Consider the following 114,485-nt stretch of genomic DNA (forward strand, 5'->3'; position numbering starts at 1 on the left):
ACGTTTGCCGTCCCACTTTGCGTGCGGCCTTCGTCGAAGACGCGGAGCGTCAGCTGCTGCTCTTCATTGACGATGCCGAAGCGGGGAGCGCGAACGACCTCGATGCGGCGGTCGAACTCATCGGCGCGACCGGTGATCAAGCCATGGATAGGCGCCTTGAAGCCGAGCGTCTGCTCGATATCCGGGGTTGCGTTGGGGATGTCGTGGATCTGGCCGTCACTGAGGAAAATCGCGCCGCCGACGCGCGAGGGCGAGACATCCGATACGGCGGCCGAGAGGGCAGAAAAAAGATTTGTGGCGGGCGAATCGCTGTTCTCGTCATTGCGAACCTCGACAATGCGCGGCTCGATGCGGGGAAAGCGGGCAAGACGCTCCTTGAGATTGGCGAGCGCCTGGTCGGTTTGCGCGGTGCGCTGCTGCACATCCTGACTTTGCGAGCGGTCGACGATCACAGGCACGATGGTGGAGAGCGGTTCGCGCTCCTCATTGGTGAGCAGCGGATTGGCGATGGCGAGTAGCAGTGCTGCAAGCGCCAGCCCACGCAGCCACGCGCCGCGCACGCCACGCAACAGGCCGGCGATCGCGAGAACGAGTGCGGCGCCGGCCAGAATGGCGATAACGGTCCAGGGCAGGAAGGGGGCGAAGGTGAGCGTCATGCGTTACTGCCCCAGTCTTTGGAGAATATCGGGGACATGCACCTGATCGGCCTTATAGTTTCCGGTCAGCATATACATCATGATATTGACGCCGGACCGGAAGGCATGTTCGCGCTGCATTTCATCGGGCGGAACGGTGGGCAGGACCGGCGCGCCATTGTCGTCTACCGCCCATGCGCCGGCAAAATCGTTGCCGGTGATGATGATCGGGGAAACTCCATCGCCTGAAGAGGAAATGCCCGATGTGGTCTTTGCCGCATCCTGGCGCGATTCAACCCAGAGCGGACTGCCGGTGTAGCGACCGGGGAAATTTTTCAGCAGATAGAAGGAACGGGTGAGGACGTGATCCTGCGGCACGGGCTCCAGTGGCGGGATATCGACATTGGCAAGGACTTCCTGAAGCCGCTGCCCGTTGGCGCTGGTGCCGCTATTCAAAGATGAAAATTGGTCGCGGGTATCGAAAAGCACGGTGCCACCGGCGCGCATGTAGGCGTCGATGCGCGAGATCGCCACTGTGGACGGCATTGGCGCATTGGCGGAAATCGGCCAGTAGATGATCGGGTAGAAGGACAGCTCGTCCTTGGAGATATCAAGGCCGACCGGCGTGCCCGGTTCGAGCGTGGTGCGCCATGTCAGGAACTCGCTGAGCCCCTGCAGGCCCTGTTGCGAGATGCGGTCCACCTCGTCCTCGCCGGTTTTCACATAGGCAAGATGCGTCGTGTCGAGATGGTTGAGGATTTCTTCGTCGCCTGGCTTCGCATCGTTTGCATGTACGGGGTTCGGATGAAGCATGGCGAACACGCCGACTGCGGCAATCAGAATGGCGGCAGTGGCTGAGCGGGAGCGCGAAACACGGGAGAAAGCGCCGTTCATGAAGAGGATGATGAGGCTATCGGCAAAGAGCATGAGGAGAGCCGCGATGAAGAGGGCAGGGCGAAGCGATGTCGCCGCTTCCCCGACAAGGCCTTCGGTCGCAACAGCCGTTCCGGCAAGCGATGTGTCGATCGGGCGAAGCGTGGCGCCGGGGGGCAAAAGGTTGAGGGCGACGAAGCCGGTCTCCGTGCCGTAAAGGCCGGGCGGGTTGTCGAAGCTGGCGCGTGGCGTCTGGCCGGGGCGCGCTTCCAGCGGGCGAGCGGAGCCGATATCGGGCGAGAGCGAGCCGGTCGCGGTCAAAACGCGATAGGGCGGAAGTGCTGCGGCCGGCGCATTCGCAGACGCCGACGAGCCGCCGACCTGCGACTGCTGAACGATCCGGCGCAGCATTTCGACGAAGTGGCCGGAGATCGGCAGGTCCGACCAGCTCGCTTCGGCACTGACATGGAAGAGCACGATGCGACCGGCATCGACCGTGCGTGTGGTGACCAGCGGCGTGCCATCGGCAAGGCTTGCCCAAGTACGCTCGGCAAGATCAGGCGTCGGTTCGGCCAGAACCTGGCGCTTGATGTGAACGCCGTCTGCGCGCGGCATGCCGGCGAAGGGACCGAAATTGGGGAAATCTGCGAGCGGCTGCGGTTCAGCCCAGGACAGAGCGCCGCCGAGAGCGCGTTCGCCCTGGCGCAAGGTCACCGGCACCAGCGGATCTTCAGCGGGTGCTGCGGCAAGGCGTGGACCGGCAAATCGGATCAGCGTGCCGCCCCGCGAAAGCCAGCGTTCCAGCGGCGCATAGGTTTCCTGCGGCAGACGACCGATATCGGCCATGACGATGACGGATGGATTGCTTTGCAGCAGCTCGGGAATAGCGACGGCGAGATCCGGCTGCTGTTGCGGCACAAGATCGACATAGGGCTGCAGGGCGCGGCTGATGTAATAGAGCGGCTGGAGCAACGGCTGGAAATCATTGCCGGTTTCGCCGGCGAGAAGCGCCACGCGGCGGCGGCGGAAACCGTCATCCAGTAGGTGGACCGAACCTGCGGTGGAGAGCCGGTCGATGGAGAGGCGGGCAAAATCGTTGCGCAGTTCGAAGGGTGCGTTGAGCTTGGCGGTGGTTTCGGCGGGGCCGGGGGCAAAGCTTGCGCCGTCGCTTGCCAGAATGCGGCCTTGGGCATCCTGGGCATTGATCGTGTAGTTGGCCGGGCCGTTAGTATTGAGGCGCGACAGCGAAACACTCATGGTTTCGGCGCCATTTTCCGCACCGGTAATGGCTGCCACCTGCTGGCCATCGCCTTCGATCACACGAAATTCGGAGGCTTGCAGGCTGGCAAGGCTGCTGAGTGCCGCACGGTCTTCCGGCGTTGCGACGCCATCGGTGATGAAGGCGAGCGTTCCGGGCGTCGTGCCGTTCATCGCCTCGATCACGGCTTCAGCCGCGCGGACGCGATCCGGCACCAGCGGCTGCGGCTTGGCGGCGGCAAGTTTTTCCAGTGCGGCTGCCGTCGTGCCAGGCTCGGCATCATGTTCGCGGTCTGCGGTGAACATCAGCGAGACCGGGCGCTCGGCCCGCTCGGCATCGCCGATCAGCGCTTCGGCGGTTCTGACCCGGCGGTCCCAATCCGGCGCTGAGGCCCAGCCATTATCGACGACCAGCACCAGCGGGCCGCTTCCGGCGAGCGTGTTGTTGCGCGGATTGATGACGGGATCGGCAAGCGCAAGAATAACGGCGGCGGCCAGCAGCATGCGCAGCAGCGTCAGCCACCACGGGCTTTTCGACGGTGTTTCCTCGCGCTTCAGCACCGTTGCAAGGATGCGCAGCGGCGGAAAGACTTCCGCCTTGGGGCGGGGGGGCGTCAGCCGCAGGAGCCACCAGATGGCGGGCAGCGCCAGCAGGCCGAAGAGTATGTAGGGGCTGGTAAAGACGAAGGGCAGCGCGCTCATGTGCGGCCACCGTTGCGCCCGCCTGCAGGAGAGCCGGAGAGATACATATGCATGGCGACCAATGCTTCAGAGGCCAGATGGTCGGTGCGGTGGAAGACGAAGTTCCAGCCGAGCCTGCGCAGCGACGAGGACAGCGCTTCGCGGCGGGCAAAATATGCCCGGGTGTAATCCTCACGAATGGTTTCGGCGCGCCCCGAGGTCAGTTTCTCGCCGGTCTCCGGATCGGAAAACTCCGTGCGTCCGCTATAGGGGAAGACCTCTTCCGCTGGATCGGCGATTTCCACCACATGACCGCCAAGCCCGCGGCGTGCGAGCGGCGAGAGCCTCTCCATGATGGTCGTCGCGTCATCGAGAAAATCGCCGATCAGCACGATGTCGCTCGCGCCACGGATCATGCTCGTGTCGGGAAGACCAGTGGTGGCCGGTGCGTGCATGATCGCATTGGCCAGCCGTTCGGCGGCGTTGCGGGCAGAGACCGGTTCCATGATGCCAGGACAACCAATGCGCTCGCCGGAACGGGCCAGAATCTCCGCCAGCGCCAGCAGCAGAACCAGCGCGCGGCTTTCCTTCGAGACGGTGCCGAGCGTCGATTTGTACATCATCGAGGGCGAGAGGTCCGCCCAGAGCCAGATCGTATGGGCGGCTTCCCATTCGCGGTCGCGCACATAGGTATGGTCGTCGCGGGCGGAGCGCCGCCAATCGATGCGCGACAGGCTTTCGCCATCAGCATAGGGGCGGAACTGCCAGAAGTTCTCTCCGATGCCGCGCTTGCGGCGACCGTGCCAGCCCGCCGTCACCGTATTGGCGATGCGTCTGGCCTCCACCATGCAATCCGGCACCAGAGCGGCGCGCTGGCGCGCGCGGGCCAGCACGTCGCTGCCCGATGTCTGCTCTACGATCTGGCCGATGGATGCCACATGCGCTCCTGTCTGTTCCTAAAGACCGTCGTCTTTGGTGACGGTTTAGTTCTTCGCCTGCTCGACAAGTCCCGCAATGACGTCTCGCACCGACATACCTTCGGCACGCGCTGCAAAGGTCAGGGCCATACGGTGTTCCAGCACGGGTTCTGCCAGCGCATAAATATCATCGAGCGAGGGCGCCAGACGACCTTCGTAAAGCGCACGTGCACGCGCCGTCAGCATCAGCGACTGACCGGCACGCGGTCCTGGACCCCATGCGACATTCTTGTCGGTCAGCTTGTTTCCCTGACCGGGGCGTGCGGAGCGGACGAGGCTTAGGATCGCATCCACCACCTTGTCGCTGACCGGCATTTGACGGATCAGCGTCTGGATTTCGATCAGCCGCTCGGACTCGATCATCCGGCGCGCTTCGGCAGATGCCGTTCCGGTGGTGTCAAGCAGGATCTGGCGTTCGGCGGCAAGCTCCGGATAATCGACATCCACCTGCAGCAGGAAGCGGTCGAGCTGCGCTTCGGGCAGGGGATAGGTGCCTTCCTGTTCCAGCGGGTTCTGGGTTGCGAGCACATGGAAAGGTTTGGGCAGGTCGTAACGCTGGCCGGCCACGGTGATGTGATATTCCTGCATGGACTGCAGAAGTGCCGATTGGGTGCGGGGGCTTGCGCGGTTGATTTCATCCGCCATCAGCAGCTGGCCGAAGATCGGACCCTTGATGAAGCGGAAGGAGCGGCGACCGCTCTCATCCTGATCCATGACTTCGGAGCCGAGAATATCGGACGGCATCAAATCCGGGGTAAACTGAATGCGGTTGGCATCGAGCCCAAGGACGGTGCCGAGGGTGGTGACGAGCTTGGTTTTGGCCAGACCCGGCACGCCGACAAGCAGCGCATGGCCGCCGGACAGGATGGCAAGGAGCGTGTTCTGCACCACCTTCTCCTGACCGAAGATGACCTTGGAGACTTCCCCGCGAATGGCAGCGATATCGGCCAATGCCTTTTCGGCAGCGGCGACGATCGTCTTCTCGTCGAGGGTTTCGGTGGTGTTCATCACGCCCATATGGCTCTCCTCAAAACCCCGCCGCAGCGGTTCGTAAACGTCAACCTTCCTATTGGAATACAGGAGGGATTTGGCGCTGCCTATAGCTTATTGCCACGCTTACCGCTGACAAGCATCCTTTAAATGACTATCTCGTTACCCATGTTCCTTTATTGCATAATTGGCAAAGCAGGGCTCGAATATGGCAGATGACAGGATTAATGCGGCACCGGATGCGGCAGGGCTTGCGGCATTGATTTCCCGCGCCAGCGAGCAGGCGGGCGACAAGCCCCGCGGACCGGCTCCGGTGGAGAAATGGAACCCGCCTTTCTGCGGCGATCTCGATATGGAAATCCGCGCTGACGGAACATGGTTCTATATGGGCACGCCGATCGGAAGAGCGCCGCTGGTGCGGCTGTTTTCCACGGTTTTGCGCAAGGATGAGGATGGCAAGACCTATCTCGTCACGCCTGTGGAGAAGGTCGGCATTCGTGTTGCCGATGCGCCCTTCATTGCCGTCGAGATGAGCGTGAGCGGAAGGGACGGTGACCCGCTTTTGACCTTCCGTACAAATGTTGGTGATGTGGTAGAGGCGGGGCGCAATCATCCGCTGCGCTTCACCACGGGCGGCGATAATGACGAACTCAAACCCTACCTTCTCGTGCGCGGGCGGCTGGAGGCCTTGGTGTCTCGCGCAGTGATGTATGATCTGGTGGAGCTCGGCGAGGTGATCGAGGTCGATCGCAGAGAGATGTTCTCCGTGCGCTCGGGCGGAGAGGTGTTTCCGATCATGCCTGCCGATGAGCTGGAAGCGCTTGCCCGATGAATGCCGACCTGATGATCTATTCCGCCGCCGATTTCCGGCGGCGTGTTCTTGAAGATGGCGAAGGCGTTGCCGAGCGCGAGGGCCGTGACCTCGGTGACCATCATTTGAACCCCGGCATCCGACTTTCCGGCGATGGCATCCGGCTGAAGGACGCGGCTGTGCTGGTTCCAGTCATCGATGACCGCGACGAGGCTCGGGTGATCTTTACCCAGCGGACCAAGACGTTGCGCAATCATTCCGGCCAGATTTCCTTCCCCGGTGGCGGGATCGATGCGCAAGATCGCTCGCCGGAAGAGGCGGCGCTGCGGGAGACGGAAGAGGAGATCGGCGTGTCGCGCCAATTCATCGAGACCGTCGGACGCATGCCGGATTATATTTCCGGCACCGGGTTTCGCATCAAGCCTGTGCTGGCGGTCGTCAAACGCGGTTTCACCCTGACGCCCAACCCGGACGAGGTGGATGAGGTGTTCGAGGTGCCGCTGTCTTTCCTGATGAACCCTGCCAACCACAACCGGGGCAGCCGGATGTTTCAGGGGAGAGAGCGCTTTTTCTACGAAATGCCCTATGGCGAGCGCTACATTTGGGGCATTACGGCGGGCATCGTGCGCAGCATTTACGAGAGGTTTTATTCATGAGCGGCATTGCCGGGCAGAGCTGGTTTTCCAAACCCGGCCTTCAGCGGATTTTTTCGCTTCTGAACGCCGATGGCGGCGAAGTGCGCGTGGTGGGGGGTGCCGTTCGCAATGCGCTGATGGGGCTGCCGGTCGGCGACATCGATATGGCAACGACGCTACCTCCGCAGGATGTGGTGGAGCGGGCGAAAGAGGCCGGCATCAAGGCGGTGCCGACGGGTATCGACCATGGCACGGTGACGCTGGTGGTGGATGGCGAGGGCTATGAGGTGACCACGCTTCGCCGCGATGTGACGACCGACGGACGTCATGCGGAAGTGGCTTTCGGAACAGACTGGAAAGAAGACGCCGAACGCCGCGACCTGACGATCAATGCGCTTTATGCGGATGCTTCCGGCAAGGTGATCGACATGATCGGTGGACTTGCCGATATCGAAACCAAGACCATTCGTTTTATTGGCGATGCGGCAACGCGCATCGCCGAAGATCACCTGCGCATCCTGCGCTTCTTCCGCTTCTTTGCCTATTACGGCTCTGGCCGTCCGGATGCGGATGGCTTGAGGGCAAGCGCACGCGCCAAGGACAAGCTCTCGACACTCTCTGCCGAGCGGGTGTGGAGCGAAATGAAGAAGTTGCTTTCCGCTGACGATCCGTCGAGAGCCCTGCTCTGGATGCGGCAAGCCGGTGTGCTTGCGCAAATTCTGCCGGAAACGGAAAAATGGGGCATCGACGCGATCCATGGTCTGATCGCGGCCGAGCAGGCGCTTGGCTGGAAGCCCGACCCTATGCTGCGGCTCGCATCCATCATCCCGCCCGATGCGGAACGTGTTGCCGCTCTTGCCAGCCGCTTGCGCATGTCCAAGAACGAGGCGGCGCGTCTCGATCAATGGGCGAAGGCGCCAGCCGTCGATCCGTCGCTCGCCGAGACTGCGCTTGATCGTCTGCTCTATCGGCAGGGTGTGGAGGGCGTGAAGGCAAGGCTGAAGCTTGCTCTTGCCTCCGCACGGGCGGATGTGTCTGGCGCAGACGCATCGATGCAGAAGATTGCCCGGCTTTCCACGCTGCTGACGCGCGCCGAGAAGTTCAGCAAGCCCGCGTTTCCGTTAAGCGGCGCTGATGTCTTGGCGGCAGGACTTCCCGCCGGTCCGCAAGTGGGCGAGATTTTAGGTGAGCTTGAAGCAACGTGGATTGATGGGAATTTTGCGCTGGATCGCGAGGCCTTGCTGTCTCGGCTGACCCGCAAACTGCAGGATCGTCCGTAATCCGTGTCACCCCGGATCGCGTCCGGGGTGAGCGGTAAAATTGCACTGGAATCAGGCCTCGACGTTGTTCTCGTCGCGGATGCGGGCCTTGATATTTTCGACCATGGTTTCGCGAATGATCGTTTCACCATGGGCCTGGCGCATGTGCTCGACACTGCGGCGGATAACCTCGGCGTCTTCATCGGCACGGGTGTGCCACTCGCAGCCGGGCACCAATGTTCCACATTCGAAAAGTCTCATAACAGCCTCCCTATATGGATTGCTGGCCAGGGCTGCAGTTGCAGCCGGCCACACCACTCAAACGGTTGCGGAGGGGTTATGTTCCTGGATTGAAGACACGCCCCGCCGTTTGCGAGGCGTGAAGAACGCCGTGTTGCTCAGCCCTGTTCGGGAAGCGCCCAGCAGGCGAAGACTGAGGACGTGGCAACGGCAGGGCCAGCCGGTTCGGCTACCTTGTCGTCGTTGGCGGCAGTTTCATTGGCCAGCTTGCGCTTTACCTGCTCGACGTAGAAAGACAGCGGCAGTTCGCGATCTCCCGTCTCGCGCATTTCCGCCGCCAGTCGCTCGATCAGTTGTGATGTAGGAATAATGCGCGGCTGTGTGCCGTTTACCGTAGAAATGGGCATGCTGTTCGAAGTCATCATCACGATATCTCCTCCAGTCCATCTAGGACTCACAGAGTAGCACCGCGCTGAATTTGCGGTAGGGCCAATTTTTCAAAAATCGGCCTTTTACGCGAAAGAGCATCAAAAACTTCGTGATCGTTCGAACGTTTCAAGGCCAGCGAACGACCGGGGGGAGAGACGACAAGATCGACTCTACATTGCCGCCGGTCTTCAGGCCAAAAATCGTGCCACGGTCGTAGAGCAGATTGAACTCCACGTAGCGGCCGCGACGGATGAGTTGCTCGTCGCGATCCTCTTCCGTCCACGGTTGGTTGAAGTTGCCGCGCACGATCTTGGGGTAGGCGAGGTTGAAGGCGCGTCCGACATCCTGGACGAAAGCGAAATTGGCGTTCCAGCCGCCCTTGTCTTCCTCCGGGTGCAGCCAGTCGAAAAAGATGCCGCCGATACCGCGCGGCTCGTTGCGATGCTTGAGGAAGAAGTATTCGTCGCACCATTGCTTGTAGCGCGGATAGTCCGCGACCGCGTGGCGGTTGCAGGTGATCTCGAAGACGCGGTGAAAGAGTTGGGTATCCTGATCGTCCTGGGTGCGGCGGCGGTTCAGCACCGGTGTCAGATCGGCGCCGCCGCCGAACCAGTGGCTGGTCGTGACCACCATGCGCGTGTTCATATGCACCGCAGGCACATTCGGATTGACCGGGTGGGCAATCAGCGAAATGCCGGATGCCCAGAAGCGCGGGTCCTCGTCGGCGCCCGGTATCTGCTTGCGAAATTCCTCGGAAAATTCGCCATGGACGGTTGAGGTGTGGACGCCGACCTTTTCGAAAACCCGACCTTCCATCATCGACATGATGCCGCCGCCGCCTTCACCCTCATCGCGCAGCCATTTTTTCTGAACGAAGCGTCCCGGAGGCTGGTCGGAGAGTGGACCCTGAAGCTCATCCTCGATCGTCTCGAAGGAGGCAACGATCGTGTCTCGCAGGCTCTCGAACCAGGCTTTGGCGATCGCCTTCTTGTCCTCGATGTCGTCCGGCAGGCCCTTTGGCAAAACGGGGCGTTCCATATCCGGTCTCCTTCATGCGATTCGATTTTTGTTCTGACGGTTTAGATCATTTCCATCAGAAGTGTGTAGCGGTTTTGCGCGCACAAATGCCTTCCAACAAAAGGTGATCGCCATGTGTTGCCGATGCGATTTCGACTCGCCAAGCGGGCAGACGCACATTATCTTTCGAGCATAAGAGGTATTGGCATGACGAAATTTACCGGACCGCCACCGCTCGAAGGCCTGAAACGCAGGATCGCCGCTCACCGCCGCGACCGCGATGGAGGCGTGCTCAAAAATCAGAAAAGCGGCATGTTCGTGCGCCAGACCTTTTGCATGACGCGGGCCGAGGCCCGCGCCAAGGCGAAAGAATGGTTCGAGGAATTTCCAAAGGCCGCTTATTGGACCGAAGTGGAAAGCTGGCGGCAGCTGGAAGGCGACCAGATCGAGTTCACCATGCGGCGTTTGCCCTCGGCGGATTAAGGGGCGGGCGCTGTTTTGCCGGGACGGTCCAGACCCACTTCCATCATTTTCGGGCTCCCAAAAGATCGATCCTCGGGTCAAGCCCGACGATGACGGCGATGGGTTGAGCAGATAGCAGAGCGCGCCAACAACCTCGCTGCTAGGCTCTCACGCCCGCGTCTCCGCAGTGCGAAGGCGGCTCTCTCCCAGAATGCCGCTCTCGTCCAGAATGGGATGTGCCACGGAGACGATGTGAGCATTGATGCGCTTCAGGTCTCGCAGCATGTCGAGATGCAGCGAGCTGGTCTGGAGGCTTTCCATCAAGCCGTCGCGCAGGCGTTCGAGGTGACGGCCTGACGAGCGCTTTTCAAGGCGACGAATGTCGATCTTGATCTCCATCAGGCGCCTTGCAAGCGCGAAATCGCCGGTAACGAAGATGCTCTGCGCAGCGCGCAGGTTTTCGATGGTCATGTCGAATAGCGTCTTCAACTCGTCGTAGCCTTCATCGGAGAATTTGAAGCCGTTGAGGATTTTCTTGCGGATCTGCTCGCACAGGCCTTTCTCGATGATGTCGCCCATGTGCTCGAGATTGATGGCGTAGTCGATGACGGTGATAGAGCGGCGGGCATCGTTCTCATCCAGTCCTTTGCGGCCAAGCTGCGAGAGATAGATCTTCACCTCCTGCTGCAGCTGGTCCACCTTCTTTTCAAGAGCTGCGATTTCGGTAAGGGGCGCCAGATCATTGTGCTTGAACGCGTTTTCTGCGCGGATCAGCATGCGCTCGATCGTATCGCCGATAACCAGAACTTCGCGCGTGGCATTGGCGAGCGCGACGACCGGTGTGTCGAGCGCGTCCTTGTCAAGGAAGCGTGGGCCATCATCGCTTTGCACATCGCTCGGCACGACCTTGGCCATCAGGTCGGAGACGAAGCCGGAGAGCGGCCATGCGACGATGGTCAGCAAAATGTTGAAGATCAGATGCGCATCGACCGGCAGCATACTTTCCGACAGAGGAAGTCGCTGCAGCGCTATCGCACCATAGGAGGCCAGCGGCATGACGATAGCGCAGCCGATGGCGCGAATGACCAGATTGCCGAGCGTGATGCGCCGTGCCGCAGCAGGGCCGCTCATTGTCGCGATCACCGGCGGGATCGCGCCGCCGAGATTTGCGCCAAGGACGAGAACGATGATCAGGCCGGTCGAAAGAATTCCAGCCGAGGCAAGCGACAGGATCAGTACGACCATGGCGAGGCTGGATGAGGAAAAGAAGGCCATGGCTGCCGAGAGGAGCAACGCCACTGGCCATGCATCGTCCAGCAGACCGATAAAGGCGCCGAGTGCGGGTGATGCGCGCATCGGCTCGGTGGCATTGCTCAAGAGATGCAGTGACAACAGCATCAGTCCGACACCGACCAGCGCCGTGCCGCCGCCCTGGCGTGCGTTGGAGCTACCCTTGCGCAGCACGATGCCGGAGACGATGAGAAGCGGAGATAGCCAGGCCACGCCGGTCGCGAAAATCCAGGCGGTAACGGCGGTGCCGACATTGGCGCCGAGAAGAACGATCTGCGCCATGCGCGGGCGGATCAGATCACGCTCGGCAAAAGAGGCAACGGTGAGTGCCGTGGCGGTCGAGCTCTGGAGTGCGATGGTGGCGAAAAAGCCGGAAACGAATGAGCGGGGGCCATTTCTGGTGCTTGTTGCCAGGATGGTTCTGAGCTTGACGCCAAAGGCGCGTGTCACGCCATCCTTGACCTGCGTCAGACCGAAGAGGAGCAGCGCCACCGCTCCAAGCAGATTGACGATAACGATGGTGGATTCCATGAACGGCCACTCCTTTACGTCTTTCGGTCATGATCGAAGAATAGCCTTGTGCGAGGATCTCCTCGGCATGAGGGTCATGCGGGGCGAGAAGACATCGAGCGGGAAATCTTTCGTTGGCTAACCAACATAGGGGCGAAAAGTTCAGCGGTACAGAGCTTTCTGAAACAATCTTTTCAGAAACGCCGAAAAGTTATGGCCAGAATGTTTGACGAAGAACTTCCCCGGCGATCATCGAGACCGAGACGGCGACATTGATGGAGCGCTGACCTTCCACCATAGGGATCAGAACGCGCTCGTCAGCCTTGTCATGGACATGGTCGGGCACGCCGGCACTTTCGCGGCCGAAGAGCAGGATGTCGTCCGGTCGGTAGTCGATCTTCGTGTAGGGTAGCGCAGCCTTCGTTGAGGCCAGCACAAGACGCCTGCCGGTTGCGGCGCGCCACTCCTCGAACCGTTCCCAGTTGACGTGGCGGGTGAGGGCCGCTGCAGCGATGTAATCCATTCCCGCCCGCTTCAGGTTGCGGTCGGAAATATCGAAGCCTGCCGGTTCGATGATGTCGACGCCAAGGCCGAGACAGGCCGCCAGCCGCAGGATCGTGCCGGTGTTACCTGGAATATCGGGCTGGTAAAGAGCGATCCTGATGTCCGGCATGATGGTGTTCCTATGATGGATGAGGGGTCGGCGTTAGCATGGACCAATCGTTATGAACAGCCATGGGCCATTGTGCCTGTCACCCAAGCGCCACAACCCAGCTCTTGAGCGACACAATCTTTCGGTTGTGGTCGTTTCCATCTGGTCAATGTTTAGTTTTTAAGCTACAAGGCCTCATCTTCAACACCAGCCATAGGAGGTTCAGATGCATCAGTACAATCGATATCGCCTCCCGGCCTTTGTGATGCCGCTTCAGGCCTAGGTGTGTCTCTGCGGGTTTCCCGCACTTTTCCGATTTAAAATTTCGTCATGTGGCTGTTACGGCCACGTTCCATGTGTTTTCCCGTTCTGGCTTTGGCGCTTCACGTCCATTGCGCATGTTCTTTCGGGGTATTCTATTCGGAGCTTAGCCTCATGTTTGGCTGGTTTGAAAAACGACTTGATCCATTCCCTTCGTCCACGCCGTCGACACCGCCGAAGACGCTGATCGCCTTCATGTGGCATTACGTGAAGCCGGCATGGCCTTGGCTGCTTTTGCTTGGCCTGATGTCTATGGGCATCGCGATTGCCGAGGCTATGCTGTACAAGTTTCTTGGAAGCATCGTCGATTGGCTGTCCACCGCCAACCGCGAGACCTTCTTCGCGGATGAGGGCTGGCATCTCGTCGGTATGGGAGCGCTGGTTTTGATCGCGCTTCCATTGATGGGTTCGATCCACACCATGACCATGCACCAGACGCTTGCCGGTAATTTCGGCATGATCGCGCGTTGGCGGATGCATCGCTATCTGCTGCGCCATTCCATGACCTTCTTCGCCAATGAGTTCGCGGGACGCGTGTCGACCAAGGTCATGCAGACGGCGCTTGCCATCCGTGAAGTGGCGCTGAAGATCATCGACGTTTTCGTCTATGCGATCAGCTTCGTCATCTCGATGCTGTTCATGGTAGCGGCTGCCGACTGGCGGTTGGTGATCCCGCTATTGATCTGGCTCGGGCTTTATCTGTGCATCCTGACCTATTTCGTGCCGAAGCTCGGCCGATTGGCGCAGGAGCAGGCCGATGCGCGTTCCATGATGACGGGTCGCATAGTCGACAGCTACACAAACATCTCCACCATCAAGCTGTTCTCGCATGCGGGGCGCGAGGAGGTCTATGCGCGTGAGGGCATGGACGTCTTCCTCGGAACCGTTCACCGCCAGATGCGCAAGATTTCCGGCTTCAACATGCTGATCGACATCAACAATGCGATCGTGATGTTCTCGACGGCGGGGCTTGGCCTGTATTTCTGGATGCAGGGCTCAGTTACTGCGGGTTCGGTAGCAATTGCCATTAGCCTTGCCATGCGCGTTAACGGCATGTCGCAGTGGATCATGTGGGAAGTTACCGCGCTATTTGAGAACATCGGCACGGTTTATGATGGCATGTCGATGATGACCAAGCCGCATGACATTGTTGATGCTGCCAATGCGCCGACGCTGACCGCGCATAAGGGGGCGATCCTGTTCGACGATATCCGTTTCCACTACGGAAAGAACAAAGGTGTCATCGATGGGCTGACGCTGGACATCAAGGCGGGCGAAAAGGTCGGTCTCGTTGGGCGCTCGGGTGCAGGCAAGACGACGCTGATGAACCTCTTGTTGCGCTTCTACGATCTGGAGGGCGGCAGGATCACCATAGACGGGCAGGATATTTCAAAGGTGTCACAGGACAGTCTTCGCAGCCTGATCGGCGTGGTGACGCAGGATACCTCGCTTCTGCACCGCACCATTCGCGACAACATCGCCTATGGTCATCCCGGTGCAAGCGATGAGGAGATTATCGCTGCCGCCAAGCGCGCCAATGCCTGGGACTTCATCGAAACGCTGGTTGATATGCATGGCCGCCAGGGTCTCGATGCCCAGGTCGGCGAACGCGGTGTCAAGCTCTCCGGCGGTCAGCGTCAGCGGATCGCGATTGCGCGTGTGTTCCTGAAGAATGCGCCAATCCTGATCCTCGATGAGGCGACCTCGGCGCTGGACTCGGAAGTCGAACAGGCTATCCAGGAAAACCTGTTCGCGCTGATGGAAGGCAAGACGGTGATTGCGATCGCCCACCGGCTCTCGACGCTGACCGAGATGGACCGGCTGATCATCCTCGACAAGGGCAAGATTGTTGAGGCGGGCACGCATTCCGAACTGGTGGCCCATGGCGGCATCTATGCCGATCTGTGGCAGCGCCAGTCCGGCGGCTTCATCGCGGACGAGGAGCCGGCGATGAAAGAGGCAGGGGAATAAGAAGCGTTTATAACCGTTTCCTGATGTAATAAGTATTACGAAGTATATGGCTCGCGCTCGAAGGATCGCGGGCCATTTTTTAAGGAATCTCTCCCTAAATTGGCATTCATCAATTACTTCTTGTTTAATAATATTCTTTATTATCGCGTGCGTATGTTTCGCAGAGGCTGTGCGGCCTAATATCGGGGGATATCGTGCGTTTATTCAATATGAAAATCAAAGTGCTGTTGCCCGTTCTTTTCTGCGTACTGATTGTCGTGGGGGCAATACAGGGCGGGTTGGCCATCTATTCCATGCGCGTGATGGAGAGAGAGGGTTCGGGACTTGCGAACCGTATGGAGCGTACGCTTCTCATCAGCGACATGGACCGCAGTTTTGGCGACGTCCGACGCCAATATGCCCTTCTTCTCAGTACGCGGACGCCCGAAGAGGTCAATGCTATGTCGGCGTCCATCCAGGCTGCAATCGCGACAAGGCAAAAGGCGTTCGACGCCTATGGCTCCACGGTCGTGGTTCCGGAAATGAAGCGCATCTTCGGGGAGCTTTCGAAGGCTGTCGGCGATTACGAGCGCACCGGCGGTGACGTTGCTAATCTTCTTGCTGCTTCCAAATTGAACGAAGCGGTCGCACTGCGCACAGAGAAAATGAACCCTGCCGCGGACATGTCCACCAAGAGCATCGACGCTTTGATTGCTGCCAACAAGGTGCTGGCGAGACAGTCGTACCAGACACTGGAAGACACGTCCGATATGGCGATGAAAACGACGATTGCCGCGGTCGTAGCGGTGGTCATTATCGCCATCGGTGCGGCATTCCTGTCGTTGTTCCGTATCGCCCGGCCAGTCACTGACATAACGAATGCGATGAAAGCGCTTGCCGCTGGCGATACGGCCCGTGAAATACCGCATGGTTCGCGTGCGGACGAGATCGGCGACATGTCGACTGCCGTTTCGGTGTTCAGAACAAACGCACTGGAGCGCGAGCGGCTTGAAAAGGAAGCCGATGCCAATCGCCACCTGAGCGAGCAAGAACGCCGAGCCCGTGAGGAACAGAAGGCGCAGGAAGCCGCTGCCGTAAAGTTTGCGGTTGACGGCTTGGCAGACGGACTGACGCATCTTTCCAATGGCGACATGACATTCCGACTTGAGACACCATTCGTCGGCCAATTGGACGGCGTTCGCGTCAACTTCAATCAATCCGTCGAGAAACTGCAGGCAGCGCTTCGCTCAGTCGGTGAAAATGCCCGGATGATCGATGCAGGTGCCAAGGAGATCCGCTCGGCCACGGACGATTTTGCAAGACGAACCGAACAGCAGGCGGCGTCGGTCGAGGAAACTGCCGCAGCGCTGGAACAGGTGACGACGGCGGTGAAGGACTCGGCTGTCAAGGCGAGCGAGGCTGGCGAACTGGTTGCAAAAACCCGTGCCGGTGCCGAGCGTTCGGGTCAAATTGTGCGCAAAGCCGTCAACGCCATGACGGAAATTCAAAATTCGTCGAACGAGATCAGCAATATTATCGGCGTGATCGATGATATCGCCTTCCAGACCAATCTTCTGGCCCTGAACGCCGGTGTGGAAGCTGCACGGGCTGGTGAGGCCGGCAAGGGCTTTGCCGTTGTCGCGCAGGAGGTTCGCGAGCTTGCCCAACGCTCGGCGAGTGCTGCCAAGGAAATCAAGGCTCTGATCACCAAGTCCGGTGTGCAGGTGCGCGACGGTGTGGATCTGGTGGGCGAGACCGGCCAAGCGCTTGAGACCATCGTTGCCGAAGTACAGGAGATCAACCGAAACGTGGCGGCGGTCGTCGGATCAGCTAAAGAACAGTCTACCGGCCTTTCCGAGATCAACTCTGCCGTCAACCAGATGGATCAGGGCACGCAGCAGAATGCCTCAATGGTCGAGCAATCGAGCGCCGCCTCCTACGGTCTTGCATCGCAGGCTGCGTCGCTCATGGAGCTTCTGTCACAGTTCAAGCTCGACGATGGATCGGCAACGCGCATCGTAGCGCAGCCCGCGCAGGCACCTCGTCAACTGGGCCAAACTTCTCCGGCACGAGCGCTCGGCCAGCGGCTTGCCTCGGCCTTTTCGGGCAGGAGTTCGGCAGCAGCAGCTGCAGCACCAGACAACTGGACCGAGTTTTGACCTGAGCGCTACCTCGCACGGGCAGCATATCGTAAAGCTTCGTGCCATTGCGAAATCGATTTCGATCTTTCGTACCGATGTCTTGGGCGGGAACATCTCCCGCCCTTTTTCATTGAAGCGCCGTATGTCCCGTATCGCGCTTCTCATGCAGACGTGTTCTGAGATGATGTGGCCCGCATTACCAAAATATAATTGACGCTGTTCTTTGCCCCTCTCAAGAGTCCGCCTATACAATCAATATGATCATCACAAAAGTTTTCCGCTACTTCGAGAACTGGATCGAACCGTTCGCCCGCAAGGACGATCTGAGGCCGCCGGAAGACACGTTCGGTTTCATCTGGTTCTATCTTAGGCAAGCCAAAGCGCCGTTCTTCGCCATGCTGGTGCTTGGTGGTTTGACCGCGGCAATCGAGGCAGCACTCTTCTGGTTTGTCGGGCGGCTTGTGGATATTCTGTCCACCGTCAAACCCGCTGACGGATGGTCCGGTCTGCTCTCCAGCCACGGCTACGAACTGATCGGAATGCTGTTTTTGATCGCCGTCGTGCGCTTTGTCGTCACCATGCTGACGGCGCTCGTCGATCAGCAGATCATCACGCCGGGCTTTTATAATCTGGTGCGCTGGCAATCCTACATGCATGTGGCGCGGCAATCGCTGAGCTTCTTTCAGAACGATTTCTCCGGTCGTATCGTTACCAAGGTGTGGTCCGGCGGGCAGGCGGCCGGCGATCTTGTGACGTCGCTGATGGAAAGCGTGTGGTTCGTCGGCATTTATTCCGTGTCGATGCTCTTCCTGATCGGCGGGCTGGACTGGCGACTTGGTCTTGTCGTCGTGGTATGGGTGGGAGTATTTTCCATGCTCGCACGCTACTTCGTGCCACGCATCCGCTATCATTCGAAGCAAACTGCGGAAGCCGCTTCGATGCTGAATGGACGCATGGTGGATGCCTATGGCAACATCCAGACGCTACGCCTGTTCGGTCGGGACGACGCCAATGACCGCTACATGCGGCAGGGCTTCGACATCTTTCAGCGCACGACCATGACCTTCACCCGCTTCATTACCGGGGTGAGGGCATCGATGGCGCTGCTCTCCGGCATCATGATCACCTCTATGGCTGCACTTTGCATCGATCTTTGGCTGTCCGGCAAGATCAGTTCTGGCGCGGTGGCCTTCACGCTCGCGCTCGTCTTGCGGCTCAACTTCCTGCTCGGACGGTTGATGACGCAGTTCAACGGAATCATGCGCAATTTTGGAACCGTGCAGAACGCCGCCGAGCTGATTTCGAAACCGATCGGTCTCGTCGATGCCACCGATGCGAAGCCGTTGAAGGTGACAGTGCCGAGCATCCATTTCGATAATGTCAGCTTCCACTATGGCCGTGGCAAAGGGGTGATCGACCACCTCAATCTCACGATTGCGCCAGGTGAGAAGGTCGGCATCGTTGGTCGATCAGGTGCCGGCAAATCGACCCTCGTCAACCTCCTCTTGCGCTTCTATGACGTGGAGCAGGGACGCATTCTGATCGATGGACAGGATATCGCCCATGTGACGCAGGAAACCCTTCGCGCCCATATCGGCATGGTCACGCAGGACACATCTCTTCTCCACCGCTCCATTCGCGACAATATCATGTTTGGTCGCATGGATGCGACGGAGGAAGAGGTGCTGCAGGCCGCCCGACGCGCCGAGGCGGACGAATTCATTGCGCGTCTGGAGGATCAGCGTGGGCGCAGCGGCTTCGACGCGCATGTCGGTGAACGCGGCGTGAAGCTCTCCGGCGGCCAGCGGCAGCGTATCGCGATTGCGCGCGTCATGCTGAAAGACGCGCCGATCCTCATTCTGGACGAGGCGACGTCCGCGCTCGATTCTGAAGTGGAAGCGGCGATCCAGACAAACCTCGACGAGTTGATGAAGGGCAAGACCGTACTGGCGATCGCGCATCGTCTCTCAACGATCGCGGCACTGGACAGGCTGGTGGTAATGGATGCCGGGCGGATTGTGGAGCAGGGGACCCATAGCGAACTGGTGGCAAGTGGCGGGCTTTATGCGGAGCTCTGGGCGCGCCAGTCGGGTGGGTTTCTAGATGCTGAAGGAGAGTAAGATCTCGAGTCCCAGTCCCGGGCGTCCGAGACGCGTCGGTTAGATGGGGCTCCGCTGCGTCATGACTTCCATTCTCTTTCAAGCTTTGCCACTATCTTATGAGCAAAAAAAAAGGCGGTCGCTCGAGGCGCCCGCCCTGCTGCTCTGTTTTGAAGATGTTAGAATTCTTCCCACTCTTTTGCTGCCGCATTGGAAGCTGTGGCCCTCCCGCCGCCAAAGGCACTGGCGAGACGGCTGCCGAGTGCGCGGGCAGCGGAGGCGATGGGGCGATGTTCCGTTGCTGAGGCGGCGACCGGACGTGCTGCTTCGGAAACCTGGGTGTTCTCGATCCGAAACTGCGATATCAGCCGGTTCAGCTCATCTGCCTCGCTTGCGAGCGAATGGCTTGCGGCGGTCTGTTCTTCCACCATTGCAGCATTCTTCTGCGTTGCCTGATCGATGTTGTTCACCGCTTCGCTGACTTCTTTCAGGGCCGTCGACTGTTCGCGTGACGACAAGACGATCGCTGTGACGTTCCGATCGATTTCCTGAACTTGGTTGATGATCTGAAGCAGGGAATTTCCGGTCTCACCAACAAGTTCCACACCCAATGTCACCTGGGTTCCAGACTTGGTAATCAGCGCCTTGATCTCTTTGGCGGCATTGGCAGAGCGCTGCGCCAGTTCGCGCACTTCCTGGGCAACGACGGCAAAGCCCTTGCCTGCTTCGCCAGCACGTGCGGCTTCCACACCTGCGTTCAACGCAAGGAGGTTCGTCTGGAAGGCGATCTCATCGATGACGCCGATGATGTTGGAAATTTCTCTAGACGAGGCCTCGATGCCGGACATCGCGTCCACGGCACGTTGGACGACTGCTCCCGACTTCTCCGCACCGAGCCTTGTCTGCTCGACGAGCACGCCTGCGTCTTCGGCGCGTTTGGTGGCATCACGCAGTGTCGTGGAAATTTCCTCGAAGGCTGCCGCGGTTTCCTCGACAGAGGCCGCCTGCTGTTCCGTACGTTTGGCCAGATCGTCGGAGGCCGATCGAATTTCCGACGAACCGGCGCGGATCGCATTGGCGTTATCGCCAACCGAGCGCAGCGCGGCCTGGAGTTTCATCACTGCGGCGTTGAAATCATGGCGTAGTTGATCGAGGGAGCCTGCGAAGGCGGTATCGATCCTGTGGGTCATGTCACCTTCCGCGAGCTTGTTCAGGCCTTCGGCCAGCGCTTCGACGGCTGCACGCGTCTGACGCTCGCGCTCGGCAGCTTCTTCGGCGCGCTCGCGACGTTCTGCTTCGCTTATTGCGCGGTCACGTTCGGCCTCGGCCTCCAGGCGGGTCTTGGCGAGGGTCGCATCGCGCAGCACAGCAAGCGAACGGGCCATCTCGCCGATTTCATCCTTGTGAACTGATTGCGAGAGATCGACATCCGTTTTGCCGCGAGCGATTTCGCTGGTGGCTACGATAACTTTGTCCAGACGTTTGCGCATGCGCGTTGCCAGCAACCAGCCCACGACAACCATTAGCCCGGCGGCAGTCGCGATGATGATGATGGAGGTTATAGCAAGCGATGTGACCTCGGCAAAGACGACAGCTTTCGGAACGCTGACGACGGTAAACCATGTGGCGCCTTCAGCAAGTGGAACCGGGACAGCGACCGAGAGATAGGGCGTACCATCCTTGTCGGCGATCTCCAGCGGCTTTTCCGGATTGGCGATCAAAGCCTGCCAAGCCTGAGCATCCAGACCGGAATCCTTCAGCGCCTTGCCCAACGTAGCCTTGTCTGGGTGGCTGACTATATTGCCCTTCTGGCTCAGCAGTGCGACATAACCCGCTCCCAAAGGTTTTAACTTAGCCATCTCGCTGGCCAGGGCGTCGAGCGCGCTATCGACGCCAACGACGCCAGCAAACTTGCCGTCAATCATCACCGGCGTCATGAAGGAGGTCATGTTGACCACCTTGTCACCGACCTTGTAGTCGTAAGGTTCGGTGAGCATGTCCTTGCCGTTCGACTTCGGCACCAGATAGTAGTCGCCATCGCCGGGCTTTTCGTAATCGACCAGCGGCATGAGCGTGACCTTACCATCGACGCGCGCGACATAGGGAATGAAGCGACCCGTAGCGTCGTGACCCGGCTTGTTTACGTAATCTGCGTCCTTGCCGTCGAACGCATTGGGCTCCCACCCCGTGCTGAGGCCGAATGCAGTGTTGTCCGAAAGAAGACGTTCCATGAATGCCGTCATGCCATCGCGGCTCGGCGTGCCGGTCCGCTTCATTGCGTAAAGCGAGGACCGCATGTTCCAGGCGAGCGTCTTGATGCTGGCAAAATGGGTCTGCACTTTTTCGGCGCTGGAATGGGCATTGGCAACCATTTCCGAGACCGAACGCTCCTCGACCGTGCGATACGACATCCAAAGCAGAATGCTTGCCGTTGCTACGGTGGTTGCAACCCCGGTGGCGACAATAGCAAACATATTTCGGGCAATTGCAGTTTTTGGAACCAGCACAGAACTCTCCCAGGATGGGTAAACAATTTCTACATTCGTCTAAGCTGAACACATAGGCATGAGACGATATTACGGAGTATTTATTACTTATAATTTTTAAAAAAATAATTAATTGTATTGCGTATTGTTAAGCGCAGGGTCGTCATTCTTTGTTTTAATGGGACGAGATTAGGATTCACTTTCCTTGTTTGGGACGAAAAGTAAGACGGACGTTGCCTGGATTTGTGCCTGTTTTTCGAACGTTCGGGCGGGGGCAGCAAAAGTGAGCTGTGCCGATCCTCGAATAAGTAAATTTCAGGAAATACTTAAATTTCGCGCGATATACTTTGAGTGTCGATGATTTTCGAATAGGGCGAGGTATCAGTCGCCGTCGACTGTCTTGGCAGCAATCATGAAATCGGCAATCAGCCCGTAATGGTTCGAGCCGAAATTGTCTGGCAGACGCTTGACGCTCATCAGCGTCGCTGGCTTGCGAGCGAAGATATGATCGATGGCGATGCCGAAGCGTCCGGCGCGGATCGGCCATGTTGCCGGTTCCCACGGCGCTTTCTCGAGGCGCGTTTGCGCCATGAACTCCCGCATATCGGGGACGATGCTGGCGGAGTTGAAATCACCACCGAGAATGAGGGGGCCCTCTATCTGGCCCAGTATGTCTGAAAGCTTGCTCAGTTCTTCGCTATGATATTTGTCGAAGTACGGTTTTGTCAGATGAACCTGGGCAAGCGTCAGCGTTAAGCCCTCAAGGTCGATATGGGCAAGGCCTGCACGTTCCTGGCTGACGTAGCTGAGGCTGCCGATCTTGCCATCGATGAGCGGTTTTTTCGACAGCATCAGAAGATCGCAGTCGCTGACAGCGATGCCGCAACCCAGACGATAGGGATAGGTCTGGGAAAGCCGGGGGAGGACGTTCCGCAGGGCCGCTGCTTCCATGACGTAGACCACGTCCGCCTGCGAGGCGACGATGGCATCGGCAATTGATTCGGCGCTTCTGCGGTTTTCTCTCAGCACATTGAAGGACAACAGCCTGAACGGCTTGGCCGATGACGAATAAATCCCGTCTGTGGAGAAATCCTGCTGCATGATGACGCCATGCGCCGTGAGAACCAGTGACCAAGCCAGAAGGGCGACAAACAGGCGCGAGCGCAATGCCCAAAGGCAGATTGCCGAGGCAAACGACGCCAGAAGCGCTATATGAAGCTGGAAGCTGGTGACGAAAGCGAGCAGCCAGAAATCATAGATATATCTGAAGCTTATGGAAAAAAGCGCCGCAATGATCGCAGTCGAGGCGATGCAGGTGAGCCGTGGTTTCACGCGTAAATTCCCGTCTCTTCGCTCTCCCGCATGTCGATTAGCATGGGCCACTCAAACACACAATGTTGCAGGATCGACAGTCGGCCGAGAAAAACGGACGAAAAAATGTCGGGCGGGGCAAAATTGCGGCAGCTTTATGTGCTTTCCTCTTGCCAAGGTCGGGCATATTTTGCGATCACACATATCAAGCGCGATTTTGTCTTCGCGCAAGCATGGCCGAGACCCTGGGGATGGAGTTTGTCTTGGATCAAATCGGAGCGGGAGGACTCATGCGATTTTCAACGAAATTAGCGCAGAGGATGGTGTAGCGGTGAGCGAGCACGTAAATGACCATGACGCCTCGGGTGAACCCACCCGTCGCGATTTTCTATATCTTGTAACGGGTATGGCTGGTGCCGTCGGCGCCGCCGCCGTCGCATGGCCTTTCATCGACCAGATGCGCCCGGATGCCTCCACGCTCGCTCTCGCGTCCATCGAGGTCAATGTTGCCAGCGTCGAACCCGGCATGTCTCTGACCGTGAAGTGGCGCGGAAAGCCGATCTTCATTCGCAACCGCACGGAAAAGGAAATCCAGGAAGCCAACGCCGTGGAACTGGCGCAGTTGAAGGACCCGGTTGCCCGTAACGCCAACCTTGCACCCGATGCACAGGCCACCGACGTCGATCGTTCGGCCGGACAGGGCAAGGAAAACTGGATCGTCATGATCGGTTCCTGTACCCATCTCGGCTGCGTTCCGCTCGGTCAGGCGGGCGATTTCGGCGGGTGGTTCTGTCCCTGCCATGGCTCGCACTACGATACGGCGGGCCGCATTCGCAAAGGTCCGGCGCCGGAAAACCTGCATATTCCGACCTTCGCATTCACATCCGATACCGTGATCAGAATCGGATAAGGGGACAGATGAAATGAGTGGTCATTCCAGTTACCAGCCATCGACCGGCATCGAAAGATGGGTCGATTCCCGCCTCCCGCTACCGCGTATGATCTATGACAGCTTCGTGGCCTATCCGGTTCCGCGCAATCTGAACTACGCTTACACCTTCGGTGCCATGCTTGCCGTCATGCTGATCGTGCAGATCCTGACGGGCGTGGTGCTTGCCATGCATTATGCTGCCGAAACGACGGTCGCCTTTACCTCCGTCGAGAAGATCATGCGCGACGTGAACCATGGCTGGCTGCTGCGGTACATGCATGCCAATGGCGCGTCCTTCTTCTTCATCGCGGTCTATCTGCATATTGCCCGTGGTCTCTATTACGGCTCTTACAAAGCGCCGCGCGAAATCCTCTGGATCCTCGGTTGCGTCATCTTCCTTCTGATGATGGCGACCGGCTTCATGGGCTACGTTCTCCCTTGGGGTCAGATGTCCTTCTGGGGCGCGACCGTTATCACCGGCTTCTTCACCGCCTTCCCGCTGGTCGGCGAGTGGATCCAGCAGTTTCTGCTCGGCGGATTTGCAGTTGATCAGCCGACGCTGAACCGCTTCTTTGCGCTTCACTACCTGCTTCCCTTCATGATCGCCGGTGTCGTTATCCTGCACATCTGGGCGCTGCATGTGACCGGCCAGACCAACCCGACGGGTGTCGAAGTCAAGAGCAAGACGGACACGGTTCCGTTTACGCCCTATGCAACGCTTAAAGATGCGCTTGGCGTATCGATCTTCCTGATCGCCTATGCCTGGTTCGTCTTCTACATGCCGAACTTCCTCGGCCACCCAGACAACTACATCATGGCGGACTCGTTGAAGACGCCGGCTCACATCGTGCCGGAATGGTACTTCCTGCCATTCTACGCCATGCTGCGTGCCATCACCTTCAATATCGGTCCGATCGATTCCAAGCTCGGCGGCGTTCTGGTGATGTTCGGCGCGATCGTCGTGCTGTTCTTCCTGCCATGGCTCGATACCTCCAAGGTTCGCTCTGCGGTCTATCGTCCCTGGTACAAGCTGTTCTTCTGGATCTTCGTTGCCAATTCCATCATGCTCGGCTGGCTCGGCTCGCGCCCGGCGGAAGGCCTCTACGTGACGATGTCGCAGCTGGGAACGCTCTACTACTTCGGTTTCTTCCTCCTCATCATGCCTCTTCTCGGCCTGTTCGAGACGCCAAGGCGCATTCCGAATTCGATCACCGAGGCTGTTCTTGAAAAGAACGCCAAGGCGGCAAACGGCACGCCTGCCGGCGTGAAGATCTGAGTGCGGGAGAAAGTGATGACAATGAAGAAGCTTGTAACGGGCATCGCGCTCATTGCCGCTCTCGGTGGATTTACTGCAGCATCGGCAGCAGAGGAAGCCCACGACGATCTGGCCTCGAAGACGACCCATGCAATTGCGGGCGGGCATTTCCCGATCCTCAAACCGCATGAGGAAAAATGGTCTTTCGCCGGCCCTTTCGGTAAATATGACAAGGGCCAGCTCCAGCGTGGCCTGAAGATCTACAAGGAAGTCTGTTCCGCGTGCCACTCGATGAATCTGGTCAGCTTTCGTACGTTGACCGGCCTGGGCTATTCGGAAGATCAGGTGAAGGCCTTCGCGGCGGAATATGAAGTGCAGGACGGTCCGAATGCCGATGGTGAGATGTTCACCCGCAAGGCCGTTCCATCCGACCACTTCCCATCGCCCTATCCAAACAAGGAAGCGGCTGCTGCCTCCAATGGTGGTGCCGCACCACCGGACATGTCTCTGCTTGCCAAGGCACGCGGCGTGGAGCGTGGCTTCCCGCAGTTCATCATCGACATGATCCCTGTTATCGGGGGTTATCAGGAAGGCGGCCCGGATTATATCCACGCCTTGCTGACGGGGTATCAGGAGCCGCCAGCCGGCATCAAGAACCCGGATGGTTCGGACTACAAGGTGCCGGAAGGCACGCACTTCAACCCTTACTTCGCCAGCGCGACGTCGTTGAAGATGGCCCAGCCTATCAGCAACGATCAGGTGACCTATGATGACGGCACGCCACAGACTCTGGAGCAATACTCCAGAGACATCTCCGCATTCTTGATGTGGGCTGCCGAGCCGCATCTGGAAGAGCGCAAGCGCACCGGCTTCATGGTCATCGTGTTCCTGCTCATCTTCACGGCGCTGCTCTATCTCACGAAAAAGGCGGTCTATTCGCGAAAAGAGCACTGATAGCTTTGAGCACCTGCGTTTTACGGCCCCCACGGTCTTCCGTGGGGGTTTTTCTATGCAATAGCGGAAGGGCTCGATGACGTGAATTTTGAACGATGGCTGTCCGTGTCGTGCCGCCCACGTTGAGGCGAGGGGCCGATGAGGCGCTTCCAGCTCTCTGTCGTTCCTTGCTCTCTGAGTTACTCATTCCAAGACGTGTGTGCGCGGCGGTCGCCGGGAGCTAACGTGCGGACTAACACCAGTCCTTTTTCGTTGGTTCACGGACATCAAGTTGATAAGGTGCCGCCAACTTCCAACCCGATACTTCAACTGGACATGCCATGACGACTATCGCCTCGGAGCTTGCTGCCGCCATTCGCTCCATCAACGACTATCCCAAGCCTGGGATCGTGTTCCGTGACATCACGACCCTGCTCGGAAATCCTCGGGCATTTCGCCGTGCCGTCGACGAGCTCGTGCAGCCCTATGCGGGCACCAAGGTTGACAAGATCGCTGGTATTGAAGCCCGTGGCTTCATTCTCGGCGGCGCGATGGCCCATCAGCTTTCCACCGGCTTCGTACCGATCCGTAAAAAAGGAAAGCTGCCGCACACGACGGTTCGCGTGGCCTATAGTCTCGAATATGGCGTCGACGAGATGGAGATGCATGTCGATGCAGTCCAACCGGGTGAGAAGGTCATTCTGGTGGACGATCTGATTGCAACCGGAGGAACGGCGGAAGGTGCTGTCAAGCTGCTGCGCCAGATGGGTGCAGAGATCGTTTCCGCCTGCTTTGTCATAGACCTTCCCGATCTTGGCGGGCGCAAGAAGTTGGAAGACCTCGGCGTTGAAGTCCGCACGCTCGTGGAGTTCGCAGGGCATTAATCATGTCATTGCGCGAACACGCTTGTTGTTTGAAAAAAATCGAGAGGTTGTTCATTCTCTCAATCCGCATGTCGCGCCTGCCAACGTGCTGCGCGACATGATCTGGAGCCGAAAACTTATTCGAATTCCAGCACCTTGCTTTCGAAAGTCACCACCAGTTCTCCACGTTGATTGACGCCTTCATTGAGCGTCGTGTTCAACAACAGGCCGGGACGTGATGCCAGTGGACGGGCGGCTAGGAGTGTGGCGAAATAGGTGATGTCGTCGCCAGCATAGACCGGATGCAGCCATTTGAGCTTGGTGAGGCCGGGCGAGGGGCCAAGTTTCGGTGGCTCGATTCCTTCGCTCGTCAATCGCTTCACTTCCTTCGTCCAGTAGCTGAGGAAGCACTTCATCCATGACGCACTGGTCTGCCAACCGGACGCACACAGGCCCTCGAAAACGGAGTTTTTGGCGCCTTCTTCGCTTAGGTGAAATGGCTGAGGATCGAACTTCTCCGCATAGCGGATGATCGACTCCGCTGAGAAATGGATCGTCCCCAGCTCCAGTTTCTCACCGACAGGGTATAGCTCGATGAACTTCATGGCGTTGCCTCCGTCGATGTCGCCAGCATGGCGTTCAATTCGACGATGCAGACGGTGTCGCCGTGTTGATTTTGCAGTTCGTGGCGAAGTTTGACAACGCCGCGCCCGGGCCTGGACTTCGACACGCGACGCTCAACCACCGTAGATGTACCGCTCAGCGTGTCTCCCGCTAGAACAGGCTTCTTCCATTCGACGAAATCCACGCCCAGTCCCGCCTGGGAGCTTGAATGGCCGATGTAGCTATCCACAGTCATGCGCATCAACATGCCGCATGTGTGCCAACCTGACGCGGCAAGGCCGCCCAGAATGCTGGCCTTGCCAGCCTCTTCGGAGAGATGCATCGGCTGCGGATCGAATTCCAATGCGAATTCAACGATCTCGTCCGCCGTTACCGTCTTTGGTCCAAGCGGAAAACTGCGCCCGGGGGCAAAATCTTCAAAACTGTATTTCACGAGCTTACTCCTCCGTCCCGTGACGTTGAACACAAGCTAACGCCAATATTCCCTTTACGTAAAGGTCAGATTAGCTTCGGCATGATAGAACTGACGAACGAGACCCGCAGGATGCCTCGCTAAGAGTCGAGGCATGATTGTTTCGTTGGACAGGGCCCACATGGGACAGCGAGCAGATTTGCTTTTTGGAGAGACGGTGCAGTGATGTCGGCACCGTCAAAACACTGCTGGCATGCATCTGCCGTACTGAAAACCGGTCAGGTGTTGAAGCGGAAGTGGATGACGTCGCCATCCTGAACGACATATTCCTTGCCTTCATCGCGGCCCTTGCCGGCTTCCTTGGCGCCCACTTCACCCTTGTAGGCGACGTAGTCGTCGTAGCCGATCGTGAAGGCGCGAATGAAGCCACGTTCGAAATCCGTGTGGATGACGCCCGCTGCCTGCGGTGCCTTGGTGCCGCGAACGATGGTCCAGGCGCGGCATTCCTTCGGGCCTACCGTGAAGTAGGTGATCAGATCAAGCAGATGGTACCCGGCGCGGATCAGGCGGTCGAGACCGGCCTCTTCCAGGCCGAGCGCCGACAGGAACTCCTTGGATTCTTCTTCTGGAAGCTGGGCAACTTCAGATTCGATCGCAGCCGAGATGATGACGCATTCGGCACCCTGCGCCTTTGCCATTTCGGCAACAGCTTTGGTGTGCTCGTTTCCATCCACGGCATCGGCTTCCGCCACGTTGCAAACGTAGAGAACCGGATGCGATGTGAGGAGGTTCAGGCCCTTGAGGACTTCGATTTCGTCGGTGGCAAGCGTCTTTAGAAGAAGACGTGCAGGTTTGCCTTCATTGAGGAGCTTGATGACGGCTTCCATGACAGGCAGCTGTGCCAGCGATTCCTTGTCCTTCGAGGTTGCCCGCTTGCGCGTTTGCTCGACGCGGCGCTCGAGGCTCTCCAGGTCGGCCAGCATCAGTTCCGTTTCGATGGTCTCGGCGTCGCCGACCGGATTGATGCGGCCTTCGACGTGGGTGATGTCGTCATCTTCGAAGCAACGCAGCACGTGAACGACAGCGTCCACCTCACGAATATTGGCAAGGAACTTGTTGCCGAGACCTTCACCCTTGGATGCGCCGCGAACCAGACCGGCGATATCGACAAACGAGATGCGTGTCGGGATGATTTCTTTCGAACCGGCAATATCGGCCAGAACGCGCATGCGCGCGTCCGGCACCGCGACTTCACCGGTATTCGGCTCGATGGTGCAGAAGGGATAGTTGGCTGCCTGTGCTGCTGCCGTTTTCGTCAGCGCGTTGAAGAGTGTGGACTTGCCGACATTCGGCAGGCCGACGATACCGCATTTGAAGCCCATGGCTTGAACCTGTCTTTAACTTTTGAAAATTCGATTGCCAGCCTTTTGCGGAAACGGCGGGACAAGGTCAAGCCTTGTTGCCGCAAAGGACGAGAATTCCGCCCTTTGCCTGTTATGCCGCGGGCTGACCAAGGCCAAACCAGCTGGAGATGAGCGCCCACCCGCCATAAACGATGGCGAGCGTTGCAAGCAGCGACACCACCGCCATCAGGAGGCCGCCAAGCAACGCCAGGTCGTCGCGTTGGGCGATTGCCAACGCGATGATCAGAACGGTGATGCCAGGCAGCATATTGCCGAACGGAATGGGCAGAGCGATGATTACGGCCATCAGGAAGATCACGATGCCGAGCAGCGTCTGCCCTGCAAATCTTGCCAGCACATGACCGCGTGGCTTCAGCAGGCGCTCCAGTTTTTCCAATCGGGGCGCTGCTTTTTCCGCCGTCAGTTCGATGATGGAGCGCGAGACAGCGAGACGGCCGAGGATACTCGGCAGCACAAGTCTTCGCGCCCGAAAGATGATCTGCAACGACAGTATGGCAAGCGCTGTCCCGAAAATCATTCCTGCCGGAATGCCCGGGGTCGGTATGATAGCGGGAATGGCAAAGACCAGTAGCACGAAGGCGATCGCCTTGTCGCCCAGGCGGTCAAGCAGATCATCGAGCGACACGCGCTCGGGAAGCCCATGGGGCAGATGCTTGAGGGCTGCTGCCATGCTTTTATGAGGCGCTTCCTTATCCATGGATCGCCGCGTCGTAGAAAATGAGGGTGGATTGGTCGTTATGCGTCATGGCAAAGAAATGGGGACGGCGCTTGTCGTTTCAAGTCACCGCGCGCCGACGTCGAGCCTCTATTGACGCGCTCGAAAGCCTCAATCCTTATTGCCGAACATCCTTTTGAGCATCTCTGCCATAGGCCCGGTTTCCGGCAGCTTTTTCGGCTGCGCATGATTGCGGGCCTGATGGATGTGCGACTGTCCCGCCGGTTTCGCCGTCTTTGCAGGCTTGTCAGCGTCTGACTTGGCGCCTGTTGCAAGCGCAAGCTTGTTCATCAACTGGGAGTCCTCACCCTTCACCAGCATGGCGGCATTATCGACGATCGCGTCTAGCAGCGGCTCGAGCCACGCCTTGTCCGCCTTGGCGAAATCGCCAAGGACATGACCGTGAACACGGTCCTTGTCACCCGGGTGGCCGATGCCGAGGCGCAGGCGCCGATAGTCCTTGCCACAATGGGCATCGAGCGATTTCAGGCCATTATGGCCACCATGGCCGCCGCCGATCTTCACGCGGGCGCGACCGGCGGGCAGGTCAAGCTCATCATGGATAGCAATCACGTCGGAGGGCTTCAGTTTGTAGAAGCGCATCGCTTCGCCAACGGCTTCGCCCGAGAGGTTCATGAATGTCAGCGGTTTCATCAGCAGGATTTTTTCACCCGCGATCTCGCCCTCTGAGATTTCGGCCTTGAACTTTTTCGACCATGGTGTGAACGACGCCAGGCGTTGCAGAGCGTCGACGGCCATGAAGCCGATATTGTGGCGGTTGCCGGCATACTGGCTGCCTGGGTTGCCGAGACCGGCTATGATGATCATGGACGCATTCCGTTTCAGTCAAGTGTTGTCTTCTCACCAACGCGAAACGCAGCCAGTGTCAACTTTTTTGTGCAGGAAACGAAAGCGGCCCGCTTACTCGCTGATGACCAGACCGTACTTCTCATAGATGCGCCGCTGGGTGCCGTCGGAGATCAGATCATCCAGCACTTTCTGCATTCTTTCGATGAGACTGTCCGGCACGCTTTTGTTGCAGGCCATGCCAAGCCTTTGTTTGCTAAAGGTGATGACCTCTGTGAGTTCATGCTGAGGAAGATTTTTAAGGGCGCTTTCAGACATGGGCATCATGTCGATCCGGCCAGCGATCAGTTTTGAAAGCGTGTTGTTGAAGTCCGCGCTGACATCGATGCGCGGAAAATTCATCGAGCGCAGCAGCGCTTCCGTATAGTCGTTTCGCTGGGTTCCGATCGTATAGGCCTTTGCATCCTGCAGTGTCGCGATCTTCAAGACGTGGTCTTTGCGTGCGACCAGAACGTTGCGATCGGTGTGGATAGGCGACACCCATTTGAAGCGGTTTTCACGCTCTGCGGTGCGGGCCGCAGCGAAAACGCAATGCATCGGCGCGGTTTCGGCCAGCTTCATTGCGCGTGCCCAGGGCATGACGGTCGCTTCATATTGCGTGCCGGTTCGCTCCAGAATGATCTTCAGTTGATCCCAGTAGACACCGCTTGGCTGACCGTTTGCATCGCGCACATTGTACGGCGGATAATACTCCGTCGACAGGATCAATTTTTCCGCCTTGGCAGATGTTGCCGCCAGCAGGCAGGCTGACAATCCGGCCCACAGAAGACAAAGTCGTAACATTGCTCCCCCCCTCACGCAGCGTTTATGTCGCGGACCTCAGTCTCTTGCTCATCTCTCCGAACGTCCGGTATTTTTCTGCGAGGACATCTATAGCGCTCGGTCTGGAAAACAGATAGCCCTGACCACAGTCTACGCCAATCTCCTGCAGCATCTTCATCTGCTCTTCGGTTTCCACCCCTTCGGCAATTACCAGGCAGTTCATCTTGTGCGAAATCGCGCTGATACCTTCGACCAGCATGCGGCTCTTCTTGCTGATATCCTGCGCGTCATCGCTGATGGAGCGCGTGAAAGACTGATCGATCTTGACGATGTCGACAGGGAAGCGGTTGAGGTAGCTCAGGGACGAATATCCGGTGCCGAAGTCATCCAGCGCAATGCGGCACCCAAGCTGGCCCAATGCGTTGAGGACTGCGCGGACCTGCGGGTCGTCGTGCATCAGAACCGCTTCGGTGATTTCCAGGACAAGCCTCGTTGGAATAACGCCGTAACGGTGCAGCAAGCCTGCAATACGAGTGGGTAGCCCGGTTTCGAATTGTTGCGCGGAGAAATTGACGGCGACATAGGCGTTTTCGAGTCCTGGAACTTCAGAGAGTTCGGCAAGGTTCCTGATCGACTGTTCAAGAATTATATTGCCGAGACGCTTGATGCTACCATTGTCCTCAGCGGCGCGAATGATCGGGCCGGGTGGAAGAAGACCCTTTTGCGGATGATGAAGCCGCATCAAGGCCTCGAAGCCACATGTCGCGCCTGTCGTCAGGTTGAGGATGGGTTGGAAGTGGGCTACGAGCCAGTTTTCCTCGATGGCTTGCTCGATCTCCCGTTCGATCTCCGCCCGCTGGCGCGTCTCGTTCATGATCGCGGCATCAAAAACCTGCGCACCATTCTTGCCGGCCCGCTTCCTGGTATACATGGCAAGGTCGGAGCGCTGCAAAAGTTCGGAGGCGCTGCTGGCATGCTCGGGATACATGGCGACACCGATGCTGGCACTCAGACGAATGCCTTGGCCGTTGACCATGAAGGGTTCATTGAACATGGCGCCGATCTTGTCGCAAAGCTTCAAGGCGCGCTCTTCTGCGTCGCTACCGGTCAGCAGCAGAGCGAACTCGTCGCCGCCGAGCCTTGAGGCCGAATCCTGGGGATGGAGGACGCTTTTCAAACGCTCGACGAATTGTTTGAGAACACTATCTCCTGCCGCATGGCCGAAATTGTCGTTGATGTTCTTGAAACGATCAAGGTCGATGAAGAGGCAGGCAAGCTCGGTCTCGGTCGCATCGACGGTCAGAATTTTCTGATCCAACATCGCCTCGAAGCCCTGACGGTTCAGCAGTCCGGTGAGATGATCGGAAATCGCCTGCAAGCCGTTGCGCTGTTCTGACTGGCGAAGTTCGGTGACATTCGTCATGACACACAAGATATCCGCGCTGGCCTCTTCGATGCTGGTTTCCAATGTTTTCTCGGAAATCAGCACATCCATCGACCGCCCGTCGGCGCAGATGAAGCGGACAGTGAGTTCGGCGGCGCCGGAATCATCCGCTGGGCCGGAAGCGCGGTTTTGATGGCGTTGGCGAAAGCTTTCGCGATCATCGGGATGGAGAAACGCCTCGAAGCAGCAACCAGACGCTTCCTCACGGCTGTAGCCGGTCGCCTTCACCCAGTAATCGGAGACTGCTGCGATGCGGTTGTTCGGATCGAGTGAGAACAGCATGGCAGGCGTACGGTTGTAAATTTCCGCTGTGCGCCGATGCGCCCGCTTGATTTCGTGTTCCTCGCGGTCAAGCTGAGTTTGCATCTCGTTGAAGCTTTGGGCGAGCCGCCCCATTTCATCGCTTGATTGCCAATCGACATGATGGCGGGAGCCCAGTCGGCGCGTCGCCTCGATCGCAGCCGTAAGGCGCATGAGCGGGCGCATGACCATCATCCGGTTGCCGATGATTGCCGCGGCGAAAACAGCCAATATCGCCAGAACGAAGATCGACAGAAAGGAAAGCGCGATCCCGTTCAAAGACGAGAACAGACTGATATTGTGAAAGAAGACCTTTATGGTGCCGACCTTCGTTTCTCCGTCCAGGTTCTTGTAGAAAATATCCCTGCTCATGGAGGAGATTTTGCCGGTGCGGGGGGTGCTGGATGTCTGGGTGACATCCAACTGGCCGAAGCTATCCTTGACGCGGACCATATAGATTGCCGGATCTGTGATCAGATTTCCGGTGATCTGGTTGATACTGTCGTCGTCCAGGTCCCAGAGTGGACGCCCCAGCGCCTGTGCATTGGCCACGATGAGAATTTCGAGTCGGTCTGCCTGGCTGGATGTCGCCTCGCTATAGGAGAGAGACAACAGAAGCGTAAAAAGCGGTGTGACAATGGCCAGCAAGACGCCGGACACGATTGCTAGAAAGCGCCTTTCCACCGAATGGGTCATCTACCCTCTCTACGACTCCACAGAGCGCCTTTAATCCCGCTTCAAGCTCGGGCGATACATTGCGCCGAGATAGCCGCGACTGCGCGATCACATTCACCTATCTTCCAAGGTTGGTTCCAATAGCGGTTCTAAAGCCAAAGATTTTAGGTATCCTTTCACAGGATGCTTAATCGTTTGTTGAATTCAGCGCGCACGGCTAGGCCTGCAATCGATCTGGCGGTCACGCGCCGCGCGGCAAAGCACGCATAAAAAAACCCCGCATCTTTCGATACGGGGCTCTTTTTCGAAACGACCCGAGAGGTCTTATTCGGACTTGTCTTCGTCTTCCGCAGCGTCTGCGGCTTCTGCTTCATCAGCAGCGGCGTCGTCTTCAACAACGTCGACAACCGGCGGAACGATCGTTGCAACGGTGAAGTCGCGATCGGTGATCGTCGGGGTAACGGCCTTCGGCAGCTTGATCTGCGAGATGTGAACGCTGTCACCGATCTTCAGACCTTCGAGGTCGACGGTGATCGCATCCGGAATCTGGTTCGCAGGAACGTTGGCTTCGATCGTGTGGCGAACGATGTTCAGAACGCCGCCGGTCTTGATCTCGGACTTGTCTTCATTGATGAAGTGAACCGGGATTTCGACAGTGACGTTCGAGTTTGCCGAAACGCGCAGGAAGTCCACGTGCATCGTGAAGTCACGAACCGGGTCCAGCTGGTAGTCCTTCGGCAGAACCTTGTACTTCTTGCCGTCGACGTCGATCGTTGCGATCGTCGTCATGAAGCCGCCGCCGTGGATGCGCTTGGTGATTTCGTTGGTCGAAATCGCGATAGAAATCGGGGCCTGCTTGTCACCATAGATGACAGCGGGAATCAAACCGTTGCGGCGAAGTTCACGAGAGGACCCCTTACCAACTCGTTCGCGCGCCTCGGCCTTGAGCTCATAAGTTTCTTTGCTCATGGCATTTCCTTTTCGAGGTTATATGGAGAGTTCAAACAGGCAAAGCCTGACGAGAACTGGGGCGGCGCCTGCGCCAACCCGACCGCGTTGCCTCCAAGGGTGTCTACACGGATGCGCGCGCTATAGTATAAAGCTGCCACAAAGGCAAGGCCGTGCTCGCGTGCGAACCCATCACGCGCATGTGGCTGCGTCGCCACCGTCCGGTGCTCCCACATGCGACTATTTTACTGTTGAAAGACTGCTTCAACCGGCGCACCATAAGGAACGCTTTGGGAGGAGCCTATGTCGAACGACGCCGCACATGCCACTCATGTCTATGAGAGCGCCAATCATTCATCTGCTGCCGCAAGTTCTCCTATCGTCGCGTCATGGCGGCGGTGCATGACCATGCATCATCTGGCACCGGAGGAAAACCGCAAGCCGATCCTTCTCTCGGAAGCGGAGTTTCGCAAAGCTCGCGACGAGGCATTCGACCTTCTGGCCGAGAGTGCGGATGAGATCGATCGAATCTTTTCGACCGTCGGAAGGGCAGGGTGCTGCCTGCTTCTGACCGATGCCAAGGGTGTGGCGTTGGAACGACGTGGGGCCGCTGGCGATGACGAGGATTTCCGCAAGGCGGGGCTTTGGTCGGGCGCGCTGTGGAGCGAGGCCAGTGTTGGCACCAACGGTATCGGCACAGCGCTTGCCGATGAGCGGCCTGCAGTGGTCTATCGCGACCAGCACTTCTTCAGCTCCAACATCAACCTGTCCTGTACGACAGCACCGATCCGCGATCACCGTGGGCAGGTTACGGGCGCACTCGATATCTCCACCTGTCGCGACGATATCAACGAACTGACTTTTTCGATGGTGACGCAGACCGTGCGCGATGCGGCACAGCGCATCGAGGGCAATCTTTTCCGGCGCGCCTTTCCGGGTGCGCGCATCTTGATGGTGCCTTCCGCCCATTCCGCCATGCTTTCGCTGCTTGCCGTCGATCAGGACGACATCATTCTGGGTGCAACCCGTGCGGCCAGGCTTGCGCTTCGGCTAGACGATGCGCGGATTGCACAAGGGATTGCGGCGTCCGACGCTCTCAAGGAAGAGCGGCATGACAAAGGAAGCGATCTCATGGAGGCCGAGCGCGCCGCACTCCGGCGCGTTCTGGCGCGTACCAACGGCAACGTCACGCAAGCCTCTGAACTGCTCGGCATCAGCCGCGCCACTCTGCACCGAAAGATGAAGAAACTCGCGGTCCACTGAAGCGGGCAAACCGCGCCGGATTGGCGCGGGCGTTGTCGCAGATGTGACACACTGTGCAGTGCGGAACGCGATCTGACCCCTTTGATTTGCCCCATTGTCGGCACAACCTCTCTTCACGCGATCGCACATCGATCGTTGTTCATCAGGGAGGATGAAAACATGAACATCCAAGTTCAGCACAAAGCGGGTGAGACACCGTTCAAACTGAAATACGGCAACTATGTCGGCGGCAAATGGGTGGAGCCGAAGTCCGGGCGCTATATGGACAACATCTCCCCCGTTACCGGCCAGAAGATTTGCGAAGTGCCGCGATCCGATGCCAGCGACATTGAAGCCGCACTCGATGCCGCGCATCAGGCGCGTGCCGCCTGGGGCCGCACCAGCGTGACGGAGCGCTCTAACATTCTCTTGAAGATTGCCCAGCGGATCGAAGACAATCTCGATCTTATCGCCCGGGCGGAAACCTGGGATAACGGCAAGCCGTTGCGCGAGACCACCAATGCCGATATCCCGCTGACCATTGATCACTTCCGTTATTTCGCAGGATGTATCCGCGCCCAGGAAGGCTCGATCGGCCAGATCGACAACGACACGGTCGCCTATCATTTTCATGAGCCGCTTGGCGTTGTCGGCCAGATCATTCCATGGAACTTCCCAATCCTGATGGCGGCCTGGAAGCTTGCGCCAGCGCTTGCCGCCGGCAACTGCGTGGTGCTGAAGCCTGCAGAGCAGACGCCCGCCTCGATCCTGCTCGTCATGGAATTGATCGAAGACCTGCTGCCGGCGGGCGTGGTCAATATCGTCAACGGCCTTGGCACGGAAGCCGGCAAGCCGCTGGCGCAGAGCAACCGCATCGCCAAGATCGCCTTCACTGGCTCGACGTCTGTCGGCAAGGAGATCATGCGTTATGCGGCAGACAACGTCACCAACATCACGCTGGAACTTGGCGGCAAGTCGCCGAACGTATTCTTTGCCGATGTGATGAATGAGGATGACGCCTTCCTCGACAAGGCGCTCGAAGGCTTTGCCATGTTCGCGCTGAACCAGGGCGAGGTCTGCACATGCCCATCCCGCGCGCTTGTGCATGAATCGATCTATGACCGCTTCATGGAAAAGGCGCTGAAGCGCGTACAAGCAATCAGCCAGGACGATCCGCTGAACGCTTCCACCATGATCGGCGCGCAGGCGTCTCAGGAACAGTTCGACAAGATCATGGGCTACCTGGAAATCGGCAAGAAGGAAGGCGCGAAAGTGTTGACCGGCGGCGACAAGAAATCGCTCTCCGGCAATCTCAAGGACGGCTTCTACATTCAGCCGACCATTTTTGAAGGCAATAACAAGATGCGGGTCTTCCAGGAGGAAATCTTCGGTCCCGTCGTTTCCGTCACCACCTTCAAGACAGTGGAAGAAGCCATCGAAATCGCCAACGACACCGTTTATGGTCTTGGTGCCGGTGTCTGGAGCCGCGATACCAACCTTGCCTACCGCGCAGGTCGCGGTATCGAAGCTGGACGCGTTTGGACGAATTGCTACCACGCCTATCCGGCAGGGGCGGCTTTCGGTGGCTACAAGCAGTCGGGCATCGGTCGCGAAACCCACAAGATGATGCTCGATCATTATCAGCAGACCAAGAACCTGCTTGTGTCCTACAGCCCCAACAAGCTTGGCTTCTTCTGACAATATTGGACCTCGGCGCCGCAGGCAGTCTGCCGGTGGCGAGGTCCACTGAGGTTCAGGCAAAGCTTCGGGCGAGCGCAGATGCGGTTTGTATCGAAGCGGTCTGAATTGACGTAATGGTGTCATCAAACAGGCGCATATCCTCCTCGTTATTTTTGCGTGGATCGATATGCGCCATTTATTTTTTTATCTTTTTCACGTCGCTCGCACCGCCCATGGGTGCCGCTCATGAGCGGGATTGCCGGAGAATTTCGTGGCGGTGAACGCTTCGGCAGGCTGGAGACGGAAAGTTCGCGCTGGATCGCGATTTGTCTCCTTTCAGTCCTCGGCATCACAGTGTTTCGCATTGTCTGTCTCGCCTTCAACAGGACAGATCTCTTCGTCGACGAGGCGCAGTACTGGCTGTGGAGCCGGGAAATGGCTTTTGGAGCTTACTCCAAGCCTCCCTTGATCGGCTGGGTCATTCGTCTCACCACCTGGATCTCTGGCGGGGAGGGGACGTTCGAGGTTCGTCTTGCGGCGCCCATCCTGCATGCGCTGACGGCTGCTGCAATGCTCCATCTCGGACGCATGCTCTATGATGTGCGGATCGGGGCTATGGCTGCGATCGTCTATATCACGCTGCCCGGCGTGTCGCTGTCCAGTCTCTTGATTTCCACCGACACGCCGATGTTGCTCTTCATCGTGCTATCGATGATCCTGTGGCGCAGGCTTGCCACGGAGAAAGACTATGCGGGGTCTTATGCTCTTTTTCTGGCCGTGGGACTGGGGCTGACGGTCGGGCTCGGCTTCCTGTCCAAATATGCCATCGCGTTTCTGTTCCCGTTCGTCCCGCTTGCCGCCTATCTGGACAAGGGCTGGCGGATACGGTGGTCGCATGCCTTGCTGGTAGGGCTTGTTGCCTTGGTCGTCGTTTCGCCAAATCTTTGGTGGAACTACGCGCATGACTTCGCGACCGCCCGTCACACGGTATCGATCGCGCATTGGAATGCCGCAAGCCTCAATTTCGGCTCGGCGCTTGGCTTCTTCGGTGCTCAAGCCGGTGTCGTCGGACCCTTCGTCTTCATCGCAATGCTGATGGCCTTGGGTGACATGAGACATCCGACAACGCGTTCGCTTTCTGCATTGAGTATTCCGCTTCTCCTGTTGATGACGGCGCAAGCTTTGATCTCGCGCGCGCTCGCCAACTGGGCGGTCGGGGCTTATGCGGCAGGTATTTTGCTGGCGACACCGTGGCTTGCGGCAAGACCGCGTTGGATGCGGGCATCGCTCATTTTGAACACCACTGTTGCTGTCATCCTGCCCGTTCTCACCATCTTCGGTACCGAGTTGCGACTCCCCAATGGCGATCTTGCCTTGAAGCGCTATCTGGGGCGCTCAGCTGTGGTTTCGACAGCCGTTGCCGACGCGGAAAAAATGCACGCCAATATTCTTGTCGCCGCCGACCGCTCCTTTCTGGCGGAAATGTTCTATGAGTTGAGAGACGATCGGCGCATCGCGCCACGCGCCTGGAACGAGGCGCCGCAGCTGCCTTCCAGCCATTATGCGCTGCTTTATCCGTTGCAACCTAGCGAGGGGGCGAACGCACTTCTGCTGTCACGCGCCGATTCTTTGCCGTCCTGCATCAAGGATGAGAAGCCCCAGAGCCATTGGGTGGCTTCGCCCGGCTTCATGGAAAGAGCCATCGTCGGCCTCTGGAGAATACCGTCTTCATGTTTTGAAGGGACAAATCATGGATCATGATATCGTTCATATGCGGCTCACCATCTGGCTTACTGTCGTGACGCTGCTCGCTGTCATAATCTTTGCAGTCTTCCCCTTTATCGATCTTGAGGTCTCGGCGTTCTTTTTCAATGGACAACGGGGTGATTGGATGGGCCTTGGCCCAGACTTCAGTTTCTGGAGAGATGTGCTGCGTCATGGTGGAGAAATCTTCGCTGTCGTCGCCTTTCTCATTTTTCTCGGTAATGTCCTGATCGGTTCGAAGCAGCAGACCGGGTGGAGGGTCTGGGCCTTCATCTGGGGAAACACGCTTGTGTGCGCAGGATTGCTGGTGAACGGCGTCCTGAAGACCTGGCTAGGGCGTGCTAGGCCCGATGGTGTCGCAGAGTTCGGCGGCTTCCAGGCATTTACGCCAGCCTTCCAGCTCAGCAATCAGTGCTTCAAGAACTGTTCTTTTTCGTCTGGAGAGACCGCGCTGATCGCAAGCGTCCTTCTTCCGGTCTGTGTGTTGCTGTGGCCGCATCTGTCGCGAAGAGGCAAATTCGCCTGTGGCGTCGTAGCCGCGTTTTTAATGATTGTGACGGCTACAATGCGCATGGCGGCGGGACGGCATTTTTTGAGCGACACGACAATGTCGATCCTTTTTGCCGCGCTGACCACGCTTATCCTCTACCGACTTCTGGCAATTGGACAGTGCAGATCCGTGTTCGCTGCCGGTCCGGTTTCGTCGGACGTCCGGGTTATTCTTCGCCGATCGAGCGTTCGCTGTCTTCAGTTGCTGAGAGCGACCCTGCGCAAAGTGGTGGAGGTAGGGAGAGCCCTTTCGGCGCGGAGCGCGAAGGAGAGGGCAGGGTTCATCTCTAGACGGACACAGATTGCCGCGGAGTAATCATAGGCGCGTTGCGAATTCCAGATGCTGATGACACGGCTGCGTCTTGGAGCAGGCCGTGATCTTTCAGATTCGCTCGTGCGCTTTAGTCGAAGAGACCAGAAACGGACTGTTCCAGAGCCGTGCGGTTGATCGCTTCGCCAAGCAGTGTCGCTGTGGTGATGACACGGATATTATGCGCGGACTGGACTGCGGTGGTGGGCTGGATGCTGTCGGTGATGACGAGTTCACGCAGCTTGGATGAGGAAACACGCGCGACGGCACCGCCAGAAAGGACGCCGTGGGTGATATAGGCGGTAACGCTGGTTGCGCCGTTCTTGAGAAGCGCTTCGGCGGCGTTGCAGAGCGTTCCACCGGAATCGACAATGTCGTCGATCAGGATGCAGTCCTTACCCGAAACGTCGCCGATAACGTTCATGACCTCGGATTCGCCCGGGCGATCACGGCGTTTGTCGACGATGGCGAGCAGACAGTCGAGACGCTTGGCAAGCGCACGGGCGCGGACCACGCCGCCGACGTCCGGTGAAACCACCATGACGTTATTGGTGTCGTAATGTTCCTTGACATCGCGTGCGAGAATAGGTGCCGCGAAGAGATTGTCCGTCGGGATATCGAAGAAGCCCTGGATCTGACCGGCGTGAAGATCAAGCGTTAGAACGCGATCGGCGCCGGCTTCGGTAATCAGATTGGAAACGAGCTTGGCCGAGATTGGTGTTCTTGGGCCAGCCTTGCGGTCTTGGCGGGCGTAGCCGAAATAGGGGAGAACGGCGGTGATGCGCTTTGCCGAAGAACGACGCATGGCGTCGATCATGATCAGCAGTTCCATCAGGTGGTCATTAGCCGGAAAGGATGTGGATTGGACGACGAATACATCTTCACCACGGACATTTTCACTGATTTCTACGAAAATTTCCTGGTCCGCAAACCGTTTTACTGTGGCATTTCCCAGGGGAACATTGAGATACTTGCAGATCGCTTCGGCCAGATGCCGGTTCGAATTGCCTGCGAAAACCTTCATGGGTGCCGCCTGTTTTCCATGCCATCGCTTGAGCCCGGACGTTTTAGTCTGTTCCGCGGCCAGTGCGTCGTTCAACGGGAAGGAATACCCGGCCCAAAAGGGCGCCGGACATGCCGTTTTGCCATGGGCGCCTTAATAGCGCTGTTGCCCGTGAATGCAATAGCCGGAACTGCGTTACCCATGATTTTCGTGAAAACTTTATGACTCACGTGTTTCGCAGACCTTATTCAATCGATTGGATCGGCAGCTGGACTTTTCCCATCGTATCGATTGTATTTATCCACGCGCTGTCTGTCGCCATGCCTGGTAATCGTCCAGCGTTCTGGCTGCAATCTTTTGCATGACGCTATCGGTGACTGCCGACCATGGATCGCCGCCTCGTGATGCCACCGTTTCCTGGCCTTGGAGGCGATGGAGGCGTGCGCCATTGGCATCGAGAATGTCCCAGACATAGACAATGGTGACCTTGCCGCCATCCGCAAAAGCGGAGAGGTAGCCCTTTAGGATGTTGTTTGCCGACGTGTCGGCGGAGGGCAGGATCGTCAGGCCTTTGGAACGTGCCTCCGCGCCCAGCTGCCGAGAAAGCGGCGTGACAGCCTGTACCGGTGCCCCAATGATCGGCAGGAAGCGGATGCTGCCGGAACCGGAAGGCGCGAGCGCGGCCGTCTGCTGCCGGGGCTCTGCCGGCACCGGCTGTCCTGGCTGGCGCGCAACGGGTTGGCCATACTGAACGCCGCCGCTCATTGCCTGAGCTTGCGCCTGCAAGGTGTTTTGCGGCGCGTAGGCCGGCACCTGTGGAGCGACGCCGGAGCCGGTGCGATCGGCTGCTGCTGCCATCTGGTCGAGATCGCCCTGGGTGACCGGGGTGGATGGCGTTTGACTATGTCCGACATTGACCTGCGGCGTCAGCGCATCGCTGGTGTTGCATGCGCAAAGAGCTACGGCGAGACCTGGAATCGCGAGCAGCGCACCAAGCCTGTTCATATCCTACATCTCTTCATCATCATTACGCCCTCCCCAGGACCCTTGTGATTTAAGTGGCGTTTGACCACGGAGTCAAATCAGGCGGTCAACATGTCGAGCCCGTGGCGTGACAATGACTGGGGTGCGCCTTCCGTGGTCACATAGGTCTGGCCGAGCGTCATGGCGATGCCCGCGTCGCTGTCCATGATGATCATGTGGACGAAGAGCGTCATGTTCGGCAGGATTTCCTGCGTGTTGCCGGCGTAGAACATCTGATGCTCCATCCAGGAGGGAGAGAAGCGTGCGCCAAGGGAGTAACCGCAGGCATTCAGGCGATGGCGGGTCAGGCCGCGCTCGTCCATGATTTTCGCGTGAACGTCGAAGACATCGCCAAATGTGTTGCCGGGGCGAAGCACGTCTTCGATGGCGCGAATGTTTTCCGCGCAGGCATTGTAGAGCTCTTTATGACGGAACTCCGGTTCGCCGATCACCACGGTTCGCATCATCGCGGCGTGATAGTGGGCGCTCGCGCCTGCCCATTCGAGCGTGATCTGGTCCTTGGTATCGAGCTTGCGACGTCCGGACTTGTAGCGGCACAACAGCGCGTCCGGGCCGGAGCCGATGATGAACTCATTGGCGGGATAATCGCCACCGCCGGAAAACACAGCACCTTGCATGGCGGCGAGAATATCGGCCTCATCCGCGCCCGGCTTGATCAGGGCGATTGCGGCATCGAGTGCGTCATCGGCAAGCTCACCGGCGCGCTTTGCATAGGCAATCTCGGCGGGGCTTTTGACGAGGCGAAGCGTGCTGACAAGATAGGAGGCATCGACGATCTGGCAGAAGCTTGCAAGCTGGTTATCCAAAAGGCGCGAAACTCGACCGGTCATCCCATGGGTGTCGAACTCGATGCCGACGCGGCAGCCGAGCAGATCCATTTCGCTCATGAGGTTCTTCAGATCGAGCGTCGGATCGGCATTCAGGCGATCCACCCAGATGTAGATGTTTTCGATATTGGACGTGTGGCGTGCCTGGCGCAAATCGGCCGAACGGGTCAGCAGCGCCACGGAGCCGTCCGCCTTGACGATCAGCGTTTGGAAGAAGCAGTAGCCGAAGGTGTCGTAGCCGGTCAGCCAGTACATGCTTTCCTGAGCAAAGAGCAGTACGGCATCCAGCTTTTCCTCGGCCATCTTCTCGATCAGCCGGGCACGACGCGCCTCGAATTCGGCGGGTTCGAAGTGTAGAGCCATCTTAAGTCTCCAAAATTGCTATTGCTGAGATCTGCCGCCCGTAATCCGGTTCGGACAGATGCGTGGTTCTGCGAAAGGAAAAGAAGCGCTTGTCGTCCGGATAGGTGCAGAGATGGAGGTTTTCGGCCTGCACTCCCGCCTTGGTCAGGCGATCCATCGTAAGCTGCTTCAGATCGAAATGGGCATGACCATTGTTTTGCGATGGCGCAAGGTATCGCTCATAGGCGGCGTCGAGCGTCTTGAGGTCTTGGACGCGCTCCGGTCCGACCTCGTAATTTTCCTGCGCAATCGAAGGGCCGAGGGCGGCGGTAATGTTTTCGCGGCGAGCGCCTAGGGCGATCATGCTGTCGATTGTGTTTTCCAGTACGCCATGGACTGCCCCCTTCCAGCCTGCATGGGCTGCGCCGACGACGCCGGCCTGGCTATCGGCAAAGAGAATCGGACCGCAATCTGCGCTCAATACGCCAAGGATGATGCCGGGCGTTGCCGTCACCATGGCATCGGCTTGCGGTCTTGCGCCGTCATAGGTTTTGTCGATGACGACCACATTGGGCGAGTGAATCTGGTGGACGGTTGCGAGTCGCTCGACAGGAAAGCCGAACCACTGCGCCACGCGACGACGGTTTTCCAAAACCGCCTCGCGATCGTCTTGCGAACCGAGGCCGACGTTCAGTCCGCGGTAGATGCCTGTCGATACACCGCCTTCACGGGTGAAGAAACCATGGCGTATGCCGTTTCTGGATGCGGCCTGAAGCAGGTCGCTTTGAACGGGAAGCGGCAGCGTGTCGTCCTGCATGGGGTGTTCAATCCTTTGCGGTGTCGCCGATTTTTTGAGGGATGATTCTGAGCGAGTGTTTCCGATGAGCGCATCTCAAACGATGCCGTCCGGCAGATTTGTTTCTGCTTCGAATGAGGACAATGGTGGCCCAAGCCACCTGTCTCTGTCAATCCAGTGGACGAAAGGGGAGCAGATGGACAGCTGGGCTCGACACGGCCAGTACCTTGAAGAGCTCTCCCATCTTGCCAGCGCCTTCGCCTGCCAGACGGTTGATGGCTTCCGCGATATCCAGCGTCTGGTCGGGCGTTGCCGCCGCCGCCAAAGCCTGGCCCCGCTCTCGTAGCCCAAGCCCGTAGAGAAAGTCGCCCTGGTGCAGACAGCCATTGATATGAACGCCGCTGGCGGTGGCCGTCTTCGTCAGGCTTTCGAAATCCACATGGCTTGTGAGGTCGGCTTCGCCAGGATTGGCCAGAACGGGATCGTATTCATGCATTCTCAGTGCCTGCATTGTGTCGCCATAGCCAGACACCATATGGCCATAGTCGATGATCAGCGCCGTGCCGCCGTGGAGTTTCAGCCTCTCGCACAGCGCCGCCATGACTGCTTCCCTGGCAGGGGAATATTCGAAGATGGTGCCAAGCGCCTGCCTTTCCGGCTGTGGCGGCAGGAGATCTGGATCGATGCTGGCGATGCCGGCGGTGAAGATGAGCTCGTCATCCTCGCTGAGGCTCACGACGCGTTCTCTGAAGCCTTGGGGCGTCTTGACGAATTGACGGATGGGAATCGCATCGAAAAGCTCGTTGGCGGCAATCAGCAGGAAGCCCGGAGGCACATCGTCAAAACTTTCGTGCCAATTGATCTTTCGCCCATGCGTGGCAAGCGTCTTCTGCTGCGTCTCGGTGAGACGCGGGCTGGTTTCGATCAGATGCACGCTCATGGCGTCGTATAAAGGCGTGGCAATGCGCTGGATGACACGCAGCATGTCCGCCATCATCGAGCCGCGACCGGGGCCGATTTCGACAAGCCTGACATTGGCAGGCAGGCCGTGGCGCTGCCAGGCATGGACCATGAAGACGCCGAGCATTTCGCCAAAAAGCTGGCTGACTTCCGGCGCGGTAACGAAATCGCCGGTGCGGCCGAAGGGTTGGCGCGTCTTGTAATAGCCATGCTCGGGATCTGCGAGGCAGAGCGAGAAATAATCGGTGACGCTCAAGGGGCCGTTGAGGCGAATGAGAGACTTGATTCGACGGGCAAGGGGCGTTGGCATGGCACTTATCCGTTCTGCCGGGCGCTGGCAGCGTAACGCGCACGAAGGGTGGCCCAGACGCCAAGCGCGAACATGGGCGCGGAGAGAACCATTCCCATGGTCAACCAGTTCCCCGCGAGATACCCGATTTGCGCGTCGGGTTCTCGGAAAAACTCCACGAAGATTCGTGACAGGGCGTAGCCCGCAACGAAGGTGCCGGTCACGGTGCCGGGCGCCTTCAGCGCTCTGAACGCCCAGATCATGACCGAGAGTACAAGCAGAAGCACGATGCCTTCCAGTCCCGCTTCGTAAAGCTGGCTTGGATGACGGGCAAAGGGCCCACCTGTCGGGAACACGACGGCCCACGGAACATCCGTCAGGCGGCCCCACAATTCGCCGTTGATAAAATTTGCGATGCGCCCGAAGAACAGGCCGACGGGTGCCACGGCCGCGATGATGTCGAACATGCTCCAGACCGGAATGCCGTTTTTACGGGCAAAGAGGATCATTGCGATCGTCGTGCCCAGGAGGCCACCATGGAAGGACATGCCGCCATTCCAGATCTCTAAGGCGCGCACCGGGTTCGCCATGACGGCTGGGAGGTCGTAAAAGAGCACATAGCCGATACGTCCGCCCAGCACGATGCCGGCTGCGGCCCAGATGATGAAGTCATCCAGGTGAACCGGTGTCACTGGAGACTTGTCGCCCGGCCACAGGCGGTCCGTCATGCTCAGCTTTCGGGCATATGACCAGCCGAGCAGAATGCCCATGACATAGGCTATGCCATACCAGTGAATCGATATCGGGCCTATGGAGAAGGCGATCGGATCGATGTTGGGAAACGGCATGATCGACAGCGGCGCAAGTGGTGAAAACAAATTGCGTATTCCGTTCTCTGGTTGTCATCGAAAACGCCAGCGTTTTCAGAAGGCAGGCTGCATGATCGTCAGCTTTCCCGCCGGGCGAAAATGGCGATTGAAAGAGAAGCGGTCAAGGCGATTCTTTGACGCTTTTATGACTGTCAAAAGTAAGGTTACCGCGCCTGACGATCCCGTTTTTGCTTGCAACGGACCGAGTGAGTGCCTACCTGAAATGTCAGAACCGGATCGAGCATCAAGTCTCTCCGGATGAAGACGAGGATAGCGCGCCATGAGCACAACCGGAACGAACCGCATTTTCGATGAATTCGCGAAGCTGATGACCGATGCCGCAGGTGCGGCTCAGGGCGTCCGCAAGGAAGTGGAGCAGGCCTTCCACGCGCAGGCGGATCGCTGGCTGAACAGCCTCGATGTCGTCAAGCGCGAAGAGTTCGATGCCGTTCGCGAGATGGCGATCAAGGCGCGTGATGAGAACGACGCGCTGCGCGCCAGGATAGAGGCTCTGGAAGCCAAGCTCTCGGGGAATGCCTCCTGATAGTGATGCAGCCGTTTTAAATTGGTCGATTTTGTTCAAGGCCGCGCTCTCAAAAGGAGCGCGGCCTTTCATTTTGTCCGCTTCGAAGCAGGCACCCTCGCGAGTGCGGATTCGTACCCAAAGAGCAAGCATTTTCATCAGCATTTTTTTGCCCTCTGTGGACACTTGCAAAAAACGCAATTGGCAGAGTCGGTTATGACTCCCGCCTGACATTCCGCCACAAGAGATATCCACGGTTGTCCCCGGAAAATGGACTGGCGGGGGGTGGCGACGGGACTCGCTCGTTATAGACTGATTTTAAATGATGATTCGAAACGAACTCGGTAAGCTCCAGACAGGTTCACTGCGTTAATCTGGCGGCGTCGGGCAATCGTCCTAAACTGATGTACCGGCATTTGTATGTGCGTTTTTGTGCTTTCGCGTGCGAAACAAAACATTCATTTCCGGCTGAAAAGGTGCCGTATGAGCCTAATAGAATTCGAAGTTGAACGTTTCTCCAATCCGGTCGATATGATCGAGTTTGTGGCGGCCGCCAACGATTGGTCTTTCGAGCGCTCGGGCGAGGACGAAATTGCGATGACGGTGGAAGGCCGTTGGGCCGACTATCACGTTTCGTTTTCCTGGATGGAGCAGTTCGAGGCGCTGCATCTGGCCTGCGCTTTCGACATCAGGGTCCCCGATCATCGCGTCAACGAAGTGATCCGGCTGCTGTCGCATGTCAACGGTCAGACGCTGATGGGCCATTTCGATCTATGGCGTCAGGAAGACGTGATCATCTTCCGCCAGTCGCTGCTTCTGGCGGGCGGCGCCGAGCCAACCAATCAGCAGGTCGAAGTTCTGCTGTCGAGCGCGCTCGAAGCCTGCGAACAGTATTATCAGGCGTTCCAATTCGTCGTCTGGTCCGGCATGGAAGCCAAGGCCGCCATGGATGCGGCCCTCTTCGAGACGGTAGGCGAGGCCTGATACACATGCTGTCATTCGGTTCTGGTCCGCTCGTTCTCGTTGGCGCCGGCAATATGGGCGGCGCCATGCTTTCCGGCTGGTTGAAGAAAGGTGTATCCGGTTCATCGATCATCGTCGTCGATCCGCGCCCTTCGGATGCCATGTCCTCAAAGCTCGCGGAGGCTGGCGCGCGCCATTGCGAAAGCGCTCCCGAAGGCGTGACTGCCGGCATCCTGTTTCTGGCGGTCAAACCGCAGTTGATGGATACGGTGCTGCCTTCGTTGAAACCGCTTGTCGGCCAAGAGACGATTGTCGTTTCCGTCGCTGCCGGCAAGACGTTATCCTATATCCAAAGCCATCTGGGTCAGGCTGCTTGCGTTCGCGCCATGCCCAACACACCCGCCATGGTGGGACGTGGGGTTACCGGCGCCTACGCCAATGAACGCGTTTCCGCCGACCAGCGTCAGGCCGTGGAAGAGCTTCTCAAGGTCAGCGGTCCGGTGGAATGGGTTCCGACCGAGGGCGATATCGATGCCGTCACTGCCGTATCCGGCAGCGGACCCGCTTATGTTTTCTATCTCGTGGAATGCATGGCGGAGGCAGGTCGCAAAGCCGGTCTGCAGGCGGACCTCGCCATGCGTCTCGCGCGAGAAACCGTCGCGGGGGCTGGAGAACTTCTCTACCAGTCCCCCGACGATGCGTCCAAACTGCGCCAGAATGTGACGTCTCCGGGTGGTACGACGGCGGCTGCACTCTCGGTATTGATGGCGCAGGATGGTATGCAGCCCTTGTTCGACAAGGCGATCGCGGCGGCGAAGACGCGCGCGCAGGAACTGGCAAACTGAGGACGCACGAGAATGAGCGCTGAAATCAGCTATGCGGATTTTGAAAAGGTCGACATTCGCGTCGGTACCATCATCGAGACGGAAGCCTTTCCCGAAGCGCGCAAGCCTGCTTTTAAACTGAAGATCGATTTTGGTCCGGAAATCGGCATCAAGAAATCATCGGCGCAGATCACCGTCCATTATACGCTGGAGAGCCTGATCGGCAGACAGGTGCTTGCCGTCGTCAACTTTCCGCCGCGCCAGATCGGGCCTTTCCGCTCCGAAGTCCTGACGCTCGGTTTTGCCGATGGCAATGGCGATATCGTTCTGGCGGCTGTGGAGCAGGGCGTCCCCAACGGCGAGAAGATGTGCTGACCGATTTCAGCCTTTAGTACAGCATTTACAACTCAGGCCGGGATTTTCACAATCACCCGCAAGCCCCCGAGGGGGCTGTCGTCCAGCGTCACATCGCCACCATGGCTTCTGACAATGTCTCGGACAATCGATAGGCCGAGACCGGTCCCGGAGGCGTTCAGGTTACGCGCCTCGTCCAGGCGGAAGAAGGGCTTGAAGACATCCTCGCGTGATTCCAGCGGAACGCCCGGTCCATCGTCATCAAAGACGAGGCTGATGGAGCGCGGTGCGCGTCGCAGCTCGATGGAGAGTGTCGAGGCATAGCGTTGCGCATTGGCGGCAAGATTGCCGACCACGCGGGAGAAGGCCGTAGGGCGGACGGTAATCTGCGAAACCCCATTGAGCTCAAACCGCATCGTCTTGTCGACCATCTCGAAATCGCTTTGCAGTTTTCTCAGAAGCGGTTCGAGTTCCAGCGCTCCAACGTCTTCCTCCGCGTCGTCACGAGCAAAGGCTAGATAGGCTTCCAGCATCGACTGCATGTCGTCGACGTCCTTATCCAGCCCTTCAAGATCGGGATTGTCTCCAGCGAGCGCCAGTTGAAGCTTGAAGCGGGTAAGGATAGTGCGCAGGTCGTGGCTCACGCCATTCAGCATGGCCGTACGTTGTTCCATTTGTCGTTCGATCCGCTCGCGCATGAGGATGAAGGCAAGACCGGCGCGCCTGACTTCATCGGCGCCTTTGGGCGAATATGCCGTGATCTTCTGTCCGCGGCCGAAACTTTCGGCGGCTTTGGCAAGCGCCAGGATCGGCCTGATCTGGCCGCGCAGGAAAAGGATCGAGATGCCGAGCAGAACGAGAGACGCGCCGACCATCCAAACGAGGAAGATATGCGTGTTGGAAGCGTAGGTCTGATTTCGCCGTGTGAAGATGCGCAGCGTCTTGTCGTTCAATTGAATCCGGATTTCGACCAGCGATCCGTTGCCATAAGTGTCGATCCAGAAGGGCCTGCCGATCTGTGCGGTGATCTGGTCTGCCAGAATGGAATCGAGAATAGAGAAGAAGGGTTGCGGGCGCGCGGGCGGCAGTTCGGTTTTCTGTTCGATATAGACGCTGAGATCGAGCTTCTCGCGTGCGATGTTGATGACGCGCTGATAATCGTCCTGCTCAGGATCTGTCTCGATCAGTTCGATGATTGCGGCGATATCGCGCGTGACGGCGGCGGACAGGCGCTCTGTCACCAACTGCCAGTGCCGCTCCATGAAGACGGCTGCAACCACGGCCTGCAATAGAACCATCGGCAAAATGATGATCAGCAGCGAGCGGGTGTAAAGCCCGGTGGGAAGCCAGTGCCGCAGCCATCGCACGAAGAAGCGCCACCCTCGGGCAGGGGCGCTGTTGCGGGCCAAACTCATAAAATCGAGGCTTGCCATAGATTACCTGTCCATCCGGCTCTGATCCGGACACGCCAGAAAAGCGTGCCTTCAATCCACGCTCAGACGGTAGCCGATGCCGCGTACCGTCTGCAAATAGACGGGATTGGCGGGGTCGTCTTCGATCTTGCGCCGCAGGCGGTTGATCTGAACGTCGATGGTGCGCTCGCCGACATCGGCATCGGCATCCACGAGTTCGTGCCGTGGGATGGTGTCACCGGCGCGCAGCGCAAACAGCATCATGATATCCATTTCGCGATCCGTCAGGCGGATGATCTCTGCGCCGCGCCGAAGTTCCTTCTTGTGGAGCGAGAAATTGAAGGGCCCGAAAATGATCTGGTCGATTTTTGGCGTATCCGGCGAGGTATTGCGGCGCAGGATATTGTTGATGCGCAGCACAAGTTCGCGTGGATCGAAGGGTTTGGCAAGGTAGTCGTCAGCACCGGCTTCGAGGCCAGCGATTCTCGAATCCGCCTCGGAGCGTGCCGTGAGAAGAATGACCGGCACGGTCTTGTTTTCATTGAGAGACTTTGTGAGCGACAAGCCGTTTTCTCCGGGCATCATCACGTCGAGGATCAGGAGATCGAACTGGATGCCCTGCATCTTGCGCCGCGCTTCCGCCGCGTCTGCAGCGGCGGTGATACGGTAACCCTTGTCGCTGAGGAAGCGCTGGAGAAGATCGCGGATACGCGCGTCGTCATCCACGATGAGGATATGAGAAGCGTCGTCATCCGCTGGCGTTCTGGTGGCGGCTGTGGCCATTTTCATTCGGCTCCCATTGTTTCGACGTCGCGCATTCTGGCGAGAAACTGCAGAACGCATGCCCTGGCTTCGGAGGACATGCCTTCGAGGGCGCGAGCGATACGGCGCGATTGAGGATCGCTCAAGGCGAGCGCCAGTTCACGACCGGTGAGCGTTGGATAAAGTCTGCGCTGACGCCGGTCTTCAGGTCCCGCCATCTGGCGGATGTAGCCATCATCGATCAGCTGCTTGAGCACTCGTGCCAGGCTCTGCTTGGTGATCTGCAACGTATCGAGAAGATCGGCGACTGTCATGCCGGGATTTCGGCAAACAAAATAGACGACGCGATGGTGAGCTCGACCATAACCCAGCTTTTCAAGAATTGCGTCAGGGTCTGAAACGAAGTCTCGATAGGCGAAGAAGAAGGCCTCAATCGTGTCAAAGTCGATCTTGGCGTCATCGACATGGGGCAGGGCCGGGCTCGGTTTGGCGGCAGCCTTTTTCAGCGATTGGGCAGGCACTGGTCTTCCTTCATAGTATCGCGCTTGGCCACCATTAGCACGAGATCTGCCCAAATAGTGTGCCGCCGGGCAATCTCCCGATCATTTTCTGTTGCGTTCGATAATATGCCGCAGGTTGAACATCAACGCCAATATCTGCGCCGGTCCTCAACGAAGCAAAAGAGCGCGGACTAAGCCGCGCTCTCTGGTACTCGGTTACGCAGATACTCTACGCAAACTTACTCGTACACATACACAACGCGACGCGTGCTCGGCTCCACCAGAACGCGGCGGTCGTTCACACGCACGTAGCTGTATTCATAGTCCGGGATCGACACCAATTCCGCGCTGGCTGGAATGGTGGCGCCAATCGCGACGTCGCCATCGATGCGAACGACCTGTGCCGGGTGCTGATCGATATAAGTGATCACCTGCTCCGGCGGATTGACTTCACCGACGCGTCCGAGGTTGGGGTCGCCAGGGTTCGGCTCTTCCTGCTGGACGCTTGCTGTCTTTTCATAAGTAACCACCGGCACTTCGATATCGGCGCGGCGTTCGCGCAGGATCACGGGAGCACCTTCGTACATGACGTTCAGGTAATCGGCATTTGCCCAACCGCGCACGCCGTTTACTTCGATACGGCACCAGGCGCTGCCTTCCATGCATCCGTCAAGAACCGCATTGCTGCCGCGTGTGGCAAGTCCGACTTCCGGGTAATCTTCACCAGGGCCGGATCGCACCGAAATATCAGATGCCGTGGTCGCAACCATGGCCGCATTGGCATAGCCGGCGATCAAAGCGAAAGCGCCGCCAGCAATCATCAGTTTCAGCTTCTTGTCCATCTGTCTCTCTCCTTTGAAGACTGGGGCAAGAACGCAGCTTTCTGTTTTCCGTTCCCGAATTTGTGAACAGTTTGTTTGAGGAAACACTACTGCGTACTAGATAAGTTATTGAAATTAAATAATTTACTACATTGTCGACAATTCTTCGCAGATGATGTTTCCTGACGATCGATTGTGCAGTCGCGTCGGGCTCTTTATAGGTGGGCCAGTTTTTTGAAGTGAAGGAAGGTCATCATGGGTAAGTTGCAGGCAGGGGTCATTCCGGTGACGGCGTTTCAGCAGAACTGCACCATTCTCTTCGATGAGGACACAAGGGAAGGTGTTGTCGTCGATCCAGGCGGGGATGTCGACGTCATCGTTCAGACTGTTGCCGAAAACGGCATCACGTTAAAGGAGATATGGCTTACCCATGGCCACCTTGACCATGCCGGTGGTGCCAAGGAATTGAAGGAGCGCCTTTCGCTCTCCATCATCGGCCCGCATGAAGACGACCTTCCGCTTCTGGAGCGGATCGAGACCCAAGCGCAGAAATACGGTATTTCGGGATTACAGAACGTGCTTCCGGACCGCTGGCTGAAGGATGGTGATGTCGTTTCCTTTGGCGATCACCGCTTCGAAGTCTATCATTGCCCGGGCCATGCCCCCGGCCACGTCATCTATTACAATCGGGCCCAAGGCTTTGCCCATGTGGGCGACGTGCTCTTCAATGGCTCCGTCGGAAGAACGGATCTTCCCGGAGGCAATCACGAGCAGTTACTGGCATCTATTCGTGACAAGGTGCTTCCGCTCGGCGACGAGGTAGGGTTCATTTGCGGGCATGGCCCCGGTGGACGATTAGGCGAGGAGCGTCGCACGAACCCGTATCTTCAGGGCCTCGGACCCATTGGTGCTGCGCCTCAAGCTCCAGTTGGGGTTGACCAGAAAACAGATTGAGAGGGTAGGCGTGGGCGTCGCCTTCATAGACAGCCCTCTTGAGAGCTGCCATGAAAAAACCCGGCATTCCTGCCGGGCTTCAACTAGAAGAGAAAGTCGTATGGCTCAACCAGCAATCTGAAGATTGACTGCCTTTGGCCCCTTGCCGCGACGATCCGGTTCCGTGTCGAAGCTCACTTTCTGATTTTCTGAAAGACCGGACAGGCCGGAAGCCTGTACAGCGGAGATATGAACAAAGATATCAGCGCCACCATTGTCTGGCTTGATGAAGCCGAAGCCTTTGTCGGTATTGAAGAATTTAACGGTGCCAGTCTCGGCCATGCATCAGGTCCTTTTCGCTCTGCCCGTGTTCAGCTCCAGGCAGCATTACAGTTTTGCCCGTCAGGGCGTACGGCAGGCAGCTCTTGATGATTGAGAGATTGGACCTTCGCTGTGGAAGTCTTGACGTTCTGATCAACGTTTTGTTGTTCCCACCGCTCGAAGTATTGTCTCCGATGCATCTGTTTATAGGTCGTCCCATGCTCGCAAATTGCCTGAACCGCGATAGAGTGATGTGTTTATTTAAAATTGGCAAGCAAAAGTTTTTAAGCGGCAACCATGATTAATCATGGGCGTTTGACGCGTATTACGCGTGTCGCGGAAATTTTTCTCGCAGCGGCGCTGTTGGGAAAACAAAACCATCGTTAGCGATGGGAATTTTCGGCAATTTTCGCGCATAGGGCATGAGTGGAAACCGGCCTTTAGCCTGCTTTACCAAGTTTTTGGTGGCGTCTTTTCGTAAGCTCCGGCACCAACTCTACCAGCAAAATCGCGGCAAAAATGATGGCGCAGCCGATATAACCGGCAGCCGGTATGATCTCTCCAAGAAAGAGCGACGCGAAGAGCGCGCCGAACAGGGCTTCGGAGGAAAGAAAGATCGCCGCCTGTGGTGCTGTCGTGTAACGCTGGCCGATGACCTGGAGAACGAATGCAAGGCCCGACGAGACAAGGCCAACATAAAGGATCTCACGGAGCGACGCAGCAACTGCCTGAGCGTTAATCGGCTCGTAGGCCGCGCCGATCACCATGCTCAGAATGGCGCAGACGGAAAACTGGACACAGGAAAGGGCAAGCGGCCGGTTGCTGGCCATGACGGCACGGCCCGCAAGCGTGATCTGCACAGCCCAGAAGAACGCGCAGGTAATGCTGAGAAAATCGCCTGTCGTCAGGCTGCTGAAGGCGCCGCCGGAGAGCAGAAAGATGCCGACCAGCATCATCGTGGCACCCGGCCAGACCACCCAGTGCGGATAACGCCGATAGATCAGAACGGCGATGGCCGGGACGAAGATGACATAGAGGGCCGTCAGAAAACTGGAATTGGTGACGGAGGTGGTAAGCAGTCCCACCTGCTGGGTTGTGGCACCCATGAAGAGGGCGAGCCCGACAAGGCCGAAGGCGCGGTATTCCGCCTTGCTAGGCCTTGCTCCCATGCGGCGCGTTTCCATGAGTGCGAAGGGCAGGACCGCAAGCGCTGCAATGGCAAAGCGCAAGCCCACGAACCAGAAGGGGCCGATGGATGCCATGGCCGTGGACTGCGCAACAAAACCACCGCCCCAGATTGCGGCAGCGAGAAGCAATACGAGGTTTGCCTGAATGCGCGTCATTCTTCACCATCAAGGAAGCAGCGCAGCGGCTGCTTCATCGTCTTTTCAAAAGGCGATCCGGTCCGCTTGGTGATCGACTGCCAGAGGCTATCGGAACGTCCGGCGGTGTTGCATGAAGCAGCAGATCTTGACCCTGAAGATGGCGAAGACATTCATGTGTGTCGCAACAGGTGCCTCGGACCGCCATTTCATCGGTGCTCTATCAGCAAGGGCATGGTTCGGCAAGGGACGGTCAGGGGAAGTCAGTCACGGTTTCGGCGCAGGCGGCCTTCGCGAATACTGCTGAGCGTCAAGAGCACACCGCCAACCGCCATTGTGCCGAAGCCGAGCACCACAAGGCCGGTAACGAAGATGCGATCCGATGCTTTGGAAATCGGTGCGCTGGCGATGGCAGATGTCGTCATGGGGTCGACCGCTTGCGAAGCGTGGGAGGACGTTGCAAGGCCGGCTGCCATGGTGAGGATGACCATGATGGCGGCAAGCGCCATCCACAGAGAGAAAAGCATCCTCTGCACCTTCAGCCGATCTGCCGAATTCCGGTCATTCATAAGCATCATCGTCGTCCTTGTCTCGTTTGCCCGCATGCCGAAAAGAGGCTTGGAAGTGGACTGCTTGGAGACAGAATTTCGTCAGTCCGGCGTATTTATTGTGGCGATAAAAAGGCGCGAATTAACGAGAAGTTAAGGCCGCTATAATTGCCGATTTTTTCGGCGATTGCCTCGTTTTGAGATAGATGATGGGCGCTTTGCCGAGAGAGGCCGTTCGAGGACGAAGGCGGCTTCATCTTAATCGGGACAATCGGTCATTCTGCACTAAAGTAAATGCGATCCATCGCATCTTTTGATGGGTTTTGACCTTGAAAGACTGTGTGTCTTTCGACATACCACTTGCCGCAGAGAGCGACATTCCGCCGCAACTTCTGTCGATGTCAACTTCAATAGGACCGATAAAAATGGCCTTCCTTGCCGACATTCTCTCCCGCGTAAAGCCATCCGCCACCATCGCCGTTTCGCAGAAAGCTCGCGAATTGCAGGCACAGGGTCGCGATGTGATTGGCCTTGGCGCCGGCGAGCCGGATTTCGATACGCCCGACAATATCAAGGAAGCAGCCATTGCCGCTATTAAAGCAGGCAAGACGAAATACACGCCCGTTTCAGGCATTCCTGAACTGCGCAAGGCGATTGCCGAGAAGTTCAAGCGCGAAAACGATTTGGACTACAAGCCCGAGCAGACAATCGTCGGCACGGGTGGAAAGCAGATTCTTTTCAACGCCTTCATGGCAACCCTTAACCCTGGCGACGAAGTCGTTATTCCGGCACCTTACTGGGTAAGCTATCCAGAGATGGTGGCGATCTGCGGCGGTACGCCTGTTTTCGTCAACACCACGCTGGAAGACAACTTCAAGCTCAAGCCGGAAGCACTTGAAAAGGCGATCACGCCGAAGACCAAGTGGTTCATTTTCAATTCGCCGTCCAACCCATCGGGCGCCGCTTACAGCCACGACGAGCTGAAGGCGCTGACTGATGTGCTGGTCAAGCATCCGCATGTCTGGGTTTTGACCGACGACATGTATGAGCACCTGACCTATGGCGACTTCAAGTTCGTGACGCCTGTGGAAGTTGAGCCCTCGCTCTACGACCGCACGCTGACCATGAACGGCGTGTCCAAGGCATATGCGATGACCGGCTGGCGTATCGGTTATGCGGCAGGTCCGCTGCAACTGATCAAGGCGATGGACATGATCCAGGGTCAGCAGACGTCTGGGGCGACCTCGATTGCGCAATGGGCGGCTGTCGAGGCGCTGAACGGTAGCCAGGACTTCATTCCGGCAAACAAGAAGATCTTCGAAGGCCGCCGTGACCTCGTTGTCTCCATGCTGAACCAGGCCAAGGGCATCAATTGCCCGGTTCCGGAAGGCGCGTTCTACGTCTATCCTTCCTGCGCCGGTCTGATCGGCAAGACGGCGCCTTCGGGCAAGGTCATCGAAACGGATGAGGATTTCGTCACCGAGCTTCTGGAAACAGAAGGTGTGGCCGTCGTTCACGGCTCCGCCTTCGGCCTCGGCCCGAACTTCCGCATTTCCTACGCCACCTCGGAAAAGCTCCTGGAAGAGGCCTGCAACCGCATCCAGCGTTTCTGCGCCAATTGCCGCTAATGCTTGATATGATTGAATGAAATGGACCCGGCAGCGATGCCGGGTTTTTTTATGCGTGTTGTTCCAGCAGAGCTATGCCCCTTATCAGGAGGAGTTCTGACGCCTGTTTGAAACATACGGCAGGATCATCTGCGCTGTCTCAGCGCCGGCAGTTGCCAACGATGGTAAACCGTGTGCTCCTAGTCAATCCCGCGACGCTCGTCGGTATCGATCTCAGCATTGAAGCACATATGTAGCTTGACAACGCCACGATCTTCAATGACTGTACTGATCGGTAAAGTAATTACTGATCGGTACAATAGACCCAGTTGATCAAGGAGATCACCATGTCACGTCCTCCACTTCCCCCATTCACCCGCGAGACCGCTATTGAAAAAGTTCGCCTGGCCGAAGACGGCTGGAACACCAGAGATGCGGCGAAAGTCGCTCTTGCCTATACGCTCGACACCCGCTGGCGCAACCGCGTCGAATTTGCACGCAATCGCGATGAAGCTCAGGCATTTCTGACGCGCAAGTGGAACAAGGAGCACGAGTACCGCCTCATAAAGGAGCTATGGGCTTTCACCGAAAACCGCATCGCGGTACGGTATGCGTATGAATACCGCGACGATGCTGGTCACTGGTACCGCGCCTATGGCAACGAGAACTGGGAATTCGCAGAGGACGGCCTGATGGCGCACAGACACGCGAGCATCAATGAGATGCCGATTGCTGAAAGCGATCGCCTGTTCCATTGGCCGCTTGGCCGTCGGCCGGATGATCATGCCAGCCTTAGCGATCTGGGCCTCTGATCATGGCGCGTATGGTCAGCGAAAGAGCCGATGCCATAGGTCCCTTGGCCGAGGTGTTTCGCGAACATGGTTATGAAGGCGCAAGCCTTGCCCTCATCGGCAAGGCGACCGGTCTCGGCAAGGGCAGCCTTTACCACTTCTTTCCAAACGGGAAGGAGGAGATGGTGGGGGCTGTGCTCGACGACATCAGCCAATGGTTCGAGAATGCCATTTATGCGCCACTACGTAACGAACCCGACGCCAATGGCGCCATCCGTGCCATGCTTGCCTCGACGGACCAATATTTCAGGACCGGCAGGCGCGTTTGCCTCGTCGGTGCCTTGGCGGTGGGCAATACGAGAGACCGTTTTGCACAAGCCATCCGAGGTTACTTTACGGCCTGGGTGGACGCGTTGCAGTCGGCGCTTATCCGGCAGGGCCGTGACCGCGATCAGTCGCGCATGCTCGCGGAGGAGACCGTCCTTGCCATCCAAGGCGCCATCGTTCTCTCTCGTGCATTGGAAGATCCGACTGTTTTCCAGCGGGCGATCGACCACCTCGGCGATCGGCTAGTGATGGACAGCTCTGCCTCTGCCCCAGAATGAAGGTTGGGCCGAAAGGATTTCGACCAATACGGCAATGCGGTAGTCTTCAGTGGCGCTGACATACAACGCTACTCGGGACTTCAGGACAGCAACTGGTCGATCTCGTCCCAACCATAAACGACATTGTCAGAGCGCCATATCGGTCCGGGATCGCGGAACTCTCCAATCTTTTTGGCGCGGAGCGCCTCATAGAAGCCCGCCGCCCGCTCATTGCCTTTGACGACGCTGAGTGCGACCGAACGATATCCGGACGCTTCCGCATGTGCGGCCAGGTCTTTCAGAATGCGCGTGCCAATACCTTGCCCCTGGTCGTCCGGCATGACGTAGAGGTTCTTGATCTCCGCCCGTGATCCGAAGATTGGATCGGACGGTCGGCCTACCGCGCCGATGCCAACGACTTGGCTGCCGATCTCAGCGATCGCTACATGCTGGTGCGGATCATCATCGGCGAGTTTAGCCGTCCAGTAACGCAGCCGGTGGTTCGCATCGAGAGCCTCAAACGCTGAAGGAGGGGCAAGAGCCCGCATGGTTTCTCTCCATACGTGGGTATGAACGCGGGCGATTTGCGCTACGTCACTTGATTGCGCATCCCTGATCTGAAGCAACCCACGCCCTCACAAACCGAGAAACAGCAGCATGATGAAGGTAGCGAAGAGGATGAGGTGCGTCATACCCTCGATGGCATTGGTCTCCCCATCGTTGAGATTGATGGCGGCAACGATGAGTGTGATGAGGACCATCACCGTCTGCACCGGCGTCATCGCCATGATGAAGGGTTGGCCTGAGTAGAGCGCAATCGCCTCCATGACCGGAACGGTCAGAATGACCGTCGAGAGTGACGCGCCCATGGCGATGTTGACGACGGGTTGCATGCGGTTGCGCAAGGCAGCGCGCATGGCGGTGAGGATTTCCGGTGCCGCTGAAATGGTTGCGACGACGACGGCCATCAGGCCTTCTGGAGCGCCGCTTCCTTCCAGCCCGTGCGTGAGGAATGCGGCCATGAATTCCGCCAATAGACCGATCAGCACGACGCCGACGAGAATGGCACCGATCGAATAGCCTGCCGAGCCGTCCTCTTCCTCATGCCCGTGCGCTTCGCCTTCCGGGGCCGCCTTCTTGCGGTCTGCACGCGGATAGCTGTAGCTGAAGAAGTAGCTGTGCGGGCCAACCTGCATTTTCAGGAACAGACCGTAGAGCGCAATCATCGCGCAGATGGTGAAGGCGGAGTAGAGGTGCCACTTCGCTTCCGGTACGAATTCCGGGACGATCATCGAAATGCCCATTGCCGTCAGGATCATCACCCCGTAGGTGCGCCCGGAATCGTCGTTATAGGGCTGCTCTCCATGGCGCAGACCACCCAGCAATGCAGCAAGCCCGAGGATGCCGTTGATATCGATCATAACGGCGGAATAGATCGTGTCGCGCACCAGAGTAGGGGAACTTGACTCACTCATGATGATGGCGAGGATCAGCACCTCGACCGCGACCGCAGACAGGGTCAGGATCATCGTTCCGTAAGGATCCCCGACCTTGGCAGCAAGGATTTCCGCGTGGTGGGCAACGCGCATGGAAACCCCGACGATGACGGCAATCAGCGCTGCGGCCACGACGAAGGACATCACCTTGCCTCCCTCAAGCACGCTGTGCTCTGCGAGATAGGCGATAATGGCAACTGGAACTGCAAGAAGCAGCATGCGCTCCTGCTTGACAGCGGTGGCGATGGACATGTTCCCCTCCAGATCCTGGACCGAGCGATATGCATTTGAAAGGTCAAGAAACGCGATTTGCACTCTTGGCCGTTTGGTAGGATAGTGGATCGCGAGGACATGGTACCGAAACCGCGATCTCGGCCCAGAAATGCCCACTTGCGGTGTTGGTTGTCAATCTTCCCTAAAGAATAACAGGAGGATATCAGCGTGACCAAGGTGTGTTATGAAATCGTGGAGCATGATGGCGGTTGGGCGTATCGAATGAATGGTGCCTATTCCGAAGCCTTCCCCACCCATTCAGATGCGGTGCAAGCCGCCAAGATCGCTGCCGCCGAACAGCAGGTCGGGGGCGAAGATGAGGAAATCAGCTATCAGGATGAGCGCGGTCGATGGCATGAGGAATTCAGCCAGGGCGGTGACAGGCCGGAAGCGGAGGTTGTCGACATCTATGTTGAGCGACAGGCCCGCAATCCAAGCTGATTTTCGTCGCAGGCGTTAGCGCTTGGATGATGGCGCTTCGGGGTCGGTCGTTCTCAGGTGCGCTTTCAGGCCCTCCACCAGAGCGCTGAATACCGCACGGCAGCGTGGTGAGGTCCGAAGATTTTCGTGCATGGCGACCCAGGCGTGGAGTGCGACTTCGAGTTCCGGCAGGACGTGTTTGAGCGTTTGATCGCGTTTGGCCAATCCGATCTGGCACATGCCGATACCGGCGCCGGCGCGAACCAGGGCGAGCTGCGCCAGATTGCTATCGGCGCGAATGGCGAAAGGAATTTGATCGGCATCGGGGATGGCCGGATTTTCCTTCTTCATGTTTTGGAGGATCGCCCTGATGAAGGGCGTCTTGCGATCAAACCCGATCAGCCGGTGCGCGTCCAGATCTTCTTTCTTTGTCGGCGTTCCCATCTTCTGGAGGTAGCCGTTCGTTGCGTGAAAGCCGATCCGAAAATTTCCCACATAGCGCATCACGATGGCGTCTTGCACCGGCTCGGTCATGCGGATAGCGATATCCGCCTCGCGGCGCAGCAAATCCTCGATCGTGTCGGATAGCGAAAGCTCGATTTCGAGTTTCGGATATGTATCTTGCAGGGCGGCGATGATTGGGGGCAGCACCTCGACGCCGATCACATCCGAGGCGCTGATGCGCACGGCACCCTCGATCTTTCCGACTTCTCCTGAGGCGGCGCGCACCAGTGCCGCGGCAGTGGCGGACAGATTTTCCGCATACGGCTTCAAGGCCATCGCCGCATCGGTCGGAACGAGGCCGTGCGGCGAGCGAATGAAAAGCTGGTAGCCGATGGCTTCTTCAAGAGCACCGATATGGCGACCGACAGTTGGCTGCGTGATGCCGAGCTCTCTCGCCGCCGCAGACAGAGACCCGTCTCGCAACACGCTGAGAAATGTGCGGTAGTAGTCCCAACTGATTTCGCGATCGATGATCATAATTTTTGTATGGCCGATAAACGTGTTTAGCGAATTCTGTATAGCGAGTTTTTGCTCAATGCTCCAGTCCAAGCACGATTGCTTGAAGCGAACTGGAGTTCATTATGATCGATGTCAAAGAAACTGCGCAGCAAACAGCATTGGTTCTGGGTGCCCGTGGCGGCATAGGCGGGCATGTCACTGAGGCGTTACTCGGGCGAGGGTGGAAGGTACGCGGGCTCGTCAGGGACCGGACGTCAACGTCTCAGCACCCTTTGATGGAGTGGCGTGTCGGTGACGCGATGGTGGCGCAGGACGTGTTGCAGGCTGCGCAAGGCGTTTCGCTGATCGTTCACGCGGTCAACCCGCCCGGCTATCGAAACTGGGAGACGCTCGTTCTGCCCATGCTCGACAATACCATCAACGCAGCGGTAAGTGTCGGTGCGCGCATATTGCTGCCGGGCACCGTTTATAATTTCGGCCCTGATGCCTTCCCCTTGCTGACGGAGAAAAGCCCGCAACGGCCGATGACGCGCAAGGGGAAGATCCGTGTGGAGATGGAAGATCGGTTGCGCGCCGCTTCAACAAGGGGTGTGCCGGTTTTAATTGTCCGAGCAGGAGATTTCTTTGGGCCGCGTGCGCGCAACAACTGGTTTGGCCAAGGGCTTGTTCAGCCTGGAAAGCCTGTGCGCAGCATTTCCAATCCGGGAAGTCCCGGCGTCGGCCACCAATGGGCGTATCTTCCAGATGTGGCGGAAACCATGATGCGCCTGCTTGAGCGTGCCAATGATTTGCCGACCTTTGCCGTCTTTCACATGGAGGGCTTCTGGGATTCAGATGGGCGCCATTTGCCCGCGGCAATCGAACGGGTGGTTGGACGCGACGTTAAAACGAAGCGCGTTCCATGGTGGTTGTTCCGGCTATGCTCACCTTTCGTCCCGCTGTTTAAAGAACTCCAGGAGATGCGTTATCTCTGGCAACGGGAGGTCAGAATGGGCAACGAAACGCTGGTGGATTTTCTAGGAGAGGAGCCGCGCACGCCAGTCGACGAAGCGGTCTTTGCCACGCTCATGGACTTGGGCTGCCTTGGTTTGCCTCACAACCCGCATGGGGAGATCGTCTCGATCGACGAACGCCGCGCAGCCGTCTAAGATGCGCGGCGTCCAATTCTTGATCAGGCCAGTGCCGGATAGTCGGTGTAACCTTCAGCGCCGCCGCCATAGAAGGTCTGCTGGTTCGGTTCGTTCAGGGGCGCATCATCCTTCAGGCGCTGAACCAGATCCGGATTGGCAATGAAGGCTTTGCCGAATGCAATAGCGTCTGCCTTGCCGCTCTCGACTGCTTCAATGGCAGACGCACGATCGTAACCGTTATTGGCGATCCAGAGACCTTTGCCGCCGGCTTCGGTATAGGCAGCCTTGAGCGCGGCGTAATCGAAAGGCTTGTCACCCTGCTTGAAATCACGCGGGCCACCGGTTGCACCCTCGATGACGTGAATGAAGGCGAGGCCGCGGCTGCCGAGTTCTTTTGCGACGTAGTTGAAGAGGGGCTGCGGATCTGCCTCGGAAATATCGTTTGCGGGCGTGACCGGCGACAGGCGAATGCCAGTCCGGCCTGCGCCGATTTCCTTTGCGACAACATCAACTACTTCAAGGAGGAAGCGTGCGCGGTTCTCGACCGATCCACCGTAATTATCGGTGCGGTGGTTGCTGCCAGACTTCAGGAACTGATCGATCAGATAGCCATTGGCCGCATGAATTTCGACGCCGTCAAAACCTGCCTCGATCGCAGCACGCGCACCTTTGCGGAAATCCTCGAGAATGACCGGAATTTCAGCCGTTCCCAGCTCTCTCGGTTCGGATGTTTCGGCAAAGCCGCCTGTACCGTCATCATTGATGATGTAGGTCTTGGATTTTGCGCGGATGGCGGAGGGGGCGACAGGTTGACCACCATGCGGCTGAAGCGATGTGTGCGACACGCGGCCGACATGCCAGATCTGTGCGACGATCTTACCGCCTGCCTTGTGAACGCCGTCCGTTACCTTCTGCCAGCCTTCAATGGCCTCCCGCTTATAGAGACCGGGGACATCCGCGTAGCCCTGACCTTGCTGCGAGACCGGCGTGCCTTCCGTAACGATCAGGCCTGCGGTCGCTCGCTGCTCGTAATAAGTGGCGTTGAGATTGTTCGGAATAGCGCCAGGCGAACGATTGCGTGTGAGCGGTGCCATCACGACGCGGTTTGCCAATGCGATGTCACCTGCCTGGGCGGGTTCGAACAGTTTGGTCATGGTGTGCTTTCTCTTCCTGTTGTTAGACGCGCAGCGTCTGCGCCTTGGTTTAAAGATTTTCGTTCAGATAACGCAGGAACTTCGCGATGTTTTCCTCGTCGCGTTCATAAAAATTCCACTGCCCGACTTTGCGCGAGCGGATGAGGCCAGCGGCTTGCAAGGCGGAAAGATGTGATGAGACCGTAGACTGCGACAGACCGCTGATTTCAAACTGATGAGCGCATACGCCCATGCTGAACGGATGTGCCTGGCTGAAATGTTTCTCAGGCTCTTGCAACCATTTAAGAAACTTCAGCCTCACCGGGTGAGCTATCGCTTTGAGCGCGTCTTCGGGGATCATCTCATTCCTGCATATCTGTCTAAGGCGATATTTAAATCGGCCTTTCTCGATATCAAGGATGTGAGGGAAATTTTCTCAAAAAAAAGGCCGCCGGATTTCTCCGCGGCCTGACAGTTTTGAAGGTCAAAACCTCCAGAGGGGAACTGCAACGGACAACCCTAAGATGTCTGTTGCAGACCTAGATATGGCGCTGGAAGGTCGGCGAAACAAGGGCGATTTTGCCCAATTTGGCAGGCCATCGAGGAAAAATGTTGCGGGTAAAAAAAGAGGGCCGCCGGATTACTCCAGGGCCCTTGTAATTGTGAAGGTCAAAAACCTCCAGAGGGGAACAGCTGATGCGGCGGAACTGGGAGGAAAAGCCGCCGTGTGCATCAGCTATGTGCGATATGATGCTTTTATGGGCAGGCTTCAACTCTTTTTTGTGCAGGACAGGCATGCGTTTTGTGCATCACTCGGACGCGCGGTCATATTTCTGGCGCAAGACTGTCTTCGGACGCAAGCCACACGCAGGTATGACAAGGTCGCTCATCACCTTGTATTGGTTGATCTTTTAAGACCGCAGCGGAGCGTCAGAAATTCCAGTTTCGGGCCTTTGCGACGATAAAATCGCGGAAGGCCTTAAGTTTTGCAGCGTTTTTCATCTCATCCGGATAGCAGAAATAGGTATCGAAGGATGGAATATCGGCCGGAAGCGACAGCTGGATGAGGCCTGGATCGCGTCCCACAATGTAGTCGGGAAGGCAGGCAATACCGATGCCAAGCAGGCATGCGCGCTTGATCGATGTCTGGCTGTTGATCTGCAGGTGGGCAAGTCGCGTGTTGTCGGACGAGCGACCGGCATTTTCCAGCCAGTTAACATCCAGCAGATAATTGGGCGCAGGTTCACCGAAGGAGATGATCTTGTGGTTGTCCAGATCTTCGATCGACTGCGGCTCTCCATAGCGGTTGATGTACGAGGGCGCTGCATAGACGTGCATATGCACGGTGAAGAGCTTGCGCTGGATCAGATCGGACTGTTGCGGCTGGCGCAGACGAATGGCGCAGTCCGCATGGCGCATGTTGACGTCCAGTTCCTCGTTGTCGAGGATAAGTTGGATCGACATTTCCGGATAGAGCTGGAGGAATTCCTGCACCTTGTCCGTCAGCCAGCCTTGGCCGAGACCGACAGTCGTGGTGACACGCAGTTTGCCGCTCGGCTTCTCGGTCGTTTCCGTCAGTTGCATCTTGACGGTTTCGAGCTTCAGCAGCACGTCATGCGCGGTTCGATAAAGCAACTCGCCCTGCTCGGTGAGGATCAGGCCGCGCGCATGACGGTGGAAAAGCTTGACGCCGACGTCCTGCTCCAGCGCGCTGACCTGCCGGCTGATGGCAGACTGGGACAGATGCAGCTTATCCGCCGCATGGGTGAAGGATCCAGCTTCGGCAGCCGCATGAAATATGCGCAGTTTGTCCCAGTCCAATGGCATAGGCATGCGGTTTGGTGCCCTTCTTTATTCGGCTGCAACAGCCAGCGGTGCTTGCGCCGCGAGATAACGTTCGGCTTCGAGAGCCGCCATGCAACCCATGCCGGCCGCAGTGATGGCCTGGCGATAGGTATCGTCAGTCACGTCGCCTGCGGCGAAAATACCTTCGACGTCGGTAGCGGTCGAATCCGGTGCCGTCCACATGTAGCCATTCGGCTTTAGCTTCAGCTTGTCCTTGAACAGTTCCACCGCAGGTGCGTGGCCGATTGCGACGAAGACGCCGTGGATCGGCATTTCGGTAATCTCGCCGGTTTTGGTGTTGCGCAGGCGCGCGCCGGTAACCGAAGGTGGCATCGGCGGCTTGGCAGGCGTGCCCGTGATTTCGGCGACTTCGGTGTTCCACACGATGTTCACGTTCTCCTTCGCAAAGAGACGTTCCTGCAGAATTTTTTCCGAACGGAAGCTGTCACGGCGATGCACGACGGTGACCGACTTGGCGATGTTGGCGAGATAAAGCGCTTCTTCCACGGCGGAGTTACCGCCGCCAACCACGATCACGTCCCTGTTGCGATAGAAGAAGCCATCGCAGGTGGCGCAGGCGGAAACGCCAAAGCCCTGAAAGTGCTGTTCGCTTTCGATGCCCAGCCACTTCGCCTTGGCGCCGGTGGAAATGATCAGCGTGTCGGCTGTCCAGACCGCGCCGGAGTCGGTCTTGACGGTGAAGGGGCGGACAGTCGTCTCGACCTCAGTGACCAGATCGTTGACGATCTCCGCACCGACATGCTGCGCCTGCTTCAGCATCTGATCCATAAGGAAAGGCCCCTGGATAGGATCGGCGTAACCTGGATAGTTTTCCACATCCGTGGTGATCATCAACTGCCCGCCCTGTTCCATGCCGGCAATCAGAACCGGCTGAAGCATGGCGCGAGCAGCATAGATGGCGGCGGTGTAACCGGCGGGGCCGGAGCCAATGATCAAAACCTTTGTATGGCGGGCGGACATGGGACGTTCCTTTCAACAGGGTGCAGGCAGCCGGACTCATCATGGCGCCAAGATTGATACCCTTCTTGCGCAGCATTTAAGGGTGTCCAGTGCCGATATTCAAGGGCAGCCGTGCATTACCAACAGGGCAGTTGCGGGAGAACACGTAATTTTGTGTCGTGGGCACGACGGATTATTGCGAATCCCGCCCTGTGGAGTAGAAGGAATCATTCAACTGCTGACGAAGGAATGCATGCGTGGCCAGCGTCGAACTCGATGCCATCGATCTTAAAATCCTGCGTGAACTGCAGCGCGACGGGCGCATGACCAATGTCGAACTCGCCGATCGCGTTGGTATTTCCGCACCCCCATGTCTTCGGCGCGTGCGTAAACTGGAAGAGGCCGGCATAATCGAGGGCTACCACGCCATGTTGAATGCCCCCAAGCTCGGCTTCGATCTGGTGGCCTTCTGCATGGTGGGCCTGAAGCGCCAGTCCGAAGCCAACCTCAAAGCCTTCGCTGCCGCTACCGACCGCTGGCCCTTAGTCCGCCAAGCCTGGATGGTCTCAGGCGACAGCGACTTCCTGCTTCATTGCGTCGCCGAAAACCTCACGCAGTTTCAGGATTTCGTCATCGAAGTGCTGACGTCGGATGAGCATGTGGAGACGGTACGGACGATGTTAACAATCCGGCAGGTGAAGCGGTTGGGGTTGGTTGAGGTTTGAGGGGAGTGAACCCCTTCATCGTCAACTTTCAGTTGTTTCCCAGGACGACGTGCTGTTGACGAGCGTCTTTTTTATCTTCCGCTCGTCACGCCAGTCGCGTCCGGTATCCGTGATGACGTAAGGCTTGCGTTCGCCATAAATGAAGTTCTTATAAGGTTTGATAAACTTCTTGAGTGGGCGGTTGACGTCGTTATGAAACTGCTTCTCTGGGTCAAAGCGTTCATCCATCAATGCGCCTGCCTTACGCGCGAAATCTCCTCTGAGAAAGGATGGAGACGTGGTGAAGCACGGAAATGAAAAGCCCAACTTGAACTTGATTCCTAGCACTTTCCACCGCGGCCACTGGCGATGGTAAGGGCCGTGCTTATAATTCCAGTTTTTGTAGAAGTGATTTAGGGACACCTGTGCGACATCTTTATTGCTAAAGATTTCGAGTATCTCGGCTGAGGAAATTTCCTCGTTTACCACCCAATCATCTTCAAGGTGAAACACAAACGGAGATTGCGTTGAAAGCCAGTTCCGCTTCACAGCAGTACAGAAGTTGGGATTCTCTGGTGTTCTGATGTGGGCGTCAGGAAAAAATGAGCGGACAACGTCCTGAGTCCGCTTTTCGTCATCTGTACCACCGAAGATCGGGTCGATGTTTGCGTAAAAGTTCGCGACGTCAAAATTTTTGAACACGGACGCGCTGAAGCTCTGTAGTGTTGTTTTCAGCAGGTCAGGTCGACGGCCGGCAACGAGGCAAATATCGATTGTTGGCATAGCGAAATGTTTTCCTCAATTAGACTTGCTGACTTCCATACCGTTTTAAGTCCGCTTTTGCTGCCCGTGCAACCCAATAGTCGGCCTCGCGAATGGGCTTTGGGGTCGTTTCTGATAGCAATCGGGATAAATTCACAAGTTTTAGGAATACCAATTTTGTCGCTGACGTCTTTGTGCTAGTGGGCGGAATACTCGTTTCGGATTCCCGCATGGAAAAGCTTGATATCGTCGTTGTGAATTTGACTCGTTCCCACGAGCGTCGTACCGCGATGAGGGCACTATTGGATCCATTAGGATTGCCCTACCGTTTTTTCGATGCCATCGACGGAAGGGCCAAGCCTCACCCGCTCTTCAGCCGTTTCGACCCCCTAAAGTCTGAGATGCGTCACGGATACATTCTGACCCTCGGTGAGTTGGGATGTTACGCAAGCCATTACTTACTTTGGGAACAATGTGTTGCTGAAGATAAACCACTGCTCATTTTCGAAGATGACGTGACACTGAACGACAATTTCCTAGGCGCCTATGAGGTTGCATGTGACAAGATAGAAAAGTACGGTGTCATCCGCTTTTCTCGTCACAAAAGACGCCGCTGGGTCAGGATAGAGAGCCTCTCCAAAGGGCTAGATATCATCCGACTCAAGATCGGGCCTCATGGGACATCATGCTATGCTGTATCTCCAGGCGCTGCGAAACAACTGATTGAGACAGCGAAAGTCTGGTTCGAACCAGTTGATTGTCATCTCGATCGTTTTTGGCGTCATGGCATATATTGCTACAATATCGCGCCACCTCCGGTTATACATGCCGCTCAAACAGTGGAAAAGTCCGAGATTTGGGGCGGAACTGCGCGAGATGAGCCGTCGAGCAGATTTCGTTTCCGTCGCAAAGTTTACCGAATTTACGATAAGACGCTCCGTTTCATGTGCAATATTCGCTACTTTGGCCGCTGGCGCAGAATGCCGAAATAGTTCTTCTGCAAGCTTGGTTATATCACCAGAAAGATCGAGAAAAGAGAGTGATCATTACCCGTATCGTTGGTGGTCTCGGCAACCAGATGTTTCAATATGCTGTTGGGCGGGCGCTTTCTATCGAAACCGATCAGACCCTGAAGCTGGATCTGACCGAAATGGAGCGTTACGCGGTACACGCTTTTCAACTCGAGCAATTCGACATCATATATGAAGTCGCGGAACGTGGGGAAATTCCTTATCCGCCGAGAAAGAGTCTGTTCGGAAGACTTGTCACCAAAATAAAAAATAGGGGGCGAATTCCCCAGTTGTTTGAGAAGACCCAATCTTTTGATCCAAACGTTATGAATTGGCGGGGACCTGCTCACCTTTCCGGCTACTGGCAGAGCGAGAAATATTTCGTGCGGCATGCCGACGTCATCCGTCAGGACTTCTCACTGAATCAAAGCTATAGTCACAAGAGACAGAACGTTTTTTCTATGATCCGCAGTGTTGAGGCGCCAATATCCGTCCATGTAAGGAGAGGCGACTATGTCACAAATCAGAGGGCGAACGCTATCCACGGTACCTGCGAGCCGAGTTGGTATGAGAAAGCAATGGCGATGATGGCCGCCAAGACTCCGAGTCCAACCTTTTTCATATTTTCCGACGACCCAGAATGGGCAAGAGCGAATCTTCCGAGATTTGATGGGGCTGTCTTCGTGGAGCCTCAGGCAGACGGCAGAGATGCAGAAGACATGCATCTTATGGCCGCGTGCCACTCCCACATTATCGCCAACAGCACCTTCAGCTGGTGGGGAGCTTGGCTGAACCCGCGTCAGGAAAAGCACGTGATAGCGCCCGCCCAATGGTTTCGTTCATCAGAGCGGGATAGCACGGATATTGTGCCTTCGAAGTGGGAAAGGTTGTAGGCAAACTTCGCGCGCTGAACAAACGAACTCGATATTCCATGTCCGTTTAAGTCATGATATCTTCAGTCCAGTCTTTAACAGTGAGAACATTCCATTTGCGGTGTACTCTTGGTGCGCGTTGCTTAGAAGGTATTGCCGCGCAGCCTCTATGAATGTTCTCCACTGCGATTCATCGACGCCTCTCAAGAATTCCAAGAGCTCTCCGTCAGAGGAGAATCTCCGGCGATCAATGAATGTATCGATTGGAATCATGCCGCCGATGTCTGGAGCACCCAAATAGATCGGGACGCAGCCAGCGTGGAAAGCATCAAATATTTTCTCCGTCAAATAGCCGCGCAGATTTTGTGCATTTTCCTAGCATAGATTAAAACTATAATTTGACATTGTCGCCAGTTTGTTCTCAACTTTGCCGCTCCAAGACTTTTATTCCCCGGTCCATCTCGCGCCGTAGTGATCGAAGTCATCTATACAATGCTGTTCTAAAAATTTTGTCATCTCTATTCTAGCGATGTAGAGTTCGTCAGGATGTGTGGATAACTTATTAGCGGAGAAGTTACAAATAAGCTTTCTATCTTGGAATTGCGGACTTGGTTGTAGCGGCAAAGTATCGAGCTGTGGAAAGACGAACTCTTTATGTCTGCCTCCTGATTCCAGGAGATCTTTGCTCCATGTAAATATCACCGTGAAATCACAGTGATTTTTCCTGTCGTAAGCAAATTCTACGATAGGAGGTTCATATAGAGCAACCGCGATCCTATGCTAAGCCTGCTTTTATGCAGCATTGGTAGAATGTTCCCTTGCCCAGCATTTGATTGACGGCTCGTTTGACCCGTTTGGTAAGGCGCATAGGTTTGAAGTCTCTGGGAATATTTTGAAAGATGACCCAGGCAACATCCTCTAATGCACCGTGATAATTCTCGGGAGCATAAAACTCATAGCCGTGCTGTCGAAAACGGGTTTGAATTAGGTGCCATATATTTTGCTCATCGCCTTTAGTGCCAGGCTGGCGAAAATATATTCGCCATGTTCTCTTGCTGGGGAGCATAAATCACTGGCCGCAACGTCATGTCCTTGCTCTCATTTCCGCGCTACCGAACGCGATCGTATCGCGTAGCCTGCAGCGCCATTCTCATAAAAAACTAGTTTCTCACCGTGCCACGCCACTTGAGAGGCGAACAGGCAGCTTGGCAGATTTTATCTGCTGACAAAGTGAGTAGTGCTCGGGCATATAATTTCACCCGAGAACGACGAGATTTTGCTCTCGTGCGATCTGCAGCGGAAAATTTTATCTCCGCCATCTCTTCTCGACTAAAGAGGGCATGCTTACGATTTTGCCAAAGTGTCTCGATGTCGCTTGGCGTTGCGTTCCATTTAAACTCATCGAAACGATAGAACTTGTACCGTGGATCTTCCAACGGGAGCAGATCTATGTCTGGACGCTGAACTGGGTTCAGCATGCCGGCGACAGGTAAATGGATGGTTGTTGCGTGCGACAACCAAGCGGCGAGCCACGCGAACGAACTGATCGATACTGCAATCTCGCGAGACCGTCGTAGAGTCTCAAAGTCCTCCACCGCTGTCTGTGGTTTAGAAAAGATAGCGTTTGGATAGCGCTCGTGGAGTTTCTTTGCGTAATAGCTGTTTCCTAACTGCCCAATGAAGACGGGTACTGCATTGGTATTTTCCAAAACAGCGTCGATGTAGGAGAACGGAATAGGATAGTAATCTTGGTGCGCCGGGGTGAGAATGTCGCCACCACGAATGTGAAACACGACGTGTTCGGAGCCATATCCTTTTACCGTGTCGCATCGTGAGCTAATGAGCGGCCGATAAAATTCTGGCGGGGCGTAATTCGACATTCTGAACGAGTGCCCCTTTAACAAAATATTCGACGCGAGCCCTCTGCGAATGATGTCAACTACGTCTTCGTGGTAGATGTAGTTGCCGGTCAGAGCCAGCTCTATCATTCTGTGAGGGTGATTATCTGCCGCTGCATGCAAACCCCATTCTGGGATATGGCAGCCGCTAACATTCACGTCGCCGACGACGCGCTCAATGTTTTTAGCGAGCATGAACTGCAACAATTGATTGGCAGTCCCGCCTCTTGGCCGAATTCTCAGGCGACACGCCATAACGTTGGTCCGATCACAGAAGTTAGCCTAGGAATTTAGTTTTTTTGCATTGAAGCCGCAAGGGCGTCATCAAGCGTCGAGAATTCACTGTCCAGCGGGTAGTGATGGTTACCGATGAAGAAGCCCGCGTCGTCGATCCGTTCGGCATTTGTAAGGTCACCTGCAATCGTATAGTCGAACCATTTCAGCACTTCGTTCTTGGCAAAATTGCCTGCGACGATGGGTCGGGTGTCCACGTTTGCAGCCGTCAGAGCTGAGATCAGATGTTCGCGGCTCACGTTGGCGTCTGGTTCGACAATCATACTAAAGCCGAACCAGCTACTTTCGCCGATTTCCTTCTGGGTTCTGAGATAGGGAAATTGCTTCATGATCTGGAGGAAACGTTCCGCGTTGTTTCGTCTCTCGCGAACGATCATCGGTAGTTTGCGCAGTTGAGCCAGTCCCAACGCGCCGCTCATTTCGAGAGGGCGCAGATTGTAGCCCGGAAGAACGAAGCGGAAGGCCTCGGTGAAGGGGTCGTCGCTCTTGTCGGTCGTGATTCGGTTCTGCTTCGGCAGATTTCGAGTCCAGCCATGGGCGCGCAGAGCCAGCAGGATGTGATAGATTTCCTCGTCGTCGGTAACGACCATTCCACCTTCCATCGTGGAGATATGGTGGCTGAAAAAGGAACTGTAGGTTCCCATGAGGCCGAAGGTGCCCGTCTGCTTTCCTTCAAATGTTGCGCCCATGGACTCGCAGTTGTCTTCCAATAGAACGATGTCGCGATCGCCTATGATGGTCCTGATCTTGTTGAAGTCATTGGGATTGCCGAGAAGGTTGACGGCCAATATCGCCCGCGTGTTCGGCGTGATCGCCTGTTCAAGCTTCTCCAAGTCGAAGTTCAAGGTATCCTTGTCGATATCGACGAAGCGCAGCTTCAGCCCATATTGATAGAGCGGATAGTAGGTGGTGCTCCACGATACGGCCGGAACGATCACCTCGGCTCCGGGCAGAAGCGGCGACTCCGATTTGTATCGTAGCGCGCCGATCATCACGAGATTTGCGGAGGACCCGGAATTGACCATGACGCAGTACCGGCTGCCGACATAGTCCGCAAAGGCCTTTTCGAATTCGGCAACCTTCTGTCCCATCGTGAACATACCGGACTGGATGACCGATTGAATTGCCTCATATTCCTCATGGTCCCAGGCAGAATTAGCGAGCGGATAGGACATTCTGTACTTCCTTGGAAAGATAATAGTCGTAAGTCTTGCGAATGCCGTCATGCAACTTGGTGCGAGGCACCCATCCGAGCTCTGTCTGGCGGGTCACGTCCAGAAGCTTTCTCGCCATGCCAACGGGCTTGGAAAGATCATGGACGAAGCTGCCCTTGAAGCCTATGACCTCTGCGGCTGCGGCGTAGTATTCATTGATCGTATAATCGTATCCAAGGCCAATATTGGTCAGCGCGGGCAGCGCCTTGAAATGGTCGAGGGCGAAGAAGATGGCCTCTGCCAAGTCCTCGGCAAACATGAACTCTCTTCGCGCGTTGCCATCTCCCCAAATATCGACTGCTTCTGCACCGCTTTCTTTGGCGGAATGTAGCTTGTGTATAACGGCGGGGATCATGTGGGAGACGGCGGGATCGAATTTGTCGAAACGACCGTAAAGGTTGCAGGGAATGAGCGTCTTGTACTGATACTCGCCGTCCTCCCGCGTGACATAGTCGCAAAGTCGAGCGACCGCGCATTTGGCGATGGCGTAACCCTCGTTGGTGGGCTCGAGGGGTCCACCCAGCACCATATCTTCTTTCAGCGGGTCCATGTGGCCGCGCGGGTACATGCACGAGCTTCCAAGATTGATCAGTCGCTTGACGCCTGCCGCTCTCGCTGCCCGGACGATATTCTCACCCATGCTCCAGTTTTCTGTCAGAAAACGAACAGGTTCACGAATATTGGCCTGAATTCCGCCGACCCGTCCCGCGGCGTGGAAGATGATCGATGGCTGAAGCGATTGGACGAATTCCGCCGTTTTGGCAGCGTTGGTGAGGTCAAGGATCTCACTTGTCGGAGCGAAGACTTCAGCGCCTCTTTTCTCGGCCTGCTGCATGATGTTGCGGCCAACCATCCCACGTCCGCCGGTCAGCAAGATCTTCATGTGCTTTCCTTAACAGCCCGGAGTTCTTGCTTCACGGTGCCGCCGCCATTACGACAAGGTCGCTCTCGACCATTTCACGAACAAGCTCCCGCACGCTCGTCTCATGCTTCCAACCCAGCTTCTCGTGGGCCTTCGTCGGGTCGCCAATCAACAGATCGACTTCCGTTGGGCGGAAGTAGCGGGGATCGACTTCGACCAGCACTTGGCCGGTTGCGGTATCGATACCCTTTTCGTTGACGCCTTCGCCTTCCCATTTCAGGGTGAAGCCGGCGTCGGCGAAGGCCCATTCCACGAAGGTGCGCACAGGGGTGGTTTCGCCGGTGGCGAGGACATAATCATCTGGCTCGTCCTGCTGCATCATCATCCACATGCCGCGGACATATTCCTTCGCATGGCCCCAGTCGCGCTTGGCGTCGAGATTACCGAGGTAGAGCTTTTCCTGGCGGCCGAGCTTGATGGCGGCGGCGGCGCGGGTGATTTTGCGGGTGACGAAGGTTTCGCCGCGCAGTGGGCTTTCGTGGTTGAAGAGAATGCCGTTTGAGGCGTGCAGGCCGTAGGCCTCGCGGTAGTTGACCACGATCCAGTAGGCATAGAGTTTCGCCGCGGCGTAAGGGCTGCGGGGATAGAAGGGCGTGGTTTCACGCTGTGGTACTTCCTGCACGAGGCCGTAAAGCTCGGAGGTGGAGGCCTGGTAGAAGCGGGTCTTCTTTTCGAGACCCAGAATTCGGATCGCCTCCAGCAGGCGAAGCGTGCCTATGCCGTCGGCATTGGCTGTGTATTCCGGCGTTTCGAAGGAAACCTGAACGTGGCTTTGGGCGGCGAGATTGTAGATTTCGTCCGGCTGGGTTTCCTGAACGATGCGAATGAGGTTGGTTGCGTCCGTCATGTCGCCGTAATGCAGGATGAAGCGTGGGTTTTCCTCGTGCGGATCCTGATAGATGTTTTCGATACGGCCCGTATTGAAGGACGAGGAGCGGCGCTTGATGCCATGGACGATATAGCCCTTGTCGAGCAGCAGTTGAGCCAAGTAAGCACCATCCTGGCCGGTGACGCCGGTAATGAGGGCTACTTTTGCTTTTTCAGACATCGGCTTGCTTTCATGTTTTCTTCGCGCTGGCGCGTCGAGCAGAAGCAGGCGCGCGTTCACGCTGCGATACCGCAAGTCGTCGGCAAAATAAACCGGGAAGTTGACGCCGATGTCTTGAGAGTATTCAGACCGGGCCTCGCTGGCGGCGCATCTTGTGCTGTGATCGTTGAAAAGCCTATAGAGTCGCTGAGCTATGAAGGCCTTGTTGGGCTTCAAGAGTTGGAAGAGTGCGACATGAACCAGGCCATTCCCGTTTTCGTCATCAACCTTGCGCGTCGCGAGGACAGGTTGGAGCGCGTGTCTCATCACCTGGAAGAGCGCGGCGTGGCGTTTACCCGCGTCGATGCGTGCGATGCGACGAGGGTGGATGAGGCGGTACTGGATGGCGTCATTACGCCTGCGGGGCCACTCGGTGCGCTGGGCCTTGGCGACCGGTCCTGCACGGTGAGCCATACCTATGCATGGGAAGCCTTTTTGGAGACGGGGGCGCGGTTCGGCTTGATGCTTGAGGACGATGTGTTTCTCTCGGGCGATGTCGCCAATCTCTTGCGGGCGGATGACTGGATTCCCTCGCATGTGGACGTGATCAAGCTGGAAAAATTTGGCTCCGGCAGTTCGAAGGTCCTTTTGGGGGATGCCGAGATCAAGGTTCCGGGCACGAAGCGCGCTCTGCACCGTATGTATTCACGGCATGTCGGGGGCGGGGCATATATTCTGTCGCGCCGGGCCGCGCAAATAGCGCTGTCCTATCGAGGACGGATGAGGGTTCCTATCGATCATTTTCTCTTCAACGACACGGTGTCGCCGGTCTTCCGGCAGTTGAAGCCCTTCATCGTCCAGCCAGCAATGGCGACGCAGCGGCACTATGAGTACAACTCCGATATTGCCAAGTTCGGTAAGGCCGCTCGCCCCACGGGCTGGCGGCTGAAACTGAGAAAGCTCCGTCGGGGCTGGAACGAGATCAGCCAGATTCACCGGCAGCTCGTGGTTTTCCTGACCAAGCGCGGCGCCATCAGAGAGATTTTCTGGAAAGATTCCGCGCCCTGACGGTCATTTGGTCTGCGTAAGCTTCAGTTTCTGGCTACCTTTATTGTGCGCAAGGCCGCCAAGCACGCTTTTGCCCTATAAGTCACGTGGACTATTATCGGACGCGGTTATATAGCGCTTAAGCATTGGCCGGGTGCGGAGCGATATTGGATGAGTGCCGAAAGAATTCTTCACATGCATTTCGGCAAAGAGGGCGGTGCCGAGCGCTTCTTCGTCAATCTGGCAACGGCTTTTGGCGATCGTGGCATCGAGCAGCGCTTTATCGTGCGTCCGGGTCGCATCTGGCGCGACGAGATTGCAGCCCTTGGTCCTACCATTGAAAGCGAATATCGCCGCATCTCGCCAAAGGCACTCTGGCTTCGCTGGCAGGTGAACAAAATCATGCGCGAATGGAAGCCGGATGTGGTCATGGCCTGGATGTCGCGCTCCTCGCGGCTTGTTCCAGCACATGGCAACAGCGTGCGGCTGACGCGGCTTGGCGATTACCCACGGCACCTCAAGAATTTTCGCAACAATGATCTGATCGTTGCCAATGCGCCCGGCATTGCCGAGGCCTGCGTGCAATTGGGCTGGACGAAGCCGGTGAAGGTGATTTCCAATTTCGTGAGTGAAACGACTATCAAGCCGGTGTCGCGTGCCAGCATGGGTACACCGGAAGATGCCTTCCTCGTTGTGGGCACCGGACGGTTCATCCGGCGCAAGGGGTTCGATGTCCTGATCAAGGCCGTGGCGCAAATTCCCGATGCCTGGCTGTGGCTGATCGGCGAAGGCGACAAGCGGGCCGAGATGGAGCAACTGGTGCAGGAACTGGGCATGGCAGACCGCACGCGCTTCACTGGCTGGGTCGAAGAGCCGATGAATTATGTTGCCGCGGGCTCGATCTTCGTTATGCCATCGCGCCATGAGCCGCTTGGCAATGTGGTGCTCGAAGCCTGGCAGGCGGATGTGCCGGTGGTCTCCACCCGTTCCGAAGGGCCTTCCTGGTTTATCCGAGATGGGGAAGATGCGCTCATGTGTGACATCGACGATGTGGATGGCACCCTTGCGGCGATCAATCGCATCCGCACAGATGATCAACTGGCGGCGAAACTGCGAGAGCAGGGCAGGGCAAGGCTCGACGCCGATTTCCGCAGGGATGCGGTGGTGGATGCCTATCTCGATCTGTTCAAGCAGATGAAACGGTAGGGCGTTTTTGATGGTCTCTAACTCAAATGACATCCCGGCAAATGCCGATTTCTGCTGCTACGTCATCAATCTGGATGGCAGCACGGAGCGTTTCTCACAAGTGTCGGCGTCGCTTGAGAAAGCCGGTGTCGCATTCGAGCGCCTCTCGGCTTTCGATGGGCGCAAGCTGTCCCTTGATACGGTCGCCGATTATGATGCCGCGGCTGCCAGACGCTATATGGGCCGCGAGTTGGTTGGTGGCGAAATCGGCTGCTATTACAGTCACTTGAATGCGGCGAAGGCGTTTCTTCGGACGGACAAACGTTTTTGTCTGGTGATCGAAGATGACGCCGCACCGCATGAAGCCTTGCAGGCGATCGTGACGGAAACGATCGGTTTTCTCAATGCGCATGATCCCGAGTGGCGGATCGTCAACATGGGCAATGAGAAGCTGAAAATCTTCCGTCCACTGAAGACCATGAGCTTCGTGAAAAATATATTTACTCTTTGCTCCGCCCACTATTTTCCGATGACGACGGGCGCCATTCTGTGGTCGAGGAAGGGTGCGCAGGAGTTCGTCGATGGACACCGTGTGATCTTCGCGCCGGTCGATAACTTCTTCCGCTATTGGATTACCCGCGTTGGCGGCGGCTATTCTTTCTTTCCAAGGCCCGTGTCCACCACCGATGCGGTCAGCGATATTGCGCATCCCGGAAAGATATCGAGAAGCCGTAATGCCCGGAGCTTCCTTTATGGCCTGCGCAAACAGCGGCGGCTTATGGTGGACAAGCTGATCGCGTCCAAGCGGAAGTATTTCTCGTGATCTCGCCCCGTTACAACCACCTCACAGTCCAAGCCCGAGAAAGTGCGTTACGATGAGCGTGAAGCGGATCTTTCATCTGCAATTCGGCACGGATGGCGGCACCGAGCAGTTTTTCCTGCGCCTCACCCGCGCTTTTCACGAGCGTGGCATAGAGCAGCAATTTGCAATCCGGCCGGGCGTGACATGGCGTCACGAGCTTGACGATCGGGGGACGGTACATGAAGGTTACTATCTTCGCCGCTGGCCCAACTGGTGGCTGCGCACACAGTTGCTGAAGCGCTCGATGAAGCAGTGGTCGGCTGATGTAGTGATGGGGTGGCGGGCGCCGACGTCGCGGCTGATGCCAGACACAGGTCCTGCCATACGCGTTGTGCGTCTGGGCGATTATCCTCATCACGTCCGCTATTTCGGCAACACCGATGCTATCGTCGGCAATGCGCCGAATGTCATCGAACACTGCCGTAAACTCGGCTGGCAGGGTAAGACGACGATTATTTCGAATTTTCCGGGCGAAGTCGGTACCTCCGCCGTCAACCGGTCTGATTTTTCGACGCCGGACGATGTTCCTCTGGTTTGCGGTCTTGGCCGCTTCGTGCCGACCAAGGGTTTCGATACCTTGCTGCGCGCGGTCGCGACGACGCCTCACCTCTGGCTCTGGCTGGTTGGAGATGGCCCGGATAGAGCCGATCTGGAGCGGCTGGTGCAAGAGCTTGGGATTGCCGATCGTGTCCGCTTCATCGGCTGGGTTTCGGAGCCGGCGGCCTATATCAAGGCGGCGGATATGTTCTGCGTGCCAAGCCGGCAGGAGCCGCTTGGCAACGTGCTGCTTGAAGGGTGGAAGGCGGAAGTGGCGGTGGTGTCCACCAAGACCGAGGGGCCATCCTGGGCAGCTGCGCATGATGAAAGCGCTCTCTTCACCGAGATCGACGACGTTGAAGGTATGGCGCAGGCGCTCTTGCGTTTGGAAGGGTCGCCCAAGCTTCGAGCGAAGCTGGTTCAAGGTGGGCGAGAGCAATTGGCCGCACGCTTTTCCGCAGAGCGGATCGTCGATCAATATCTCGAATTTTTCGAGGAATTGCGCAGCAGCAGGCGGTGAACGCCCTCGCGCTGGCTCAGCTTACGCCACGACAGCGCGGTCCAGTATTGCAATCGGAGAAGCGATACTCGGCTGTCTAAACGTGCGTATAGATCGCGCCGAGAGACCGAGCTTCACCTTCAAGCGCGAAACTTTCCACTGTCGTCCGGCGCGCAGCCGCACTTCTTCGCTGCATCATCTCTAGATCGCTTAAGAAGCCAGAGGTCGCTTCAACCATTGCATCAAGATTATCGCGGTCAATGACGATGCCGGTTTCGCCTTCGCGCACCAATTCCGGAAAGGCGCCGACATCCGTGGCGATCACAGGCACACCCGTCGACATGGCTTCCAGAGGGGTGAGGCCAAATCCCTCCCAGCGCTGGGGGGCGATGAAGAGGTCAAGCGCGCGGTACCATTCGTTGATGTTGGTATGCTCTCCCACGAAGAGGATTCGGTCGGAGAGGCCAGCGGCGCGCACTTTTCCCTTCAGGCCAGTTTCGAATTCTATATGCGGACCTGTCGCGCGTCCTGCAACGATGGCCGACCATTCGGGATGGTCTGGCAGAACGCGGATCATCGTGTCGACGAACAGGTCGGTACCCTTTTGGTGACGCACCCGGCCAAAGCATCCGGCATATTTGCGTTGAGGGTCGAGACCGCGAGCGGTCTTGGCCTCGGCTTTATCAGCGGGCGGGGAGAACCGATCGGTGTCGATGCCGTGCATGATCACGATGCTCGGCACTTCCAGATAGGTTGCCGTCTGGCTGTTGGTGGCGATAACGCCATCCATTCTAGAAATCAGGAACTTGGTCCAGCCGGTGTGCTTGCGCTGCGAGGCGGAGGTGAAGACGATCTTCAGCTTCATGCGTAGAATGTCGCGCATGATGATGGCCGGCAGCATTTCGATATTGCGGCGCGCATGCCAGACGCGCGCTCTGCCTGCCGGACCGTTTTGCCAGAGCCGCCACAGATCGCGGAAACGCACATATGGCAGGCTTTCGGGCAAGCCGGGGCCGATGACGGCGATCTTCTGCCCGAGCCGGTTTTGCACCGGCACGAGCTGAATGATCGTGGATGTCACGCCCGAGAGCCTGCGCTTGAAGTTCGGCGCAAGGACGCAGACATCTTTCAGATCGACATGGGGCAAGTCTTGAAGTCTCGCAACAGGAGCGGGGATTTCAGTTCCAGTTGACGGACAGGATCTCATAGCCGCGCGAGCCGCCAGGCGCATTCACTTCAATGCTGTCGCCCACTTCCTTGCCGATCAGGGCGCGGGCAATGGGGGAGGAAATCGAAATCCGGCCTTCTTTCACGTCGGCTTCCTGATCGCCAACGATCTGGTAGGTCTTTTCTTCGTCGGTGTCTTCATCGACGAGCTTGACGGTGGCGCCAAACTTGATCTTGGAACCGGACATCTTGGAGAGATCGATGATCTCGGCGCGCGCGGTCAGATCTTCCAGCTCGGAGATGCGGCCTTCATTGTGGCTCTGCGCTTCCTTGGCGGCGTGATACTCGGCATTTTCCGACAGGTCGCCATGGGCGCGGGCTTCGGCGATCGCCTCGATGATGCGCGGGCGCTCTTCTTGCTGACGCCAGCGAAGTTCTTCCTGCAACTTGACGTAACCGCCCTGGGTCATCGGTACTTTTTCTACCATCTTTTTATTCCTTCACATTCGCACCGCGGTCGTCGCAGACACAAAAAGAAACAGGTTCCGGAGCAAAACTTCGGAACCATGTCAAAATCACAATTTGCCGGACTATATCAGAAGAGCATCCTGAAATGCCAGCAAATTAAAAGGCCCGTAAAAAACAAGCATTTTCAAGGTGCTCCGCTTGTGATTTGACTTTCGTCACTGGAACATATAGAGAACATTTTATGAAGAAGTCAATCAAAGAGCGGCTTGCAGTTCTCTCCGATGCAGCGAAGTATGACGCCTCTTGCGCGTCCAGCGGGACCTCGAAACGCAACTCGGCGCAAAGCGGCGGGCTGGGGTCGACGGAGGGTTCGGGCATCTGCCATGCCTATGCGCCGGATGGTCGTTGTATCTCGCTTTTAAAGATTCTTCTGACCAATTTCTGCATCTATGATTGCGCTTATTGCATCAACCGTTCGTCGAGCAATGTCGAACGCGCACGCTTTACCGTGGAAGAGGTCGTGTGGCTGACGCTGGAATTTTACCGGCGAAATTATATCGAAGGTCTGTTCCTTTCTTCCGGCATCATTCGCTCTTCCGACCACACGATGGAGGAACTGGTGCGCGTAGCAAAGGAGTTGCGCGTCACCCATGGCTTCCGGGGTTATATCCACCTGAAGTCCATCCCTGAAGCGTCGCCGCATCTGATCGAAGAAGCGGGGCTTTATGCCGATCGTCTCTCGATCAATATCGAACTCCCGACCGATAGCGGGATAGGCAAGTTTGCGCCGGAAAAGCAGCCCGGCAATATTCGTCGCTCCATGGCGGATATCCGTTTGAAGATCGAGGAGTCGGGCGAGCCGACCCTGAAGACGAAGCGGGTCAAGACCTTTGCGCCGGCGGGGCAGAGCACGCAGATGATTGTCGGTGCTGACGGCGCCGACGACGGCACGATTCTCTCGACCAGCGCGCGGCTTTACGGCAGCTATGGCCTGCGGCGCGTCTATTACTCCGCCTTCAGCCCCATTCCTGATTCGTCTAAGAACCTGCCGCTCATCAAGCCGCCGTTGATGCGCGAGCACAGGCTCTATCAAGCCGATTGGCTTTACCGGTTCTACGGCTTCGACATCGGCGAGATTACCTCGACGCAGCAGAACGGTATGCTCGACCTCGATATCGATCCCAAGCTCGCCTGGGCACTCGGCAACCGCCAGAAGTTTCCTGTCGATGTCAATTCGGGTGAGAGAGAGATGCTGCTGCGCGTGCCTGGTTTCGGCGTGAAGACGGTAAACTCGATCCTGTCCTCCCGTCGCTTTCGGAGGCTGCGCTTGGAAGATCTGGCGCGCTTCGGCGTATCGCTGAAAAAGGTGAAGGCGTTTGTCGTCGCTGATGGCTGGACGCCGGGCAAGTTGACCGAGCGACCCGACCTGCGTGCCATGTTCACACCGCCACCGGAACAGTTGTCGCTGCTGTGATGTATACGGTCGAACTGGAGGGCAGGGGCAATTTTGGCGAATGGCGCGACGCCGCGCGTTCGCTTCTTACGGCGAGTGTGGCACCGAGCGATGTGGATTGGCGCCTGAAGAGCGACCGCGGCACGCGTCTTGATTTCGAGCAGCAGGCGTCACTACCGGTAGCGAAGACGCCAGCGCAGATCACGGTTCCATCGGCCTTCCTGCCATTGGCGGAAGCCATCATCTGCCACAGCGATCCGGCGCGCTTTTCTTTGCTGTATCGTCTCCTGTGGCGGCTGCAGCAGGACCGGGCGCTGTTGCAGATCAAGGCCGATCCCGATGTTCAAGCGGCCCGTCAAATGGAGAAATCCGTCCGTCGCGACAGCCACAAGATGACCGCCTTCGTCCGTTTCAAGGAAGTGCCGGGCGAGGGCGCGCAAGCACGTCGCTGCTTCATTGCGTGGTTCGAGCCGGATCATTTCATTGTCGAGCGAAAGGCGCCGTTCTTCCAGCGTCGCTTCAACGACATGGATTGGCTGATCGCAACTCCGAAAGGGTCTGCGCGGTGGAATGGTCAGTTGCTTGAGACGTCGCGCGAGCCAGCCGAACGACCGGATATTTCCGACGAGACGGACGAGTTATGGCGCACCTACTATGCCAATATCTTCAATCCGGCGCGGTTGAAGATCAAAGCCATGACGGCGGAAATGCCGAAGAAGTATTGGAAGAACCTGCCAGAGGCCGATCTCATCCCGGAACTTGTCATCGGCGCGGAGGCGCGCGTGCTTGGCATGGCGGCCAAGGCTGCGACCGAGCCGCAGATGTTTCACTATCGCATCCAGGCGGCGGCCGCAGCTAAGCCACAGGAAGTGCTACCGGATGCAAATACGCTCGCTGGCGTGAAGCGTGAAGCACAAAGCTGTCAGATGTGCCCGCTGCATTGTGCCGCGACGCAAACCGTCTTCGGCGAGGGGCCTGAGAAGGCGCAGGTGATGGTCGTTGGTGAGCAGCCGGGAGATCATGAGGATTTGGCCGCGCGACCCTTTATCGGTCCAGCGGGCAGGGTGTTCGATCAGGCCTTGGGGGAAACGGGGATCGAGCGTCAATCGCTCTATGTGACCAACGCGGTCAAGCATTTCAAATATGAGGCGCGGGGCAAGAAACGCATTCACCAAAGACCCAATGCCGGTGAGGTTGAGCGTTGCCGTTGGTGGTTGACGCGGGAGATCGATCTCGTCCAGCCTAAGCTGATCGTCGCCATGGGGGCGACGGCGGTTTATGCTTTGACGGGGATGAAAGAGACGCTTTCGAGCGTTCGCAGCCGGCCCATCCCCATGGAGAATTCACGCATCCTCTTTGCCACCGTGCATCCATCCTACCTGCTTAGAATTCCCGACCCGGGACGTCAGTCGCAGGAGAGGGCGCTCTTCGTCGAAGACCTGCGCGCCGTGCGGCGATTGTCCGAAGCGTGAGGTGAAGCGTACCCGCGTTGGGTTCTTGCTGCCGCAGTAGAGCAGTTCGTCCTTTTCGAAAATGCGCTGTTTTTAAACATTAAAAGCCGTTCATGAAGTAATTGTAATGCGACTATCTCCGTTTTTGGGAGTTTAATCAGCATCAACATCCAACGGTGGTTAGGATGTTGTATGTGGAAGTTATAAAAGGATTTGTATCATGTCTATTCGTAATAATCTTGCTGTTATTCTTGTTGCCGGTACTATGCTAGGCGGAATTGCTTACACTGCCGAAGCTGCATCGACAACTGCAGCGCAGACGGAAACCAAGGGCGCTGTTGTTCCGAATAAGGCCATCGACAAGGATGTTGGACGCCTCTCCCAGGACGGCGCACAGGCCTTGGCCGACATTCAGGCAACACGCCTGGCAATCTTCAACGCGAAGCCGGATGAGGCCAAGACCTTCATCAACAAGGCGAAGGACGAACTGCAGAAGGCCTCCAAGGACGAAGCAGTCTTCATGAAGGCTGAAGCGGATCTCACGAAACCGACCAAGGCACCCGTCGCCGGTGATGCGAATGCGGATGCGAAGCCCGCATCTGCAACCCCCATCCAATGGCTGCCAGTCGACTCGCAGTTGACGCTCGGTGAAGACTTCAAGGCGACGCCTGAAAAGGTCGCAGCTATCACCGAAGCCAATAAGAGCCTGAAGACCTCCAATCGTCAGGGTGCGCTTGAAAAGCTCGCTGTCGCGGATGTCGATGTCGAGTTCATCACCGCCGCCCTACCGCTCGACCAGACGGTCACCGATGTTGGCAAGGCTGCCGACCTCATCAACCAGGGCAAGTTCTATGAGGCCAATGCGGTGCTGAAGGACGTAACGGATAACGCGATGCTCAACATCGTCGATATCTATGGTCAGCCTTACAAGGCAAAGGCAGAAAAGCCTGCCAATGCCGCAGCAGTAACCCCATCGACGGACAAGACTGCTGCTCCAAAGGGCTAATCGCCCTTCCACATACTGCAACGAAAATGGCCTCCCCGTTTGGGGGAGGCCTTTGTTTTGGAACGCTATGTCGTTTCTCAGAAGTAGCTTTGCAGCGGCTTCACTTCGAGGTTGCCGGCCTTCAGCGCCTTGATGGCAAGGGCTGCAGCTTCCGCACCGGCCATCGTGGTGTAATAGGGCACTTTCTGCATCAGCGTTGCGCGGCGTAGCGACTTGGAGTCGGAGATCGCCTTGTTGCTGTCGGTGGTGTTGATCACCAATTGGACCTGACGGTTGCGGATGCCGTCTTCGATATGCGGACGACCTTCCTGCACTTTGTTGATCTTTTCAGCTGCGATGCCCTGTTCGGCCAGGAAGCGCTGCGTACCGCCGGTTGCCAGGACCTTGAAGCCTGCTTCCACTAGAATGCGGATGGCGGGCAGAACGCCGTCCTTGTCCTGATCGCGAACCGAGACGAACACCGTGCCGGAGCGGGGGAGATCAACGCCAGCGCCCAACTGCGACTTGGCAAAGGCCAGCGCGAAATCGGTGTCGAGACCGATGACTTCGCCGGTGGAGCGCATTTCCGGTCCGAGCAGAATGTCGACGCCGGGGAAGCGGGCGAAGGGGAAGACGGCTTCCTTGACGGCGATGTGCTTCAGGTTGCGTGGATCGGGCTTCTCGCCGTAGGCGGCGATCGCCGCATCGAGCTTTTCACCCGCCATGACGCGGGCTGCGATCTTGGCAATCGGCGCGCCGATGGTCTTGGCGACGAAGGGCACGGTGCGCGACGCGCGCGGGTTGACTTCCAGAACGTAAATGGTGCCGTCCTTGATGGCGTATTGCACGTTCATCAGACCGCCGACCTTCAGCGCCTTGGCAAGGGCTGCCGTCTGGCGTTCCAGTTCGTCCAGCGTTTCGGCAGACAGCGAACGGGCAGGCAGCGAGCAGGCGGAGTCGCCCGAGTGAATGCCAGCTTCTTCGATATGCTCCATGATGCCGGAGACGAAGACGCTTTCGCCGTCGCACAGCGCATCCACGTCCACTTCAACGGCGTTCGTCAGGTAGCTGTCGAAAAGCAGGGGGTTCTTGCCGAGCAGCGTGTTGATCTGACCGGTCTTGTCGTTCGGGTAGCGCTGCTTGATGTCTTCCGGCACGAGGCCTGGAACGGTGTCGAGCAGGTATGTCTGCAACTGGCCTTCCGAATGGATGATCTGCATGGCGCGGCCACCCAGAACGTAGGACGGACGGACCACCAGCGGGAAGCCGATTTCGGACGCGACGAGGCGTGCCTGTTCGACCGAGTAGGCGATGCCGTTGTTCGGCTGGGCCAGATCGAGCTTCATCAAGAGCTTCTGGAAGCGGTCGCGGTCTTCGGCAAGGTCGATCATGTCCGGTGCGGTGCCGAGGATCGGGATACCGTTCTTTTCTAGCGCTTCGGCAAGCTTCAGCGGGGTCTGGCCACCGAACTGTACGATGACGCCGACGAGCTCACCCTTTTCCTGTTCGGCGCGCATAATCTCGATCACGTCTTCGGCCGTCAGCGGCTCGAAGTAGAGGCGGTCGGAGGTGTCGTAGTCGGTCGATACCGTTTCCGGGTTGCAGTTGATCATGATGGCTTCGAAGCCCGCATCCTTCAGCGCAAAGGCGGCATGGCAGCAGCAATAATCGAACTCGATGCCCTGGCCGATACGGTTCGGGCCACCGCCGAGGATGACGACCTTCTTGCGGTCGGACACCTGCGCTTCGGAGCGCAGTGCGCCGACGAAAGGTATCTCATAGGTGGAGTACATGTAGGCGGTCGGAGAGGCGAACTCGGCAGCGCAGGTATCGATGCGCTTGAAGACCGGACGCACATTCAGGCTGTTGCGCAGCTCGGCCACTTCTTTCGGGCGCTTGCCGGTCAGCGACGCGAGGCGGGCATCGGAGAAGCCCATGGCCTTCAGCATGCGCAGGTTTTCGGCATCGGTCGGCAGGCCGTGTTCGCGCACACGCGCTTCCATATCGACGATCGCCTTGAACTGGGCGATGAACCACGGGTCGATCTTGGAGTTCTCGTGCACTTCGGCTTCGGACATGCCCATGCGCAGCGCCTGGGCCACCATTCGCAGGCGATCCGGCGTCGGCGTGCCGATGGCAGCGCGGATGGCGTTCTTGGAGCCTTCGCCTTCCTCGTAACCGGGGATTTCGATCTCATCGAGACCGGTGAGGCCGGTTTCCATGCCGCGCAAAGCCTTCTGCAGCGATTCGGCAAATGTACGGCCAATTGCCATGACTTCACCGACGGACTTCATCGCGGTGGTGAGGATCGGCGAAGCGCCTGGGAATTTTTCAAAGGCGAAGCGCGGGATTTTCGTCACGACATAGTCGATAGACGGTTCGAAGGACGCAGGCGTTGCACCGCCGGTGATGTCGTTGTCCAGCTCGTCCAGCGTGTAGCCGATGGCAAGCTTGGCCGCGACCTTGGCTATGGGGAAGCCGGTTGCCTTGGAGGCGAGCGCGGAGGAGCGCGAAACGCGCGGGTTCATCTCGATCACGACGAGGCGGCCATCCTTCGGGTTGACGGCGAACTGCACGTTCGAGCCGCCGGTTTCGACGCCGATCTCGCGCAGAACCGCAATCGAGGCGTTGCGCATGATCTGGTATTCTTTGTCCGTCAGCGTCAGCGCCGGTGCAACGGTGATGGAGTCACCGGTGTGGACGCCCATCGGGTCGATGTTTTCGATGGAGCAGATAATGATGCAGTTGTCCGCCTTGTCGCGGACGACTTCCATTTCATATTCCTTCCAGCCGAGAACAGACTCTTCGACCAGAACTTCGGTGGTTGGGGAGGCGTCGAGACCGCCGGAGACGATATCGAAGAACTCAGAACGATTATAGGCAATGCCGCCGCCAGTACCGCCGAGCGTAAAGGACGGGCGAATGATGGCCGGGAGACCGACATGGTCGATCGCTTGGGCAGCGATTGCCATGGCATGCGCCATGTAGCGCTGCTTGCGGTCGGTCTCTCCGAGGTTCCACTGGTTTTCCAGCTCGTCGAGGGCCTTATCGAGTTCGGCACCGGACAGCTTGCCCTTCAGTTCTGCGCGGGCTGCTTCGTGCTTCTTGCGGTCGGCATCCTTGATCTCGGTGGCGTTGGCCAGCATCGAGCGCGGGGTTTCGAGACCGATCTTCGCCATAGCTTCACGGAAGAGGGCGCGGTCTTCGGCCTTGTCGATCGCTTCTGGCTTGGCGCCGATCATCTCGACATTGTAGCGGTCCAGCACGCCCATACGCTTCAGGGACAGCGCGGTGTTTAGCGCCGTCTGGCCGCCCATTGTGGGCAGCAGCGCATCGGGGCGCTCCTTGGCGATAATTTTGGCAACCACTTCAGGTGTGATCGGTTCGACGTAAGTCGCGTCCGCAAGGCCGGGGTCCGTCATGATGGTGGCGGGGTTGGAGTTGACCAGGATGACCCGGTAACCTTCCTCCTTCAGCGCCTTACAGGCCTGGGTGCCGGAATAGTCGAATTCGCATGCCTGACCGATGACGATCGGTCCCGCGCCAATGATGAGGATGGATTTGATATCTTGGCGCTTTGGCATGGCTCTCGTTCCGCTTTCGTGTTGCGCAAAAAACGGCCATGGTGAGGGTTCACCGGCCGGGGCGCGCAATTCCAAATCTTTTCAGGCTAGAAGCGGCTTATAGGCAAATGTTTTGGCGAACGGAACCCCGAATCTTCGCTTTACGACAGGAAAGTTCGCCTGTCGTAAAAGGAGCATGCCGGGTGATCCTTCGCGCACCATCATCCGTAAGCCTTATCAACCGCTTCAATCATCGCTTCCAACCGGATGCAGGATAAACATGATCATCGTTCATTACCTGGAAAACTCGCGCGCACACCGCATTCTCTGGCTGCTGGAAGAACTTGAGTTGCCTTATGAGGTGAAGACCTACAAGCGCGGATCGGACATGCGCGCGCCGAAGAGCCTGAAGCAGGTGCATCCGCTGGGCAAGTCACCCGTGATCGAAGATGGTGGCAAGGTCTTTGCGGAAAGCGGCGCGATTATCGAGTATCTCCTCGACACCTATGGCGAGGGCAGGTTCCGGCCGGAGAAGGGCACGGATGATTACCGTCGCTATCTTTACTGGCTGCATTATGCCGAAGGCTCGGCAATGCCGCTGCTCCTGCTCAAGCTTCTCTTCTCACGCCTGCCAAGCCAGATGCCGTTTTTCCTACGCCCCGTGGCGGGATTTATTTCCAAGGGAGTCTCTGGAAAGCTCATCGATCCGCAACTTATCGACCATGTGGCCTACTGGGAGGCGGAGCTTTCAAGGCAAGGTTATTTTGCCGGGGAGATGTTGACCGGCGCCGACATTGCCATGAGCTTTCCGGTCGAGGCAGCCATGAGCCGTGCGGACGGCGTGGGTGAAACGAAGGCGATCAGACGCTTACTTGACGCCATCCGCGCACGCCCCGCCTATCAACGCGCTCTCGCTAAGGGTGGGGCCTACATCTACTCCCGTAGCTGACACCGGCACTCCTCTTGCGGGAACGCTTTGCGGCAATTAGCGTTTAGCGCAAGCATATTGAAGGGGAGATTGCCATGCAGTGGAGAGGGCGCCGCCAGTCGGACAACATCGAAGATAGACGCGGCATGTCCACCGGCGGCATGGGCGGTGGCGGTGGTTTCCGCTTGCCGACCGGAGGTCGGGGCGGTGGTGTCGGGATTGGCGGTCTCGTCGTCATCCTGTTGATCAGCTGGGCACTCGGTATCAATCCGCTGACGTTGTTGTCGGGCGGCGACATGTATTCGGATAGCGGTAGCCAGCAACAGCAGCAGACGGGTACGCGCCCGCAAGGCCAGTCCAGCGACGAAACCACAGCCTTTGTCCGAACCATTCTGGCAGAGACCGAAGATACCTGGGGCAAGATCTTCCAGGCTTCCGGCGAGACTTATCAAAAGCCGACGCTCGTGCTGTTCTCAGGCCAGGTGCGCTCCGCGTGCGGTAACGCAACATCCGCATCCGGTCCGTTCTATTGCCCGGTGGATCGCAAGGTCTATCTTGACACAGACTTCTTCCGCGAGCTTTCGCAGCGCTTCGGTGCTTCGGGCGACTTTGCCCAAGCCTATGTAATAGCGCATGAGGTGGGGCACCACGTCCAGAACCTCACCGGCGTGCTTCCGGAATTCAACCAGCGTCGCCAGTCCATGAGCGAGAGCCAGGCCAACGCGCTTTCAGTGAAGGTGGAATTGCAGGCCGATTGCTATGCCGGCATCTGGGGCAAGTCCACCCAGCAGAAGGGTATTCTCGAGGCTGGCGATCTGGAAGAGGCGCTGAATGCCGCCCACCAGATCGGTGACGACACGCTGCAGAAGAAAACGCAGGGCTATGTGGTTCCCGATAGCTTCAACCATGGCACGTCGGCGCAGCGCGTGGAATGGTTCCGCCGTGGCTTTGACAGCGGACGGGTCGAGGACTGCGATACGTTTTCGGCTGATATTTGAGGGCCTTGATGCTCTTCTAGTCATCCTCGCCTCAAGGGCGAGGATGATAGCGGCGCGGGCGGAGTCCTCTCGTCAGCTTGCCAGCTTCTGAGATGAAGCTTCACTCTCCCTATTACCCACACTCTCCCAGCTTCCACCGGTTTTGTAGCGCCAGGTAAGCTGTCCCTTATCGTCCATCACGACGAGTGAGAGCCAACCGTTGTCGAAAAGCGCCTGGACCTGTGGATGCCTGTGAAGGATGTCGGTAATGGCGTGCTTTGGAGCTTCGACGGCAACAGCCAGGCGCAGCGGCTCATGGACGAGGTTTTCGCCATCATGGACAGACTGCCAAGGAAGGCCGGCGCGCAAGTTGCCGCCATTGCCTTCGACAACGCCGATGCCGCCGACGACATTGTGCAGCAGCTTGTTGCCTGCGCCGAACAAGGATGGTGCGACCGCAGAGCCGAAATATTGCAGGCTGATCCAGCTTGCGACGACCACGGGGGCGGTCAGGATAAGTTCGAGGATCTTGAAGTCCTCGTCCTTCTGCCAGACATAATCGTGCAGGAATGCCTGGCCCTCCAGAGACCGGCCGGCTGTGCGTGACCGGGGAGCTGCGATGAAGGCGCGGCACCCGGCAAGGCCGAGTTCAGGCCGGGTTTCGGACCAGTCGCGCGCGCGGGCAGTCAGGTTCTTGCCCGTTGCCCGTGGAAGACGCTCTGCCCGCTCCGCTCTGGTCAGACGGCCTGCATCGGTCAGCCACTTGCGGATTTGCGCGAGGTCCTTGTGCGCGATGTCGCTGTCCAGATCGGCTTCGAACAGCGTCACGCCGTCGGTGGTAGTATCGTGCAGACCGGCGATGAAGACGGTATCGGCCGGAATGTGGATACCCTTTTCTGACAGCGCGTCGCGCACGGCCCTGTCGTTGATCAGGTCTGCCAGCAGCCGCGCATTGACATCACCTGCATGACCGCCGCAGGCGCCGCAATGGAGTGCGCTGGCATAGGGATTGTTGACAATATTGGCGCCGTGGCCGCAGATCAGCACGAAGCGAGCGAAGCCTTCTGTCAGTGACATGGCTTTCAGCACCTTTTCGGCTATGGCAGCTCTCGTTTCCAGATCGATATCCGGCGAGCAACGAGGCTTGACCTTGTCCGGCGCGTTGCCCTTGGTCAAACGCAGGCCGTCGCGCAATAGCTTGCCGGCATAGACTGGACCCATCGCCTCGACAAAGGAGAAGGAGGAAACGGCGGCAATCTTGAACCTGCCCCAGGCGCGAATGCCACGGGCACCGAAGCGGGCTTTCTGATCTGCACCCTTGTCGTCATCGACGGCGCTGCAACTGAACACCGAGGGTTTGAGCAGGACCGGAAGCCTGTGTTCGGCGGTATCTGACGCGAAAGCGTGGTGACTTGTGCCGAGACCGAAGAAACCGGCAAAGCCGAGCGTGCGAATTCTGGCGTCCATCGTTTCGAGCGAGCGCCGCAACACTTCGGAACGTACATCGATGCAGAAAGCTGCCTGGAGAATGGGGCGCTGGTCTACGTCCTTGATCTCGCAAGGGGTAGCAAGCACAGCGGCGAGCTTGCGCTCTGCCGCCCGTTCGGCAGCAGCTTGGAGGATGCTGTCAATCAACGTGTCGCGACCGGTCGTGACCGGTTCGACATGAGCCTTGCGAACATTGCGCCATTCGCTTTCGATGTTTGTCTTATGCCGCAGGTAAAGCGCTTCTTCGAAAATCAGCCGGATTGCAAGGAGTTCGAGCGCAGTCGTGTCCTCACCACCATCGATCTGCGCCTTGAACTGCATGTGGCGGGCAAATTGCGCCCAGCCGCCAAGAGTGAGCAGCAGTTGATGGAAATAGGTTCCCGGCTCTGCGCCAAGGCCGAGCGAAACCGCTGCCCGCTCGATTGCCGCGTGGGGCGTTTCCGGCGTATCGGCCACATGGGTGCCGAAGTCCTTCAGGCCTAGAATTTCCGGCGTCAGATCGTGCGTGGCAAAGGCCCGCCAGGCGGCGTAAAGCCCGTTGCGACGCGACGCTGCCCACAGCGCCTGGCCTTGATCGAAAAAGCCAGCTGCAAAAGTGCCGATCCGATCCGAAACGATGCCCGACCAGTCCTTGCCGCTTGTCCGTCCAGCCAGATCGGCCACTGTTGGAAGCGCGGCAACGGAAGGTGCATCACTGAGCAAGGCGGCCTTGATATCATCCAGGTCGATGTCCTTCGCGATAGAGCTTGTCTTGAGCACTGCGAGGAGGTCCTCGTCGGTCATGTCGCCTCTGGCGAGTTTATCGGCAAAGTGCTTGCGAGGGAGCGAAAGGCGCACGCCGCCGATGCGGGCCAGCAGCGCCGCGGTCTGGTCGAAGCTATCGTCCACCTGGCCGAGGAAGGGGTTGACGGCAACGGTCGCCGTCAGAGGCCAGGCCGGTGGTATGGCTGTAACGGCATCGGCTGCGGCCTTCGCGAGAGTGTCGCCGTGCAGTGTGTCGATTGTGATGGTGCCGGTCATGAGTCACTCCTTCACGGAAGCCGAGGTTGCAGAGGCAGATGCGGGAAGTCTCCAGCCGCCAAGCAGGCGATCGAAGAGTGCGTTGACGTAAAGCCCATTTGCGAGATGTACGCGCAGACCTGCCGCCGCCGGATGATAGGCCCAGAGGGGAAAGAGCGACTGGGCGACCGCCACAAGGCCGAAGGTAACGACGGCCAGCAGCATCAGCGTCCATTCCAATGGACCAGGCTGGGGCGGAGGCGGGAGCGTGCCGTGCATCAGCCCTTCCGCAATTTTCTGCAGGGCGAAGTAGGCGGTGGCGGCCAGGACGGCGTAGAGGGACGTCCGCCAGGTCAGCGCCCAAGGTGCGGCATCGGCAAGACCCTGGGCGATGAGGTAGGCGACGCCGAAGATGAGGATCGCACCGAGAGCAAGTGACTGTGGCGGTTTGTCGCCGAAACCGAAGAGGAGGCCAATCACAGCATAGATCGCGAGAGCTAGAAGGAAGGCGCGGGTGACCGCCTTGGCGTTGGGGATGGTGATCGGGCCAGGGCGACGGATGGAAGCTACGGTTTCTATGGCCGAACCTGAGGAGAGGAAAGAATGCGCCTTGTAGAGCGAATGCGCCACGATGTGCAGAAGCGCGATGGGGAAGAGCGCCAGGCCGCATTGCAGGATCATGAATCCCATTTGCGCGACCGTCGACCAGGCAAGCGACGTCTTGACCGCGGACTGAGTAAGCATGACCACGCTGCCGAAAATTGCGGTGAAGCCGCCGACCATCACCAGAACCGCAAGCACGATTGGCGCCTGGAGCATGATATCGGCGAAGCGAATGAGGAGAAAGCCGCCGGCATTCACGACGCCCGCATGCAAGAGCGCAGAAACCGGCGTTGGCGTTTCCATGACTTCCGTCAGCCAACCATGGGTTGGAAATTGCGCAGATTTCAAAAGGGCAGCAACAGCCAGAAGTGCTGCAGCGGCAATCGTCAGCGGCATACCCTGTCCCTGCTGGGCTTTGATCAAAACGGTGGCGATGTCACCGGTCTTGAATGCGATGGCCAGCAGAATCACAGCGAACATCAGGGCGACATCGCCCAGCCGTGAGACGAAGAACTTCTTGCGGGCTGCGCGTGTGGCCGCAACCCGCTCGGGGTAGAAGACCAGCAACTGATGAAGCAGAAGACTTGACGCGCACCAGCCGATGACGAGCTGTAGTAATGTACCGGCTTGAACAAGCAGCAGAACCGCCGCAAGTGTAGCCGTCATCCAGCCAGTGAACGGTCCTTGCCGGGCTTCGCCGTCAAGAAACGTCCCTGCGTAGCGCAGCACGATCCATCCGATGAAGGAAACGAGGAGGAGCATGGTGAGGCTGACAAGGTCAAGTCTTGAGGCGAGCGCGATGTAGCCGTAGCCGATCGCCGGGCCGGTGCCCGGTCCCTGGAACGTGAGGACAAGGCCTGAAAGGAGCGCAATGACAATGGACGCCAGGGCGGCAAGTTCAGCGACGCGGATCGCTGCACGGGGCCGAAGACCAGGTGCCTTGAAAGCACGATACGAGGCGTAGGCGAGAAAAAGCGGAGCGAGGAGCGGTAGAGCGTAGATCACGAAAGTTCTCCGTTCTGTGGGCTGCTTGGGAGGAGCAGGGATGTGTGGGGAACGGAGTAGCAGGAACCTGAAAGGTGGAAAAATTCATTGTTTCCGCAATAACGTTCTATAAAATAGAACGATGTCTGATCTCAATTATCATCATCTTCGCTATTTTCGCGCTGTCGCTCATGACGGCAATCTGACGCGCACGGCCGAACGGTTGAACCTGTCGCAGTCTGCATTGTCCATCCAGATCAAGCAGTTGGAGGAGCGGTTGGGCCACGCGCTGTTCGAGCGGCGCGGGCGGCAGCTTTACTTGACCGAAGCGGGCCGCATCGCGCTCGACCGTGCCGATACGATCTTTGCCGCTGGTGAAGAACTGATCGAAACGCTGAAGGAAACGGGGCGAAGCCGCCGTGCCATTCGTATTGGCGCACTCGCCACGCTGTCGCGCAACTTCCAGATCGAGTTCCTGCGCCCGATCATGGGGCGCTCGGATGTCGACATGATTCTCCGTTCGGGCAGTACGAGCGAGCTTCTGCGCGCGCTGGAAACGCTGAACCTCGATATCGTTCTCTTGAATCAGCCGCCGATGGCCGATTCCGTTACGTCCTTCATCGCGCAACACATCTATCAGCAACGGGTCAGTCTCGTTGGCAGACCGTCTTTGGGCAAGGCGGGAGCAACCCTCGCTGATCTGCTGGCCGAACATCCGGTGATCCTGCCGACGCTCGAGAGCGGCGTTCGCTCCCAATTCGAGGCCTTGATTTCGCGTCTGGGTCTCATCCCTCAGATTGCCGCCGAGGTAGATGACATGGCCATGATGCGTCTTTTGGCGCGTGAAGGAGCAGGGCTTGCCGTTCTGCCTCCCATCGTGGTCAAGGGGGAACTGGAAGCCGGAACGCTCATCGAGTTCGATGCGCTGCCGGGCATGGTCGAATCCTTTTACGCCGTCACCATCAAGCGTCGGTTTCCCAATCCGCTGTTAAAGCCCCTTCTTCAAGGCGTTGAAGATGACCGGACCGAGGCTCTCAATCCTGGCACGTCTGGTCTCGCAAGATCTCGTCATGAATGAAACGGCCAGAGGTCGGGTCGTCACAGACATCGATATGTCTGTTGATGGAGCTGAATAGCTCGAGGGTCAGCACCAAGGCAGCCAGCACAGATAGCCCGATGACGGCGAACACAGACTTCGTCTTACGTGACAAGCGAGGTCCTCGTGATCGAGACAGGAGCGCTTCTATTGCGCATCATGATTGCCACAGCATCTGGCGTCGATGCAAAAACCGGAGAGTTCGGTGTGTGCCGATAGGACGACGGCGCTTCATGCTATCGCCAGTGCGGTGACGAACATTCCGAGAGCGAAAATCGTGTGGGCGACAAGGTTCAGTGCGCGCACCTTGTTGGGGTTGGGAGTCTTCGAAGCGGCCCAGCCGATGCCGAGGCCGGGTTGAAGCAAGAACCAGCCTGCGGCAACGGTGACGATCCCGACGATGAAGGGCAGTAGGAAGGTCGGCGCTGCAAACCAGCCCGGCGGCACAATGAGCGCAAGCAGAACGCCGTAGAGGATGCCGACCGCATAATGAGCGATCCAGCCAATTGCCACCTCATTGGCGTGCGGCTCAGCGGTCGCAATGCTGTCGTGGAAGACTGTGCCTTTCGGAAGGTGCCAGAACCAGCGACCGACGGGTCCCCAGTTCGCGGCGGGTTGGCCGAAGGCACGATGGAGGACGATTGCCCAGATGTCCATGAAAACCGTGCCGCCAATCCCCATCGCTACGCCGCGCCAGAGAATTTCCCCCATTCGTCTTCCCTCCCGAATCTCGATTGCGAAAACATGTCTTGCGCCTGGGTGTGAGGCAAGGGCAGGTGCAGGCAGAAAGGCTTCATTTTTAGACAGGGCGCCTTTTTCTTGCGCAGGTCAGCCAAGTCTTTTATGCATTGGAGCGACCGCTTCCAGCATCCTCTGGAAGCGGTTTCAGTTTGAGGGTGAGATCATGTCTTCGTCGGAAGTTGTCGGGAACGTGTCGCAGGGCGGCAGTTCATGGGCGGCGCATTTCCGTGCCACGCTTGCATTGGGCATTCCGCTGATCGGGGCGCAACTTGCGCAACTTGGCATTCATACCACCGATATGATCATCGTTGGTCAGCTTGGTGCGGAGAAGCTTGCCGCCATGGTGCTGGCTGGCCAGTTCTTCTTTGTGGTCTTCATCTTCGGTACGGGCTTCTCGGTTGCCGTCGTTCCCATGGTCGCCAATGCTTACGGGCAGGGGGATGCGACATCGGCGCGGCGAGCGCTGCGCATGGGCATGTGGGTGGCGATAGCCTACTGGTTCCTGGCGCTTGGCATCTTCTACAATGCGGAGCGCATTCTGCTGGCACTCGGGCAAAACCCGAATGTGGCAAAGCTGACGGGCGACTATCTCGCCATTTCCAAGTTTGGCCTGCTTCCGGCGTTGTTGTTTTACGTGATGCGCGGACTCGTCAGCGCGATCGGTCGTGCCAGCGTCATTCTCTACGCCACCATTGCCATGCTGTTGCTCAACGGCGTGCTTGCCTATGCTCTGGTACTCGGCCACTTCGGATTGCCCGCCATGGGTATGAATGGCGCTGCTATCGTGGCCGTCATCGTCAATACGTTCAGCCTCATCTTCATTGTCTTCTACGTCCAGACGCGGGACGAAACCAGGCAATACGAGCTGTTCGTCCGTTTCTGGAAACCAGACTGGAATGCGCTTGGCGAGGTGCTACGTCTCGGTCTGCCGATCAGCATCACCATATTGGCCGAAACCATGCTGTTTTCCGCGGCGTCCATTCTCATGGGTCAGATCGGCACCATCGAGCTTGCGGCGCATGGCATCGCTCTGCAATTGGCATCGATTGCGTTCATGATCCCGCTTGGACTGTCGCAGGCGGCGACGGTACGGATTGGTGTCGCGCATGGTCGCGGCGATTACCCGAACCTCATTCGCGCTGCGATTACGATCTACGTCGTTGCCTGTGTCATTGCGCTGAGCGGTGGCATTCTCTTCGCAGCCATTCCCGGCAAGCTGGGCGGTCTGTTCCTTGACGCACATCTGCCGGAGGCGCCTCAGGTTCTCGCTTACGCGAGCTCGCTCATCATCATGGCGGGGTTGTTCCAGCTGGTAGATGGCATCCAGGCAGTGGCGGCGGGTCTGCTACGCGGCCTGAAGGATGCACGTATTCCGGCTATACTGGCGTTGATTTCCTACTGGCCGATCGGTTTTGCGCTTGCCTGGACCATGGCGTTCCCGCTCGGCTTCGGTGGCGTGGGGGTCTGGTCCGGATTTGTCGTCGGCCTGACGGCAGCAGCGATCATGCTGACCACACGTTTCTACCGGCTGGTGAAGCGTGAAATGCAAACGGCCCGCGGTTAAGCGGGCCGGTTATAAGTTCAACTGATCTTTGAATCTTATCAGCGCTCTGCGAGGGCCGGTTCGCCCTTCTTCTCACGCAGCAAATTGACGAAACGGCGGAAGAGGTAGTGGCTGTCCTGCGGGCCAGGAGACGCCTCCGGGTGATGCTGCACCGAGAAGACCGGCTTGCCGGTGATGCGCAGGCCGCAATTGGTGCCGTCGAAAAGCGAAGTGTGAGTCTCTTCAACGCCTTCCGGCAGCGACTTCGCGTCCACTGCAAAGCCGTGGTTCATCGAAACGATTTCCACCTTGCCGGTGGTGAAGTCCTTGACCGGGTGGTTTGCGCCGTGGTGGCCCTGGTGCATCTTCTCGGTCTTGGCACCAACGGCAAGGCCGAGCATCTGGTGGCCAAGGCAGATGCCGAAGATCGGCAGCTCGGTCTTGATCAGGTTCTGGATCACCGGAACGGCGTAAGCGCCGGTTGCCGCAGGATCTCCCGGGCCGTTGGAGAGGAAGACGCCATCCGGCTTCAGTGCCATGATGTCTTCAGCAGAGGTCTGAGCCGGAACGACGGTGACCTTGCAATCCAGACCGGCGAAGAGGCGCAGGATATTGCGCTTCACGCCGAAGTCGACGCAGACGACATGGTATTTGGCGTCTTGCTCACCGAGCGTGCCGTAACCTTCGCCCCAGACCCATGGCGTTTCGTTCCAGACGGAGGACTGGCCTGACGTCGCTTCGATAGCGAGGTCGAGACCGACGAGACCGCTCCAGGCCTTGGCTTCATCCTTCAGCGCTTCGATGTCGAAGACACCGTTCGGGTCGTGGGCGACGACAGCGTTCGGTGCGCCGTTCTCACGGATCCATGCGGTCAGCGCACGGGTGTCGATGCCGCAGAGACCGATGATGCCGCGGCTCTTCAGCCAGGCGTCGAGATGCTTGGCGGCGCGGTAGTTCGACGGATCGGTGATGTCGGCCTTGAAGATGACGCCGACCGCGCCGTGGCGTGCTGCCGGCGTCAGGTCTTCGATGTCTTCGTCGTTGGTGCCGATATTGCCAATATGCGGGAAGGTGAAGGTGACGATCTGGCCGAGATAGGACGGGTCGGTGAGGATTTCCTCATAGCCCGTCAGTGCGGTGTTGAAGCAGACTTCCGCCTGAACCTTGCCTGTTGCGCCGATACCGGTTCCCTCGATCACGGTGCCATCTGCAAGAACGAGCATGGCGGTCGGTTTGCGTGTTGTCCAGGGAGCTGTCTCGGTCATCTCGTTTTCCGTTTCTGCCGGTCCGGCCCGCCTCTTGAAAGGCAGGACGAAAGCGGTCATGTTTTCTCGCGGAGTAAGGACGCGCGAAAGCCTTCGCGTCGTAACCTTCGTTAAATTCTCGTGCAGGTGCCGGAAAATAACGGAAGCGGTCCGTGCGGTCAACCGCGAGGCCGGTGAATCCGCAGGAATTAAAAGCGAGCCTGCTCAAACACTTGAGCAAACAGTTTGCCGATTGGCGCCTGCTCGTTTATGTCACCGGCACAATTGTTAAGGAAAGGTCTGCGCTGGAAATATCTTCCGGCCCGGCTCTTCCAAGGAGAAACAGAGATGATCCGCGATACATTCGCAAGCGCCCTGAAAGAAGCCATGAAGGCCAAGGATGCCCTTCGCCTTTCGACGATCCGTCTGGTGCAGACGGCCATCAAGGATCGCGATATCGCCAATCGCGGCGTCGGCAAGGAGCCGGTGTCGGACGAGGAAATCCTGCAGATTCTCGCTAAGATGATCAAGCAGCGCGAGGAGTCTTCCGCCATCTACGAAAAGGCCGGACGTGAGGAACTTGCCAAGCAAGAACGCGACGAGATCGCCATCATCAAGTCCTTCATGCCGGAAGAAATTCCCGAGGCCGAGGTTCGCGGCATCATCGAAGGCGTGATTGCCGAGACGGAGGCATCCGGCCTGCGCGACATGGGCAAGGTCATGGCGGTTCTGAAGGAGCGCTATCCCGGCCGTATCGATTTCGCCAAGGCATCCGCGCAGATCAAGGAACTGCTGAAGTAATCCTTCGAGCTTTGCCGGAGTGTAAAAATTAAGAAAGGCAGGGCATATGTGGGTGCCCTGCCTTTCTTTTACCGGAAGGTACGCCTGCGGACGGGCGTTCTCTTATAGGGCAAGCGGTGGGGGGATGTTGCCCTGGCCTTCCGAATTTACTCTCAACACTCGACCTCATGTCGATGATCAGAGAGTGCCACGCGGCTTCTGGTTCTTCAAATTACAAATAGGTAATTTGTAGCCGACGTTTTCTGCCGCAATTTTGCCCGAAGTTTCGATAGAGGCGGTGATCTGCGTCGCAGAGCGCTATGCGTCCCATCGAACGCAAAAAGGACGCTTTGCCTTTTTGAAACTACGCATCGTGCGTTCTGAAAACAGCATCCGATTTTCGGGCCGATTCTGTTGCCGTAGACTGTGAATAACGGGCATGAGGGTGCGGCAGGCTTGGTATTTCACTGCTTACGGGCTTATATAGAAGATCGGCGGATGGCCGACAGAGATTTCAGGTACAATGCGCTTTTCAAACTCCTTCCTCGACGAGATACGCGACCGGGTGAACATCTCCGATGTCATCGGCAAACGCGTGACGTGGGACCGGAAGAAGAGCAACGCGTCGAAAGGCGACTTTTGGGCCTGCTGCCCCTTTCATGGCGAGAAGAGCCCGAGCTTTCACTGCGAAGATCGCAAAGGACGCTACCATTGCTTCGGCTGCGGGGTGTCGGGAGATCACTTTCGCTTCCTGACCGACCTCGATGGTATGGCTTTTCCCGAGGCTGTGCAGCAAATCGCCGACATGGCGGGTGTCGCCATGCCGCAGCCGGACGTTCAGGCCGAACGACGCGAGCGCGAGCGCGCCTCGCTTCAGGACGTCATGGAGATGGCGACCCTGTTTTTTCAGGACCAGTTGCAGACGGCAGTTGGCGCGAGAGCGCGCGCCTATCTGCGCGATCGCGGGCTGACGGGGCGCACCATTGAGACCTTCCGGCTGGGCTATGCGCCTGATAGTCGCAATGCGCTGAAAGAGCATCTTGCGGCCAAGGGCATTACGAAGGAGCAGATGGAGGCCTGCGGCCTTGTCGTGCATGAGAATGTGCCGGTTTCCTACGACCGTTTCCGCGACCGCATCATGTTCCCGATCCTGTCTGCCCGTGAAAAGGTCATCGCTTTCGGTGGCCGCGCCATGGCCTCCGATGCGCTGGCGAAATATCTCAACTCCAACGAGACCGAACTCTTCCATAAGGGCAGCGTCCTCTACAATTTCGCCCGCGCGCGCCGAGCGACGCAGTCTGCCGGTACTGTCATTGCCGTCGAAGGCTACATGGATGTGATTGCGCTCTACCAGGCGGGTGTCGAGAACGCGGTTGCGCCGCTCGGAACGGCGTTGACGGAAAACCAGCTCGAACTTCTCTGGAAAATGTCGTCGCAGCCGATTCTGTGCTTCGATGGCGACGGGGCGGGTATTCGCGCTGCAAACCGTGCCGCCGATCTTGCGCTGCCGCATATCAAACCCGGTCGTTCAGTAAGTTTCGCGCTGCTGCCCGACGGCAAGGATCCGGACGATCTGGTGCGCCATGAGGGCAGGGCGCCTTTCGACCGCGTGCTTTCAGAAGCAAAGCCAATGGCCTCGATGATCTGGAGCCGTGAAACCGCGTCCACCGCTTTCGATACGCCGGAAAAACGCGCCGAACTGGAAAACCGTCTTCGCCAGATCGTTTCGGTCATCGGCGACGAAAGTGTGCGCCGTTTCTATCAGCAGGATATGCGTGACCGGCTGAATGCATTCTTCCAGCCGCAGTTTCAACGCGGCGGCAACACGATGCCGAACCGCAATTTCGGGCGCGGGGCTCCCGCTCATGGGAGAAATGGACAACGCGGTCAGGGGAACGCCTCATCCGGTAATAGTGGGGGGATTTCCGATCGGCTCAGTCAGTCCGGTCTCGTCAAGGGCTATCTCGCAACGCCCGCCCTTCGTGAAAGTGTGCTGGCGCTGACCATAGTCAATCACCCGCAATTGCTGCTTGAGGAGTATGACGAGATTGCCGCCATCGATTATGAAAACCGCGATCTTCAGCGGCTGTGGTCTCAGGTCTTGACCTATGCGGCAGAAAACGCCGCAGACCTGTCTCGCGACGGGCTGATGGAGCGGATGGACGCTCAAGGGTTCGGGGCACTGGTGAAGGCGATGAACCAGCAGGTGCGGAATGCAAGGCTCTGGACAGCGACTGAGCAGGCAGCGCCCGAGGATGCGCGAGAAGGCTATATTCAGGCGCTATCGCTGCACAAACGTACCAAGGCATTGCGTTGGCAGAAGATCGATCTGGAGCGAGAGATCGCCGAGGCAACGGAGGCGGGGGATGGAGAGCGCGTCGGTCTTTTGATGCGGGCGCTTTCCGAAGTGCAGCTCGAGATCGGGCGCATGGAGAATCAGGAAGCGATCATCGATGGGTTCGGCGTGATGTCGGGCAGGGTTAAGGGGCCTGCCTATGGTCATGGATGACGCCGGTCTTCATCTGGAAATTCTGCAACGTTTTGCTCGGCATGGTTTTTCTGTTTCGACGTGCTCAGGCTTGCCTTTTGAGATTATTGCCCTAAATAGGGGATACGTTGGTGAAGGCCCGCAAAATGTTGCCGCTATGACGGCTTTTTCGGTTTTTAACCCTAGGTCTGGCCGGAAAGGCTTGACGTAACGGGAAATAGCGGGAATCACCATTTCAGGAAAAGTAAGGTGGAATGGACCTTGGCGGATCGAAACTGCATGAGCATGTATTTCCGGATGCAATGTCTTGAGGTTCCACCGGCATGTGCCGCGTTTAATCGGCAATTAAAGATCATTCCGTTAGGTGTTTGACGTGATTCGGGGCTGCTGCCGGAAACCTTTATGAGGTGGAGGGCGTTGGCCCGAGGCGGATAGTAGCGTCAGGGAAAGCGACGAGATAGATGGCAACCAAAGTCAAAGAAAACGAAGAAGCTGAAAACGAACGCGATGGCGCGACGGATGGGCCGCTTCTCGATCTTTCGGATGACGCGGTCAAGAAAATGATCAAAGCCGCCAAGAAGCGCGGCTACGTCACCATGGATGAGCTGAACGAAGTTCTGCCGTCCGATCAGGTCGATCCCGATCGCATCGAAGACATCATGGCGATGCTCAGCGAGATGGGCATCAACGTTGTGGAAGACGAGGACGCCGAGGAAGCTTCCCCCGAGGCCGACGGCGACGATTCCGACAGTGACGAGTCCGAAGGTGGCGAACTTGCGCCTTCCAGCGGCACGGCCGTTGCGACCGCCAAGAAGAAAGAGCCGACAGACCGTACCGACGACCCGGTGCGCATGTATCTGCGCGAAATGGGCTCGGTCGAGCTTCTGTCGCGCGAAGGCGAAATTGCCATTGCCAAGCGCATCGAGGCCGGCCGCGAGACCATGATCTCGGGCCTGTGCGAGAGCCCTTTGACGTTCCAGGCGCTGATCATCTGGCGCGACGAACTCAACGAAGGCACGACGCTGCTGCGCGAGATCATCGATCTTGAAACTACCTATTCCGGTCCTGAGGCCAAGGCCGCGCCGCAGTTCCAGAGCCCGGAAAAGATCGAGGCTGACCGCAAGGCTGCCGAAGAAAAGGAAAAGACCCGCCGCGCGCGTAACCCGGGCGGTGACGACGACGTGACCAATGTCGGCGGCGAAGGCTTGCCGCCGGAAGAGGAAGAAGAGGACGACGACGAGTCGAACCTGTCTCTTGCCGCTATGGAAGCGGAACTGCGTCCGCAGGTCATGGAAACGCTCGACACGATTGCCGATACCTACAAGAAGCTGCGCAAGCTTCAGGATCAGCAGGTCGAGGCGCGTCTTGCCTGCACGGGTACGTTGTCCACCGGTCAGGAGCGTCGCTACAAGGAGCTGAAGGATCAACTGATCACGGCGGTGAAGTCGCTGTCGCTGAATCAGAACCGCATCGACAGCCTTGTCGAGCAGCTCTACGACATTTCCAAGCGTCTGATGCAGAACGAAGGCCGTCTGTTGCGTCTTGCCGAATCCTACGGCGTGAAGCGCGACAGCTTCCTGGAGCAGTATCACGGCGCGGAACTCGATCCGAACTGGATGAAGTCCATTGCCAACCTTGCAGCCAAGGGCTGGAAGGAATTTGCGCGCGAAGAGAACAACACGATCCGCGATATCCGCCAGGAAATTCAGAATCTGGCACAGGAAACCGGTATTTCGATCGCCGAATTCCGCCGCATCGTTTCGATGGTGCAGAAGGGTGAGCGCGAAGCACGTATCGCCAAGAAGGAAATGGTGGAAGCCAACCTTCGTCTGGTGATCTCGATTGCCAAGAAGTACACCAACCGCGGTTTGCAGTTCCTCGATCTCATTCAGGAAGGCAATATCGGCCTGATGAAGGCGGTAGACAAGTTCGAGTATCGTCGCGGCTACAAGTTCTCGACCTATGCGACGTGGTGGATTCGTCAGGCGATCACCCGCTCGATTGCCGACCAGGCGCGCACGATCCGTATTCCAGTGCATATGATCGAAACGATCAACAAGATCGTTCGTACATCGCGCCAGATGCTGCACGAGATCGGTCGCGAACCGACCCCGGAAGAGCTGGCTGAAAAGCTGGCGATGCCGCTCGAAAAGGTCCGCAAGGTTCTGAAGATCGCCAAGGAGCCGATTTCGCTTGAAACGCCCGTGGGTGACGAAGAAGATTCCCATCTCGGCGACTTCATCGAGGACAAGAACGCACTTCTGCCGATCGACGCTGCCATTCAGGCGAACCTGCGCGAAACGACGACCCGCGTTCTGGCATCGCTGACGCCACGCGAAGAGCGCGTGCTGCGCATGCGCTTCGGTATCGGCATGAACACTGACCACACGCTGGAAGAAGTTGGCCAGCAGTTCTCGGTAACGCGCGAACGTATCCGTCAGATCGAAGCCAAGGCGCTGCGCAAGCTGAAGCACCCGAGCCGTTCGCGCAAGCTGCGCTCGTTCCTCGACAGTTGATCGGCCTGCTGCCAAAATTTCAAAACCCGGTCAGACGATGGCCGGGTTTTTTGCTTTCGTGAGGTTTTCGGTTTTCATGCCGGAACTGCCAAGAAAATCCTTGGGGTCAATATCGCCCCAACCCTTCGCGCGAACCCTGCTTTGGCCGCTTGAGAACTGATGCCTATGGAAAGACGCTCGAAACAGAACATGCAGCAAGTGATGTGGGTCGTCCTGGCCTCCGTGCTGATGCATGGTTTGCTCCTCGTGACGCTCTACCGTTATGGCAACTATCAGATTTCGACCTCTTCTGAACCTGAGAGCGTGAGCGTGGAACTGGTAGAGCCTCCTAAAGAGAAGCCGCCTCCAGAAGAGAAGAAAGCGGAAGAAACGAAGAAGGCGGAAGAGGCGAAGAAACCCGAGCCGCCGACTCCGCCGCAGGAAAGTCCGAGGGCTTCGAGCCTTCCAAGCGTTGCGATTCGTCCGGACAAAACGCAGCTCGATGCGCGCGATGAGCCAGGCGAGCAGACGGATGAGGGTGGGCAGGAAAAGCCTCAGCCGACAGAAGCGGTCGACGCAGGCGCTGAAAACGCGCAGTCCAACATCGAAAACAGTCAGGAGAATTCTCAATCCTCTCAGATGCCGGAGAAGCTGGATGTCACAGGGATGCCAGCCAATGCTGCCGTCGGTGAGATACTAGCCTCTGATAAGCCGAGCGCTCAGGATCAAGTGGCCACCGCTATACCGCTGCCGAGACCAGAGACAGAAGATCGAAAGTCTGGACAAGCGCAAGCGCCGACCTCCGGTGAGGGGAACCCGCAACTGAAACCTGTGAAGAAAATACTGGCGAGCGGTAAACGTCCGCGTCCCATGCTTCGCCAGATCATGGGCAAGTTACCTCCGCAGAAGCGTGTCGAGCAATTGTGTGTAGCGGAGACGATGGCTCAGATCGGACGCAGCCGCGGACCTTATGTCGGACTACAACCTCACACACTGAAGAATTACCCGATTTCGGGCAATGTCATGGACGCGAAGGGCGCCTTTTACACTGGCGCTCAGTGGATATCGGTCTACTACCGGTGCGTCGTCGATATCGACAAATATATCGTGACCGATTTTCGTTTTCTCATCGGCGATCCGCTCACCTCCGATGACGTCAAGCGGTTGAAGCTTCCAGGCGGCTGACCGTCGTATCGTGAAGCAGACATGCCAAACCGCGTTGTGATGCGCTTCAGGCGCTCACCTTCTTACCCACGAGTTTCCCGATTGACGCCAGAAGAGACGCCTCGTCATAGGGCTTGCGGATGATCGGCACATGCGCCAGTTCTCCTGGCACCATGATGCCATCGCCATAGCCTGTGGCGAACATGAATGGAATTTCGCGTCTCAGCAACTCATATGCCACCGGGATCGAGGTGTCGTTGCCGAGGTTGATGTCGAGGATGGCGACATCCGGTTCGGCCGTCTTCAGCTTTTCGAGCGCCATAGCGGAGGACGAGGACGTTTCGATATCTGTAATACCGTGCTGTTCGAGCATGTACTCCACGTCCATAGCGATGAGCATCTGGTCTTCGACAAGAAATACGTTCAACTTTTCCTCCGGCGAGTAGGCTGCGGGATCGGCTCTTCCGCCAAACTGAGTGTCGATATTTGCCTCCGCGACGCTAATTGAGGCGTGACGTGCGGGTATAACGATCTGGGCTTCCAGCCCATGGGGCAGGTAATCGATGCGGCTCTTGCCACCGAGATCATAGGGCACGCTACGGCTGATGAGCGCCGTACCGAAGCCGGTTTTGGCCGGGGGCGTTATGTGTGTGCGAGCTTTTTCCTGCCAGTCGAGAACGCAATCGCGCCGCTCGTTCAGCTGCCAGCTGACGTAAAGCTCTCCGCCAGAATGGGCGAGAGCGCCATATTTGGCGGCGTTGGTTGCAAGTTCATGCAAGACCAGCGCCATAACGGAAAAGGCGCGCGAATCGACCATCACAGCAGGTCCATCGAGCGTGATCGTCGTTTCGGGTGACCGGTGGGGCGAAAGTTCGGCCTCCAGAAGGTCTTTCAACATGCCGCCGCCTTCGCCGCGCACCACTTGGTCGTGGGCAAAGGAGAGCGCCTGGATGCGACCCTTCAAGGCCGTGACATAGTCTTCCAGAGTGCGGCCTTCCTGCGTGGGATTGCCAACCAGCGACTTGATAATGGCCAACACGTTCTTGACGCGGTGGTTCAACTCTTCATTGAGCATTCGCTGGCGCACTTCGGCGCGGGCTCTTTCATCCGCCATCAATTCGCTATGGCGAAACGCTACTTCCACCAGAGCCACACGCGTTGCCTCGGCGATCTGGCGGTCTTCCTCGGTCCAGGGCTGGGCCTGTTGATGGACAGTTTCCTTCCAGATGGCAAAGCTCTTGCGTGGAGTCAGACGATCCCCCAGAGGGCCGGTCTGGTAAGATTTCTCCGGATTGCCGCCCCAATTGAGCGTCTGGATCAATTCCTTGCGGAAGAACAGCAGGTAGTCGCTCTTCACCTGCGAGAGCGAGACCGCCATCAGACCTGCCGTCTGGCTGCTGTACAACTCTGCTTCGGGCAGGTGGTGAAAGAGGGCATGGGTGGCCCAAACCTTGCCATCGGCCACGGAATGCAACAGCCTGCCAATCTGGGGAATGGAAGCTTCCGGCGGCGTGCTTCCGACGCCATACCAGTTGTCATTCATCCAAAGTCCGACACCGTCGCAAGGCATCAGTGTTTTGAAATCGTGCAGGTTGTCCGCGAGAAGCTCTTCTATATCCGATTGATGAGTCGCAAGGCGCAGGAACCTGTCGAGTGCGGCATGGGCATCCTGCGTCGTCATCAGCTTTTTATGCTGCTTAAGCGCCTGGAGGTGCAGGGAAAAGAACTCACCGAACATTTCCGCCGCAATCCGCACCGACATTGGCAGAATACGCGGAGAATAGTGGTGACAGGCGATCAATCCCCACAACTCGCCTTCGACGATAATGGAAATCGACATGGAGGCCGAGACGCCCATATTGCGCAGATATTCGCAATGGATGGGAGAAACGCTACGCAAATGGGCATAGGAGAGGTCGAGGTGTTCTCCCGATGCATCGACGCGCGGGATCACCGGAACGGCGTCGCCCGTCGTATTGGAAATGATCCGGAGCGTGTTTTTGAGATAAAGCGTACGCGCCTGCTGTGGAATATCGCTGGCAGGAAAATACTGGCCAAGGAAGCTCTCCAGCGACGGCTGTTTTGCCTCGGCGATGACCTTGCCGGCACCATCCTGCTCAAACCGGTAGATCATCACCCGGTCATAGCCGAGCATCGCTTTGACGAGCCTTGAAGTTCGGGAAATGAGGCTGTCGACATTGTCGGCCTCGCGAATCCGATCAATCATCAACTGCGCGGTATGCAGAGGCTGGGCCTCTTCATTGGCAATCTCGAGCTCGATGATCGTGACGGATTTATAGCGATGGATGGCAATATCGAAGGCCTTGCCATTTGCCAGGCGTACACCCGGTAGAAGCGCTGCGCGGTTGCTGCTTGCCGTCACCGTCAAGGCGTTGCGCAGATCGTGGACGACCTCGTGACCGAAAATCTCTTCTGCCTGTCTTCCAGACAGATCGCCGGAAACGCCGAGAAACGCCTCGCAGTTTTCAGAATAGCGCAGAATTGTGCGCATCGCATTGTCGCAGACGAGAAGACATCCATGAGGCTGAATGCTGCCAGGAATATGGATCGGTTCTTTGTCACAGTTCGTGAGATCGACCTTTTGGTCTAAAGGCATCATGAGTCAGTGTTCCGAGCGCAGTGTTGTACTGAACTGCTGGTAGACCGCACTTCGGTTCGAAGATTGAGTCAGGCCGAAGTAACGGGTTGTATCTCTTTTTTCAAAAGAGGGTGCAAAAATGCCGGAGCAGCTGTCTTGCATTTCGTAGGATGTGAATATTCCAAGTTCTTCTGCGCTTGCAAGGCATTTCATAGATCGTCTCGTTCGTGGTGGAGTGCGCACATCACGCGCCGACTTTGCCCCATAGTTCGTAATAACGCCGCGCCTTTACTTTGGTTCCTACAGGATAAACGATAATGCCACAGAAAATGATCGAGCTCTCAACACGGGGACAGGGTCTCTACGAGTTTACCGATGAAGCCGCGCAATTCGTCAGGGGCGTCGGGATCGATGAAGGGCTCTTGACCGTCTTCGTTCGGCACACGTCATGTTCGCTGATCATCCAGGAGAATGCCGATCCAGATGTGCGGCGCGATCTGAAGATGTTCTTCTCCCACCTCGTGCCACCCTCCAGCGATCCGGCGATGAGATGGGTCGCTCATACGATGGAAGGGCCAGACGATATGCCTGCGCATATCAAATCGGCGCTGACGCAAGTTTCCATCGGCATTCCCGTGGCATCCGGGCGGTTGGTGCTTGGCACATGGCAGGGTCTTTATCTTTTCGAACACAGGGATCGCCCGCACCGGCGCGAGGTGGTCTTGCATATTTCTACATGAGGATTTGCTGAACCATGGGTGAATAGCCGGTTCTGATAACGTTCAGCCGCCATTGTTTAGTTTCTCCTCATCGGTCGGGCGAGCGTGCCGGACCTCAGTGTTTAGAAATGGAGCAAGTCCCATGATTGGCAACTTTGTAAAAGCAGGTTTGGCAGCGCTGATTGCGCTTGGCGGTCTAGCGGCCACAGCCTCCAGCGCCTCTGCGGATGGTGTCCGCTATGGTATCTACGTTCAAGATGGCTATCGTCACGGTGGGCATGGAGCCCCAGGCTGGGGTCGTCCGGATCGCGGTCGCGATCGCTGCTCACCATGGCTTGCGGAAGAGAAGGCAAGCCGCATGGGCATTCGTCGCGCTCGCGTTGTCGATGTTTCGCCGCGCCGCGTCGTTGTCGCCGGCTTCGATCGCTACGGTCGCGACCGCGTTGTGTTCGCCAATGTTCGTGGTTGCCCGGTGATCCGTCGCTAGTTCCTGATCGCTGATCCGATCAGAACAATTCCCCCGCCATGAGAATGGCGGGGCACTTTTGTTTTGGCCGACGTTTCAGCATCGAGGTTAAAGAAAGGGCGCGCTTGGACGGCGCGCCTTTTTTGACTTATTGCTCGATGGCGAACGTCACGTTGACGTTGACGACATAGGTGTTCTCGCCTGCTGCAATCGGCACGCTGTCTTCCTTCTGCATGGTAGCGCGCATCATCGGCGCAGGGACAGCCAGCGGGCGAGGGCTGTTCTCGCTGATCTCGAGAACGCGTCCGACCTTCACACCGGCTGCTTCGGCCAGCGTCTTTGCTTTGGCGACGGCGTTCTCCACCGCCTTCTTGCGTGCGTCGGTGAAGACTGCTTCCGGGTTGTCGTTGGTGAAGGTGATATCGCCGCCCTGGTTGATGCCGAGCTTCACGGAGCTGTCGAGGATCTCGCCAAGCTTCGTCAGGTCGCGCACACGAACCGTCAGCCCATTCGTTACCTGGTATCCGGTGATTTCCGGCGGGATATAGACCCCGTCTTTCGGCTCGAACTGCTTGTAGACCGGCTGAACCGAGAAGTTGGTGGTCTGCAGATCGCGGTCGGCAATGCCAGCCTTTTTCAGCGCCGCTTGTACCTCGGTCATCGCTTTGTTGTTTTCGCTCATCGCTTCGGCAGCCGTTTGCGCCTGTTTCAAGACGCTGAAGGAGAGGACAGCCATGTCCGGCGCGGTGGAGGCGTTTCCTTCGCCGGAAACCGTAATCGTCGCTTCGCGTGGCTTTGTTTCTTGCGCGAGGGCTGCAAGAGGTGCAGCGGCAGCAAGAGTGAAGGTGCCGATGGCAATCGAACGAGCCAGTCTGGATACCATGAAAATTTCCTCTGTTGATGTCCCTCTACATCCTATGGCTTTAGATTATGAGACTATTACGGCATAGATTGTGTCAGCCGATTTTCAACGACTTGTCGCACCGGAAAAATTGCGTTAGAGCGAGACCCACGCACCGGCTGAACCATTGCAGCCCTGCGCATCGACGCGTTTTGCATCGAAGGGCCTGTAGCTCAATGGTTAGAGCCGGCGGCTCATAACCGCTTGGTTGGGGGTTCGAGTCCCTCCGGGCCCACCATTCTTTAAAAATGATTCCAGTTAGCCACGCTCGGCTCTACGCATGGGCATTGTGTCGATGAGATCGAAGATTTCCACGCTCTCGACGATTCGGTCGCTTCGGAGCTTTATTCCACCATCCTTGCCTACAAGGACTATCTGGAAGCGCTCACCACTGACATTCGCATCTTTCCTGATCGCAGCGGCGTTTAGTCCGGAGGCGTTGCCATGGACGGGGAGGGCTTCACCTCCTGATACCCGGATGACGACCAGATCACGGTCTTCTAGCTCTTCCTTTTGACGAGCGAGAAGAGCGATTTGCCGGTCCAGCGTTGGTTCGGCCGAACTGCCGAATACGATGATAACGCGGTTTTTCCACTTGAGCTCGGAGAGGCTATCCATGGCGTTCACCTGTGATGCGCTGAATGCGACAATAGCCGCGGCGATAAGTCTGTTCATCTTGAGATATTTTCCCATTCAAGGAGATAACGGTCAGGGTGGAAAATGGTTCGTCAGGGGCTCACTGGAGACGCGTTCCGGCGATTAGGTGTCAAAGAACGGATGGTGCTTGATCAAAAATCTAAAGTGGCGTGGTGACCAAAGACTTGCTTTGTTGCCAAACGGATAGCTGAACCAGCGGTTTCGTAGAGGCACTAGCGTTGGACTTTCAGTATCCACCTTTACGGGACTATAGCGCCTTGTTAAAGCTTCTGCGGGGAAGCGGGGCATGACAGCATGACAGTGTGGTACTATGCCGTTGGACAGGAGCGAGAGGGGCCTGTCAGCGAAGATAAAATCCGCGATCTGATTACAGGCGGTACGATCACCCGCGATGCTTACATTTGGCGCGATGGCATGGCGGACTGGGAGATCGTTGGTACCCATCCGGAATTCTCGGATGCTTTCGTGACGCCTCCTCCAATTGCTGGCGTAACGCCACCTCCGCTTCCATCGAGGTCTCAGCGCACGGAACCAGCGCAAGCCCCCTCGGAGCCAGTTCAGCCGGAACCGGTTTCTGCTCCTCGCTTGCGTGCCTGGCCCCGCTTTTGGGCGCGAATGTTTGATTTGCTGCTGATTGCGCCGTTACTGTCCACCGGTATCGTAGCCGCCTCAGTCTTATATGCCCCGCATCTGTACATGATGTTCGTCACATATGAATTTCTGTGGGGTTTCATCATTACTCCACTTGTGGGGTTCGTGCTGGCGGTGCTCATGGCGCTTTTCGGCAATACTCCAGGCAAGGCCATCTTGGGCGTGCGGGTTCCCGTTCCGCCGCAAGCCAATCGATTTTTGTTCTATGTTAAACGCGAACTCAAAGTGTGGTTCTGGGCCTTTGCTCTTGGCATGCCGGTCGTATTCCTGATTACCTTCGCCGCCCAATATTGGCGTTTGGCCACAGGTCGTCCAGCTGTCTACGATCAGCGCAATCCACCTGTTATCGCCAATCCGGGTAAGCTGCGTCTCACCCTAGGCATAGCGCTCGTTGCTATTCTTTTCACCGCGAATGCTGTGTGGTGGCGAGTGCAGGAAAAGGCAGAGGTAGACCGCACGGCCACCCAGTATTGGGTCAATCCGGTCACAGGAAACACGGCCACAATCAAAAAATACTGGGAACGTCTTCCAGACGACCCTGAAATCCAGAATGCGTTCATTTTCGTTGCCCGTCATCTGCTTATGGAAGGCCTTTTCAGCCATTTGGAGCTTCCTGCCGAAAACGTCGATCCACGCTTATATGCCGCCTTCTATGCGGCTCGACTGAAAAACGTCACCCTGACGTCTGACTGGGAGCCGGTCGTGATCAATCGTGTGCGGGGATTTCGGTCAAATGGTGTGAGTATCAAGGATGCAAACCAACTGGTAGAGGTAACCGTTGTCGTGGACGGTCGTGATGCGTGGCGGTTAGTGATGTTCACCGAGGGCGGCTCAAACTTGCAAACAAGCGAGCGGGAAGCCTTTGTCCATGAGTTGTTCGGGACGACTCGATAAGCCACCGATGTCCCGCCTAGACCTCACATTCAACCGCACTATAGCGAAAGCCGGCCGTCCGAGTTCCGTCTTTCAAACTTTATTCTCCGGTGGCGTTTGTCCGACGCTCAGCCGTGGCAACGAGGCGTAAAACGGTATGGCTGACTGGCATTACACCATTGGGCGCAAGCGAGGAGGGCCCGTCGACGAGAAGATCATTCGCAGGCTCATCGAGACTGGTCATGTCACCCGCGAGGACTATCTCTGGCACGAACAGATGACGGACTGGGAGAAGGCTGGTCTCATTTCCGTTTTTGCCGATAGTTTTGCAGCACGGCCTCCCGGGGCTGAGACAAAACCTCTTGGCCCGGAACAGACCTTTGTACCCGCACATCCTTGGCGCCGTCTGTGGGCAAGGCTTTTCGATCTGTTGATGATGTCACCTTTGTTCACGGTTCTTGGACAAGAAATCTGGGTTGCTTACTTCTATTTCCCTGGAAAACGACCCGGTCATATCATTGGGGCATTTATCCTGTACCTGATGCTGATCACTCTCGCCGCTATGATACCCGCATTCTGCTTGGCATTGTTCGGTACGACGCCGGGCAAAGCCATATTCGGCGTAAGGGTGCCCACGCCTTGTAACGGTCTTCGTCTGCGCTTCACATATCACTTCCACCGTGAGTACAGGGTGTGGTTTTCGGGTTGCGCCTTGGGTATCCCCCCATTGTTCATCTTGACGTTCCTTTTCCAATACAGTCGGCTGAAGGCTGATGGAGTCGCGGGCTATGACATGGAGCGGCCGAGGGTAGTGGCCGTTCGGCCAAGCC

102 protein-coding genes, 1 tRNA gene and 1 pseudogene (2 of these 104 cut by a window edge) are annotated in these 114,485 nt (G+C 57.6%); 49 read left to right on the top strand and 55 right to left on the bottom strand.

Features of this window, described 5'->3' with window-relative positions; genetic code table 11:
* The 4 genes in view from QZ869_RS02885 to QZ869_RS02900 are tightly spaced (at most 45 nt apart) and all read right to left on the bottom strand, a layout consistent with a single transcriptional unit that may run on beyond the window.
* Window positions 1-656, bottom strand: partial view of a hypothetical protein gene (locus QZ869_RS02885; protein ID WP_296102378.1) — the start only. The gene continues 1,426 nt to the left of window position 1, outside the view; 656 of the gene's 2,082 nt are visible here — the first part of the coding sequence; its start codon is at window positions 654-656; its stop codon lies beyond the left edge, outside the window.
* 3 nt (window positions 657-659) lie between these two features.
* The gene (locus QZ869_RS02890) at window positions 660-3,467 is read right to left on the bottom strand and encodes a DUF4159 domain-containing protein (protein ID WP_296102379.1); all 2,808 of its coding nucleotides are present in this window, start codon (window positions 3,465-3,467) and stop codon (window positions 660-662) included.
* Window positions 3,464-4,384, bottom strand: coding sequence for a DUF58 domain-containing protein (locus tag QZ869_RS02895; RefSeq protein ID WP_296102381.1), 921 nt, complete (start codon window positions 4,382-4,384; stop codon window positions 3,464-3,466). Before QZ869_RS02895 ends, QZ869_RS02890 begins: the two co-directional genes overlap by 4 nt.
* A gap of 45 nt (window positions 4,385-4,429) precedes the next feature.
* Window positions 4,430-5,440 (bottom strand): MoxR family ATPase, encoded by a 1,011-nt coding sequence (locus QZ869_RS02900; protein WP_296014523.1) that lies wholly within the window; start codon window positions 5,438-5,440, stop codon window positions 4,430-4,432.
* Between the two features lie 181 nt (window positions 5,441-5,621).
* On the opposite strand from QZ869_RS02900, the gene QZ869_RS02905 reads away from it, so the two are divergent.
* Genes QZ869_RS02905 through QZ869_RS02915 form a run of 3 tightly spaced genes read left to right on the top strand, consistent with a single transcriptional unit; the run spans window position 5,622 to window position 8,139 of the window.
* Window positions 5,622-6,245, top strand: a complete 624-nt coding sequence (locus QZ869_RS02905) for a DUF1285 domain-containing protein (RefSeq protein WP_296102383.1) — start codon at window positions 5,622-5,624, stop codon at window positions 6,243-6,245.
* Complete coding sequence (locus tag QZ869_RS02910; RefSeq protein ID WP_296102385.1) at window positions 6,242-6,880, top strand: CoA pyrophosphatase; 639 nt, start codon at window positions 6,242-6,244, stop codon at window positions 6,878-6,880. Before QZ869_RS02905 ends, QZ869_RS02910 begins: the two co-directional genes overlap by 4 nt.
* On the top strand, window positions 6,877-8,139 hold the full coding sequence (locus QZ869_RS02915; RefSeq protein ID WP_296102387.1) for a CCA tRNA nucleotidyltransferase: 1,263 nt from the start codon (window positions 6,877-6,879) through the stop codon (window positions 8,137-8,139). The genes QZ869_RS02910 and QZ869_RS02915 overlap by 4 nt, the downstream gene beginning before the upstream one ends.
* 51 nt (window positions 8,140-8,190) lie before the next feature.
* Here the strand turns inward: QZ869_RS02915 and QZ869_RS02920 are convergent, their stop codons facing one another.
* From QZ869_RS02920 to hemF, 3 genes are all read right to left on the bottom strand, one after another.
* Window positions 8,191-8,379 (bottom strand): DUF1059 domain-containing protein, encoded by a 189-nt coding sequence (locus QZ869_RS02920; RefSeq protein WP_296014530.1) that lies wholly within the window; start codon window positions 8,377-8,379, stop codon window positions 8,191-8,193.
* Between the two features lie 137 nt (window positions 8,380-8,516).
* Window positions 8,517-8,783 (bottom strand): hypothetical protein, encoded by a 267-nt coding sequence (locus tag QZ869_RS02925; RefSeq protein ID WP_296078666.1) that lies wholly within the window; start codon window positions 8,781-8,783, stop codon window positions 8,517-8,519.
* Window positions 8,784-8,913: 130 nt separating this feature from the next.
* Window positions 8,914-9,825 carry an oxygen-dependent coproporphyrinogen oxidase gene (gene hemF, locus QZ869_RS02930; protein ID WP_296102389.1) on the bottom strand — a complete coding sequence of 304 codons (912 nt, stop codon included), beginning with the start codon at window positions 9,823-9,825 and terminating at the stop codon, window positions 8,914-8,916.
* 186 nt (window positions 9,826-10,011) lie between these two features.
* Here hemF and QZ869_RS02935 point away from each other — a divergent pair, with 186 nt between their 5' ends.
* Window positions 10,012-10,287: a hypothetical protein gene (locus QZ869_RS02935; RefSeq protein WP_296014533.1), complete on the top strand. Its 276-nt coding sequence runs from the start codon at window positions 10,012-10,014 to the stop codon at window positions 10,285-10,287.
* Between the two features lie 147 nt (window positions 10,288-10,434).
* Here QZ869_RS02935 and QZ869_RS02940 read toward each other — a convergent pair whose 3' ends face one another.
* Both QZ869_RS02940 and QZ869_RS02945 read right to left on the bottom strand, forming a co-directional pair.
* Window positions 10,435-12,087, bottom strand: coding sequence for a Na/Pi cotransporter family protein (locus QZ869_RS02940; RefSeq protein WP_296102391.1), 1,653 nt, complete (start codon window positions 12,085-12,087; stop codon window positions 10,435-10,437).
* Between the two features lie 190 nt (window positions 12,088-12,277).
* Window positions 12,278-12,739, bottom strand: coding sequence for a tRNA (cytidine(34)-2'-O)-methyltransferase (locus QZ869_RS02945; RefSeq protein WP_296040408.1), 462 nt, complete (start codon window positions 12,737-12,739; stop codon window positions 12,278-12,280).
* A gap of 414 nt (window positions 12,740-13,153) precedes the next feature.
* Here QZ869_RS02945 and QZ869_RS02950 point away from each other — a divergent pair, with 414 nt between their 5' ends.
* The 3 genes from QZ869_RS02950 to QZ869_RS02960 all read left to right on the top strand — a co-directional run bounded on the left by QZ869_RS02950 (window position 13,154) and on the right by QZ869_RS02960 (window position 19,250).
* A complete protein-coding gene (locus QZ869_RS02950; protein ID WP_296014540.1) occupies window positions 13,154-15,010 on the top strand; it encodes an ABC transporter ATP-binding protein in 1,857 nt (618 codons plus the stop codon).
* A 209-nt stretch (window positions 15,011-15,219) separates the two neighbouring features.
* Complete coding sequence (locus QZ869_RS02955) at window positions 15,220-17,148, top strand: methyl-accepting chemotaxis protein (protein WP_296014716.1); 1,929 nt, start codon at window positions 15,220-15,222, stop codon at window positions 17,146-17,148.
* 239 nt (window positions 17,149-17,387) lie between these two features.
* Entirely contained in the window at window positions 17,388-19,250 is a 1,863-nt protein-coding gene (locus QZ869_RS02960; protein ID WP_296102393.1) for an ABC transporter ATP-binding protein, read from the top strand.
* 158 nt (window positions 19,251-19,408) lie between these two features.
* Here QZ869_RS02960 and QZ869_RS02965 read toward each other — a convergent pair whose 3' ends face one another.
* On the bottom strand, window positions 19,409-21,733 hold the full coding sequence (locus tag QZ869_RS02965; RefSeq protein ID WP_296102563.1) for a methyl-accepting chemotaxis protein: 2,325 nt from the start codon (window positions 21,731-21,733) through the stop codon (window positions 19,409-19,411).
* 363 nt (window positions 21,734-22,096) lie between these two features.
* On the bottom strand, window positions 22,097-23,047 hold the full coding sequence (locus tag QZ869_RS02970) for an endonuclease/exonuclease/phosphatase family protein (protein WP_296102395.1): 951 nt from the start codon (window positions 23,045-23,047) through the stop codon (window positions 22,097-22,099).
* A 310-nt stretch (window positions 23,048-23,357) separates the two neighbouring features.
* On the opposite strand from QZ869_RS02970, the gene petA reads away from it, so the two are divergent.
* The 4 genes from petA to QZ869_RS02990 all read left to right on the top strand — a co-directional run bounded on the left by petA (window position 23,358) and on the right by QZ869_RS02990 (window position 27,029).
* Window positions 23,358-23,936: a ubiquinol-cytochrome c reductase iron-sulfur subunit gene (gene petA, locus QZ869_RS02975; protein WP_296014554.1), complete on the top strand. Its 579-nt coding sequence runs from the start codon at window positions 23,358-23,360 to the stop codon at window positions 23,934-23,936.
* Between the two features lie 13 nt (window positions 23,937-23,949).
* Complete coding sequence (locus QZ869_RS02980) at window positions 23,950-25,233, top strand: cytochrome b N-terminal domain-containing protein (protein ID WP_296102398.1); 1,284 nt, start codon at window positions 23,950-23,952, stop codon at window positions 25,231-25,233.
* 21 nt (window positions 25,234-25,254) lie between these two features.
* Window positions 25,255-26,166, top strand: a complete 912-nt coding sequence (locus QZ869_RS02985) for a cytochrome c1 (RefSeq protein ID WP_296078659.1) — start codon at window positions 25,255-25,257, stop codon at window positions 26,164-26,166.
* Window positions 26,167-26,486: 320 nt separating this feature from the next.
* Entirely contained in the window at window positions 26,487-27,029 is a 543-nt protein-coding gene (locus tag QZ869_RS02990) for an adenine phosphoribosyltransferase (RefSeq protein WP_296014557.1), read from the top strand.
* Between the two features lie 116 nt (window positions 27,030-27,145).
* On the opposite strand, the gene QZ869_RS02995 is transcribed toward QZ869_RS02990, so the two are convergent.
* The 8 genes from QZ869_RS02995 to QZ869_RS03030 form a co-directional block, all read right to left on the bottom strand.
* Window positions 27,146-27,613 carry a MaoC family dehydratase gene (locus tag QZ869_RS02995; protein WP_296014561.1) on the bottom strand — a complete coding sequence of 156 codons (468 nt, stop codon included), beginning with the start codon at window positions 27,611-27,613 and terminating at the stop codon, window positions 27,146-27,148.
* Entirely contained in the window at window positions 27,610-28,065 is a 456-nt protein-coding gene (locus QZ869_RS03000; protein ID WP_296014564.1) for a MaoC family dehydratase, read from the bottom strand. The genes QZ869_RS02995 and QZ869_RS03000 overlap by 4 nt, the downstream gene beginning before the upstream one ends.
* A 257-nt stretch (window positions 28,066-28,322) precedes the next feature.
* A complete protein-coding gene (gene ychF, locus QZ869_RS03005; RefSeq protein WP_296014570.1) occupies window positions 28,323-29,426 on the bottom strand; it encodes a redox-regulated ATPase YchF in 1,104 nt (367 codons plus the stop codon).
* A gap of 112 nt (window positions 29,427-29,538) precedes the next feature.
* Window positions 29,539-30,138 carry an exopolysaccharide biosynthesis protein gene (locus QZ869_RS03010; RefSeq protein WP_296040389.1) on the bottom strand — a complete coding sequence of 200 codons (600 nt, stop codon included), beginning with the start codon at window positions 30,136-30,138 and terminating at the stop codon, window positions 29,539-29,541.
* Window positions 30,139-30,294: 156 nt separating this feature from the next.
* Window positions 30,295-31,011, bottom strand: coding sequence for an aminoacyl-tRNA hydrolase (gene pth, locus QZ869_RS03015; RefSeq protein ID WP_296102400.1), 717 nt, complete (start codon window positions 31,009-31,011; stop codon window positions 30,295-30,297).
* Between the two features lie 93 nt (window positions 31,012-31,104).
* Window positions 31,105-31,833 (bottom strand): ABC transporter substrate-binding protein, encoded by a 729-nt coding sequence (locus tag QZ869_RS03020; protein WP_296085760.1) that lies wholly within the window; start codon window positions 31,831-31,833, stop codon window positions 31,105-31,107.
* 22 nt (window positions 31,834-31,855) lie between these two features.
* Window positions 31,856-34,252 carry a bifunctional diguanylate cyclase/phosphodiesterase gene (locus QZ869_RS03025; protein WP_296102401.1) on the bottom strand — a complete coding sequence of 799 codons (2,397 nt, stop codon included), beginning with the start codon at window positions 34,250-34,252 and terminating at the stop codon, window positions 31,856-31,858.
* A 303-nt stretch (window positions 34,253-34,555) separates the two neighbouring features.
* Window positions 34,556-35,200, bottom strand: coding sequence for a 50S ribosomal protein L25/general stress protein Ctc (locus tag QZ869_RS03030; RefSeq protein WP_296014585.1), 645 nt, complete (start codon window positions 35,198-35,200; stop codon window positions 34,556-34,558).
* 282 nt (window positions 35,201-35,482) lie between these two features.
* On the opposite strand from QZ869_RS03030, the gene QZ869_RS03035 reads away from it, so the two are divergent.
* The 4 genes from QZ869_RS03035 (at window position 35,483) to QZ869_RS03050 (ending at window position 40,730) form a co-directional block, all read left to right on the top strand.
* Window positions 35,483-36,442, top strand: a complete 960-nt coding sequence (locus QZ869_RS03035; protein WP_296040378.1) for a helix-turn-helix domain-containing protein — start codon at window positions 35,483-35,485, stop codon at window positions 36,440-36,442.
* Window positions 36,443-36,601: 159 nt separating this feature from the next.
* The gene (locus tag QZ869_RS03040) at window positions 36,602-38,119 is read left to right on the top strand and encodes an aldehyde dehydrogenase family protein (RefSeq protein ID WP_296078653.1); all 1,518 of its coding nucleotides are present in this window, start codon (window positions 36,602-36,604) and stop codon (window positions 38,117-38,119) included.
* Window positions 38,120-38,347: 228 nt separating this feature from the next.
* Window positions 38,348-39,862, top strand: a complete 1,515-nt coding sequence (locus QZ869_RS03045) for a glycosyltransferase family 39 protein (protein WP_296102404.1) — start codon at window positions 38,348-38,350, stop codon at window positions 39,860-39,862.
* Complete coding sequence (locus QZ869_RS03050) at window positions 39,852-40,730, top strand: phosphatase PAP2 family protein (RefSeq protein ID WP_296102405.1); 879 nt, start codon at window positions 39,852-39,854, stop codon at window positions 40,728-40,730. Before QZ869_RS03045 ends, QZ869_RS03050 begins: the two co-directional genes overlap by 11 nt.
* 85 nt (window positions 40,731-40,815) lie before the next feature.
* On the opposite strand, the gene QZ869_RS03055 is transcribed toward QZ869_RS03050, so the two are convergent.
* The 6 genes from QZ869_RS03055 to lgt form a co-directional block, all read right to left on the bottom strand.
* Window positions 40,816-41,748: a ribose-phosphate pyrophosphokinase gene (locus QZ869_RS03055; RefSeq protein ID WP_296014596.1), complete on the bottom strand. Its 933-nt coding sequence runs from the start codon at window positions 41,746-41,748 to the stop codon at window positions 40,816-40,818.
* A gap of 276 nt (window positions 41,749-42,024) precedes the next feature.
* Window positions 42,025-42,732 (bottom strand): hypothetical protein, encoded by a 708-nt coding sequence (locus QZ869_RS03060; protein WP_296102406.1) that lies wholly within the window; start codon window positions 42,730-42,732, stop codon window positions 42,025-42,027.
* Window positions 42,733-42,809: 77 nt separating this feature from the next.
* Window positions 42,810-43,961: a Xaa-Pro peptidase family protein gene (locus QZ869_RS03065; protein ID WP_296014599.1), complete on the bottom strand. Its 1,152-nt coding sequence runs from the start codon at window positions 43,959-43,961 to the stop codon at window positions 42,810-42,812.
* Between the two features lies 1 nt (window position 43,962).
* Window positions 43,963-44,757 (bottom strand): peptidoglycan editing factor PgeF, encoded by a 795-nt coding sequence (gene pgeF, locus QZ869_RS03070; RefSeq protein ID WP_296014600.1) that lies wholly within the window; start codon window positions 44,755-44,757, stop codon window positions 43,963-43,965.
* 148 nt (window positions 44,758-44,905) lie between these two features.
* The gene (locus tag QZ869_RS03075; protein ID WP_296102408.1) at window positions 44,906-46,006 is read right to left on the bottom strand and encodes a class I SAM-dependent methyltransferase; all 1,101 of its coding nucleotides are present in this window, start codon (window positions 46,004-46,006) and stop codon (window positions 44,906-44,908) included.
* A gap of 5 nt (window positions 46,007-46,011) precedes the next feature.
* Entirely contained in the window at window positions 46,012-46,833 is an 822-nt protein-coding gene (lgt, locus tag QZ869_RS03080) for a prolipoprotein diacylglyceryl transferase (protein ID WP_296102564.1), read from the bottom strand.
* A gap of 301 nt (window positions 46,834-47,134) precedes the next feature.
* On the opposite strand from lgt, the gene QZ869_RS03085 reads away from it, so the two are divergent.
* From QZ869_RS03085 to QZ869_RS03100, 4 genes are all read left to right on the top strand, one after another.
* On the top strand, window positions 47,135-47,398 hold the full coding sequence (locus QZ869_RS03085; RefSeq protein WP_062426406.1) for an accessory factor UbiK family protein: 264 nt from the start codon (window positions 47,135-47,137) through the stop codon (window positions 47,396-47,398).
* A 462-nt stretch (window positions 47,399-47,860) separates the two neighbouring features.
* Window positions 47,861-48,361, top strand: a complete 501-nt coding sequence (locus tag QZ869_RS03090; protein ID WP_296014603.1) for a YbjN domain-containing protein — start codon at window positions 47,861-47,863, stop codon at window positions 48,359-48,361.
* 5 nt (window positions 48,362-48,366) lie between these two features.
* A complete protein-coding gene (gene proC / locus QZ869_RS03095; RefSeq protein ID WP_296014604.1) occupies window positions 48,367-49,185 on the top strand; it encodes a pyrroline-5-carboxylate reductase in 819 nt (272 codons plus the stop codon).
* 12 nt (window positions 49,186-49,197) lie between these two features.
* A complete protein-coding gene (locus QZ869_RS03100) occupies window positions 49,198-49,539 on the top strand; it encodes a tRNA-binding protein (protein ID WP_296014606.1) in 342 nt (113 codons plus the stop codon).
* 32 nt (window positions 49,540-49,571) lie between these two features.
* Here the strand turns inward: QZ869_RS03100 and QZ869_RS03105 are convergent, their stop codons facing one another.
* The 4 genes from QZ869_RS03105 to QZ869_RS03120 form a co-directional block, all read right to left on the bottom strand.
* Window positions 49,572-50,951 (bottom strand): ATP-binding protein, encoded by a 1,380-nt coding sequence (locus QZ869_RS03105; RefSeq protein WP_296102410.1) that lies wholly within the window; start codon window positions 50,949-50,951, stop codon window positions 49,572-49,574.
* A gap of 51 nt (window positions 50,952-51,002) precedes the next feature.
* On the bottom strand, window positions 51,003-51,713 hold the full coding sequence (locus QZ869_RS03110) for a response regulator (protein WP_296014745.1): 711 nt from the start codon (window positions 51,711-51,713) through the stop codon (window positions 51,003-51,005).
* Window positions 51,714-51,715: 2 nt separating this feature from the next.
* Window positions 51,716-52,213, bottom strand: coding sequence for a MarR family winged helix-turn-helix transcriptional regulator (locus QZ869_RS03115; protein WP_296078644.1), 498 nt, complete (start codon window positions 52,211-52,213; stop codon window positions 51,716-51,718).
* Between the two features lie 218 nt (window positions 52,214-52,431).
* Window positions 52,432-53,034, bottom strand: a complete 603-nt coding sequence (locus tag QZ869_RS03120) for a DUF1236 domain-containing protein (RefSeq protein ID WP_296014610.1) — start codon at window positions 53,032-53,034, stop codon at window positions 52,432-52,434.
* A gap of 234 nt (window positions 53,035-53,268) precedes the next feature.
* Here QZ869_RS03120 and QZ869_RS03125 point away from each other — a divergent pair, with 234 nt between their 5' ends.
* Entirely contained in the window at window positions 53,269-53,967 is a 699-nt protein-coding gene (locus QZ869_RS03125) for an MBL fold metallo-hydrolase (RefSeq protein WP_296102411.1), read from the top strand.
* Between the two features lie 105 nt (window positions 53,968-54,072).
* Here the strand turns inward: QZ869_RS03125 and QZ869_RS03130 are convergent, their stop codons facing one another.
* From QZ869_RS03130 to QZ869_RS03140, 3 genes are all read right to left on the bottom strand, one after another.
* Window positions 54,073-54,288 carry a cold-shock protein gene (locus QZ869_RS03130; protein ID WP_003494703.1) on the bottom strand — a complete coding sequence of 72 codons (216 nt, stop codon included), beginning with the start codon at window positions 54,286-54,288 and terminating at the stop codon, window positions 54,073-54,075.
* 419 nt (window positions 54,289-54,707) lie between these two features.
* Window positions 54,708-55,610 carry a DMT family transporter gene (locus QZ869_RS03135; protein WP_296097430.1) on the bottom strand — a complete coding sequence of 301 codons (903 nt, stop codon included), beginning with the start codon at window positions 55,608-55,610 and terminating at the stop codon, window positions 54,708-54,710.
* Between the two features lie 242 nt (window positions 55,611-55,852).
* Window positions 55,853-56,116, bottom strand: coding sequence for a hypothetical protein (locus QZ869_RS03140; protein ID WP_296102413.1), 264 nt, complete (start codon window positions 56,114-56,116; stop codon window positions 55,853-55,855).
* Between the two features lie 446 nt (window positions 56,117-56,562).
* Here QZ869_RS03140 and QZ869_RS03145 point away from each other — a divergent pair, with 446 nt between their 5' ends.
* The 3 genes from QZ869_RS03145 to QZ869_RS03155 all read left to right on the top strand — a co-directional run bounded on the left by QZ869_RS03145 (window position 56,563) and on the right by QZ869_RS03155 (window position 59,140).
* Window positions 56,563-57,765: a pyridoxal phosphate-dependent aminotransferase gene (locus tag QZ869_RS03145; protein WP_296102415.1), complete on the top strand. Its 1,203-nt coding sequence runs from the start codon at window positions 56,563-56,565 to the stop codon at window positions 57,763-57,765.
* A gap of 326 nt (window positions 57,766-58,091) precedes the next feature.
* Window positions 58,092-58,556: a DUF1348 family protein gene (locus QZ869_RS03150; protein WP_296078642.1), complete on the top strand. Its 465-nt coding sequence runs from the start codon at window positions 58,092-58,094 to the stop codon at window positions 58,554-58,556.
* A 2-nt stretch (window positions 58,557-58,558) separates the two neighbouring features.
* The gene (locus QZ869_RS03155) at window positions 58,559-59,140 is read left to right on the top strand and encodes a TetR/AcrR family transcriptional regulator (protein ID WP_296102417.1); all 582 of its coding nucleotides are present in this window, start codon (window positions 58,559-58,561) and stop codon (window positions 59,138-59,140) included.
* 80 nt (window positions 59,141-59,220) lie between these two features.
* Here QZ869_RS03155 and QZ869_RS03160 read toward each other — a convergent pair whose 3' ends face one another.
* Together QZ869_RS03160 and QZ869_RS03165 are read right to left on the bottom strand one after the other, a co-directional pair.
* Window positions 59,221-59,667, bottom strand: a complete 447-nt coding sequence (locus QZ869_RS03160; protein WP_296102419.1) for a GNAT family N-acetyltransferase — start codon at window positions 59,665-59,667, stop codon at window positions 59,221-59,223.
* 87 nt (window positions 59,668-59,754) lie between these two features.
* Entirely contained in the window at window positions 59,755-60,867 is a 1,113-nt protein-coding gene (locus QZ869_RS03165) for a calcium:proton antiporter (RefSeq protein ID WP_296040347.1), read from the bottom strand.
* Window positions 60,868-61,056: 189 nt separating this feature from the next.
* Here QZ869_RS03165 and QZ869_RS03170 point away from each other — a divergent pair, with 189 nt between their 5' ends.
* Window positions 61,057-61,329, top strand: a complete 273-nt coding sequence (locus QZ869_RS03170; RefSeq protein ID WP_296102422.1) for a DUF2188 domain-containing protein — start codon at window positions 61,057-61,059, stop codon at window positions 61,327-61,329.
* A 15-nt stretch (window positions 61,330-61,344) separates the two neighbouring features.
* Here QZ869_RS03170 and QZ869_RS03175 read toward each other — a convergent pair whose 3' ends face one another.
* The gene (locus QZ869_RS03175; RefSeq protein WP_296102423.1) at window positions 61,345-62,289 is read right to left on the bottom strand and encodes a LysR family transcriptional regulator; all 945 of its coding nucleotides are present in this window, start codon (window positions 62,287-62,289) and stop codon (window positions 61,345-61,347) included.
* Between the two features lie 104 nt (window positions 62,290-62,393).
* Between QZ869_RS03175 and QZ869_RS03180 the strand changes: the two genes are divergently transcribed.
* Window positions 62,394-63,419 carry an NAD-dependent epimerase/dehydratase family protein gene (locus QZ869_RS03180; RefSeq protein ID WP_296102425.1) on the top strand — a complete coding sequence of 342 codons (1,026 nt, stop codon included), beginning with the start codon at window positions 62,394-62,396 and terminating at the stop codon, window positions 63,417-63,419.
* 23 nt (window positions 63,420-63,442) lie between these two features.
* On the opposite strand, the gene QZ869_RS03185 is transcribed toward QZ869_RS03180, so the two are convergent.
* Both QZ869_RS03185 and QZ869_RS03190 read right to left on the bottom strand, forming a co-directional pair.
* Complete coding sequence (locus tag QZ869_RS03185) at window positions 63,443-64,555, bottom strand: alkene reductase (protein WP_296102427.1); 1,113 nt, start codon at window positions 64,553-64,555, stop codon at window positions 63,443-63,445.
* Window positions 64,556-64,604: 49 nt separating this feature from the next.
* On the bottom strand, window positions 64,605-64,895 hold the full coding sequence (locus tag QZ869_RS03190) for a helix-turn-helix transcriptional regulator (RefSeq protein WP_296014659.1): 291 nt from the start codon (window positions 64,893-64,895) through the stop codon (window positions 64,605-64,607).
* A 163-nt stretch (window positions 64,896-65,058) separates the two neighbouring features.
* Between QZ869_RS03190 and QZ869_RS03195 the strand changes: the two genes are divergently transcribed.
* Complete coding sequence (locus QZ869_RS03195; RefSeq protein ID WP_296102429.1) at window positions 65,059-65,499, top strand: hypothetical protein; 441 nt, start codon at window positions 65,059-65,061, stop codon at window positions 65,497-65,499.
* On the opposite strand, the gene QZ869_RS03200 is transcribed toward QZ869_RS03195, so the two are convergent.
* On the bottom strand, window positions 65,465-66,361 hold the full coding sequence (locus QZ869_RS03200) for a LysR family transcriptional regulator VtlR (RefSeq protein WP_296014747.1): 897 nt from the start codon (window positions 66,359-66,361) through the stop codon (window positions 65,465-65,467). The two genes, QZ869_RS03195 and QZ869_RS03200, sit on opposite strands and share 35 nt — an antisense overlap.
* Before the next feature lie 24 nt (window positions 66,362-66,385).
* The gene (gene trxB / locus QZ869_RS03205) at window positions 66,386-67,360 is read right to left on the bottom strand and encodes a thioredoxin-disulfide reductase (protein WP_296102431.1); all 975 of its coding nucleotides are present in this window, start codon (window positions 67,358-67,360) and stop codon (window positions 66,386-66,388) included.
* Between the two features lie 236 nt (window positions 67,361-67,596).
* Between trxB and QZ869_RS03210 the strand changes: the two genes are divergently transcribed.
* Entirely contained in the window at window positions 67,597-68,064 is a 468-nt protein-coding gene (locus tag QZ869_RS03210; protein ID WP_296102432.1) for an Lrp/AsnC family transcriptional regulator, read from the top strand.
* Between the two features lie 21 nt (window positions 68,065-68,085).
* Here the strand turns inward: QZ869_RS03210 and QZ869_RS03215 are convergent, their stop codons facing one another.
* Window positions 68,086-68,826, bottom strand: a complete 741-nt coding sequence (locus tag QZ869_RS03215) for a hypothetical protein (RefSeq protein WP_296097412.1) — start codon at window positions 68,824-68,826, stop codon at window positions 68,086-68,088.
* Window positions 68,827-69,035: 209 nt separating this feature from the next.
* Between QZ869_RS03215 and QZ869_RS03220 the strand changes: the two genes are divergently transcribed.
* The gene (locus QZ869_RS03220; RefSeq protein ID WP_296102435.1) at window positions 69,036-69,797 is read left to right on the top strand and encodes a glycosyltransferase family 25 protein; all 762 of its coding nucleotides are present in this window, start codon (window positions 69,036-69,038) and stop codon (window positions 69,795-69,797) included.
* A complete protein-coding gene (locus QZ869_RS03225) occupies window positions 69,752-70,708 on the top strand; it encodes an alpha-1,2-fucosyltransferase (RefSeq protein ID WP_296102437.1) in 957 nt (318 codons plus the stop codon). The genes QZ869_RS03220 and QZ869_RS03225 overlap by 46 nt, the downstream gene beginning before the upstream one ends.
* Window positions 70,709-70,759: 51 nt before the next feature.
* Here the strand turns inward: QZ869_RS03225 and QZ869_RS21745 are convergent.
* The 5 genes and pseudogenes from QZ869_RS21745 to gmd all read right to left on the bottom strand — a co-directional run.
* Window positions 70,760-71,050 (bottom strand): annotated as a pseudogene (locus QZ869_RS21745) (glycosyltransferase family 10); the annotation flags it as partial.
* 797 nt (window positions 71,051-71,847) lie between these two features.
* A complete protein-coding gene (locus QZ869_RS03230) occupies window positions 71,848-72,792 on the bottom strand; it encodes a hypothetical protein (RefSeq protein WP_296102439.1) in 945 nt (314 codons plus the stop codon).
* Between the two features lie 83 nt (window positions 72,793-72,875).
* Window positions 72,876-74,054, bottom strand: a complete 1,179-nt coding sequence (locus QZ869_RS03235) for a DegT/DnrJ/EryC1/StrS aminotransferase family protein (RefSeq protein ID WP_296102440.1) — start codon at window positions 74,052-74,054, stop codon at window positions 72,876-72,878.
* Complete coding sequence (locus QZ869_RS03240; protein ID WP_296102442.1) at window positions 74,035-74,976, bottom strand: GDP-L-fucose synthase; 942 nt, start codon at window positions 74,974-74,976, stop codon at window positions 74,035-74,037. The genes QZ869_RS03235 and QZ869_RS03240 overlap by 20 nt, the downstream gene beginning before the upstream one ends.
* 31 nt (window positions 74,977-75,007) lie before the next feature.
* Window positions 75,008-76,063, bottom strand: coding sequence for a GDP-mannose 4,6-dehydratase (gene gmd, locus QZ869_RS03245; protein WP_296102444.1), 1,056 nt, complete (start codon window positions 76,061-76,063; stop codon window positions 75,008-75,010).
* 12 nt (window positions 76,064-76,075) lie between these two features.
* Between gmd and QZ869_RS03250 the strand changes: the two genes are divergently transcribed.
* The 4 genes from QZ869_RS03250 to QZ869_RS03265 all read left to right on the top strand — a co-directional run bounded on the left by QZ869_RS03250 (window position 76,076) and on the right by QZ869_RS03265 (window position 80,193).
* Window positions 76,076-77,110 carry a glycosyltransferase family 25 protein gene (locus tag QZ869_RS03250; protein ID WP_296102446.1) on the top strand — a complete coding sequence of 345 codons (1,035 nt, stop codon included), beginning with the start codon at window positions 76,076-76,078 and terminating at the stop codon, window positions 77,108-77,110.
* Between the two features lie 150 nt (window positions 77,111-77,260).
* On the top strand, window positions 77,261-78,295 hold the full coding sequence (locus QZ869_RS03255; protein WP_296102448.1) for a glycosyltransferase: 1,035 nt from the start codon (window positions 77,261-77,263) through the stop codon (window positions 78,293-78,295).
* Window positions 78,296-78,305: 10 nt separating this feature from the next.
* Window positions 78,306-79,097, top strand: coding sequence for a glycosyltransferase family 25 protein (locus QZ869_RS03260; RefSeq protein ID WP_296102449.1), 792 nt, complete (start codon window positions 78,306-78,308; stop codon window positions 79,095-79,097).
* Window positions 79,098-79,149: 52 nt separating this feature from the next.
* Window positions 79,150-80,193, top strand: a complete 1,044-nt coding sequence (locus tag QZ869_RS03265; RefSeq protein ID WP_296102450.1) for a glycosyltransferase — start codon at window positions 79,150-79,152, stop codon at window positions 80,191-80,193.
* 76 nt (window positions 80,194-80,269) lie between these two features.
* Here the strand turns inward: QZ869_RS03265 and QZ869_RS03270 are convergent, their stop codons facing one another.
* Complete coding sequence (locus tag QZ869_RS03270; RefSeq protein ID WP_296102452.1) at window positions 80,270-81,319, bottom strand: glycosyltransferase family 4 protein; 1,050 nt, start codon at window positions 81,317-81,319, stop codon at window positions 80,270-80,272.
* Between the two features lie 31 nt (window positions 81,320-81,350).
* Complete coding sequence (greA, locus tag QZ869_RS03275; protein WP_296085695.1) at window positions 81,351-81,827, bottom strand: transcription elongation factor GreA; 477 nt, start codon at window positions 81,825-81,827, stop codon at window positions 81,351-81,353.
* A 221-nt stretch (window positions 81,828-82,048) separates the two neighbouring features.
* Here greA and QZ869_RS03280 point away from each other — a divergent pair, with 221 nt between their 5' ends.
* The 3 genes from QZ869_RS03280 to QZ869_RS03290 all read left to right on the top strand — a co-directional run bounded on the left by QZ869_RS03280 (window position 82,049) and on the right by QZ869_RS03290 (window position 85,717).
* Window positions 82,049-83,281 (top strand): putative DNA modification/repair radical SAM protein, encoded by a 1,233-nt coding sequence (locus QZ869_RS03280; protein ID WP_113266855.1) that lies wholly within the window; start codon window positions 82,049-82,051, stop codon window positions 83,279-83,281.
* A complete protein-coding gene (locus tag QZ869_RS03285) occupies window positions 83,281-84,732 on the top strand; it encodes a UdgX family uracil-DNA binding protein (protein ID WP_296102454.1) in 1,452 nt (483 codons plus the stop codon). The genes QZ869_RS03280 and QZ869_RS03285 overlap by 1 nt, the downstream gene beginning before the upstream one ends.
* Window positions 84,733-84,931: 199 nt before the next feature.
* On the top strand, window positions 84,932-85,717 hold the full coding sequence (locus tag QZ869_RS03290) for a YfdX family protein (protein WP_296102455.1): 786 nt from the start codon (window positions 84,932-84,934) through the stop codon (window positions 85,715-85,717).
* Window positions 85,718-85,794: 77 nt separating this feature from the next.
* Here the strand turns inward: QZ869_RS03290 and carB are convergent, their stop codons facing one another.
* Window positions 85,795-89,280, bottom strand: a complete 3,486-nt coding sequence (carB, locus tag QZ869_RS03295; RefSeq protein ID WP_296102456.1) for a carbamoyl-phosphate synthase large subunit — start codon at window positions 89,278-89,280, stop codon at window positions 85,795-85,797.
* Between the two features lie 259 nt (window positions 89,281-89,539).
* On the opposite strand from carB, the gene QZ869_RS03300 reads away from it, so the two are divergent.
* Together QZ869_RS03300 and QZ869_RS03305 are read left to right on the top strand one after the other, a co-directional pair.
* A complete protein-coding gene (locus QZ869_RS03300) occupies window positions 89,540-90,208 on the top strand; it encodes a glutathione S-transferase (RefSeq protein ID WP_296102457.1) in 669 nt (222 codons plus the stop codon).
* Window positions 90,209-90,282: 74 nt separating this feature from the next.
* Window positions 90,283-91,185 carry a neutral zinc metallopeptidase gene (locus tag QZ869_RS03305; RefSeq protein WP_296102458.1) on the top strand — a complete coding sequence of 301 codons (903 nt, stop codon included), beginning with the start codon at window positions 90,283-90,285 and terminating at the stop codon, window positions 91,183-91,185.
* Window positions 91,186-91,257: 72 nt separating this feature from the next.
* Here the strand turns inward: QZ869_RS03305 and QZ869_RS03310 are convergent, their stop codons facing one another.
* Window positions 91,258-93,672: a YbcC family protein gene (locus QZ869_RS03310; RefSeq protein WP_296102459.1), complete on the bottom strand. Its 2,415-nt coding sequence runs from the start codon at window positions 93,670-93,672 to the stop codon at window positions 91,258-91,260.
* Window positions 93,673-93,675: 3 nt separating this feature from the next.
* Window positions 93,676-95,259 (bottom strand): proton-conducting transporter membrane subunit, encoded by a 1,584-nt coding sequence (locus tag QZ869_RS03315; RefSeq protein WP_296102460.1) that lies wholly within the window; start codon window positions 95,257-95,259, stop codon window positions 93,676-93,678.
* 121 nt (window positions 95,260-95,380) lie between these two features.
* Here QZ869_RS03315 and QZ869_RS03320 point away from each other — a divergent pair, with 121 nt between their 5' ends.
* Window positions 95,381-96,316 (top strand): LysR family transcriptional regulator, encoded by a 936-nt coding sequence (locus QZ869_RS03320; protein WP_296102461.1) that lies wholly within the window; start codon window positions 95,381-95,383, stop codon window positions 96,314-96,316.
* Window positions 96,317-96,565: 249 nt separating this feature from the next.
* Here the strand turns inward: QZ869_RS03320 and QZ869_RS03325 are convergent, their stop codons facing one another.
* Window positions 96,566-97,045, bottom strand: coding sequence for a DUF2938 domain-containing protein (locus QZ869_RS03325; RefSeq protein WP_296016266.1), 480 nt, complete (start codon window positions 97,043-97,045; stop codon window positions 96,566-96,568).
* A 193-nt stretch (window positions 97,046-97,238) separates the two neighbouring features.
* Between QZ869_RS03325 and QZ869_RS03330 the strand changes: the two genes are divergently transcribed.
* Window positions 97,239-98,639, top strand: a complete 1,401-nt coding sequence (locus QZ869_RS03330; RefSeq protein ID WP_296041587.1) for an MATE family efflux transporter — start codon at window positions 97,239-97,241, stop codon at window positions 98,637-98,639.
* A 38-nt stretch (window positions 98,640-98,677) separates the two neighbouring features.
* Here the strand turns inward: QZ869_RS03330 and carA are convergent, their stop codons facing one another.
* Complete coding sequence (gene carA / locus QZ869_RS03335) at window positions 98,678-99,883, bottom strand: glutamine-hydrolyzing carbamoyl-phosphate synthase small subunit (protein ID WP_296077342.1); 1,206 nt, start codon at window positions 99,881-99,883, stop codon at window positions 98,678-98,680.
* A gap of 327 nt (window positions 99,884-100,210) precedes the next feature.
* Here carA and QZ869_RS03340 point away from each other — a divergent pair, with 327 nt between their 5' ends.
* The 4 genes from QZ869_RS03340 (at window position 100,211) to QZ869_RS03355 (ending at window position 106,810) form a co-directional block, all read left to right on the top strand.
* Window positions 100,211-100,663: a GatB/YqeY domain-containing protein gene (locus QZ869_RS03340; protein ID WP_296016272.1), complete on the top strand. Its 453-nt coding sequence runs from the start codon at window positions 100,211-100,213 to the stop codon at window positions 100,661-100,663.
* Between the two features lie 502 nt (window positions 100,664-101,165).
* Window positions 101,166-103,151 (top strand): DNA primase, encoded by a 1,986-nt coding sequence (dnaG, locus tag QZ869_RS03345; RefSeq protein ID WP_296041581.1) that lies wholly within the window; start codon window positions 101,166-101,168, stop codon window positions 103,149-103,151.
* Between the two features lie 440 nt (window positions 103,152-103,591).
* Window positions 103,592-105,646, top strand: coding sequence for an RNA polymerase sigma factor RpoD (gene rpoD, locus QZ869_RS03350; RefSeq protein ID WP_296016278.1), 2,055 nt, complete (start codon window positions 103,592-103,594; stop codon window positions 105,644-105,646).
* A 159-nt stretch (window positions 105,647-105,805) separates the two neighbouring features.
* Window positions 105,806-106,810, top strand: coding sequence for a DUF930 domain-containing protein (locus QZ869_RS03355; RefSeq protein ID WP_296102462.1), 1,005 nt, complete (start codon window positions 105,806-105,808; stop codon window positions 106,808-106,810).
* Between the two features lie 46 nt (window positions 106,811-106,856).
* Here QZ869_RS03355 and QZ869_RS03360 read toward each other — a convergent pair whose 3' ends face one another.
* On the bottom strand, window positions 106,857-109,409 hold the full coding sequence (locus tag QZ869_RS03360; RefSeq protein WP_296102463.1) for an HWE histidine kinase domain-containing protein: 2,553 nt from the start codon (window positions 109,407-109,409) through the stop codon (window positions 106,857-106,859).
* 296 nt (window positions 109,410-109,705) lie between these two features.
* Between QZ869_RS03360 and QZ869_RS03365 the strand changes: the two genes are divergently transcribed.
* Complete coding sequence (locus QZ869_RS03365; protein ID WP_296102464.1) at window positions 109,706-110,128, top strand: secondary thiamine-phosphate synthase enzyme YjbQ; 423 nt, start codon at window positions 109,706-109,708, stop codon at window positions 110,126-110,128.
* A 121-nt stretch (window positions 110,129-110,249) separates the two neighbouring features.
* The gene (locus QZ869_RS03370) at window positions 110,250-110,594 is read left to right on the top strand and encodes a hypothetical protein (RefSeq protein WP_296078560.1); all 345 of its coding nucleotides are present in this window, start codon (window positions 110,250-110,252) and stop codon (window positions 110,592-110,594) included.
* A gap of 127 nt (window positions 110,595-110,721) precedes the next feature.
* Here QZ869_RS03370 and QZ869_RS03375 read toward each other — a convergent pair whose 3' ends face one another.
* Entirely contained in the window at window positions 110,722-111,456 is a 735-nt protein-coding gene (locus QZ869_RS03375) for an SIMPL domain-containing protein (protein WP_296102465.1), read from the bottom strand.
* A 180-nt stretch (window positions 111,457-111,636) separates the two neighbouring features.
* On the opposite strand from QZ869_RS03375, the gene QZ869_RS03380 reads away from it, so the two are divergent.
* Window positions 111,637-111,712 (top strand) — tRNA-Ile (locus QZ869_RS03380).
* Window positions 111,713-111,732: 20 nt separating this feature from the next.
* Here the strand turns inward: QZ869_RS03380 and QZ869_RS03385 are convergent.
* On the bottom strand, window positions 111,733-112,149 hold the full coding sequence (locus QZ869_RS03385) for a DUF4174 domain-containing protein (protein ID WP_296019115.1): 417 nt from the start codon (window positions 112,147-112,149) through the stop codon (window positions 111,733-111,735).
* Window positions 112,150-112,425: 276 nt separating this feature from the next.
* On the opposite strand from QZ869_RS03385, the gene QZ869_RS03390 reads away from it, so the two are divergent.
* Both QZ869_RS03390 and QZ869_RS03395 read left to right on the top strand, forming a co-directional pair.
* Complete coding sequence (locus QZ869_RS03390) at window positions 112,426-113,676, top strand: RDD family protein (protein WP_296097337.1); 1,251 nt, start codon at window positions 112,426-112,428, stop codon at window positions 113,674-113,676.
* A gap of 136 nt (window positions 113,677-113,812) precedes the next feature.
* Window positions 113,813-114,485 carry the 5' portion of an RDD family protein gene (locus QZ869_RS03395; protein ID WP_296019120.1) on the top strand. It continues 620 nt past the right edge of the window, so the window shows 673 of its 1,293 coding nt (coding positions 1-673); it begins with the start codon at window positions 113,813-113,815; the stop codon falls past the right edge of the window.

It is taken from the genome of uncultured Agrobacterium sp. (assembly GCF_913777885.1).
Lineage (GTDB): Bacteria > Pseudomonadota > Alphaproteobacteria > Rhizobiales > Rhizobiaceae > Agrobacterium.

Coding starts and splice junctions, on each gene's coding strand:
- QZ869_RS02890 (WP_296102379.1), bottom strand. CDS start 3,467: ATGAGCGCGCTGCCCTTCGTCTTTACCAGCCCCTACATACTCTTCGGC.
- QZ869_RS02900 (WP_296014523.1), bottom strand. CDS start 5,440: ATGGGCGTGATGAACACCACCGAAACCCTCGACGAGAAGACGATCGTC.
- QZ869_RS02905 (WP_296102383.1), top strand. CDS start 5,622: ATGGCAGATGACAGGATTAATGCGGCACCGGATGCGGCAGGGCTTGCG.
- QZ869_RS02910 (WP_296102385.1), top strand. CDS start 6,242: ATGAATGCCGACCTGATGATCTATTCCGCCGCCGATTTCCGGCGGCGT.
- QZ869_RS02915 (WP_296102387.1), top strand. CDS start 6,877: ATGAGCGGCATTGCCGGGCAGAGCTGGTTTTCCAAACCCGGCCTTCAG.
- QZ869_RS02920 (WP_296014530.1), bottom strand. CDS start 8,379: ATGAGACTTTTCGAATGTGGAACATTGGTGCCCGGCTGCGAGTGGCAC.
- QZ869_RS02925 (WP_296078666.1), bottom strand. CDS start 8,783: ATGATGACTTCGAACAGCATGCCCATTTCTACGGTAAACGGCACACAG.
- hemF (WP_296102389.1), bottom strand. CDS start 9,825: ATGGAACGCCCCGTTTTGCCAAAGGGCCTGCCGGACGACATCGAGGAC.
- QZ869_RS02935 (WP_296014533.1), top strand. CDS start 10,012: ATGACGAAATTTACCGGACCGCCACCGCTCGAAGGCCTGAAACGCAGG.
- QZ869_RS02940 (WP_296102391.1), bottom strand. CDS start 12,087: ATGGAATCCACCATCGTTATCGTCAATCTGCTTGGAGCGGTGGCGCTG.
- QZ869_RS02945 (WP_296040408.1), bottom strand. CDS start 12,739: ATGCCGGACATCAGGATCGCTCTTTACCAGCCCGATATTCCAGGTAAC.
- QZ869_RS02950 (WP_296014540.1), top strand. CDS start 13,154: ATGTTTGGCTGGTTTGAAAAACGACTTGATCCATTCCCTTCGTCCACG.
- QZ869_RS02955 (WP_296014716.1), top strand. CDS start 15,220: ATGAAAATCAAAGTGCTGTTGCCCGTTCTTTTCTGCGTACTGATTGTC.
- QZ869_RS02960 (WP_296102393.1), top strand. CDS start 17,388: ATGATCATCACAAAAGTTTTCCGCTACTTCGAGAACTGGATCGAACCG.
- QZ869_RS02980 (WP_296102398.1), top strand. CDS start 23,950: ATGAGTGGTCATTCCAGTTACCAGCCATCGACCGGCATCGAAAGATGG.
- QZ869_RS02985 (WP_296078659.1), top strand. CDS start 25,255: ATGAAGAAGCTTGTAACGGGCATCGCGCTCATTGCCGCTCTCGGTGGA.
- QZ869_RS02990 (WP_296014557.1), top strand. CDS start 26,487: ATGACGACTATCGCCTCGGAGCTTGCTGCCGCCATTCGCTCCATCAAC.
- QZ869_RS02995 (WP_296014561.1), bottom strand. CDS start 27,613: ATGAAGTTCATCGAGCTATACCCTGTCGGTGAGAAACTGGAGCTGGGG.
- ychF (WP_296014570.1), bottom strand. CDS start 29,426: ATGGGCTTCAAATGCGGTATCGTCGGCCTGCCGAATGTCGGCAAGTCC.
- QZ869_RS03010 (WP_296040389.1), bottom strand. CDS start 30,138: ATGGCAGCAGCCCTCAAGCATCTGCCCCATGGGCTTCCCGAGCGCGTG.
- pth (WP_296102400.1), bottom strand. CDS start 31,011: ATGATCATCATAGCCGGTCTCGGCAACCCAGGCAGCCAGTATGCCGGC.
- QZ869_RS03020 (WP_296085760.1), bottom strand. CDS start 31,833: ATGTTACGACTTTGTCTTCTGTGGGCCGGATTGTCAGCCTGCCTGCTG.
- QZ869_RS03025 (WP_296102401.1), bottom strand. CDS start 34,252: ATGACCCATTCGGTGGAAAGGCGCTTTCTAGCAATCGTGTCCGGCGTC.
- QZ869_RS03030 (WP_296014585.1), bottom strand. CDS start 35,200: ATGAGCAAAGAAACTTATGAGCTCAAGGCCGAGGCGCGCGAACGAGTT.
- QZ869_RS03035 (WP_296040378.1), top strand. CDS start 35,483: ATGTCGAACGACGCCGCACATGCCACTCATGTCTATGAGAGCGCCAAT.
- QZ869_RS03040 (WP_296078653.1), top strand. CDS start 36,602: ATGAACATCCAAGTTCAGCACAAAGCGGGTGAGACACCGTTCAAACTG.
- QZ869_RS03045 (WP_296102404.1), top strand. CDS start 38,348: ATGAGCGGGATTGCCGGAGAATTTCGTGGCGGTGAACGCTTCGGCAGG.
- QZ869_RS03050 (WP_296102405.1), top strand. CDS start 39,852: ATGGATCATGATATCGTTCATATGCGGCTCACCATCTGGCTTACTGTC.
- QZ869_RS03055 (WP_296014596.1), bottom strand. CDS start 41,748: ATGAAGGTTTTCGCAGGCAATTCGAACCGGCATCTGGCCGAAGCGATC.
- QZ869_RS03060 (WP_296102406.1), bottom strand. CDS start 42,732: ATGAACAGGCTTGGTGCGCTGCTCGCGATTCCAGGTCTCGCCGTAGCT.
- QZ869_RS03065 (WP_296014599.1), bottom strand. CDS start 43,961: ATGGCTCTACACTTCGAACCCGCCGAATTCGAGGCGCGTCGTGCCCGG.
- pgeF (WP_296014600.1), bottom strand. CDS start 44,757: ATGCAGGACGACACGCTGCCGCTTCCCGTTCAAAGCGACCTGCTTCAG.
- QZ869_RS03075 (WP_296102408.1), bottom strand. CDS start 46,006: ATGCCAACGCCCCTTGCCCGTCGAATCAAGTCTCTCATTCGCCTCAAC.
- lgt (WP_296102564.1), bottom strand. CDS start 46,833: ATGCCGTTTCCCAACATCGATCCGATCGCCTTCTCCATAGGCCCGATA.
- QZ869_RS03085 (WP_062426406.1), top strand. CDS start 47,135: ATGAGCACAACCGGAACGAACCGCATTTTCGATGAATTCGCGAAGCTG.
- QZ869_RS03090 (WP_296014603.1), top strand. CDS start 47,861: ATGAGCCTAATAGAATTCGAAGTTGAACGTTTCTCCAATCCGGTCGAT.
- proC (WP_296014604.1), top strand. CDS start 48,367: ATGCTGTCATTCGGTTCTGGTCCGCTCGTTCTCGTTGGCGCCGGCAAT.
- QZ869_RS03100 (WP_296014606.1), top strand. CDS start 49,198: ATGAGCGCTGAAATCAGCTATGCGGATTTTGAAAAGGTCGACATTCGC.
- QZ869_RS03105 (WP_296102410.1), bottom strand. CDS start 50,951: ATGGCAAGCCTCGATTTTATGAGTTTGGCCCGCAACAGCGCCCCTGCC.
- QZ869_RS03110 (WP_296014745.1), bottom strand. CDS start 51,713: ATGGCCACAGCCGCCACCAGAACGCCAGCGGATGACGACGCTTCTCAT.
- QZ869_RS03120 (WP_296014610.1), bottom strand. CDS start 53,034: ATGGACAAGAAGCTGAAACTGATGATTGCTGGCGGCGCTTTCGCTTTG.
- QZ869_RS03125 (WP_296102411.1), top strand. CDS start 53,269: ATGGGTAAGTTGCAGGCAGGGGTCATTCCGGTGACGGCGTTTCAGCAG.
- QZ869_RS03130 (WP_003494703.1), bottom strand. CDS start 54,288: ATGGCCGAGACTGGCACCGTTAAATTCTTCAATACCGACAAAGGCTTC.
- QZ869_RS03135 (WP_296097430.1), bottom strand. CDS start 55,610: ATGACGCGCATTCAGGCAAACCTCGTATTGCTTCTCGCTGCCGCAATC.
- QZ869_RS03140 (WP_296102413.1), bottom strand. CDS start 56,116: ATGCTTTTCTCTCTGTGGATGGCGCTTGCCGCCATCATGGTCATCCTC.
- QZ869_RS03145 (WP_296102415.1), top strand. CDS start 56,563: ATGGCCTTCCTTGCCGACATTCTCTCCCGCGTAAAGCCATCCGCCACC.
- QZ869_RS03150 (WP_296078642.1), top strand. CDS start 58,092: ATGTCACGTCCTCCACTTCCCCCATTCACCCGCGAGACCGCTATTGAA.
- QZ869_RS03155 (WP_296102417.1), top strand. CDS start 58,559: ATGGCGCGTATGGTCAGCGAAAGAGCCGATGCCATAGGTCCCTTGGCC.
- QZ869_RS03160 (WP_296102419.1), bottom strand. CDS start 59,667: ATGCGGGCTCTTGCCCCTCCTTCAGCGTTTGAGGCTCTCGATGCGAAC.
- QZ869_RS03165 (WP_296040347.1), bottom strand. CDS start 60,867: ATGTCCATCGCCACCGCTGTCAAGCAGGAGCGCATGCTGCTTCTTGCA.
- QZ869_RS03175 (WP_296102423.1), bottom strand. CDS start 62,289: ATGATCATCGATCGCGAAATCAGTTGGGACTACTACCGCACATTTCTC.
- QZ869_RS03180 (WP_296102425.1), top strand. CDS start 62,394: ATGATCGATGTCAAAGAAACTGCGCAGCAAACAGCATTGGTTCTGGGT.
- QZ869_RS03185 (WP_296102427.1), bottom strand. CDS start 64,555: ATGACCAAACTGTTCGAACCCGCCCAGGCAGGTGACATCGCATTGGCA.
- QZ869_RS03190 (WP_296014659.1), bottom strand. CDS start 64,895: ATGATCCCCGAAGACGCGCTCAAAGCGATAGCTCACCCGGTGAGGCTG.
- QZ869_RS03195 (WP_296102429.1), top strand. CDS start 65,059: ATGTCTGTTGCAGACCTAGATATGGCGCTGGAAGGTCGGCGAAACAAG.
- QZ869_RS03200 (WP_296014747.1), bottom strand. CDS start 66,361: ATGCCATTGGACTGGGACAAACTGCGCATATTTCATGCGGCTGCCGAA.
- trxB (WP_296102431.1), bottom strand. CDS start 67,360: ATGTCCGCCCGCCATACAAAGGTTTTGATCATTGGCTCCGGCCCCGCC.
- QZ869_RS03215 (WP_296097412.1), bottom strand. CDS start 68,826: ATGCCAACAATCGATATTTGCCTCGTTGCCGGCCGTCGACCTGACCTG.
- QZ869_RS03220 (WP_296102435.1), top strand. CDS start 69,036: ATGGAAAAGCTTGATATCGTCGTTGTGAATTTGACTCGTTCCCACGAG.
- QZ869_RS03235 (WP_296102440.1), bottom strand. CDS start 74,054: ATGTCCTATCCGCTCGCTAATTCTGCCTGGGACCATGAGGAATATGAG.
- QZ869_RS03240 (WP_296102442.1), bottom strand. CDS start 74,976: ATGAAGATCTTGCTGACCGGCGGACGTGGGATGGTTGGCCGCAACATC.
- gmd (WP_296102444.1), bottom strand. CDS start 76,063: ATGTCTGAAAAAGCAAAAGTAGCCCTCATTACCGGCGTCACCGGCCAG.
- QZ869_RS03250 (WP_296102446.1), top strand. CDS start 76,076: ATGTTTTCTTCGCGCTGGCGCGTCGAGCAGAAGCAGGCGCGCGTTCAC.
- QZ869_RS03255 (WP_296102448.1), top strand. CDS start 77,261: ATGAGTGCCGAAAGAATTCTTCACATGCATTTCGGCAAAGAGGGCGGT.
- QZ869_RS03260 (WP_296102449.1), top strand. CDS start 78,306: ATGGTCTCTAACTCAAATGACATCCCGGCAAATGCCGATTTCTGCTGC.
- QZ869_RS03265 (WP_296102450.1), top strand. CDS start 79,150: ATGAGCGTGAAGCGGATCTTTCATCTGCAATTCGGCACGGATGGCGGC.
- greA (WP_296085695.1), bottom strand. CDS start 81,827: ATGGTAGAAAAAGTACCGATGACCCAGGGCGGTTACGTCAAGTTGCAG.
- QZ869_RS03280 (WP_113266855.1), top strand. CDS start 82,049: ATGAAGAAGTCAATCAAAGAGCGGCTTGCAGTTCTCTCCGATGCAGCG.
- QZ869_RS03285 (WP_296102454.1), top strand. CDS start 83,281: ATGTATACGGTCGAACTGGAGGGCAGGGGCAATTTTGGCGAATGGCGC.
- QZ869_RS03290 (WP_296102455.1), top strand. CDS start 84,932: ATGTCTATTCGTAATAATCTTGCTGTTATTCTTGTTGCCGGTACTATG.
- carB (WP_296102456.1), bottom strand. CDS start 89,280: ATGCCAAAGCGCCAAGATATCAAATCCATCCTCATCATTGGCGCGGGA.
- QZ869_RS03300 (WP_296102457.1), top strand. CDS start 89,540: ATGATCATCGTTCATTACCTGGAAAACTCGCGCGCACACCGCATTCTC.
- QZ869_RS03305 (WP_296102458.1), top strand. CDS start 90,283: ATGCAGTGGAGAGGGCGCCGCCAGTCGGACAACATCGAAGATAGACGC.
- QZ869_RS03310 (WP_296102459.1), bottom strand. CDS start 93,672: ATGACCGGCACCATCACAATCGACACACTGCACGGCGACACTCTCGCG.
- QZ869_RS03320 (WP_296102461.1), top strand. CDS start 95,381: ATGTCTGATCTCAATTATCATCATCTTCGCTATTTTCGCGCTGTCGCT.
- QZ869_RS03325 (WP_296016266.1), bottom strand. CDS start 97,045: ATGGGGGAAATTCTCTGGCGCGGCGTAGCGATGGGGATTGGCGGCACG.
- QZ869_RS03330 (WP_296041587.1), top strand. CDS start 97,239: ATGTCTTCGTCGGAAGTTGTCGGGAACGTGTCGCAGGGCGGCAGTTCA.
- carA (WP_296077342.1), bottom strand. CDS start 99,883: ATGACCGAGACAGCTCCCTGGACAACACGCAAACCGACCGCCATGCTC.
- QZ869_RS03340 (WP_296016272.1), top strand. CDS start 100,211: ATGATCCGCGATACATTCGCAAGCGCCCTGAAAGAAGCCATGAAGGCC.
- dnaG (WP_296041581.1), top strand. CDS start 101,166: ATGCGCTTTTCAAACTCCTTCCTCGACGAGATACGCGACCGGGTGAAC.
- rpoD (WP_296016278.1), top strand. CDS start 103,592: ATGGCAACCAAAGTCAAAGAAAACGAAGAAGCTGAAAACGAACGCGAT.
- QZ869_RS03355 (WP_296102462.1), top strand. CDS start 105,806: ATGCCTATGGAAAGACGCTCGAAACAGAACATGCAGCAAGTGATGTGG.
- QZ869_RS03360 (WP_296102463.1), bottom strand. CDS start 109,409: ATGATGCCTTTAGACCAAAAGGTCGATCTCACGAACTGTGACAAAGAA.
- QZ869_RS03365 (WP_296102464.1), top strand. CDS start 109,706: ATGCCACAGAAAATGATCGAGCTCTCAACACGGGGACAGGGTCTCTAC.
- QZ869_RS03370 (WP_296078560.1), top strand. CDS start 110,250: ATGATTGGCAACTTTGTAAAAGCAGGTTTGGCAGCGCTGATTGCGCTT.
- QZ869_RS03375 (WP_296102465.1), bottom strand. CDS start 111,456: ATGGTATCCAGACTGGCTCGTTCGATTGCCATCGGCACCTTCACTCTT.
- QZ869_RS03385 (WP_296019115.1), bottom strand. CDS start 112,149: ATGAACAGACTTATCGCCGCGGCTATTGTCGCATTCAGCGCATCACAG.
- QZ869_RS03390 (WP_296097337.1), top strand. CDS start 112,426: ATGACAGTGTGGTACTATGCCGTTGGACAGGAGCGAGAGGGGCCTGTC.